83 protein-coding genes (1 of these 83 only partly in view) are annotated in these 88,660 nt (G+C 71.6%); 39 read left to right on the forward strand and 44 right to left on the reverse strand.

Going from position 1 to position 88,660, the window contains the following annotated elements; genetic code table 11:
- The 9 genes from U870_RS0105225 to U870_RS0105265 all read right to left on the reverse strand — a co-directional run.
- Window positions 1–321, reverse strand: partial view of an NUDIX hydrolase gene (locus U870_RS0105225; protein ID WP_025156358.1) — the 5' portion only. Its footprint begins 234 nt before the window's first position; only the first 321 of its 555 coding nucleotides appear in the window; it begins with the start codon at window positions 319–321; the stop codon falls past the left edge of the window.
- A complete protein-coding gene (locus tag U870_RS23025; RefSeq protein WP_025156359.1) occupies window positions 311–1,171 on the reverse strand; it encodes a metallophosphoesterase family protein in 861 nt (286 codons plus the stop codon). The genes U870_RS0105225 and U870_RS23025 overlap by 11 nt, the downstream gene beginning before the upstream one ends.
- A complete protein-coding gene (locus tag U870_RS0105235; protein ID WP_025156360.1) occupies window positions 1,168–1,977 on the reverse strand; it encodes a Cof-type HAD-IIB family hydrolase in 810 nt (269 codons plus the stop codon). The genes U870_RS23025 and U870_RS0105235 overlap by 4 nt, the downstream gene beginning before the upstream one ends.
- Complete coding sequence (locus tag U870_RS0105240) at window positions 1,967–3,031, reverse strand: ABC transporter ATP-binding protein (protein WP_025156361.1); 1,065 nt, start codon at window positions 3,029–3,031, stop codon at window positions 1,967–1,969. The genes U870_RS0105235 and U870_RS0105240 overlap by 11 nt, the downstream gene beginning before the upstream one ends.
- A complete protein-coding gene (locus U870_RS0105245) occupies window positions 3,031–4,326 on the reverse strand; it encodes an extracellular solute-binding protein (RefSeq protein WP_025156362.1) in 1,296 nt (431 codons plus the stop codon). The genes U870_RS0105240 and U870_RS0105245 overlap by 1 nt, the downstream gene beginning before the upstream one ends.
- 103 nt (window positions 4,327–4,429) lie before the next feature.
- Window positions 4,430–5,242 carry a carbohydrate ABC transporter permease gene (locus tag U870_RS0105250; protein WP_025156363.1) on the reverse strand — a complete coding sequence of 271 codons (813 nt, stop codon included), beginning with the start codon at window positions 5,240–5,242 and terminating at the stop codon, window positions 4,430–4,432.
- Complete coding sequence (locus U870_RS0105255; protein ID WP_025156364.1) at window positions 5,239–6,117, reverse strand: carbohydrate ABC transporter permease; 879 nt, start codon at window positions 6,115–6,117, stop codon at window positions 5,239–5,241. Before U870_RS0105255 ends, U870_RS0105250 begins: the two co-directional genes overlap by 4 nt.
- Entirely contained in the window at window positions 6,114–6,986 is an 873-nt protein-coding gene (locus U870_RS0105260) for a MurR/RpiR family transcriptional regulator (RefSeq protein WP_025156365.1), read from the reverse strand. The genes U870_RS0105255 and U870_RS0105260 overlap by 4 nt, the downstream gene beginning before the upstream one ends.
- A gap of 86 nt (window positions 6,987–7,072) precedes the next feature.
- Entirely contained in the window at window positions 7,073–8,323 is a 1,251-nt protein-coding gene (locus tag U870_RS0105265) for a DNA polymerase domain-containing protein (protein WP_029947218.1), read from the reverse strand.
- Between the two features lie 165 nt (window positions 8,324–8,488).
- Here U870_RS0105265 and U870_RS0105270 point away from each other — a divergent pair, with 165 nt between their 5' ends.
- Window positions 8,489–9,382: a hypothetical protein gene (locus tag U870_RS0105270; protein WP_025156366.1), complete on the forward strand. Its 894-nt coding sequence runs from the start codon at window positions 8,489–8,491 to the stop codon at window positions 9,380–9,382.
- A gap of 25 nt (window positions 9,383–9,407) precedes the next feature.
- Here the strand turns inward: U870_RS0105270 and U870_RS24260 are convergent, their stop codons facing one another.
- Window positions 9,408–10,373: a hypothetical protein gene (locus U870_RS24260; protein WP_162819085.1), complete on the reverse strand. Its 966-nt coding sequence runs from the start codon at window positions 10,371–10,373 to the stop codon at window positions 9,408–9,410.
- Window positions 10,374–10,458: 85 nt separating this feature from the next.
- Here U870_RS24260 and U870_RS0105280 point away from each other — a divergent pair, with 85 nt between their 5' ends.
- Window positions 10,459–11,199, forward strand: coding sequence for an HAD-IIB family hydrolase (locus U870_RS0105280; RefSeq protein WP_029947219.1), 741 nt, complete (start codon window positions 10,459–10,461; stop codon window positions 11,197–11,199).
- 81 nt (window positions 11,200–11,280) lie between these two features.
- Here U870_RS0105280 and U870_RS0105285 read toward each other — a convergent pair whose 3' ends face one another.
- The 10 genes from U870_RS0105285 to iolC form a co-directional block, all read right to left on the reverse strand.
- Window positions 11,281–11,712, reverse strand: coding sequence for a VOC family protein (locus U870_RS0105285; RefSeq protein WP_025156369.1), 432 nt, complete (start codon window positions 11,710–11,712; stop codon window positions 11,281–11,283).
- A 34-nt stretch (window positions 11,713–11,746) separates the two neighbouring features.
- Complete coding sequence (locus U870_RS0105290; RefSeq protein WP_162819086.1) at window positions 11,747–13,078, reverse strand: hypothetical protein; 1,332 nt, start codon at window positions 13,076–13,078, stop codon at window positions 11,747–11,749.
- 102 nt (window positions 13,079–13,180) lie between these two features.
- Complete coding sequence (locus tag U870_RS0105295; protein ID WP_025156371.1) at window positions 13,181–13,753, reverse strand: sigma-70 family RNA polymerase sigma factor; 573 nt, start codon at window positions 13,751–13,753, stop codon at window positions 13,181–13,183.
- 108 nt (window positions 13,754–13,861) lie between these two features.
- On the reverse strand, window positions 13,862–14,866 hold the full coding sequence (iolG, locus tag U870_RS0105300; protein ID WP_025156372.1) for an inositol 2-dehydrogenase: 1,005 nt from the start codon (window positions 14,864–14,866) through the stop codon (window positions 13,862–13,864).
- Window positions 14,867–14,885: 19 nt separating this feature from the next.
- A complete protein-coding gene (locus tag U870_RS0105305; RefSeq protein ID WP_025156373.1) occupies window positions 14,886–15,809 on the reverse strand; it encodes a sugar phosphate isomerase/epimerase family protein in 924 nt (307 codons plus the stop codon).
- Entirely contained in the window at window positions 15,806–17,728 is a 1,923-nt protein-coding gene (gene iolD / locus U870_RS0105310) for a 3D-(3,5/4)-trihydroxycyclohexane-1,2-dione acylhydrolase (decyclizing) (protein WP_025156374.1), read from the reverse strand. The genes U870_RS0105305 and iolD overlap by 4 nt, the downstream gene beginning before the upstream one ends.
- A complete protein-coding gene (gene iolB, locus U870_RS0105315) occupies window positions 17,725–18,603 on the reverse strand; it encodes a 5-deoxy-glucuronate isomerase (RefSeq protein ID WP_025156375.1) in 879 nt (292 codons plus the stop codon). The genes iolD and iolB overlap by 4 nt, the downstream gene beginning before the upstream one ends.
- Window positions 18,596–20,104, reverse strand: coding sequence for a CoA-acylating methylmalonate-semialdehyde dehydrogenase (locus U870_RS0105320; protein WP_025156376.1), 1,509 nt, complete (start codon window positions 20,102–20,104; stop codon window positions 18,596–18,598). The genes iolB and U870_RS0105320 overlap by 8 nt, the downstream gene beginning before the upstream one ends.
- Window positions 20,101–20,979, reverse strand: coding sequence for a class I fructose-bisphosphate aldolase (locus U870_RS0105325; RefSeq protein ID WP_052357567.1), 879 nt, complete (start codon window positions 20,977–20,979; stop codon window positions 20,101–20,103). Before U870_RS0105325 ends, U870_RS0105320 begins: the two co-directional genes overlap by 4 nt.
- A gap of 35 nt (window positions 20,980–21,014) precedes the next feature.
- Complete coding sequence (gene iolC, locus U870_RS0105330) at window positions 21,015–21,992, reverse strand: 5-dehydro-2-deoxygluconokinase (RefSeq protein WP_025156378.1); 978 nt, start codon at window positions 21,990–21,992, stop codon at window positions 21,015–21,017.
- 109 nt (window positions 21,993–22,101) lie between these two features.
- On the opposite strand from iolC, the gene U870_RS0105335 reads away from it, so the two are divergent.
- From U870_RS0105335 to U870_RS0105365, 7 genes are all read left to right on the forward strand, one after another.
- A complete protein-coding gene (locus tag U870_RS0105335) occupies window positions 22,102–22,833 on the forward strand; it encodes a GntR family transcriptional regulator (RefSeq protein ID WP_025156379.1) in 732 nt (243 codons plus the stop codon).
- Between the two features lie 51 nt (window positions 22,834–22,884).
- Complete coding sequence (locus U870_RS0105340) at window positions 22,885–24,129, forward strand: ROK family transcriptional regulator (RefSeq protein ID WP_025156380.1); 1,245 nt, start codon at window positions 22,885–22,887, stop codon at window positions 24,127–24,129.
- A 186-nt stretch (window positions 24,130–24,315) separates the two neighbouring features.
- Complete coding sequence (locus U870_RS0105345) at window positions 24,316–25,656, forward strand: ABC transporter substrate-binding protein (protein WP_025156381.1); 1,341 nt, start codon at window positions 24,316–24,318, stop codon at window positions 25,654–25,656.
- Between the two features lie 7 nt (window positions 25,657–25,663).
- The gene (locus U870_RS0105350; RefSeq protein WP_025156382.1) at window positions 25,664–26,617 is read left to right on the forward strand and encodes a carbohydrate ABC transporter permease; all 954 of its coding nucleotides are present in this window, start codon (window positions 25,664–25,666) and stop codon (window positions 26,615–26,617) included.
- Window positions 26,614–27,471, forward strand: coding sequence for a carbohydrate ABC transporter permease (locus U870_RS0105355; RefSeq protein ID WP_025156383.1), 858 nt, complete (start codon window positions 26,614–26,616; stop codon window positions 27,469–27,471). Before U870_RS0105350 ends, U870_RS0105355 begins: the two co-directional genes overlap by 4 nt.
- Window positions 27,472–27,536: 65 nt before the next feature.
- Window positions 27,537–30,260 carry a glycoside hydrolase family 38 C-terminal domain-containing protein gene (locus tag U870_RS0105360; RefSeq protein WP_025156384.1) on the forward strand — a complete coding sequence of 908 codons (2,724 nt, stop codon included), beginning with the start codon at window positions 27,537–27,539 and terminating at the stop codon, window positions 30,258–30,260.
- A 20-nt stretch (window positions 30,261–30,280) separates the two neighbouring features.
- On the forward strand, window positions 30,281–33,280 hold the full coding sequence (locus U870_RS0105365; protein ID WP_025156385.1) for a glycoside hydrolase family 2 TIM barrel-domain containing protein: 3,000 nt from the start codon (window positions 30,281–30,283) through the stop codon (window positions 33,278–33,280).
- Between the two features lie 39 nt (window positions 33,281–33,319).
- On the opposite strand, the gene U870_RS23975 is transcribed toward U870_RS0105365, so the two are convergent.
- Entirely contained in the window at window positions 33,320–33,559 is a 240-nt protein-coding gene (locus tag U870_RS23975) for a hypothetical protein (protein WP_025156386.1), read from the reverse strand.
- Window positions 33,560–33,583: 24 nt separating this feature from the next.
- The gene (locus tag U870_RS24615; protein WP_205288726.1) at window positions 33,584–33,721 is read right to left on the reverse strand and encodes a hypothetical protein; all 138 of its coding nucleotides are present in this window, start codon (window positions 33,719–33,721) and stop codon (window positions 33,584–33,586) included.
- 196 nt (window positions 33,722–33,917) lie between these two features.
- On the opposite strand from U870_RS24615, the gene U870_RS0105380 reads away from it, so the two are divergent.
- The 3 genes from U870_RS0105380 to U870_RS0105390 all read left to right on the forward strand — a co-directional run bounded on the left by U870_RS0105380 (window position 33,918) and on the right by U870_RS0105390 (window position 35,981).
- Window positions 33,918–34,355: a VOC family protein gene (locus U870_RS0105380; protein WP_025156387.1), complete on the forward strand. Its 438-nt coding sequence runs from the start codon at window positions 33,918–33,920 to the stop codon at window positions 34,353–34,355.
- A gap of 5 nt (window positions 34,356–34,360) precedes the next feature.
- Complete coding sequence (locus tag U870_RS0105385; RefSeq protein ID WP_025156388.1) at window positions 34,361–35,002, forward strand: winged helix-turn-helix transcriptional regulator; 642 nt, start codon at window positions 34,361–34,363, stop codon at window positions 35,000–35,002.
- An 85-nt stretch (window positions 35,003–35,087) separates the two neighbouring features.
- Window positions 35,088–35,981 carry a DUF5996 family protein gene (locus tag U870_RS0105390; protein WP_025156389.1) on the forward strand — a complete coding sequence of 298 codons (894 nt, stop codon included), beginning with the start codon at window positions 35,088–35,090 and terminating at the stop codon, window positions 35,979–35,981.
- Window positions 35,982–36,080: 99 nt separating this feature from the next.
- Here the strand turns inward: U870_RS0105390 and U870_RS0105395 are convergent, their stop codons facing one another.
- Window positions 36,081–37,106 (reverse strand): aldo/keto reductase, encoded by a 1,026-nt coding sequence (locus U870_RS0105395; RefSeq protein WP_025156390.1) that lies wholly within the window; start codon window positions 37,104–37,106, stop codon window positions 36,081–36,083.
- A 170-nt stretch (window positions 37,107–37,276) separates the two neighbouring features.
- Here U870_RS0105395 and U870_RS0105400 point away from each other — a divergent pair, with 170 nt between their 5' ends.
- The gene (locus tag U870_RS0105400; protein WP_025156391.1) at window positions 37,277–37,855 is read left to right on the forward strand and encodes a TetR/AcrR family transcriptional regulator; all 579 of its coding nucleotides are present in this window, start codon (window positions 37,277–37,279) and stop codon (window positions 37,853–37,855) included.
- 35 nt (window positions 37,856–37,890) lie between these two features.
- Here the strand turns inward: U870_RS0105400 and U870_RS0105405 are convergent, their stop codons facing one another.
- The gene (locus U870_RS0105405) at window positions 37,891–38,499 is read right to left on the reverse strand and encodes an AAA family ATPase (RefSeq protein ID WP_025156392.1); all 609 of its coding nucleotides are present in this window, start codon (window positions 38,497–38,499) and stop codon (window positions 37,891–37,893) included.
- A 19-nt stretch (window positions 38,500–38,518) separates the two neighbouring features.
- The gene (locus tag U870_RS0105410; protein ID WP_025156393.1) at window positions 38,519–39,136 is read right to left on the reverse strand and encodes a TetR/AcrR family transcriptional regulator; all 618 of its coding nucleotides are present in this window, start codon (window positions 39,134–39,136) and stop codon (window positions 38,519–38,521) included.
- A 119-nt stretch (window positions 39,137–39,255) separates the two neighbouring features.
- On the opposite strand from U870_RS0105410, the gene U870_RS0105415 reads away from it, so the two are divergent.
- From U870_RS0105415 to U870_RS0105435, 5 genes are read left to right on the forward strand one after another with little or no spacing between them, the layout of a single operon-like run.
- Window positions 39,256–40,590: an MFS transporter gene (locus tag U870_RS0105415; protein ID WP_052357546.1), complete on the forward strand. Its 1,335-nt coding sequence runs from the start codon at window positions 39,256–39,258 to the stop codon at window positions 40,588–40,590.
- A gap of 38 nt (window positions 40,591–40,628) precedes the next feature.
- Entirely contained in the window at window positions 40,629–41,573 is a 945-nt protein-coding gene (locus U870_RS0105420) for a sugar phosphate isomerase/epimerase family protein (RefSeq protein ID WP_025156395.1), read from the forward strand.
- Entirely contained in the window at window positions 41,570–43,117 is a 1,548-nt protein-coding gene (locus U870_RS0105425; protein ID WP_025156396.1) for a GMC oxidoreductase, read from the forward strand. Before U870_RS0105420 ends, U870_RS0105425 begins: the two co-directional genes overlap by 4 nt.
- Window positions 43,118–43,160: 43 nt before the next feature.
- Window positions 43,161–43,601: a MerR family transcriptional regulator gene (locus tag U870_RS0105430; protein ID WP_025156397.1), complete on the forward strand. Its 441-nt coding sequence runs from the start codon at window positions 43,161–43,163 to the stop codon at window positions 43,599–43,601.
- Window positions 43,598–44,578 (forward strand): NAD-dependent epimerase/dehydratase family protein, encoded by a 981-nt coding sequence (locus U870_RS0105435; RefSeq protein ID WP_025156398.1) that lies wholly within the window; start codon window positions 43,598–43,600, stop codon window positions 44,576–44,578. Before U870_RS0105430 ends, U870_RS0105435 begins: the two co-directional genes overlap by 4 nt.
- An 18-nt stretch (window positions 44,579–44,596) precedes the next feature.
- Here the strand turns inward: U870_RS0105435 and U870_RS0105440 are convergent, their stop codons facing one another.
- The 6 genes from U870_RS0105440 to U870_RS0105465 form a co-directional block, all read right to left on the reverse strand.
- Complete coding sequence (locus U870_RS0105440; protein WP_025156399.1) at window positions 44,597–45,439, reverse strand: alpha/beta hydrolase; 843 nt, start codon at window positions 45,437–45,439, stop codon at window positions 44,597–44,599.
- Between the two features lie 151 nt (window positions 45,440–45,590).
- Entirely contained in the window at window positions 45,591–46,421 is an 831-nt protein-coding gene (locus tag U870_RS0105445; RefSeq protein WP_025156400.1) for a tyrosine-protein phosphatase, read from the reverse strand.
- A gap of 252 nt (window positions 46,422–46,673) precedes the next feature.
- Entirely contained in the window at window positions 46,674–47,282 is a 609-nt protein-coding gene (locus U870_RS0105450) for a response regulator (RefSeq protein WP_025156401.1), read from the reverse strand.
- Window positions 47,279–48,307, reverse strand: a complete 1,029-nt coding sequence (locus U870_RS0105455) for a sensor histidine kinase (RefSeq protein WP_240183632.1) — start codon at window positions 48,305–48,307, stop codon at window positions 47,279–47,281. The genes U870_RS0105450 and U870_RS0105455 overlap by 4 nt, the downstream gene beginning before the upstream one ends.
- A 9-nt stretch (window positions 48,308–48,316) precedes the next feature.
- Window positions 48,317–49,213 (reverse strand): UbiA family prenyltransferase, encoded by an 897-nt coding sequence (locus tag U870_RS0105460; RefSeq protein WP_025156403.1) that lies wholly within the window; start codon window positions 49,211–49,213, stop codon window positions 48,317–48,319.
- Window positions 49,214–49,305: 92 nt separating this feature from the next.
- Window positions 49,306–50,088, reverse strand: coding sequence for a methyltransferase domain-containing protein (locus tag U870_RS0105465; protein ID WP_345817845.1), 783 nt, complete (start codon window positions 50,086–50,088; stop codon window positions 49,306–49,308).
- 55 nt (window positions 50,089–50,143) lie between these two features.
- Between U870_RS0105465 and U870_RS0105470 the strand changes: the two genes are divergently transcribed.
- The 14 genes from U870_RS0105470 to U870_RS0105535 all read left to right on the forward strand — a co-directional run bounded on the left by U870_RS0105470 (window position 50,144) and on the right by U870_RS0105535 (window position 65,955).
- On the forward strand, window positions 50,144–51,172 hold the full coding sequence (locus U870_RS0105470; RefSeq protein WP_025156405.1) for an alpha/beta fold hydrolase: 1,029 nt from the start codon (window positions 50,144–50,146) through the stop codon (window positions 51,170–51,172).
- Window positions 51,173–51,225: 53 nt separating this feature from the next.
- Window positions 51,226–51,864 (forward strand): class I SAM-dependent methyltransferase, encoded by a 639-nt coding sequence (locus U870_RS0105475; protein ID WP_025156406.1) that lies wholly within the window; start codon window positions 51,226–51,228, stop codon window positions 51,862–51,864.
- A gap of 152 nt (window positions 51,865–52,016) precedes the next feature.
- A complete protein-coding gene (locus U870_RS0105480; protein WP_025156407.1) occupies window positions 52,017–52,979 on the forward strand; it encodes an alpha/beta fold hydrolase in 963 nt (320 codons plus the stop codon).
- 389 nt (window positions 52,980–53,368) lie between these two features.
- The gene (locus U870_RS0105485; protein ID WP_025156408.1) at window positions 53,369–54,049 is read left to right on the forward strand and encodes a C40 family peptidase; all 681 of its coding nucleotides are present in this window, start codon (window positions 53,369–53,371) and stop codon (window positions 54,047–54,049) included.
- Window positions 54,050–54,108: 59 nt separating this feature from the next.
- Complete coding sequence (locus U870_RS0105490) at window positions 54,109–54,378, forward strand: hypothetical protein (RefSeq protein ID WP_025156409.1); 270 nt, start codon at window positions 54,109–54,111, stop codon at window positions 54,376–54,378.
- Between the two features lie 197 nt (window positions 54,379–54,575).
- Entirely contained in the window at window positions 54,576–55,706 is a 1,131-nt protein-coding gene (locus tag U870_RS0105495; RefSeq protein ID WP_025156410.1) for an AI-2E family transporter, read from the forward strand.
- Between the two features lie 198 nt (window positions 55,707–55,904).
- Window positions 55,905–57,119 (forward strand): ROK family transcriptional regulator, encoded by a 1,215-nt coding sequence (locus U870_RS0105500; RefSeq protein WP_025156411.1) that lies wholly within the window; start codon window positions 55,905–55,907, stop codon window positions 57,117–57,119.
- The gene (locus U870_RS0105505; protein ID WP_025156412.1) at window positions 57,119–58,084 is read left to right on the forward strand and encodes a carbohydrate ABC transporter permease; all 966 of its coding nucleotides are present in this window, start codon (window positions 57,119–57,121) and stop codon (window positions 58,082–58,084) included. The genes U870_RS0105500 and U870_RS0105505 overlap by 1 nt, the downstream gene beginning before the upstream one ends.
- Window positions 58,077–58,892 (forward strand): carbohydrate ABC transporter permease, encoded by an 816-nt coding sequence (locus U870_RS0105510; protein ID WP_025156413.1) that lies wholly within the window; start codon window positions 58,077–58,079, stop codon window positions 58,890–58,892. The genes U870_RS0105505 and U870_RS0105510 overlap by 8 nt, the downstream gene beginning before the upstream one ends.
- 62 nt (window positions 58,893–58,954) lie before the next feature.
- On the forward strand, window positions 58,955–60,196 hold the full coding sequence (locus U870_RS0105515) for an ABC transporter substrate-binding protein (RefSeq protein ID WP_025156414.1): 1,242 nt from the start codon (window positions 58,955–58,957) through the stop codon (window positions 60,194–60,196).
- 115 nt (window positions 60,197–60,311) lie between these two features.
- On the forward strand, window positions 60,312–61,454 hold the full coding sequence (locus U870_RS0105520) for a glycoside hydrolase family 15 protein (protein ID WP_025156415.1): 1,143 nt from the start codon (window positions 60,312–60,314) through the stop codon (window positions 61,452–61,454).
- Window positions 61,451–63,688 (forward strand): TIM-barrel domain-containing protein, encoded by a 2,238-nt coding sequence (locus U870_RS0105525; RefSeq protein WP_025156416.1) that lies wholly within the window; start codon window positions 61,451–61,453, stop codon window positions 63,686–63,688. Before U870_RS0105520 ends, U870_RS0105525 begins: the two co-directional genes overlap by 4 nt.
- Window positions 63,689–63,883: 195 nt before the next feature.
- Complete coding sequence (locus tag U870_RS0105530) at window positions 63,884–64,645, forward strand: FadR/GntR family transcriptional regulator (protein WP_025156417.1); 762 nt, start codon at window positions 63,884–63,886, stop codon at window positions 64,643–64,645.
- A complete protein-coding gene (locus tag U870_RS0105535; RefSeq protein WP_025156418.1) occupies window positions 64,642–65,955 on the forward strand; it encodes an MFS transporter in 1,314 nt (437 codons plus the stop codon). Before U870_RS0105530 ends, U870_RS0105535 begins: the two co-directional genes overlap by 4 nt.
- Window positions 65,956–66,004: 49 nt before the next feature.
- On the opposite strand, the gene U870_RS0105540 is transcribed toward U870_RS0105535, so the two are convergent.
- Window positions 66,005–66,520, reverse strand: coding sequence for an SRPBCC family protein (locus tag U870_RS0105540; protein ID WP_025156419.1), 516 nt, complete (start codon window positions 66,518–66,520; stop codon window positions 66,005–66,007).
- Complete coding sequence (locus U870_RS0105545) at window positions 66,510–66,854, reverse strand: ArsR/SmtB family transcription factor (RefSeq protein ID WP_025156420.1); 345 nt, start codon at window positions 66,852–66,854, stop codon at window positions 66,510–66,512. The genes U870_RS0105540 and U870_RS0105545 overlap by 11 nt, the downstream gene beginning before the upstream one ends.
- Before the next feature lie 115 nt (window positions 66,855–66,969).
- On the opposite strand from U870_RS0105545, the gene U870_RS0105550 reads away from it, so the two are divergent.
- Both U870_RS0105550 and U870_RS0105555 read left to right on the forward strand, forming a co-directional pair.
- Window positions 66,970–67,398 (forward strand): hypothetical protein, encoded by a 429-nt coding sequence (locus tag U870_RS0105550; RefSeq protein ID WP_025156421.1) that lies wholly within the window; start codon window positions 66,970–66,972, stop codon window positions 67,396–67,398.
- 49 nt (window positions 67,399–67,447) lie between these two features.
- The gene (locus U870_RS0105555) at window positions 67,448–68,290 is read left to right on the forward strand and encodes an AraC family transcriptional regulator (protein WP_025156422.1); all 843 of its coding nucleotides are present in this window, start codon (window positions 67,448–67,450) and stop codon (window positions 68,288–68,290) included.
- Between the two features lie 415 nt (window positions 68,291–68,705).
- On the opposite strand, the gene U870_RS0105560 is transcribed toward U870_RS0105555, so the two are convergent.
- Window positions 68,706–69,596 carry an NAD(P)-dependent oxidoreductase gene (locus U870_RS0105560; RefSeq protein WP_025156423.1) on the reverse strand — a complete coding sequence of 297 codons (891 nt, stop codon included), beginning with the start codon at window positions 69,594–69,596 and terminating at the stop codon, window positions 68,706–68,708.
- A gap of 103 nt (window positions 69,597–69,699) precedes the next feature.
- On the opposite strand from U870_RS0105560, the gene U870_RS0105565 reads away from it, so the two are divergent.
- Entirely contained in the window at window positions 69,700–70,593 is an 894-nt protein-coding gene (locus tag U870_RS0105565; RefSeq protein ID WP_025156424.1) for a LysR family transcriptional regulator, read from the forward strand.
- A gap of 199 nt (window positions 70,594–70,792) precedes the next feature.
- Here the strand turns inward: U870_RS0105565 and U870_RS22375 are convergent, their stop codons facing one another.
- The 3 genes from U870_RS22375 to U870_RS0105580 all read right to left on the reverse strand — a co-directional run bounded on the left by U870_RS22375 (window position 70,793) and on the right by U870_RS0105580 (window position 77,078).
- Window positions 70,793–74,260, reverse strand: a complete 3,468-nt coding sequence (locus tag U870_RS22375; protein ID WP_162819087.1) for an Ig-like domain-containing protein — start codon at window positions 74,258–74,260, stop codon at window positions 70,793–70,795.
- 257 nt (window positions 74,261–74,517) lie between these two features.
- The gene (locus U870_RS0105575) at window positions 74,518–75,327 is read right to left on the reverse strand and encodes an inositol monophosphatase family protein (protein ID WP_025156426.1); all 810 of its coding nucleotides are present in this window, start codon (window positions 75,325–75,327) and stop codon (window positions 74,518–74,520) included.
- Window positions 75,327–77,078 carry a dihydroxy-acid dehydratase gene (locus U870_RS0105580; RefSeq protein WP_025156427.1) on the reverse strand — a complete coding sequence of 584 codons (1,752 nt, stop codon included), beginning with the start codon at window positions 77,076–77,078 and terminating at the stop codon, window positions 75,327–75,329. Before U870_RS0105580 ends, U870_RS0105575 begins: the two co-directional genes overlap by 1 nt.
- 128 nt (window positions 77,079–77,206) lie before the next feature.
- Here U870_RS0105580 and U870_RS0105585 point away from each other — a divergent pair, with 128 nt between their 5' ends.
- On the forward strand, window positions 77,207–77,983 hold the full coding sequence (locus tag U870_RS0105585; protein ID WP_025156428.1) for an IclR family transcriptional regulator: 777 nt from the start codon (window positions 77,207–77,209) through the stop codon (window positions 77,981–77,983).
- A 3-nt stretch (window positions 77,984–77,986) separates the two neighbouring features.
- The gene (locus U870_RS0105590; protein ID WP_025156429.1) at window positions 77,987–79,018 is read left to right on the forward strand and encodes a zinc-dependent alcohol dehydrogenase; all 1,032 of its coding nucleotides are present in this window, start codon (window positions 77,987–77,989) and stop codon (window positions 79,016–79,018) included.
- On the opposite strand, the gene U870_RS0105595 is transcribed toward U870_RS0105590, so the two are convergent.
- From U870_RS0105595 to U870_RS0105625, 7 genes are all read right to left on the reverse strand, one after another.
- The gene (locus tag U870_RS0105595; protein ID WP_025156430.1) at window positions 79,011–79,811 is read right to left on the reverse strand and encodes a carbohydrate ABC transporter permease; all 801 of its coding nucleotides are present in this window, start codon (window positions 79,809–79,811) and stop codon (window positions 79,011–79,013) included. The genes U870_RS0105590 and U870_RS0105595 overlap by 8 nt on opposite strands.
- 10 nt (window positions 79,812–79,821) lie before the next feature.
- Window positions 79,822–80,742, reverse strand: a complete 921-nt coding sequence (locus U870_RS0105600) for a carbohydrate ABC transporter permease (RefSeq protein ID WP_025156431.1) — start codon at window positions 80,740–80,742, stop codon at window positions 79,822–79,824.
- Window positions 80,743–80,781: 39 nt separating this feature from the next.
- Window positions 80,782–82,107, reverse strand: coding sequence for an ABC transporter substrate-binding protein (locus U870_RS0105605; RefSeq protein ID WP_025156432.1), 1,326 nt, complete (start codon window positions 82,105–82,107; stop codon window positions 80,782–80,784).
- Window positions 82,108–82,161: 54 nt separating this feature from the next.
- The gene (locus U870_RS0105610) at window positions 82,162–83,268 is read right to left on the reverse strand and encodes an ABC transporter ATP-binding protein (RefSeq protein WP_025156433.1); all 1,107 of its coding nucleotides are present in this window, start codon (window positions 83,266–83,268) and stop codon (window positions 82,162–82,164) included.
- Between the two features lie 198 nt (window positions 83,269–83,466).
- Window positions 83,467–84,348 carry a hypothetical protein gene (locus U870_RS0105615; RefSeq protein WP_025156434.1) on the reverse strand — a complete coding sequence of 294 codons (882 nt, stop codon included), beginning with the start codon at window positions 84,346–84,348 and terminating at the stop codon, window positions 83,467–83,469.
- A gap of 297 nt (window positions 84,349–84,645) precedes the next feature.
- On the reverse strand, window positions 84,646–86,061 hold the full coding sequence (locus U870_RS0105620; protein WP_025156435.1) for an MATE family efflux transporter: 1,416 nt from the start codon (window positions 86,059–86,061) through the stop codon (window positions 84,646–84,648).
- 78 nt (window positions 86,062–86,139) lie between these two features.
- Window positions 86,140–86,622: a MarR family winged helix-turn-helix transcriptional regulator gene (locus tag U870_RS0105625; protein ID WP_025156436.1), complete on the reverse strand. Its 483-nt coding sequence runs from the start codon at window positions 86,620–86,622 to the stop codon at window positions 86,140–86,142.
- 147 nt (window positions 86,623–86,769) lie between these two features.
- Here U870_RS0105625 and U870_RS0105630 point away from each other — a divergent pair, with 147 nt between their 5' ends.
- Together U870_RS0105630 and U870_RS0105635 are read left to right on the forward strand one after the other, a co-directional pair.
- Window positions 86,770–87,981 (forward strand): SfnB family sulfur acquisition oxidoreductase, encoded by a 1,212-nt coding sequence (locus U870_RS0105630; protein ID WP_025156437.1) that lies wholly within the window; start codon window positions 86,770–86,772, stop codon window positions 87,979–87,981.
- Between the two features lie 14 nt (window positions 87,982–87,995).
- On the forward strand, window positions 87,996–88,660 hold a 665-nt coding region (locus U870_RS0105635; RefSeq protein WP_025156438.1), incomplete at its 3' end, for an NtaA/DmoA family FMN-dependent monooxygenase.

Genomic DNA, 88,660 nt, shown 5'->3' on the forward strand with positions numbered 1-88,660 from the left:
GCGGGAGGCGGCGACGCCCGTCTCCTCGGTCAGCTCGCGGAGCCCCGCCGCCGCGAGGGTGGGGTCGCCTTCCTCGAGGTGGCCGCCGGGCTGCACCCAGAAGCGGCCCTTGCGGTGGAAGACGAGGGCGACGCTCCGCAGGTCACGGGTGACGAGGAAGACGCTGGCCGTGACGTGGCGGCCACCCGGCGACCGGACGAGCGCGGCGGGATCGTCCCGCAGCAGGTCCAGCGTGCGCGATCGCACGGAGCGGTCGCGGTCGTCGGCTGCGGCCCAGCTCTGGACGGTGGTCCGGACGTCGTCCAGCAGCTCACCCGGCACGGGAGCTCCCGCTTCCAGAGATCGCGAGAGCCGTGTCGTCCGCCTCCAGCGTCTCGTGCCGCAGCGTCGCCGCCCCGGGGCCGTCGAGGGTGAGCACGACCCAGCCCGGTCGGGGGTCGCCGGAGGGTTGGGTCATATCGGCACGATACGGGATCGGCCCCGCGAGGCTGGGGGCGGTGACATGCCGCAGGCCGTCGACGGCGACGTCAACGAACCGGTGGGTGTGGCCGGTTCCGATGATCCGTGCGTCGCACTGCCGCAACAGGTGCTCCAGGCGTTCGGCGGCGGAGGTCGGGATGCTCGCCCAATCGTCGGGCTCCGCGGGGGACTCCGGCCGGCGGAGGGACTCGTGCATGACCACGAGGGTCGGCACGGCGGGCTCGGAGGCGAGCCGCGTCAGCCAGCGCCACTGTTCGTCCTCGGACGCGGTGCCGGAGGCGAAGAGCTGGGAGTTCAGCCCGACGACGCGCCAGCTTCCGATGCTGCGGGACCACCAGCTGCGTCCCCACTCCCGCTCCCACGCGCGGACCCGCTCCTCGCTGACCAGAGTGCCGTGCCAGTCGGACGGGAGCCCGGAGCGGACGGCGTGGTCGCCGACGTCGTGGTTGCCGGGGACGACGGCCCACGGCGTGGAGAGCCGGCCGAGCAGGCGCCGGGCGAGGTGGCGGTCGTCGGCGTCGTCCGGGTCGTCCACGACGAGGTCTCCGGTGACGACGACGAGGTCCGGTCGGCGAGCGTCCATCGCGGCGACGAAACGGGACCAGTTGCGGTAGCCGGCCTCGCCGCGCTCCGGCCCTCCGGAGGCGCCGAGATGGGTGTCGGAGACGTGCACGACCGTCGGCGGGGTCACGCGAGCACCTCCGTCGCCAGGAACTCGGCGACGCCGTCCGCATCGTTCGACGCGGTGCCGTGGGAGGCGGCGGCGCGCACCTCGTCGGACGCGTTCGCCATCGCCACGCCGATGCCCGCCGCCCGGAGCAGCGGGAGGTCGTTGAGCTCGTCGCCGAACGCGATCACGTCGTCGAGCCCGGCACCGAGGGCGCTCGCCCACCAGTGCGCGCCGGACCGCTTGTCGACGGTGGACGGCGAGATCTCGACGACGCCGCCGGACGAGTCGGTGACGGCGAAGCCGGTGCCGAGGAGCGCCGCCGCGCGCGAGACGGCGGCACGGGGGAGCATGCCGGGGGCAGCCATGACGAGCTGATGCACGGGAGACGGGGGCGCGTCGTGCACCCGGTCGGGGTGCGGGTCGCGGAGGATCGGCTCGCGTGCGACCAGCTCGAGGAAGACCCGGTCGCTCGAGAAGACGGCCTCCGCCTCCCAGCCGAACCCGGAGCCGGGGAAGGCGTCGCGGAGGGTCCGGACCGCCCAGCCTGCGGCCTCCGCCGACAGGGTGTCCTCGTGGAGGACGACGCCGCTGCGCGGGTCGACGACGGCGGCGCCGTTGGAGACGATGACGGCGTCGAACAGGTCGAGCGCCTCCCGCGGGAGCACCCCGTCGATGAGGCGGTGCGGTCGCGCCGACGCGATGGCGAGGCGCAGGCCGGCCGCGCGCGCGGACCCGAGCACGTCGATGGTGCGCGGGGTGATGCGACGGTCGGAGGTGAGGAGGGTCCCGTCGAGGTCGGTGACGATCAGGCGGGGCTCAGGCGGCATGGCGGATTCCGGTCTCGGTGTCGAAGAAGTGGAGGTTCTCGCGGCGGGCGATCACCCGGACGCGTTCGCCGAGCGGGGCGGCCGCGTCCACGCGCGCCCGCCACACGGCCGACCCGGCGCGGAGGTGCAGCACCCGGTCGGTGCCGTGCAGCTCGGACAGCTCGACCGTACCGTCGATCGTCAGGTCGCCCGGGCGGGCGACGGCGTCCGGAGCCAGCAGGAAGTGCTCGGGCCGCACCCCGAGGGTGAGGCCGGGCCGACGGAGGTCGGTACCCGCGACGGCGGCGCCCGCGAGGTCGGCTCCGACGAGGTTCATGTTGCCCAGGAACGCCGCGACGTAGGTCGTCGCCGGCCGCCCGAACACCTCGAGCGGGGTCCCGAGCTGCTCGATGCGGCCGCGGCGCAGCACGACGATCCGGTCGGACATCGTCATCGCCTCGGTCTGGTCGTGCGTGACGTAGAGCATGGTCGAGCCGACGCGGCGCTGGAGCGCGACGATCTCCGCACGCATCTCGATGCGCAGCTGGGCGTCGAGGTTGGAGAGCGGCTCGTCCATCAGCAGGATCTCGGGATCGCGCACCAGGGCCCGGCAGATGCCGACCCGCTGGCGCTGGCCGCCCGAGAGCTGGGCCGGCAGCCGGTCGAGAACGTGCTCGATGTGCATCAGCTCGGCCACGGCCTGCGCCCGTCTGCGCCGCTCGGGCGCGGGGACTTTCGCCATCTTCAGCGGGAACTCGATGTTCTTGACCACCGACTTCGCCGGGTAGAGGCCGTAGTTCTGGAAGACCATGGCCACGTTCCGGTCGGCGGGGTCGACCCGTGTGACGTCGCGGTCCCCGATCCGGATCGATCCCGCGCCGGCCTCGTCGAGCCCGGCGACGATCCGCATCAGTGTCGTCTTGCCGCAGCCGGACTCGCCGAGCACCGTGGTGATGCGGCCGCCGGGCGCCTCGAAGCTGACGTCGTCGAGCACCCGGGCGCCGTGTCCCTCGGAGGAGCGCCGATCGGTGGAGAAGGATTTGACCAGGTGGTCGATCCGGACCGGGGAGCTCATCACTTGCTCGTCAGGAGGCCGGTGGCGGTCTTCTGCAGCTGCGCGGCGGCGTCGGCGGGCGACAGGTCGCCGCGCAGGACCCGCAGCTGGTCGTCCACGTACGCGGAGCTGTACTCGGCGTTCGCCGTGCCGGGCAGCGGCTGCCAGGCGACCGACTTCTGGTCGCGGATGGCGGTCCACTCCGGGTTCTGGGCGTACACGGGGCGCAGGTACTTCGCGTCGTCCGCGAGGTCGGTGCGGAGCGGGATGGTCGCGGTCGCGGCCACCGTCGCCGTCACCGTCTCCGGGGTGAGCAGGGTGAGCAGGGCGTCGCAGACGGCCTTCTGCCGGTTCGGGTCCTTGGTGGTGATGACGAAGCCGTTGGTGGAGAGGGCGGCGACGGACGATCCGCCGTCCATGGCGGGGACGGGGGCGAGGCGCAGATCCATCGCGCCGCTGGCCTTGAGCGCGGGGTAGGCGGACGTCGAGGTGACGATCATCCCGAGCTTGCCTCCGGCGAACGCCTCGTTGGCCTGCTGGAAGTAGTTCGTGTAGACCGGGGAGCTGCCGTCCTTCGCCATGGAGGCGAAGAGGTCGAAGACGGCACGCCCGGCCTTCGAGTCGATGCCGAGCTTCCCGGAGGCCGGGTCGTAGACGGCGCCGCCGAGGGATGCGACGTACGACTGGAAGTTGTAGTCGTTGCCGAAGTAGGCGGTGCCGCCGGCGGCGCCCGTGGCCGCGATGGCCCTCGCGTCCGCGTGGAACTCGGACAGCGTCGTCGGAGGCGTGTCCGGGTCGAGGCCCGCGGCGCGGAACAGGTCGGCGTTGTAGAAGAGCGCGTTCGGGGTGGCGTACCAGGGGATCTGATAGACGTGGCCCTTCACGGTCAGCCCGGACATGATCGAGGGGTCCAGGCTCTTCTTCAGCGCCGGATCGGTGGCGAGGCAGGTGTCGGCGGGCTGCGCCGCACCGGCATCGACGAGTGTGCGGTAGGTGGCGCTCGTGACGCGCACCGCGTCGGGTCCGTGCCCGGAGGCGATGTCGACCAGGGCCTTCTGCGCCGTGTCGATGTCGGAGTCGGCGCTCAGCTGCAACGTGACCGTGGTGGCCGCGGTGGCGGAGGAGTTGTAGCCGTCGAACGTCTTCTTCAGCAGTTGCCCGTTCTGGGCGGACTGGCCCGAGACGATGGTCACGGACGGCGCGGGGGTGGCGGATCCCGTCGAGGTCGCGTCGGCGGTGGCGGAGCAGGCGGTCAGAGCCGCGAGTCCGGCCGCGACGAGCGCGACGGTCGGCAGGAGGCGTCGGGTGGTCAGCATGGTGTTCCTTTGCATTCAGGGGTCGACGAACACAGGTGGGGTGGGGAGAGGGGGAAACAGGAAGGGACGGTGGAGCGTGGAGGGAGAAGAAGGAGGGCCGGACTCAGCCGGTCTGCCCGTTGAGCGCGAGCCCGCGGATGAACTGGCGTTGCGCGAACAGGAAGGCGACGACGAGAGGGAGCACGGAGAGGGTGGCCATCGCCATCTGCGGCCCGTACTCGGTGACGGCCTCGGAGTTGATGAAGTCGACGACGCCGAACGGCACCGTGGCCGATTGCCGGCTGGTGAGGACGAACGACGGCCAGAAGTAGGCGTTCCACGCCGACGTGACGGTGAAGATCCCGAGCGAGAGCAGCGCCGGCCGGCTCGACGGCACGACGATCTCGAGCAGGATCGCCCCGGTCCGGGCGCCGTCCAGCCGGGCGGCGTCGAACATGGCGGAGGGCAGGGAGAGGAAGTACTGCCGCAGCAGGAAGATCGCGAACGCCGAACCGATGAACGGGAGGATCAGCGCCGGCAGGGTGTCCACCAGGCCGACCTCACGGAAGACGAGGTAGATCGGGATGGCGAGCACCTGGAACGGCAGGAGCAGCAGGGCCCCGACGAGCCAGACCGAGAGCGCGCGGCCGCGGTAGCGCAGGCGGGCGAGAGCGTAGGCCGCGGGGAGGCACACCAGCACCTGGAACAGGAGGGTGCCCGCGCAGACCAGCAGCGAGTTCAGGTAGTACGACCCGAGCGGCACCCGCTGGGCCACCTCCACGAAGTTGTCGAGCGTGGGATGGGCGAGGTACTTCCCGGCCAGCACGTCGCTCGTCGGGGTGAAGGCGCTCATCAGCATGATCGCGATGGGCGCGAGCATGTAGACGGCGCCGAGAGCGAGGAGGAGGTGCCGCGCGACCTGGGCGCTCGTCTTCATCGGGTCGCCCCCTTCTCGAGCCGCTTGGCGTACCCGGTGCGCTGGAGGGCGGTGACGACCAGCGAGAGCGCGAGCAGCGCGATGGACAGCACGGCGGCCCTCCCGATGTCGAAGTAGTGGACGCCGCGCGTCCAGATGGCGAAGGTGAGGGTCTGGGTCGCGTCGAGCGGTCCGCCCTGGGTCATCGCCGCGATGGTGTCGTACGCCTGCAGGGCGGAGCTCGCGGTGGCGATGAAGGCGAAGACGGTGGTGGGGCCCAGGGCGGGCCAGGTGACGTGCCAGAACCGGCTCCAGGCCTTCGCGCCGTCGAGCCGGGCGCTCTCGTAGGGATCGGTCGGCAGGCCGCTGAGCGCGGCCAGATAGAGGATCGCGACCAACCCGATCTGGTGCCAGTTGCCGACGATCGCGATCGCCGGCAGCGCCAGGCTCGGGGAGCTCAACCAGTCGTGGACGCCGAGCGGGCCGAGCACCAGGTCGACCACTCCCGTGTTCGCCTGGAACATCCATCGCCAGACCGCGCTCATCGCGACCAGGGTCGTGGCGACCGGCAGGAAGTAGACGCTGCGCCAGAAACCGTGCCCGCGGGTGAGGCCGTTGATCAGCAGCGCCACCACCAGTCCGGCCGCCAGCGAGGTGGGGATGGTCATCGCGGCGTAGGCCAGCGTGTTGAGCACGCTGCGGCCGAACTCGTCGCTGGCGAGTTCCGTCGCGAAGTTCGCGAACCCGGCCCAGGTCGTCGCTCCGCCGATGAGGTCGATGTGGAAGAACGCCAGCCCGATCACCAGCAGGAGGGGGAGGAGCACGAACGCGGCGATGCAGAGGGCCGCGGGCGCCGTGAGCAGGTACGGCACCATCCGGTTGCGGAGCGTGGTCACATCGAGCCCCGTTCGATGAGGTCGGAGATGTGCTCCAGACCGCGGGCGTAGCGCTCGGGGTCGGTGTTGGAGATCGCCGCGACGAGCGCGTCCACAACGGTGAGGAAGGCGAGACGGCTGGCCCACGCATCGAGACCGGATCGCGCGGTGCTCGCCCCGACGACCAGCGCGTGGTCCGCCAGTTGCACCAGCGGTGTCCGCACGAAGGAGGTCACGGCGACGACGGTCGCGCCCGCCGCCTGTGCCTCGCGGGCGACCTCGAGACCGTGCGGGTACGTGCCGCCGTGCAGGAAGATGACGCAGGCATCGCCGGGCCGCAGGCTCCCCGCCCGGATGCGCTGGATCTGGGCGTCGGCGGGCGCCTCGGCCGGCAGGCCCAGGTGGTCGAGCCGATAGGAGAAGTCGAGCGCGACGGGGTGACTGAGGGAGGCTCCGACGGCCAGGATGCGGTTCGCGCCGGTGAGCGCGGCGACGGTCGCCGCGAACTCCTCGGGGTCGACGGCGGAGCGCACGCCGGCGACCGTGTGCGCGCCGATCGCCGACACGGAGGCGAGCGTCTGGTCGGGAGTGTCGGTGGGTGACAGGGTCGGCAGGGATTCGATCGTCGGCTCGGCGACGGCCAGCGTGATCGCCAGCTCCTGGAACCCGGTGTAACCGACGCTGCGCGCGAAACGGATCACGGTGGTCGCCGACGTCTGCGCCTTCTCGCCCAGCTGCGAGGCCGTCATGCTGATCACGCTCTTGGGGTCGGACAGTACGACCTCCGCCACGCGGCGCTCACTCGCGGCGAGGGTCCCCAGCGCGGAACGGATGCCGGCCACGGCTCGCGCGCCGAGGGTGCCGGGGGTGTTGTCGCTGATCTCGTCCATGCCTCGACGGTACGAGACGCGCGTGAACGCATGTATCGCCATAACTTAACGGATGGTGAATCCGTTACGTCATAACATCGTCCTCGTCAGCTCCGCCCGGCCCACGGGTCGTAGTCGGCGACCAGCGCCTCCTGAGCGGGTCGCTCCTCCTCCGGGACGTGCTGCAGGTTCACGCGCACCCGGTACCACTGCGAACTGGACCCGCGCATCCCGTCGATCAGCTCATCGGCCGGGTGCAGCAGGGCGGCGGCACCGGGATGCGCCGTCCGCCATCGCTCCAGCGCCTCCAGCGCCTCCGGCTTGGTCTTCGTGCGCGCCACCTCGATCAGGGGCATCCGGGAGACACGTCGCCCGTCGCCACCGCTCGCGCCCTCGCCGCCACTCCCTCCCCGGCCTCGCGGCGCCTTCTCGGCCGGACCGAGCCAGGCGGCCAGCGCCAGCAGGCCGTCGAGCGATCCGATTGCGCCGTCGATCCCGTCGTGCGGGTCGCCGCGCTCCGCGAACCGCCGCAGCACGGTCGGCACGGTGAACTCCTCCGGACGTCGTGTCCTGACCTCCGGCCAGTCCAGCGGCGTCGAGACCCGGGCGTCGGGGAGCGGGCGGATCGAATAGGCCGAGGCGACGGTGCGATCCTTGGCGTTCTGGTTGAAGTCGACGAAGACGCTCTCGCCGCGCTCCTCCTTCCACCAGTGGGCGGTGGCGAGGCCGGGGGCACGGTTCTCGACGTCGCGCGCGAGCGTCTCGGCGGCGAGGCGCACGTCGGCGAACCCCCACCGGGGTGCGATGCGGACCAGGATGTGGAGGCCGCGCGAGCCGCTGGTCTTCGGCCAGCCGATCAGGCCGACGTCGTCGAGCGAATCGCGGACGATGAACGCGACGTCCACGATCTGCGACCAGCCGACGCCCGGCATGGGGTCGAGGTCGACGCGCAGTTCGTCCGGGTGGTCGAGGTCCTCGGCACGGACGGCGTGCGGATTGAGGTCGAGACAGCCGAGGTTCGAGACCCAGGCGAGCCCGGCCGCGTCCCGCAGCACGGCCTCTTCGGCGGAGGTGCCGCTGGCGTAGTGCAGGGTCGCGGTGTCGATGTAGCCGGGATGCCCGTCGGGCACGCGCTTCTGGAAGAACGGCTCCTGCCCGAGGCCCTTCACGAACCGCTTCAGGACCATCGGGCGGCCGCCGGCGCCGCGCAGCGCCCCGTCGGAGACCGCGAGGTAGTAGCGGGCGAGATCGAGCTTGGTCAGCCCCGCCTCCGGGAACACGACCCTGTCCGGGCTGGAGATGCGCACCTCGTGCCCGCCGGCCTCGACGAAGGCCTCCGACTTCGATGACGGCGTCATCTCCGTCACGGTAGTGCTGCGCGGTCCCGCGGGCCAGCCCCGGTGGGGCCGACCTGGTCGCGGTGCGGTTCGGGGGTGTCTTGCCGCGGCGCACGCCGCGGGTCTACCGTGTCGCGCAAACCCGAGCCTGTTCGTGTCACGCACGCAGCTCTGTGGGAGGATCCCGTGTCCGTTTCACCAGACAAGACCTCGCCGGACGAGAAGCCCGACGAGCCGGAGGCGGCCCGAGCGCTCGACCGTCTGTTCGAACGCGACCTGCGGGTGTCGAGGAACGCGCACCTGCGCGCCGCCCGGCGGGCCGATCAGGTCGGGGAGGCGTTGCGCGGCTTCGATGAGCGCATCGTCGGGCTGACCTCGGCCATCGGCCGGCTGGAGGCGCCCGTGGCGGCGCCGCGGGAGGTGCGGACGTCGGCCGGCGAACTCCACACGCTCAGCCTGGTCACCACCAACACGAGCGATCGGCTGTCGTTCGCCACCCCTCCCTACGACGTGACCTGGACCACCTTCCAGCCGCCCGGCGCCGCCGGGACCCAGGCGCACGGCCCGAGCGTGTACCCGGCGCAGGCCAGCATGTTCATCGACCTCGTCGAGACCTACGTGGACCGGCCGGTCGCCGAGGGCGGCTGGATGTACGCCGGCGCGGGGCTCGGCCTGTGGTTCAAGCCGAAGGCGCCCTCCACCTACGTGCGCGTGTCCGGGCTGGTCGACTACGAGTACGACTGGGCCGACAGCTCGAGCCTGCAGGTGGCCCACAACCGCGCACAGCTGGCCGTCATGGTGCAGCACCGCCGCGGCCCGGGCGACCTCGAGACGATCGTCGACTGGCGCGATCAGCTCTGGGCCGACGGCACCTCCTGGTACGAGGACCGCAGCGACAGCGGGGGAGGCTACTGGCCCAACCAGAACTACTTCATGGCCACGAGCAGCGACTGGTACCTGGTCTGGTTCTGGATGAACGGCGGCATCGACTTCTCGACGAAGGACACGTTCGGTTCGAGCAAGGCGTACCAGACCTGGCACGCCAAGGTGCCGTTCATCGTCTTCGAGCAGTGGGCGTGAGCCGGGGCGGACGGGCGATGCCCACTCAGCGACGGTCCGTGTCGGGGCGGTCGAGCTCGACGTCGTGGCGGACCGCGGACTCGACCTGCTCGGGGGTGGCCTCGTCGAGGGTCGCCAGGACCTGGCCGCCGCGGCGCGCCGGGTCGATCACGTCCACGGGGACGACCACCTCGACACGTCGGCCGTCCCTGATCGCGACGACAGACGTCTCGCCGGAGTCCGTCCGCACCAGCCACGACCCTGCCGAGGGGAGGCACGAGCGGATGGCCTCGGCGCGTAACGCGGGCCGGCAGGCGGCCGACGCGTCATCCGGTCCGACGGCCGGCTGAGTGCGGACCACCCAGGTCAGCGAGCCGTCGAACGCGCGCGCCACCGACTCGGTCGTCCCGATGCGGATCCCGCCGTCCGTCGTGCCCTCGGGGACGAACGGGACGACGGCTGCGGCCAGTCGGGCGGCCATCTCGGCGTCCTCCTCCTTCTGCAGCGCAGCCTCGTGGGCGATCCCTCCGGTGACGGCTGCGGCGATCGGGACGCCGGGCGCGATCAGGAGGGCGGCGACGCCCAGTACACCGACCATCCGCCAGTGCACTCCGCGCACGCCGATGAGGGAGGCTGCCCCGGCGAGGGTAGCGGGGAGCAGCGGGGCGGGACCGGGATCGATGGCCATCCGCAGTGCATCGTCGCGTGCGAGGACGACGCAGCTCCAGAAGGTCCCGGTGAGCGTGGCGACGAGCAGACCGATCAGCACCGCTCCACCCCAGCCGGCGCTCCCGGTCAGGTAGCGCAGGCAGACCGCGACGGCGGCTGCGAGCACCAGCGCGGCGATCAGGACGGCGCCGACCGCCGCCGGCGGCGACACCGCGATCACGGTGGCGAATCCCAATCGTGACCCCTGGACGATCGCCAGACACGCGGTGAGCGCGACCACGACGAACTGCCCGGCCGCGCGTGCTCCTCTCCCCACCGGCCGGCGGACCGCCCCTGCGTCCATCGACGTCCTCCCCCGAAACGTTCGGTCGATGCTATGGCATGCTGTCGGGAATCTCCATCGGGGTGGACTAAGGTCGTTGCCTGTGATGCCCCGCCTGATTGCCTTCGACCTCGACGACACGCTCGCTCCCTCCAAGTCCCCGCTGGACCCCCGGATGATTGCGCTCCTGGTGCGACTGCTGGAGGTGGCGGAGGTCTGTGTGATCTCTGGCGGCCGGTTCGAGCAGTTCCGCGACCAGATCATCGAGCGGATGCCCGAGACGGCGGCTCTCGACAAACTGCACCTGATGCCGACCTGCGGCACCCAGTACTACCTCTGGGACGGCTCCGCTTGGGCGCAGCAGTACGCCGAGAACCTCACCGAGGACGAGAAGGCGGCGGCGCTCGCCGCGGTCGAGGAGGAGGCCAAGCGCCTCGGCTACTGGGAGACCGACACCTGGGGTCCGGTGCTGGAGGATCGCGGCTCCCAGATCACGTTCTCGGCTCTCGGCCAGTCCGCCCCGGTGTCCGCGAAGGTCGCCTGGGACCCGTCGGGCGAGCGCAAGAACGCACTCCGCGCCGCGGTGCAGGAGCGCCTCCCCGACCTCGAGGTGCGCTCGGGAGGCTCGACGAGCGTCGACATCACCCGTCGCGGGATCGACAAGGCGTACGGCATGAACAAGCTCTCGAAGCTGACCGGCATCCCCTTCTCGGAGATGCTGTTCGTCGGCGACCGCCTCGATCCGGACGGCAACGACTTCCCGGTCATCGCCCTCGGCATCCCGACCCACGCGGTCGAGGGCTGGGAGCAGACCGCGGACGTCGTCGAAGGCCTCCTCGCGCGCTGATCGGCGTGCGACCGCGGTCGTTCGGGACATCCGCGGCCCGGCGCGCGGGCGCGCTCGTCCCGTGGGACCGCGCTCGCGCGGTCACTGGAGGCAGAATTCGTTGCCCTCGGGGTCGCGCATCATGATCACGAACTCCTCGTACGGTCCCCAGAACCCGGCGAGCGTCTTCTCCTCGGTCGCGCCGAGCGACACCAGACGGTCGCGCTCGGCCTCCAGCTCCTGACGTGTCGCCCGGCGGTCGTCGAACGGGGTGATGTCGAGGTGCACCCGGTTGCGCTGCCTCTTGTCGTGGCGGTAGCGGCTGAAGTAGAGGCGCTGGTGGGCGGGGTCGCCGTCCCAGGCCTCCGCGCGTTCCGCGAGGGCGTCGTCGTCGAAGCCGGAGGCGCGGAGCTCCCGCACCTCCTCCTCCGGCCACCCGCTCCACGCCGGATAGCCGAGGGCGGCGCACCAGAAGCGGGCCAGGGAGCCGGGGTCGTCGGCGTGGAAGGTGACGTTGGCGATGCGCGCGGTCATACCGGGAACAGTATCCGGATGGCCGCCCGCCCGCCTACTGCCCCGTGACGTCGAGCTTCGTGTCGGCGACCGCGATGACCGACCAGGTGCCGCCGTCCGCGTCCGTCAGTTCGTAGGCGGGGACGACCAGCACGCTCCCGTCGGGCTGCCACTGACTGGCGAGGCCGAGGCGGGCGCTGACGATGTGCACTTGGTGGACGGGCCAGGAGAGCGGGGTGCCCGCGGACGGCGTCGCCGGCGGCTCCGTGGCGGGGGTCTGCGTCGGCGGCACCGGATCGATCGCGATGCTGCCGGCCTGGTCTCGGGCGGCGAGCGGCATCGCGGTCTGCTGGGCGCCGAACCGCGGGTCGGAGAGGCGCTCGAACGCTTGCTTCGCGCTGACGACCGGGTAGTCGCCCAGGCTCACGATCGGCGCGAGGAAGCCGGAGGCGCTGGCGATGCCGTCCGCGGTCAGCTCGATCGACCACGATTGGTCGATGCGCTGGCCGTCGACGACGGGCCTGGCCTGCGCGGTGCGGGTGAGTGCGCCGTCGGCGGTCTCCGAGGTGAACTCGAACGCTCCGGGATCGCGTCCCGTCGCGGCGACCAGCGAGCGGAGGGCGGCGATCGCCGCGTCGGACGTGGGAAGGGCCGGGGTGTTCGGCTCGCACGGCTCCGTGGCGTCCCCGCCGCCCGTGTTCAGGCACGGAGACGGGTAGAGCCGCGAGTCGGAATAGTAGAAGCTGAGCGTGCCGTCGAGGCCCACCGTGAGGGAGGGCGCGGTCCCGTCCTGCGGGCCGGCGACCCACGAGCCGTCCTTCAGCTGCGGTTCGGCCGTGACCTTCAGCGCGCCCGCGAGGGCGGCGACGGTCTTCGCGTCGGACGCCGAGCGGGGGTCGAACCCGTACGCCTTCGCCGTCCCCGCGTCGGTTGAGAGCCCGGACGAGGTGAAGCTGTTGCGGCCGAAGCCGTAGCCGTACGTGGAGTCGGATGCCGCGGATCCCGCCGCGCGCTTCGCGCCGGACTCGGCGCCGGGGACCGCGACAGCGCCCCCGGACGGGCTCCCGCCGTTCAGCGTGATCGGTGCGGCCGCCCCGCCGGCGAGCGTCGACCCGGCCCCCGTGGTCCCGATCGCGAGTCCGGCTCCGCCGACGATCGCGATCGATGCGGCCACGGCGACGAGCGGCCGCCAGAGCGGGCGGCGACGGGCGCGGGCGGACGCGAGGTCGGCCACCGGCTCCCCGGCGTCGCTTCCGGCGGCGGCGGCGCTCCCGACGACCGCCCGGGCGACGACCCGGTCGACGAAGTCCGCGGACGGCTCCACCCCGGCGGCAGGGTCGGCGGCGCGCAGCCGCGCCAGCGGGTCGAGCTCGTTGTCTTCGGTCATGTCCATCACCCTTCGTGGGAACGCTTCACCACCGTCTATGTCGGCAGCGGCGGCGACCTTGCAGCGGTCGGCCGACCCGATCCGGGACGCGCAGGGCGTCGCTCAGAACGTGTGCCGCTCGCCCCAGGCCTCGCGCAGCCGCTTGCGGGCGCGGGAGAGCGCGGAGTCGGCACCGGAGCGCGAGACGCCCAGCACCGCGGCGAGCTCCTCGCCGTCGAGACCCTCCCACGCGTGCAGCAGCAGGATGTGGCGGTCGCGTTCGCCGACGCTCGCGAGTGCTCCGCGGAGCTCCGCGTCGAACAGGACGCTGAGTTCGGGATCCACGTCGACCCGCCTCGGACCGGCCTCCGGCACCTCGGCCACCGGCAGATCGATCTGCTTGCGGCGGTGGTTGGCGAGCGTGAAGCCGGCCGTCCGGTACAGCCAGGGGAGCACGGCCGCATCGGGCACGTCGTCGCGGCGGCGCCACGCGGTGGCGAGCACGTCCGCCGCGAGGTCTTCGGCGTCCTGGTGCGGCCCGCGTCGCGCGAAATAGCGTACGAGCGCGGTCGAATGCTCACGCACGACGGCGGTGAACCACTCCGCGTCGTGCACGGGCGCGGTGCCGTCGTCGGGCATGGCCACCTCCTCGGCGGTCTCGGCGTCGACGTCGGCTGCGGTCCTGGCGATCCTCACGTCCTGGTTGTGTCGAGTATGGCGTGGATCTTGCAGGCGCGGAGCGACGCCGTCGTGCCCGTCGCACGGCAGCGGTGCGACGGGCACGATGACGGTTCGCCCGTGGGGTCAGGCGATGGCGACGACCGTCCGGGTCTCGGCGGAGAGCTGCGCCGCGTCGGCGAGCACGAGGGCGGCGCGGCCGTCCTCGAAGGTCGGGCTCGTCGACGGCTCGCCGCGGACCAGCTTCACGAAGGCGTCGAGCTCGGCGGCGTAGGCGGCCGCGTACCGCTCGAGGAAGAAGTCCTGGTACGGCGCCTTGGCCTCCACAGCATCGGCGGTGGAGGAGCTGACCAGGCTGGTGGGCGCGTTGGCGACCTGCAGCATCCCCTTCGCCCCGAACGCTTCGAGACGCTGGTCGTAGCCCACCGCGCTGTGCCGGGAGTTCGTGATCGTCACGACCGCCCCGGTGGACGCCCGGAGCACGACGACGGCGGTGTCGAAGTCGCCGTGCTCGCGCGCACCGTCGTCGAACAGGGTCGCGCCGGTGGCCTGCACCTCGACGATGTCGGGGAGGAAGAAGCGCGCCATGTCGAAGTCGTGGATGGTCATGTCGCGGAAGATCCCGCCCGAGGCGGCCACGTAGGACGCGGGCGGGGCGGCGGGGTCGCGGCTCACGATCGTGAGCTGCTCGAGGGTGCCGATCTCGCCGGCGGCGACCCGCGCGCGCACCGCGGCGAACGACGGGTCGAACCGGCGGTTGAAGCCGAGCGCGACCGGGACGCCGGAGGCCGCGACCTTCGGCCGCAGCGCATCCACCCGGGCGATGTCGAGGTCGATCGGCTTCTCGCACAGCACCGGGATCCCGGCGTCGACGGCGGCCGAGATCAGGTCGACGTGGGTCGGCGTCGGAGAGGCGACGAGGACGGCGTCCACCTCGCCGGAGGCCAGCACGTCCGCGGCGGACTCGCTGACCGAGCCGCCGTGCTCCGCGGCGACGGCACGGGCGCCGTCGATGAACGGATCGCAGACCCACGTCAGCTCGGTGGCGGGGTTCGCCGCGATGGAGGCCGCGTGGACGCGGCCGATCCGGCCGGTGCCGATGAGGCCGAAGCGGAGGGGACGTGCGTTCATGGGGTTCGAGGTCCTTTCGTCAGCACCAGGGGCGCAGTGCGGCGCGGTTCAGTTCGTGGTCGGCGCGGCGCTCCGACCGGAAGACGTCGAGCGGGGTGTCGGCCGCGGGCAGCACGTCCTGCTCGACGACCACCCAGCCGTCGTAGCCGGCGGCGTCCGCCGCGCTCAGGAACGCGTCCAGATCGATGTCGCCGCGTCCGAACGCGACGAAGGCGCCGGACGACCAGACCACGCGCATGTCTCCGCCGGCATCGAGCACGCGCCGGAGCGCGGCGGTGTCGACGTCCTTCAGGTGGAGGTGGTCGACGCGGGCGCCCCAGCGGCGGAAGGCTTCGGCCGGGTCGACGATGCTGCGACCGGCGCCGAGCAGCAGGTGGCCGGTGTCGAGGGTCAGCCCGACGTCCACTCGCTCCAGGAAGCGATCGATCTCCTCCGGCGACTCCACGAACGTGCCCGCGTGGTGGTGGAACGTCGGCTCGAACCCCGCCGCGCGGACACGCTCCGCGGCGACCTGTGCGTTGGCGGCGAGCCGGGCCCAGCCGTCCTCCCCGAGCGGCGCTGTGCCGGATCCGGGGTGCGCCTTGCGGTCGACGGACCCGCCGTCCGCGAGGGTCGGGCGCGGGAGGCGCGAGGGACCCAGGTCCGCCGCGTCGGAGAACACCGCGAGGGCGTCGTCCAGTTCCGGCAGGGCGGCGGCGAACGCGTCGTCGTCCGAGAACGGGAGCTCGACCCAGCCGCCCGCGAGTTCGAGCCCGCGGCCGGCCAGACGCGAACGCAGCTGCTCGCCGCGGCCGAAGTAGCCGACGGGTCCCAGGTCGACCCCGGCGTACCCGGTGTCGGCGAGGATGTCGAGGATCTCGTCAGGGCCGAGCGTCTCGGCGTCGGGCGGAGTCATCTCGAAGACCCCGAAACTGACGGGGGCTCCGGCGACGGTGGCCTTCATCGGGACTCCTCACCCAGCAGCGGGCGCTGGGCGCGGACCTGCTGCTCGTACTCGGCGCGGGCGGTGCGCGTGGACGCCAGGGCGGCGACCGAGGCGACGGGGACGTCCCACCAGCCTTCGCCGTCGGGGCCGTAGACGAGCGGGTCCGCGTCGATGTGGATGAGCGTGGGTCCGCTCGCGGCCTTGGCGCGGGTCACGGCGGCACCGAGGTCGGCGATGGCACCGGGTCCCGGCTCGATCTCGATGACGTCGACGCCGTAGCTGCGTGCGTTCATGGCCAGGTCGACGGGGAGGAGCTGCTCGCCCTGGAAGTTGCGCGCCTGCGGGTCGTAGGCGCGGTAGGTGGTGCCGAACCGGCCGCTGCCGACCGTCTCGGAGAGGTGGCCGATCGAGGCGAAGCCGTGGTTCTGGATGAGCACGACGACGAGCGGGATGCCTTCGGCGACCGCCGTGACCAGCTCCGAGTTGAGCATGAGGTAGGAGCCGTCGCCGACCAGGACGATGACGTCGCGGTCGTCGCCGGCCGCGAGCAGGCCGCGCTTGACCCCGAGACCGCCCGCGATCTCGTAGCCCATGCAGGAGTACGCGTACTCGACGTGGTAGCCGAGCGGATCCCGCACCCGCCAGAGCTTGTGCAGGTCGCCGGGGAGCGAGCCCGCGGCCTGGACGACGACGTCGCGGGGGTCGCTTGCAGCCTGGACGGCGCCGATGATCTCCGGCTGGCCGGGCAGCGGGGCGCCGGTCGGCGCGAGGGCGGCGTCGACGGTGGCGTCCCACTCCGCCTTCTCCCGGGCGATCCGCTCCGCGTAGGCGGAGCCGACGCGATACCGCGCGGCGCCGGAGGCGAGGGCCTCGAGAGCCTCGCGCGCATCCGCGATGAGCGGCAGCGTGCTGCCGTGCTTGTAGGCGTCGAACGAGGCGACGTTGACGTTGACGAACCGGACGCCGGGGTTCTGGAAGGCGGTCCGCGACGCCGTGGTGAAGTCGCTGTAGCGGGTGCCGATGCCGATCACCAGGTCCGCCTCGGCGGCGATCCGGTTCGCGGCCGTCGTGCCGGTCGCACCGACCGCACCGAGGTACTGCGGGTGGTCCCAGCGCAGTGACCCACCGCCGGCCTGGGTCGTGCCGACGGGGATGCCGGTCGCCTCGGCGAAGACGCGCAGCGCCTCCTCCGCACCGGAGTACAGGACGCCGCCGCCGGCGATGATGAGGGGCCGCTCGGCCGCCAGCAGCGCCGCGACGGCGCGGTCGAGTGCGCCGCGCTCGGGGACCGGGCGGCGCAGGTGCCACTCGCGGTCCTGCAGGAACTCGACGGGCACGTCGAGCGACTCGGCCTGCACGTCTTCGGGCAGCGCGATGGTGACGGCGCCGGTCTCGGCGGGATCGGTCAGCACGCGCAGGGCGCCGAGGGCGATCGAATAGAGCTGCTCCGGACGCTGCACGCGGTCGAAGAACCGGGAGAGCGGGCGGAAGGCGTCGTTGACCGTCAGGCCGATGTCGTGCGGCAGCTCCAGCTGCTGCAGCACCGGGTCGGCGACCCGGGTCGCGAAGGTGTCGCTCGGCAGCAGCAGGGCGGGCAGCCGGTTGGTGGTGGCCAGTGCGGCGCCGGTCAGCATGTTGGTCGCGCCGGGGCCGACGGAGGCGGTGGCGGCGAAGGTGCCGAGCCGGCGGTGGATGCGTGCATAGCCGACCGCCTCGTGCACCATCGCCTGCTCGTTGCGGGCCTGGTAGTAGGGCATCAGCTCGGGCTGCTCGGCGTTGGCCTGGGCGAGCGCCTGGCCGATCCCCGCGACGTTGCCGTGGCCGAAGATCCCGAACATGCCGGGGATGGTGCGTTCGCGGTGGTCACCATCGACGGTCCACTGGTGCGCGAGGAACTCGACGAGCGCCTGAGCGACCGTCATCCGCTTGGTGGTCATCGGTGACCTTTCTCGTAGGGGAGTCGTGCGTCGATGCCCTGCTCGGGCCAGGTCGAGCGGACCCAGGCGTGCGCGGGGTCGTCGCTGATCAGCCACGCCCGTTCCGCCTCGGGGCCGGCCATCACGTTCAGGTAGTAGAGGTCGTAGCCGGGAGCGGCGACGGCCGGTCCGTGGTAACCGTACGGGACGAGCGCGATGTCGCCGGTGCGGACGGCGCCGTCGATCGTGATCTCACCGGCGGGGGAGGAGTAGGTCGTGAACTGGCCGAACGGCTCGCCGGCCGCGGGACGTCCGCGCTCGGTCGCGGACTCGAAGTAGTAGATCTCCTCGAGGCGGCTCTCGTGCCCCGGGACGGTCTCGTCGTGCTTGTGCGGAGGGTAGGACGACCAGTTGCCGGCGGGCGTGACGACCTCGCACACGATGAGGCGCGCGGCGTCGAGCGCGTCGGGCGTGCCGAAGTTGTGCACCTGGCGGCTGGACTGACCGGCCCCGCGGAGCTCGACCGCGAACTCCGAGGCCGCGAGGTGGCGGGACGGCTTGTCCTCCGCGGTGGGGGAGGTGGCGACGGCGACCCGACCGGAGCCGGTGATCGTCCCGGTCGCCGTGGAGCCCAGGTAGAGCACGTCGGTCGATCCGTCGAAGACCGAGGCGCGGCCGGCCAGTACCGTCGCGGTGCCGTCGTGCCGCACCTCGAACGATCCGGCGAGCGGCACGACGATCGCCTCCACGCCGACGCCGGGCAGGGCGAGCTCGTCGCCCGGGCCGAGCTCGGCGACGAGCAGACCGGTGTGCTGCCAGCCGGGGAGGCTCCCGTCGACGACGCTCTCCCAGCCGTCGGCCGCGAGCTCCCCCCGCCGGAAGAGCCACTCAGTCATTCTGCGGGAAGCCCAGGTTGATGCCGCCGTGCGACGGGTCGAGCCAGCGGCTGGTGACGGCCTTCTGCTGGGTGAAGAAGCGGACACCCTCGGCGCCGTGCGCCTTGGTGTCGCCGAACAGCGAGTCCTTCCAGCCGCCGAACGAGAAGGTCGCGACCGGCACCGGGATGGGCACGTTGATGCCGATCATGCCGACCTGGATGTCCTTCTGGAACCGCCGGGCCGCGCCGCCGTCGTTGGTGAAGATCGCGGTGCCGTTGCCGAAGGCGCCGGAGTTGATCAGCTCCACGCCCGCCTCGTAGCTCGGCACGCGCACGACGGACAGCACCGGGCCGAAGATCTCCTCGGTGTAGGCGCGCGAGGTGGTCGGCACGCGGTCGAGCAGGGTCGGGCCGAGCCAGAAGCCGTTGGGGTCGCCGTCCGGGGTGACGTCGCGCCCGTCCACGACGATCGTCGCGCCGTCCTGCGCCGCGATGTCGATGTAGGAGGCGACCGTGTCGCGGTGCTGCCGGGTCACGAGCGGACCCATGTCGCAGCCGCGGCGCCCGTCGCCCGTGCGCAGCGTCCGCATCCGGTCGGTGATCTTCGCGATCAGGTCGTCGGCCACGGGCTCCACCGCCACGACGACGGAGATCGCCATGCAGCGCTCGCCCGCGGAGCCGAAGCCCGCGTTGATCGCGGAGTCGGCGACCAGGTCGAGGTCCGCGTCGGGCAGCACGAGCATGTGGTTCTTGGCGCCGCCGAGGGCCTGGACGCGCTTGCCGTTGCGGGTGCCCGTCTCGTAGACGTAACGCGCGATCGGGGTCGACCCGACGAACGAGATCGCCTCGACGTCGGGGTGGGTCAGCAGTCCGTCGACCGCGACCTTGTCTCCGTGCAGCACCGTGAAGATGCCGTCGGGGAGGCCCGCCTCCGACCAGAGGGCGGCGATCCAGTTCGCCGCGGACGGGTCCTTCTCGCTCGGCTTCAGTACCACCGCGTTGCCGGCCGCGATCGCGATCGGGAAGAACCAGGCCGGGACCATCGCGGGGAAGTTGAACGGGGAGATGATGCCGACGACGCCGAGCGGCTGACGGATCGAGTAGACATCGATCCCGGTGGAGACCTGCTCGCTGAACTCGCCCTTGAGGTGGTGCGCGAGCCCGGTCGCGAACTCGACCACCTCCTGGCCGCGGCTGATCTCGCCGAGGGCGTCCGAGACGACCTTGCCGTGCTCGGACGTGATGATCTCGGCCAGCTCGCCCTTGCGCGCGTCCAGCAGCTCCCGGAACCGGAACACGATCGCCTGCCGCTTGGCGAGGGAGGTGTCGCGCCAGCCCGGGAAGGCGGCCTTCGCGGAGGCGACCGCGGCATCGACCTCGGCCTGGTCGGCGAGGGCCACCTGCTTGGTGACGATGCCGAGGGCGGGGTCGTAGACGTCGGCCGTGCGCCCGCTCGTGGAGGGGCGCTCGGCTCCGTCGATCCAGTGCGTGACGACGGTCCCTGTGGTGGTCTGGCTCATGGTGTGTCCTTCGTGGTCGAGCGGGGGTGGACGAGGCCTGCGGCGATGTCGACGGCGGCGGCGACGTCGCCGTCCGGCGGGTAGAGGAGGGTGCGCCCGACGGTCAGCCCGCGGACGCCGGGGAGGGCGAGGGCGCTCTCCCACGCCGCGAACGTCTCGTCGGGCGGCGTTCCGGAGTCGCCGCCGAGCAGCATCGTGGGCATCGTGGTCGCCGCGAGCACGCGCTCCATCTCGGGCACGACGGGCAGCTTCATCCAGGTGTACGCGCTGCTCGCACCGAGACCGGAGGCGACGGCGACCGAGAGGATGACGGAGTCCGGATCGAGGTCGTTCACGATGCGGCCATCGTGCCACCGGCTGATGAACGGTTCCAGCATGATCGGCAGCCCGGCTCGCGCGGCCTCGGTGACGGCGCGCGCCGTCGCCTCCAGCGTGGGGGCGGTGCCGGCGTCCTGCAGGTTGATGCGCACCAGTGCCTTGGCGAAGTCGATGCCGTCGTCGACCATGGTGCGCACGTCGTACGCGGTGTAGCGGTCGTCCATCTCGAAGGCGGCGCCGCGCAGACCGCCGCGGTTCATCGAGCCGACGACGATCTTGTCGTCGAGCAGGCCGAGCGCCGCCAGATCGTCGATGATGTCCGGGGTCCCCAGGACGCCGTCGACGCCCGGACGGTCGAGCGCGACGGCGAGCCGCTCGAGCAGGTCGTGCCGGTCGGCCATGGCCGTCGCGTCCGCGCCGACGGCGATCGCCGCGCGGGCGGGGTGGTCGGCGGCGACGACGAAGAGCCGTCCGTCACCGCGGACCAGCGGCCGGCGCGTGCGCTCCAGCAGGCGGGTGCGGAGGGAGGCGGGGTGCTCGGCGCGCTCGGCGATCAACCGGTCGATGCTGCCGGGGGCCAGGATGCCCACCCTCACGCCCCCGTGCCGATCGCGGCGAGTGCGGCGTCGACCTCGGCGGTCGTCGGCATCGCGGTCGAGCACTCGCGGCGCGAGGCGACGATGGCGCCCGCGACGTTGGCGAAGCGGAGCAGGCGCTCCAGGCCCCAGCCTTCGAGCAACCCGTGGCAGAGCGCGCCGCCGAAGCCGTCGCCGGCGCCGAGGCCGTTCACGACCTCCACGGCGAAGGGGGGCACCTCGGCGAACTCGTCGCGCGTCTTGGCGAGCACCCCGCGGGGGCCCTGCTTGACGATGGCCAGTTCGACGCCGCGCTCGAGCAGGGCGTCGGCCGCCCGGAGCGGTTCGGTCTCGCCGACGGCGACCGCGCACTCCTCCCGGTTGCCGACCGCCACCGTCACGTGCTCCAGGGCGCGGGCCACCTGGGCGCTCGCCTCGGCCTCCGACGCCCAGAACATGGGCCGGTAGTCGAGGTCGAGCACGGTGTGCTCGGTGCGGCCGCGCGCTTCGAGCGCGGCGAAGTGGGTCGAGCGGCTGGGCTCCTGGCTGAGGCCGGTCACCGTCGCCCAGAGGATGCGTGCGCCGGCGACCAGGTCGTCGGGGAGGTCGCCCGGCTCGATGTCGAGGTCCGGCGCCTTGGGCTCGCGGTAGAAGTAGAGCGGGAAGTCGTCGGGAGGGAAGATCTCGCAGAACGTGATCGGCGTCTTGTAGTCGGGGTCGACGCCGACGGAGCGGTTGTCGACGCCGAGGCGCGCCAGCTCCGCCAGCAGGTAGCGGCCGAAGGGGTCGTCGCCGACGCGGGAGACGAGGGCGACGCGGTGGCCGTGCCGTGCGGCGGCGACCGAGACGTTGGCCGCGCTGCCGCCCAGGTACTTGCCGAACGTGGACACCTCGGCGAGACCGACGCCGTCCTGCAGCGGGTAGAGGTCCACGCCGAGCCGGCCCATCGTCAGCACGTCGACCGGTGCGTCCGTCGCATCACTTGCACGATCCATGTTCTGACAATAACACAACCGAAGAAACGACGGTCGGCCACGTATTATTGACGGGACAAAGGGGGAGACCATCGCCACCACGACGACCGAGACGGTCTGGCCGGACCACGTGTTCGCCGACCTCGACCGCTCGGGACCGATCCCGCTCTACTTCCAGGTCTCGACCCGGCTCGAAGAGGCGATCCGCTCGGGCCTCATCCCGGCCGGCAGCCGGCTCGAGAACGAGATCGCGATCGGGCACCGCCTCGGCCTGTCCCGGCCCACCATCCGCCGCGCCATCCAGGAGCTCGTCGATCGCGGATTGCTCGTGCGGCGCCGCGGCATCGGTACTCAGGTCGTGCAATCGGCCTCGGTCACTCGTCAGGTCGCGCTGACCAGCCTCTACGAGGACCTCGCCAGCACCAACCACACCCCCGGCACCCAGATCCTGCTGCACGAGATCGTGCCGGCGGGCGAGGAGGTCGCCGGCCGGCTCGGGGTCGAACCGGGGGCGCCCGTGCTCCGGCTGCGCCGGCGCCGCACGACGGACGGCGTCCCGGTCGCGGTGCTCGAGAACCACCTGCCGAGCCAGTTCAGTGACATCACCGTGGCCCAGCTCGAAGAGCGCGGTCTCTATCAGGTGCTGCGGGCGCGCGGCGTGAGCATCCAGGTCGCCAATCAGCGGATCGGCGCCCGGCGTGCGCTGCTGGACGAGCCGGAGCTGCTCGACATCCCCGATGGCAGCCCGGTCCTGACGATGGAGCGCGTCGCGTTCGACGACGCGGGCCGCGTGATCGAGTACGGCGAGCACTGCTACCGCCCGGACATGTACTCGTTCGAGACCACGCTCGTCGCCAAGTAGCCGAGCCGCCTTGGCTAGGCTTCTTGCGGAATACCGCGAATGGGAGGCCGGATGGTGGAGCGTACGGGGACGAACCTCCCCGCCGTCGGCGAATACAACCAGGCGGTCGTCCTGGACGCGATCCGCCGCCGACCGGAGGGGATCACGCGCGCCGAGGTCGCGGGACTGACGGCGCTCAGCGGCATGACGGTGACGAACGTCTGCCGCCGCCTCCTGGAGGCCGGGCTCATCGAGGAGCACGGCACCCGCATCGCGGGACCGGGCAAGCCGGCGGCCGTGCTGAAGCTCAATCCGGGCGGGGGCTTCGCCGTCGGGGTGCACATCGATCCGGCGGCCGTCACGTACGTGCTGGTCGACCTCGCCGGCTCCGTGCGCGACCATGCGCTCACCGGCACGCCGACGGCCGGCGACCCGAGCGCCGTGATCCGGGAGATGGCGGAGGCCATCGAGGATCTGATCGCGGCCTCGACGGTCGACCGCTCGCGCATCCTCGGCATCGGGATCGCGTCGCCCGGCCCCATCAACGTCGACGACGGCGTCGTGCTCAACCCGCCGATGATGCCGAACTGGCATCTCGTGCCGCTGCGTCGCGCGCTCGGCGAGGCGACGGGTCTGCCGGTGCTGATCGAGAAGGACACGACGGCGGCCGTGGTCGCGGAGCTCTGGTTCGCCGAGCCGGGCCGGAGCCGTGACTTCGCGTTCATGTACTACGGCACCGGCCTCGGCACCGGGCTCTCCGTGTCCGGGGAGGTCGTGCGCGGGATCACCTCCAACGCCGGCGACGCCGGCCACATCACGGTGGACCCCACCGGCCCGGTGTGCACGTGCGGGCGTCGCGGATGCGTCGGCTACATCACCGTCCCGCGCGCCCTGGTGGAGCGCGCCGTGCTCGACGGGGTCCTCTCGCCGGCCGAGGCGGGCGATCCCGACGACCTCGCCCAGGTCGAGAAGGCGTTCGCGCGGCTCGCGGTGCTGGGGGCGGCGGGCGACGAGCGCGTCGCCGTCATCCTCCAGGACACCGCCCGGGCGCTCGCGCGCTCCATCGTGGTCATCGTGAACCTGCTCGACATCGACGAGGTGATCTTCGGCGGACCGTTCTGGTCTCCGATCGCCGCCGCGATCCTGGCGGTGCTTCCGGAGGCGGTGCGGACCGATCCCGCGCTCATCGCCGAGCACCCGGTGCGGTTCGTCGAGTCGCCCATCCCGGTCGACGTCGCGGCCGTCGGAGCGGCGACCCTGGTGCTCGACAACACGTTCTCGCCGCGCCCCTCGTCGCTGCTGCTGTCCGCCGACTGAGCGCTCGCTGACGGTTCCCACATCCTGTTGCGAGCAATTAGAAAATATGATTTGCTAATCCAGCTCGACCCGGCAGCCAACCGAGAGTCGCGCCTCGCATCCATTCCCGACGAAGGCAGCACCCCCTCTGCCTCCTTGTCAAAGTCGACCCGTCTCGCAGAGAAGCCAGACGACCGGAAGGAAAAAATGAGCAACACGAAGACACGCGTCCGCGCCGCGGGCGTCGTCGCCGCCGCGGTGACCAGCATCCTGGTGCTCGCCGGCTGCTCCAGCGCCGCCCCGGCCGACAGCTCGGCCGCCGGCTCGTGCGAGCCGTCGAAGGGCAAGGTCACCATCCAGTACTGGAACACGGTCCCGGGCATGGACGAGGTCGTGGCCCTCTGGAACAAGAAGAACCCCGACATCCAGGTCCAGACCAAGAACATCTCCAGCGACCAGTACGGCACCATCGGCAACGCCCTCAAGGCGGGCAAGGCACCGGAGCTCGCCCAGGTCGGCTACGACGAGCTGCCCGACCTGCGCACGCAGGACGCCTTCGTCGACGCCTCCGCCTGCACGGCCGCCGTCGACGCGAAGTCGAAGTTCGTGCCGTGGACCTGGTCGCAGTCCAGCTTCGCCGGCACCGGTGTGTTCGCGTTCCCGCAGGACACCGGCCCGATGGCGCTCTTCGTCCGCAGCGACATCTTCCAGCAGCACGGCCTCGAGATCCCGAAGACGTGGGACGAGTACGCGGCCGACGCGCAGAAGCTGCACGACGCCGACCCCAGCCTGACCATGACGTTCTTCGACCCGAACAACGCCGAGTGGTTCAACGGCCTGCTCTGGCAGAACGGCGCCGACATGTACTCCTACGCCGGGGACAAGTGGCACGTCTCGGTCGACAACGACAAGAGCAAGCAGGTCGCCGAGTACTGGCAGAAGCTGATCGACGCGAAGCTCGTGCGCACCGACCTGGCGAACGGCTCGACCCCGATGTACGCGGCCTACCAGCAGAACCAGATCGCCAGCTACGTGGGCGCCGCCTGGGGCTACAGCATGTTCCGCGACAACCTGCCGGACCAGGCGGGCAAGTGGAGCATCGTCCCGATGCCGACCTGGGGCTCCAGCCCGGCGTCCGGCGACTGGGGCGGGTCGACCGTCGCCTTCATGAAGGGCAACAAGCACCTGTACGAGTCGGTCAAGTTCAACGAGTGGCTGACCACCGACCCCGAGGCCCTGGCCCTGGAGAACAAGCTCGGCGGCCTCTACCCGGCGGCGCTCGCCGGGTCGAAGCTCCCCGCGCTCTCGGAGGGCGTGCCCTACTACAACAACGAGAAGATCTTCGACGTCTTCGCGGACTCCTCCAAGAACATCGACACGAGCTTCACCTGGGGCCCCACGCAGAAGACGGTCAACGTCGCACTGCAGGACTCGATGGCGAAGGCCGCCGCAGGCAGCGGGACCCTGACCGACGCCCTCGAGGCGGCCCAGGCCGCCGCGCTGAAGTCGATGAAGGATCAGGCGATCCCGGCGACGGCGGGCAACTGATCCGCGCATGACCGCCACCGCGACCCGCGCACCACGCGCGACCCGCGCGATGACTCCGGCCGGAGGCCGCCACCGCACAGGCGGCGGCCCCCGGGCCGGCACCATCGTCGCCTTCCTCCTCCCGTTCTTCCTGCCGTTCGTGCTCTTCTACCTGGTGCCGGTCTGCTACGCGATCTGGCAGAGCTTCCTGGTGGTGCGGCGCAGCGGCGGCCAGTACGGCGTCGCCTACACGACCTTCGGCGGGTTCGAGCAGTACGCCCAGGTGTTCCAGAACACCGAGTTCTGGGCGAGCATCGGCCGGATCGGGCTCTTCGGCATCGTCCAGGTGCCGGTCATGCTGTTCGTCGCGCTCATCATGGCGCTGCTGCTGGACACGCCGCTGCTGAAGCTGAAGTCGTTCTTCCGCATCTCGGCCTTCATGCCGTACGCGGTGCCCGGCGTCATCGCGGCCATCATGTGGTCGTTCCTCTACTCCCCGCAGCTGAGCCCGATCGTCGACGTGCTGAAGGCCATCGGCCTGCAGCCCGACTTCCTCGGACCGGGTGCGATCCTCTGGTCCACGGCGAACGTCTCCACCTGGCTGTGGACCGGCTACAACATGCTCATCATGTTCTCGGCCCTGCAGTCGATCCCGCAGGAGCTCTACGAGGCGGCGAAGCTCGATGGCGCGTCCAATTGGGCGATCGCCTGGCAGATCAAGGTCCCGATCATCGCCCCCTCGATCATCCTGACCACCGTCTTCTCGATCATCGGGACGCTCCAGCTGTTCGCCGAGCCCGCCGTGCTGCGGCAGATCTCGTCGAACATCTCGAGCACCTTCACCCCGAACATGCTCGCCTACGCGGTCGCGTCCGGGAACAACTACCAGCAGGCCGCGGCGATCTCCGTCGTCATCGCCCTGATCACCTTCGTGCTGAGCTTCGGCTTCATGCGCCTGACGTCGAAGAGGGCCGGCCTGTGAGCACGCAGCGCGTCCACCGCGAGAGCCTGTTGAGCCGCACCGGGGCGATGGCCCTGATGTTCCTGCTGGCCATCTACTTCCTGCTCCCGGTCTACTTCCTCATCGTCGCGTCGACCAAGCCACAGGGCGACCTCGCCTCGACCTTCGGGCTCTGGTTCTCGCACTTCAACCTGTTCGAGAACCTGAACACGCTCTTCAGCCGCAGCAACGGGATCTTCGCGCAGTGGGCGCTGAACAGCGTCATCTACGCCGTGCTCGGCGCGGCCGTCGGCACCCTCATCTCGGCGCTCTGCGGCTACGCTCTGGCGAAGTTCCGGTTCCGGGGGCGGGAGTTCCTCTTCTCCGTGATCCTCGGCGGGGTGCTGGTGCCGACCACGGCCCTGGCGCTGCCGCTGTTCCTCCTCTTCTCGGCGACCGGGATCGTGAACACCTACCTGGCCGTCTTCCTGCCGAGCATCGTCAGCCCGTTCGGGGTCTACCTCGCCCGGATCTTCACCTCCGCAGCGGTGCCCGAAGAGCTCCTCGAGTCGGCCCGCCTCGACGGCGCGGGGGAGTTCCGCACCTTCTTCTCGGTCGCGTTCAAGCTGATGACCCCGTCGCTGGTGACGATCTTCCTCTTCCAGTTCGTCGGGATCTGGAACAACTTCTTCCTCCCGATGGTGATGCTGCAGAAGGAGTCGCTCTTCCCGATCACGCTCGGGCTCTTCGAGTGGAACGGCCAGACGGCGCGCGTCTCGCTGCTGCAGGGGTCGGTCATCACCGGCTCGCTCGTCTCGATCATCCCGGTGATCATCCTCTTCATCCTCCTCCAGCGGTTCTGGCGCACCGGCCTCGCTGCCGGCTCGCTCAAGTGACGCGCTGAGCGTCACCTCGCCCGTCCGAACCGCCCCTCTCGACCGACAGAAGGTATTCCCCCTCCATGCAGAACTCCGCCGTCTTCGTCCCCCACTTCCACTGGGACCGTGAGTGGTACGAGCCGTTCCAGGTGTTCCGGCACCGGCTGGTGACCGCCCTCGACACCGTGCTGACGACGGCCGAGGCGGACCCCGACTTCCGGTTCACGGTCGACGGCCAGATGGCCGCCATCGAGGACTACCTGGAGATGCGGCCGGAGAATCGCGACCGGGTGCGGGCGCTGGTGGCGAACGGACAGCTCGCCATCGGGCCGTGGCTGATCCTGCTCGACGAGTTCCTGTGCTCGGGCGAGACCATCGTGCGCAATCTGCAGATGGGATGGGCGGCGGCGAAAGCGCTCGGCGGCTCGATGCCCATCGGCTACCTGCCCGACATGTTCGGGCACGTGGCCCAGATGCCGCAGATCCTCTCGCGGGCCGGCATCGAGCACGCCGCGCTCTGGCGCGGAGTGCCGGGGAGCATCGACGGCCACGCGTTCCTCTGGCGCGCACCCGACGGCTCCGAGGTGCGCACGGAGTTCCTGTTCGACGGCTACGACAACGGCCTCGACGTCCTGCTCGTGCCCGACCAGATCGGGCGGGCGCTCGCCGACTATGCCGACATGACGGCCGAGCGGTGGGGAGGCGATCCGGTGCTCGCGATGGCGGGGACCGACCACAACGCCCCGGACCCGCGGCTCGCGGACTGGCTGCGTCGCGCCTCCAGCGACGAGCGGGCCATCGTCATCGCGACGCTCGACGAGTACATCCGCCGGCATGTCACGGACGAGGTCTCCGGCGTCGTCGAGGGCGAGCTGCGCAGCCACGTGCGCGGCAACATCCTGCCCGGAGTGCTGTCGGTGCGGCTGGCGCTCAAGCAGCGGATGGCGCAGGCGGAACGCACGATCGCGCAGGCGGAGCGCGCCGGTGCCCTGTGGTCGCAGCGGGACGACGCGCCGTTCCTCGCGCTGGCGTGGCACAAGGTGATCGAGTCGACCGCGCACGACTCCGTCGTCGGTTCCGGCACGGACGAGACGTCGGACCAGGTCGAGGCCCGCCTGGCCGAGGCCGCCCAGGCGGCCCGTGCGGTGCGCGACGCCGCACTCGCGGAGCCGGCGGCCGTCGTCCCGAGCGACGCGCTGCTCGTGGCGAACACCCTGCCCGTCCCGCGCTCCACGGTCATCGAGGTCGACGTCGTCGCGCCGCCCGTCGGCGCGGTGCTCGGAGCGGTCACGGATGACGCCGTCGTCCGTCCCGTGCAGCTCACCTCCGAGGCACCGACCGTGCTCAGCGACGAGACGATGGATGCGTCCCAGCTGGAGCGTGTGCTGCGGCGGATCCACCGCCGCGAGCTGTTCGGCCGCCTGATCGATCACTACGAGCTGACCGCCGGATCGCTCGTGTTCCACCTGGCGGAGGTGCCGGCGACCGCCGAGTTCGACCTGCTCGTGCTCCGCAAGGAGGTCGCCGCCGCGGCCGCCGCGCACCCGGGCGCGTGGCGGGTCCTGACGCTGGAGGAGGCCCGGGCGACCGCCCTCGTCGCCGTCGACGTCCCCGCCTCCGGGCTCACGGCCGTGCGGCTGGAGGCGCTCGCCCCGGCCGACCTCCCCGCACCCGCACACCCCGCCACCGCGGAGGGCCGCACCGTCGCGAACGGCCTCGTCTCTGCGACGGTGACCGCCGACGGCACGCTCGACCTCACCGGCACCGACGGTACGGTGCTGCGCGGCGTCGGACGCCTGGTGGACGGCGGCGATCGCGGCGACAGCTACAACTACGCTCCGCCGGCCGACGACCGTCTGATCGATGCGCCGACCGCTGTCTCCGTCGAGGAGCTGGAATCCGGCCCGCTGCGCGCCCGCCTCCGGGTGACCCGCCGCTACGACTGGCCGGAGGCGCTGACGGCGGATCGCGACGTGCGGTCGGCCGCGGAGGTGCCGACCGAGGTGGAGACGGTGGTTGAGGTCCGGGTCGGCGAGCCGTTCGTGCGCATCGCCACCTCGTTCCTCAACCGCTCGGCCGATCACCGCGTGCGGTTCCACGTGCCGCTTCCCGAGCCCGTGTCGTCGTCGGCGTCGGCCGGTCAGTTCTCGGTCACCGAGCGCGGCCTCACGGCCGAGGGCGGTTGGGGCGAGTTTCCCATCCCGACCTTCCCCGCCGGCGAGTTCGTCTCCGCCGGCCCGGCCACCGTGCTGGTGGACCACACGACCGAGTACGAGCTGGTCGACGGCGGCTCCGAGCTCGCCCTGACCGTGCTGCGGGCGATCGGCTCGATCAGTGTCAACATCCATCCGCTCCGCGACGAGCCCGCTGCCAGCGAGATCGCGGCGCCCGGGGCGCAGGACCTGGGAGTGCGGATCGAGAACCGCATCGCGATCGTCCCGTCCGCGGGCGGGTGGCGGTCCGCCTCCGCCGTCGCTCTCGCCGACGCCTTCCGCACCGACGTGCTCGTGGTGCGCGGCACCGCTCCGGCGGGGGCGCCGCTCCCGGCCGCAGTTGCCGGGCTCGCGGTAGACGGTGACGACGTGCAGGTGACCAGCGTCCGCCGCGTGACCGTGGAGGGACGCCCGGGCACCGAGGTCCGTCTCGTCGCCCTCTCCGACACGGGCGCCGCCGTGCGCGTCACCGGCGGGTTCGTCGAGGCGGTGCACGTCGACCTGCTCGGCCGCCCGATGTCGACCCAGCCGGCCCCAGGCGCGCTCGAGTTCGCTCTGGGCGCGTGGGAGATCCGGACCCTCGTCCTCCGCTGACCCCCGTCGAAAGCAGAACCGTGCTTACTCCCGCCTACCTCTCCGACACCGCACCCGGCCGGGGTGCGCGCCGCCCGGCCCGCTCCTGGCTGCACAGTGATGCCCCGGCCCTGTCGTTGAACGGGGCCTGGCGGTTCCGGCTGTCTCCGACCGCCGCGCTCGACGATGACGTCGCCGAGCCGACGTTCGACGACAGCGGCTGGGACGAGCTCCCCGTCCCCGCGCATTGGGTGCTGGAGGGCGACGGTGCCTACGGCCGGCCGATCTACACGAATGTGCAGTATCCGTTCCCGATCGATCCGCCGTATGTGCCCGACGAGAATCCGACCGGGGACTACCGGCGCACGTTCGAGCTCGCGGCGGACTGGCCGGAGGGTGCGCGGACCGTGTTGCGGTTCGACGGGGTGGAGTCGCTGTACCGGGTGTGGCTGAACGGGGTCGAGGTCGGTATCGCGACCGGCAGCCGGCTGGCGCAGGAGTTCGACGTCACCACCCTGGTGCGGCCCGGGACCAATCACCTCGCGGTGCGAGTGCACCAGTGGTCGCCGGGCAGCTACCTGGAGGATCAGGACCAGTGGTGGCTGCCGGGCATCTTCCGCGACGTGACACTCCTCGCCCGCCCGGCCGATGGCGTGGATGATGTGTGGGTGCGCACCGGGTGGGCAGCCGGTCACGGCTGGATCGACCCGGAGGTGGTCGCCGACGCGACCGCGTTCCCGCTCACGTTGCGGATCCCCGCCCTCGGTGTGGAGACGGTATGGGACGGGCCCGGTGACATCGGACGCGTCGAGGTGGGTGCGGTGGAGGCGTGGAGCGCGGAACTCCCGCACCTCTACGACGTCACCGTGGCCTCCCAGGGTGAGACGGTTTCCCTGCGTGTCGGGTTCCGCACCGTCGAGATCCGCGGCGACCGGTTCCTGGTCAACGGGGAACGCGTCGTCTTCCACGGGATGAACCGGCACGAAGCCCACCCCGTGCACGGCCGCGTCTTCGACGAAGCCCACGCCCGCGAAGACCTGGCCCGGATGAAGCGGTTCAACGTCAACGCCATCCGCACCAGCCACTACCCACCCCACCCCCGCCTGCTCGACCTCGCCGACGAACTCGGCTTCTGGGTCATCCTCGAATGCGACCTGGAGACCCACGGATTCGAGTCCATCAGCCCCGAGCGCGGCGGTCGCCGGACGACCCCGAGCGACGACCCGGCCTGGCGCGACGCCTACCTCGACCGGATCGAACGGACCGTCGAGCGCGACAAGAACCACCCCAGCATCGTCATGTGGTCCCTCGGCAACGAAGCCGGCACGGGCTCCAACCTCGCCGCGATGTCGGCCTGGGTGCACGCCCGCGACCCCGAGCGTCCGGTGCACTACGAGGGCGACCATGCCGGGGAGTACACCGACGTCTACTCCCGGATGTACCCGGACATCGCCGAGACGACGGCGATCGGCACAGACGGTTCGACCGTCGCGCTGTTCGGCGCGACGCCCGCGCAAGGGGCGCGCCAGCGCACCAAGCCGTTCGTCCTGTGCGAGTATGCGCACGCCATGGGCAACGGCCCCGGCGCCCTCGACCAGTACGAAGCGCTCACCCGGACCCACCCGCGACTGCACGGCGGGTTCGTCTGGGAATGGCGCGACCACGGCATCCTGACCCGAACCCCGGACGGCACCCCGTTCCACGCCTACGGCGGCGACTTCGGCGAAGTCGTCCACGACGGCAACTTCGTCATGGACGGCATGGTGCTCTCCGACGACACCCCGATGCCGAGCCTGCACGAGTTCGCGGCGGTGGTCCAGCCGATCGCGTTCGCGTTCGACGGGAGCGCCATCGACATCGAGAACCGGCGGCACTCCGCCGACACGTCCGACCTGCGGTTCGACTGGCGGGTGGAGCACGACGGCGACCCGGTCGCGTCGGGCACGCTCGACGTCCCGGTCATCGCACCCGGTGGCAGGGCCCGGGTGCTTCTCCCGGCGATCGAGGCCGCGGGCGAGGCCGAGACGTGGCTCACGGTGGAGGCCGTCCTCGCGCACGCGACGAGCTGGGCGGCCGAGGGGCACCCGGTGGCCCGTGCGCAGGCCGACCGCTCACGACGTCCCGCCCGTGTGCCCGCCCGCACGGTGCCCGCGCGGACCACCGGCTGGGTGCCGTCCCGCGGGACGGCGGGACTCGGCCCGGCCGATTTCGTCGACGGAGAGCTGGTGACGCTCGCCGGCCGGGCCGCCGTCGGACCGGCGCTCCTGCTGTTCCGTGCCCCGACGGACAACGACCGCGGTGCCTCGGCGGAGGTCGACGGGAGCGACGCCAGCATTCCGGGAGTCTCGAACGCGGAGCTCTGGCGAGCCCAGGGCCTCGACCGGCTCACCCGGCGGATGGTCTCGGTCGAGGAGGCGCCGGGCGCGCTGCGCATTCGCGCCCGCTGGGCGGCCGCGGACTCCGCGCTCTCGGTCGCCGTCGAGACGGTCTGGGTCCGGACCGGCGACGACCTCGAGCTGCGGGTCTCCATCGAGCCCTCGCGCGGGTGGCGCACCGTCGTCCCGCGGATCGGCGTCCGCTTCTCCTTCGCCGACGACGGCGGGAGCGCGGTGGACGGCATGGACTGGTTCGGTCTCGGACCGCTCGAGTCCTACCCCGACAGCACCCACGCGGCCCGGGTGGGACGGTTCTCTGCGGGCATCGATGAGCTGAGCGTCCCGTACGCGCGGCCCCAGGAGACCGGTCACCGGTCGTCGGTCCGTACGGCGACGCTCACCAGCGGGGGAAAACCGTTCCTCACCCTGGAGACCCGGCCGGAGCCGGACGGCCGGCGACCCGGGTTCACCCTCGCCCGGCACACCCCGCAGGAGATCGCGCCCGCCGGTCACCCGTACGAGCTGCCCGCATCGACCCAGAGCCACCTGATCGTGGACGCCGCCCAGCACGGTCTCGGATCCCGCGCCTGCGGCCCGGATGTCTGGCCGGCGTTCGCGCTGCGCCCGCGCGCCGCGACGATCTCCCTGCGGCTTCGGCGGTCCTGACCGACGGCTCGCGCCGGCCGCGTGCGCCGGAGCCGTCGCTCAGTCGTCGAGCAGTTCCGCCGTCGACACGACCGTCGCGAACTCACCGTGGAGGTTCGTGGCGGTCACCGCCGCGAGCGTCTCGGCGGAATGCCGTCGCCAGTGCGCCAACAGTGCGGCGATGTTGGTCTCGCAGCGCGGGTTGTCGCCGCGACCCCAGAAGGCCGCGTCGTCGAAGCCCTTCTGTACGTCCACGATGACGAGGGCGGGGCGGTCGAGGCGCGATCCGTGTCCGGGCATGCCCCGACCGTATCGCCGATCCGGTCAGCCCGGCTCCTCCTCGGCCTCCACCGTCTCGTCGGCGTCGATCCCGCTGTCGTCGGTCTCGGTCGCCTCGACCGCCTCCTCCGCTTCGGCGCGGGCCTCGGCCTCGGCGGCCCGTTCGCGTTTCTCCCGGCTCATCTCGTCTCCCGTCGTCGCTGGTCGGCGGCCCCCGCGACGACGCGGCCGCGGATGCCTCAGCTGCAGCGTACGACCGGCGGAGGTCGACGGCGCGGACGTTCGGTACGATCGGGTCTTGACGACCTACTTGTTTTTTGCAAGTATCGGTCTCGACAGCGATCCACACCATCGAAACAATCCGTCGAAGGAGACCACGATGTCCGCGATGTTCGTCAACCTGCCGGTGACCGACCTGGAGCGCGCGAAGGCGTTCTACACGGCCCTCGGCTTCACCATCAACCCGCAGTTCACCGACCACAACGCCGCCTGCGTCGTCGTGGAGGAGGACCACAACTACTTCATGATCCTGGTGCGCGAGTTCTTCCAGACCTTCACCGACCTGCCGATCGGCGACCCGGCGGTCAACCCGTCCGTCTCGACGGCGATCTTCGTCGATTCGCGCGAGGCGGTCGACAAGGCGGTCGCCGACGGTGTCGCCGCGGGCGGCACCGAGCCCCGCGAGGCCGCGGACTACGGCTTCATGTACCAGCGTCAGCTGGCCGACCCGGACGGCAACCTGCTCGAATTCGGCTGGATGGACCCGGTCGCCGCCCAGCAGGGACCCGAGGCCTACGCGAACCAGCAGCAGGCCTGAGGTCCATGGCCGCACGCGACTACGGGCAGTACTGCGGGGTCACACGAGCCCTGGAGCTGGTGGGCGAACGCTGGGCGCTGCTCATCATCCGCGACCTGCTCGTCGGGCCGCGCCGCTACGGCGAGCTCGCCGCGGGGCTCCCGCGCATCCCGAGCAACATCCTGGCGGCGCGGCTCAAGGAGCTGCAGGAGGCCGGCATCATCCGCCGCGCGCCCCGCTCGCGGGTGATCGTCTACGAGCTGACGCCCTACGGTCGCGAGCTCGAGCCGGTCGTGCTCGCGCTCGGCACCTGGGGGTTCAAGGCGATGGGGGAGCCGCGCGAGGAGCAGGTGATCACCCCGGACTCGATGACGATGGCGCTGCGCACCGCTTTCCGGCCGCAGGTCGCGGCCGACCTGCCGGCCACGGCGTACGCCGCCCGGCTCGGGCCCGCCGAACTGCTCATCCGGGTGCAGGGGCCCACCCTGGCGGTCGTGCGCGGCGACGGCCCGGCCGATCTCGCCTTCTCCGCGGGCCCGGACATCCGCCGGCTCATCTCGGGCGAGCTCCCGCCGGACCGCGCGATCGCGACGGGTGTGGTCGAGGTGCTGAGCGGTCCAGGCGACCTGCTCGACCGGTTCGCCAGCACCTTCCACCTGGCCGCTTGAGCGCGACGGCGGATCGGGACTCCCTCTGCACGCCCGCATCCGCCAGACTGGGCGCGACACCCACCGATCGTGAGCGGAGGCCGCAATGGGAGACCGTGCCGGAACCTGGCCGGCCCTCGACGTCGAGGCCTGGACCCCCACCCGGGACACGCTGCACCTCTGGCTGCAGATCATCGGGAAGCTGCGGATGGTCGGCTCGCCGTTCGTCAACCACTGGTGGCATGTCACGCTCTCGCTGAGCGCGCGGGGGCTCGCGACGGGTCCGATCCCGCTGGACGGTCTCGTCCTCGACATCGAGTTCGACTTCGTCGATCACCGGCTCGTGCTGCGGACCAGCGAGGGGGGCCGCGAGGAGATCCCGCTGCGCCCGATCACCGTCGCCGCGTTCCACCGCCTGACGTTCGCCGCGCTCGGACGCCTGGGCGTCGACCTCGAGATCCACCCGACGCCGAACGAGGTCGACCCGGCCATCCCGTTCCCGGACGACGAGGAGCACCGCAGCTACGATCCGGCCCAGGCGCACGCGTTCTGGCAGCAGTTGATCCGAGCCGACGGCGTGCTGCGCCGGCTGCGCTCCGAGTTCCGCGGCAAGGCGAGTCCGGTCCACCTGTTCTGGGGCGCGCTCGACATCGCGACGACCCGGTTCTCCGGACGGCCGGCGCCGGTGCATCCGGGCGGCGTGCCCAACTGCCCCGATCGTGTCATGATCGAGGGCTACTGCGACGAGATCAGCAGCTCGGGGTTCTGGCCGGGCGGCGGCCGCGAGGGTGCCTTCTACTCGTATGCCTACCCCGAGCCCGACGGGTACGCCGAGACGCCCGTGCCGCCGGGCGCATCGTACGATCCGGCCCTGGGCGAGTTCGTGCTGCCCTACGAGACCGTCCGCACGTCGAGCGACCCGTCGGGGCTGGCGCTGGAGTTCTTGCGCGCCACATCGGCGGCCGCGGCGCGACTCGCGGGATGGCCGGCGATCGGGTGACGGAGCGGCGGAGGCGTCGGGACCTCCTCCGGGTGGAGAGCGTCCGCCGCCCGGCCGTCCGCCGCCCCCGCCGCCCCGCCGGATGACCCGTCGTCCGCCCTATTGCGCCGAGCGCTCCGCCGCCGGCCGCCGGCGCAGGGATGCGTCGCCGACCTCCGGACCGCGGTAGACCATGTCCATCGCACCGATGCTCTCGCCGGGCGGGACGATCGCGTCGATGCGGTCGAGGAGCTCGTCCGACAGCGAGACGTCCATCCCGGCCAGGGTGTCCTCCAACTGCTCCATCGTGCGAGGGCCGGCGATGGCGGAGGTGACACCCGGGTGCGCGATGACGAAGGCCATCGCCAGGTGGGTGAGCTTCACCCCGGCCTCGTCGGCGAGGGCGACCAGCTGCTCCACGGCGGCGAGGCGCCGCTCGTCGCGGAAATGACGCATGCCGGTCCGGGTGGAGCGGAAGTTGTCGTTCTCCTGACCCGCGCGGTAGCGGCCGGTCAGCGTACCCCCGGCGAGCGGGCTGTAGACGAGCGTCCCCATGCCGTAGCGCTGGGCGACGGGCAGGATCTCGCGCTCGATCTCCCGGTCGAGGAGGGAGTAGTTGGGCTGCTCGGTGCGGAACCGCTCGAAGCCGCGGCGCTCCGACATCCACTGGGCCTCGACGATCTCCGAGCCGCGCATGGACGAACTGCCGATGGCGCGGACCTTGCCCTGGCGCACCAGGTCGGTGAGGGCGGAGAGCGTTTCGTCGATGTCGGCCTCGGTGTCGGGGCGGTGCAGCTGGTAGAGGTCGATGTGGTCGGTCTGGAGGCGGCGGAGCGAGCGTTCGACGGCCTGCATGATCCAGCGGCGGGAGGCGCCGCGGTGGGTGATGTCGTCGTCGACCGGCCCCCAGAACTTGGTGGCCAGCACCACGTCGTCGCGGCGTCCCTTCAGTGCCTCGCCGACGACCTCCTCCGAGTCGCCGTAGCGGTCGGCGGTATCGATGACGTTGATACCGGCGTCGAGCGCGCGGTGGATGATGCGGATGCCGTCGGCCCGTTCGGGGTTGCCGAGCGACCCCAGCATCATCGCGCCGAGGGCGTACGGGGTGACCTGGATGCCGGTGCGGCCGAGGGTTCGATACTGCATGCTGTCTGCTCCTGAACGGATCGGGATCGCGGCACCGGGGAGGCCGGGGTGTCGTATGATCGATGAATCGGAACAATGCTCCGGTTGGGTGATCACTCTAACCGGAACCATGTTCCGCTTACAAGCCGACTGTACTCGCGCCGCGTCCCGCGCGCCAGAGGGAGCCCCGCATGACCGACTCCGCCGTCCGCCCCCGGCGGGCCGACGCGCGGCAGAACGTCGCGTCCCTCGTCGAGGCGGCGAAGGCGGTGTTCGCCGAGTCCGGCGTCGACGCCCCAGTGCGCGCGATCGCCGAGCGGGCCGGCGTCGGCGTCGGGACGCTGTACCGGCACTTCCCGCTGCGCTCGGACCTGATCTCGGCGGTGTTCCGCCGCGAGATCGACGCCTGCGCCGACGCGGCGCCGGAGATCGAGGCGGCCTTCCCCCCGGGCGAGGCGCTCGACCGGTGGATCATGCGGTACACCCAGTTCGTGGCGACGAAACGCGGTCTCGCCTCCGCCCTGCACTCGGGCGATCCCGCCTACGAGCCGCTGGCGGAGTACTTCTCGACCCACCTCGCACCGACTCTCGAGCGGCTGCTCGCGGCGGCGACGGCATCCGGCGACGTCGTGCAGCACGTGGACGCGTCGGAGTTCCTGGGCGCCGTCGCCAACCTGTGTCACGGGGGAGGCCCGTCGGCCACCGCGACGACGCCGCGCGCGGAGCGGATGGTGCGGCTGCTGCTCGCTGGGCTGCGGACGGCGGACTAGGTCCCTCGGGACCGCGCTCCGTCTGGTCGTCGGCCTCAGGCGGCGCGGATGTGCTGTAAGCCGACCCGAAGGCGACGGAGCTGGAAGCGCCAGGGGCTGAGCCGGGGAGCCGTGACGACCAGGCCGGCGTGGTCGGCGATCCACTCCACCACCTCGTCGGTCGTGCGGTGGTCGGTAAGCACGTGCGTGGCGTAGCGGTCGCCGGCGAGAGCGGCGACGCAGCGGTCGATCTGCTGCACGGCCCACGTCTCACGTCGGAGCCCCGTGTGGAGGAACGCGATCCGGGTGCTCAATCGGCGGCGCAGGGTCTCGGGGGACGCGAGCAGCGCGTAGTGCCGCACATCGACTCCGCGTGATCGCAGGCCCCCGATGATCTCGTCGAAGTAGTCGTCCCGCACGATCGTCATCGGCACGAGCACCGGACCGCGATGCGCCGCGTCGGCCTGCTCCAGGGTGTCGACGACCGCCGACCGCCACTGAGGGAGATCCTGGAAGTCGAGGCGCGCCTCTGTGGGCAGGGTGTGCTGGAGGGCGAAGCCCAGCAGTTCCGGGTCGGCGACGTGCGCGTCCGTCAGCCGGCGCCGGAGCTCGAAGGCGGTGTGGGTCTTGCCGGCCCCGAAGGCGCCGTTGATCCAGATCAGCACGGTCGGAGCCGCCTCGCCGTCAGGCCACGCTCTTCGGGCGGCTCGCGGTTTTCGATGCCGGGAAGACCACGCCGGTCGCGTCGAGGCCGCGCAGCACGTCGTCGAGGACGTCCGCGCGGGAAGCGGTGTGGTCGCCCGCCCACCAGCGTTCGGCGACGATCTCGAAGATCGTGATGGCGCTGCGGGCGGTCATCATCACCTGGAGGTCGTCCTCGGGGAGGCCCATCCGGACGCCGAGCTCCTTCTCGAGCTCGCTGCGGGACTGCATGAAGACATCCCACAGGCGAGCGCGAGGAACGGGCGAGACATCGATGACATGGCGCAACTCGGCGAAGCGTGGGGTGTCGTCGAAGGACTCGATCGTGGCGAGCAGCGTTGCGGCGAGCGCCTCGGCCACGGGCTCGCCGGCTGGGCGCTCTCGGAGGGCGTCGCCCAGTTGCAACGACTCCGTCAGGCGACCCAGGAGGAGCAGGTCCTTACTCGGGAAGTAGCGGTACAGCGTGGAGGGGGCGATATCGGCGCTCTCGGCGATCTGCTCCATGGTCGTCTCGTCGTAGCCCTGCGACAGGAAGAGCTCTGCAGCGGCGTCCAGGATCTGGCCCCGCGTGCGCGCCGCCTTCTTCTCCCTCAGTCCCATGCGCCCAGGATACCGCGAGAAATCACAGTTGACACCATATGGAAGTCTCTACATACTGAGAGCCACTCCGATATTGGAGAGACACCCAAACGACATCACGTCACACAGAGGAGTGTGGAATGTCCCGACCGGCCGACATCGACGTCGCCCTGGAAACACCCGGCCCCGCGGCCACCCCGTTGCCGCGCCTGATCGCTGCGATTCTCACCTCGAACATGGGCGCCCTGATCGCCCTGCTCACCCCGCTGCAGCTCCTGCTCACCCTGCACCTCACCCGCATCGCCGGTCCCGGCGCCGCGGCCGCCTTCGGCCTCGTCACCGGGTTCGGTGCCCTGTTCGCTCTGGTCGCCAACCCGTTGGCCGGCCGCATCAGCGACCGCACAGCTGCGCGTTTCGGCCGCCGTCGCACGTGGATCCTCACGGGCGGCGTGGCCGGATCGCTGGTGGTCGCCTCCCTCGCCTTCACGACCGAGGTCTGGCAGGTCGCAGTGGTCTGGTGCATCACGCAGACCCTGTTCAACTTCCAGCAGGCCGCGACCAGCGCGCTGCTGGCCGACCAGGTTCCTCCGCTTCGGCGGGGAACGGTCTCGGGATTCGTCGGCCTCGCCGCGGCCGCCGGGCCGCTCCTCGGCCTGACCGCCGTGAGCGCGATCTCCGACCCGGTCGCGCAGTGGGTGGTCCTCGGCGTGATCGCCCTGATCCTCGCCGTCGTGGCCGTGATCCTGCTGCGCGACCCGCAGCACACGCGAGAGCCCCACCAGGCCGGGCTCAACCTGGTCGAGCTGGCCAAGTCGTTCTGGCTGAACCCGTGGCGGCATCCCGCGTTCGGTTGGGCGTGGGCGGTGCGATTCCTCATCACCTGCGCCTACGCGAGCGGGACGTACAACGCGTTCTTCCTCATCCAGCGTTTCGGGGTGGCGGAGGCGGACGTCGCCGCGATCGTGCTCGGCCTGTCCTTGCTGTCCGTCGCCCTCCTGGCCGTCACGAGCGTAATCGCGGGACTCGTCTCCGACCGCCTCCGGCGTCAGAAGCCGTTCGTGGTCGCCGCGGGGGTACTGGCCGCCGCCGGGCTCGCGGGGATGGCCTTCGCGCCCGACATCGGCTTCGTCTTCGTGGCCACCGCCGCCATCGGCGTCGGCACAGGCCTGTTCTTCTCGATCGACAGCGCCCTCTGCGTCCGCGTGCTGCCGAGCAGTGAGAACGCAGGAAAGGACTTCGCGATCATCAACATGGCCAACACCCTGCCGCAATCATTCGTCCCCTTCGTCGCTCCGTTCCTCCTCGGGCTCGGCGGCTACACCACGCTGTATCTGGTGCTGGCCGTGCTGGGCCTGATCGGCGCCGCCTTCGTCCTCCGTCTGCCCGAGCTCGGCCGGGAAGGCGACCCCCGTTGGGCCGTCATCACTCGCGGAGAACCGGGTCCCGTCACCACCGCCGACACGTCCGTCGTCTGATCAACCGCCACCCCGCAACTCCGAGGAGCACCATCGAAATGAACACCCTGTCCGTCTCCACCTACAGCGTGCGCGAGCAGCTCGGGCCTGTCGACTTCACGTTCGTCGACCCGTCCGGACGCGACGTGCACATCTCGTTCCCCTTCACCAAGGAGCTCGACCTCTCCGACTTCCCCGGCCGTGCCAAGAGTACGTTCGGGGTCGGTGCGATCGAGACCGTCGCGTTCCAGTTCGCCGGGGTGGACGATCCCGAGCTCGACCGGTTCGCCGCCGCGCTGAGTGAGAACGGCGTCACACTGCTGAACGCCGCCATCGACGCCGGCGACTTGCTCGAGGCCGACCCGGCGAAGCGAGCCGCGGGCATCGTTGAGATACAACGCTGGATCGACCGGTTCGCAGCGATGGGCGCGACGTACGTGCGCGTCAACCCGGGTTCGCCGATGGTGCAGCACAGCGGCGACGACCTCCCCGACCACCTGGTCGAGGCGCTCCGCCGGCTCGGTGCGTACGCGACCGAGCGCGGATCGCGTCTGCTCGTCGAGAACCACGGCGGCCCGAGCAGCGACCCCGTGTGGATGAACCGGCTGCTCGACGCCGTCGGGCACGAACACCTCGGTCTGCTACTCGACCTCGGAAACTTCGACGCCCTGATGCTCCCGACGATGGCATTGCTGTTCGGCGGGCCGGACGGCGCGCAGGTCTCGCCGGAGGACATCTTCGCCGGCCTCGACCTCACTTCCCTCTACCAGGGCATCGAGGCGCTCGCCCCCCGCGCCGAACTCGTGCATGTCAAGGCGCATGCCGTCGGCGACGACGGAGTCGTCGGCCCGGTCGACCTCAACCGTGCGCTCGGGATCCTCGCCGCGCACGGCTACAGCGGCGCGCTGACCGTCGAGTATGAGGGGACCGGCGGCGATCCGTGGGCCAAGAGCGCCCGCGTGCTCCAGGTGGCCGCCGCCGCGGCTGCGGAGGTCGCCCGATGAGCGCTCGCGAGATCGAGACCGTCGACGTCCTCATCGTCGGGTCGGGCCCGGCCGGCTCGACGTACGCCCGCACGATCGGCGACGCGGTACCCGACGCCCGCATCCTGATGGTGGAGGTCGGGCCCGCGGTCCCCGGCACGCGCGGCGACCACACTCAGAATCTGGACGAGGCCGAGCGTCTCGCCGTCCAACTGCTCACACAGGGCCCCGACGCCGGCATCGAGCGCGCCGCCGCGCTCTCCGATATCGCACCCGGCATCGATCCCAGCCTGGAGTTCCGACAGACGATCCTCCCCGGCCTGTTCTTCGCGGACCCGCGCCCGACCCTCGCTGAGGGCGATGTGGGCCTGCCGGCCGCGAGCATGTCGAGCGGCGTCGGCGGGATGGGGATCCACTGGGGCACGTCGTGCCCGCGTCCGCACCAGTCGGAGCGCATCCCCTTCCTCCCAGGAGGCGACCTGGACGACGCGCTCGCCCACGCGGAGCAGCTGCTCGGGGTGACGACGCCACCAGGCGGCGGCAGCGGCTTGCTCCGCGCGCTGAAGGAGGCGATCGCTGCCGAATTCGACGGGCCCGGCCTCACCCCGACGGCATACATGCCGACCGCGACCCACTGGGACGGAGAGAAACTGCGCTTCTCCGGCACCGGCGTCATCCTGGGTGACCTGGAGGCCACCGTGCCCGGTTTCGAGCTGCGCTCCGAGACGCTGCTGCGGCGGGTGCTCATCGAGGACGGCACCGCGGTCGGCGCCGAACTGGAGGACCGCGCCTCGGGTGACCGAACCGAGGTGCGGGCCCGCTACGTCGTCGTCTGCGCCGACGGTCTGCGCACCCCGCAGGTGCTGTTCGCCTCCGGTGTCCGGCCACCGGCGCTCGGGCACCACCTCAACGAGCACTATCAGATGGCGACGATGGTGGCGCTGAGCGACGAGTTCGAGCCGTCCCGGTACCCGGTGGATGCGGGTTCGATCGGCTCGGTACTCGTTCCGTTCTCCGATGCCCGGCCCATGCAGGGCGGGATCATCTCCCTCGCCGGATCGGCCTACAAACTCCCTGGCATGGAGGACGCGGCAACCGCGCGCCTCGGCGTGCTCGCCTGGTACGCCGCCAAGGACATCCAATTCCGGGATGCCGTGGAGTTCAGCGAGACCGCGACGGACTTCTACGGGATGCCGAAGATGACCATCCACTACTCCCGCACCGAGAAGGATCTGGCGACGATCGAGCAGATGCGGCAGAACTCGGTGCGCAGTGCGGGCCGCATCGGCACACTTCTGGAGCAGCCGGAGCTCGCGGCCGGCGGGTCATCGCTGCACTATCAGGGCACCGTGCGTATGGGCGCCGTCGATGACGGCACATCCGTCTGCGACCCGTGGTTGCGCGTCTGGGGCATCGAGAACCTGTTCGTCGGCGGCAACGGCGTCATCCCGACCGCGACCGCGGCGAACCCGACGCTCACAACGGTCGCCCTCGCGTGGCGCGCGGCATCGCGGCTCGCGCGTGAACTGCAGGACGTGGAGGTCGCGGAGGAGGCGAGCTCCTGACGGGGCTTGACCTCAAGCGCTTGAGGTCTGTTCTGATGGACCCATGATCACATTGGCCATCCAGGAGGTCTCCCGGCAGAGCGGGCTCAGCGAGCCGACGCTGCGGTACTACGAGGAGGTCGGCCTGCTCGGGCCGATCGCGCGCGACGAGAGCAGCGGGCACCGGCGCTATCGCGAGAGCGATCTCGACGAGGCGCAGGTGCTCGCCTGCCTGCGGGCCATGGGCATCGGCATCGACGACATGCGCACCTACCAGCTCAACCGTCGGCGAGGCCGAGCCGCGGCGGGGGAGCAGCGGGACATCCTGCTGCGCCACGTCGACCGGGTGGAGGAGCAGATCGCCACGCTGCGGGTGCACCTCGACTACCTGCGCGTGAAGTCCGCGCTCTGGGACGCCCGTGATCACGACGATGCCGCGGCGGAGGCTGCGGCGCACGCCGAGCTCGAATCCATCCTTCCCCGACTCGAGGAGACGTTCCGATGACCACGACACCCACCATCCTCATCACCGGCGGCACCGGCTACCTCGCCACCCGGCTCATCGCCGACGTGCTCGCCACGGGCGCCGACGTGCGCACCAGCGTGCGCTCCCTCGACCGGGAGGGGGAGGTGCGCGAGGCCGTCCGCCGGGCGGGCGTCGACGATGCCGGCCTTTCGTTCGTCGCCGCGTCGCTCACCGGCGAAGACGGCTGGAACGAGGCCCTCGCCGGCATCACGGACGTCTATCACGTCGCCTCTCCGATGATCCAGACGGCGGATCCGGACGAGGTCGTCGTCCCCGCCCGCGACGGGGCGCTGCGCGTGCTGCGCGCCGCCCGCGACGCCGGCGCGCGCCGTGTCGTGCTGACATCGTCCTTCGCCGCGGTCGGCTACTCGCCGAAGCCGGTGCGGGACTACGACGAGTCCGACTGGACCGAACCGGCGACGCCCGGGCTCCCGGCCTACCCGCTGTCCAAAGCGGTGGCCGAACGCGCCGCCTGGGACTTCGTCGAACGAGAGGGCGGCGATCTCGAACTCGTCGCCATCAACCCGACCTGGATCGCCGGCCCCACGCTGACCGCATCCGCCCGATCGTCCCTGCAGGTCTTCACCGGGATGCTCGACGGCACGATGGCCGCGGTCCCCCGGCAGCGGTTCGGGATCGCGGACGTGCGCGATGTCTCCGCGGCGCACCGCGCGGCGATGTCCACCCCGGAGGCGGCAGGCGAACGCTACCTCGTGCTCGCGGACGGACCGACCATGACCTTCCTCGACGTCGCGAACGTCCTGCGTGCCGAACTCGGCGACCTCGCCTCCCGCGTGCCGACCGGCGAGCTCCCGGGCGACGAACCGACGCCGCTCGTCATCCACAACGACCGGGCGAAAGCCGAGCTGGGCCTCCGCCCACGCCCGGTGGTGCAGACGATCGTGGAGACCGCGGAGAGCCTGCGCGATCTCGGGCTGCTCGCTCCCGCGTCCTGAGGGCCGCGCGGACGCGCTCTACGAGCTGCGCCGCTGCACGAACTCCAACGCCTCGTCCGCGACCTCCCGCCACCCCGAGTCGATGACGAGCGAGTGGCCGCGGCCCGGGACGACGACCAGCTCGGTGACGCCCGGATTCTTCTGCTGGATCTTGAACTCGTTCTCGACGACCGCCTGCGGCACGGTGTGGTCGTCGGCGCCGGCGATGAGCAGGAGCGGGCCGCGATCGTGGTTGTCGGTGACGACCTTGGTCTCCGCGAACGGGTTGAAGTTGGCCGTGGCGGCCTGGAAGATCGGCACGGCCGAGGCGGGCACGTGGAACTTCTCGTAGAGCGCCTTGCCCTCCTCCTCCGACACGGCGTTGGTCCAGCCGTAGGCGAACTGCTCGTAGGTCAGCGTCACACCGTGCTTGGTGCGGTTGAAGGTCAGCAGGGCCGGGGCCCCGGCCTTCAGCGCGGACGGCGGCAGGGCGGTCACGCCCTGGAACTGCGCCGGGTCGATCGCGACCGTGACCGCGTTCTTCGACTCACCCGCGAGCTTCTGGGCGATGAGCCCCCCGAAACTGTGCCCGATGACGACCGGCGCCTGGTCGAGTGCATCGATCGCCTCGGCGTAGTGGTCGGTGACCTGCCGCACCATCTTGCCGGCGAAGACATTCGGGTCGGCCTTGGCCTGCTCCACCGTCTCCGGGTCGTCGGGCCAGCCCGGCGCGAGCGTCGCGTAGCCCTGGTCCTCGAACAGGTCGCGCCACGGCTGCCAGCTGCTGGAGAGGAGCCAGAGGCCGTGCACGAACACGACGGGCGTGCGCCCGCCGGCGTTGGCGGCGTCGATCTCGGCGCGTTCGGTCGTGGTCAAAGACATGGTGCGACTCCGTTCGTGTAGAGGATTGGTGCGGGCGCCCGGTGAGTCGGTGCGCCTGCGCGAACGGTAGCGGCTGAGAGGGGGGTCTGGGGAGGGGGATTTCGGGAGGCGAACGGCGGCCGGCCTCGAAAGGTCGGCCGCCGCCGTCGGTTCACCCGCGGAGCGCCGTGCGCACGCCCTCCAGCTCGGCCTCGCTGAGGCCTCCGGAGCGCAGGTACCCGGCGGCGTCGCCGTGGTTCGCCTCCACCCACTCGAGGGCGGCCGTGATCGCGGAGGCGGGCGACTTCGTCGCAAGGGTCTCGAGCCGCGGGACCAGGGGGATCCCCATGCTGGTGATCAGACCCGTCAGCGCGTCGGCGAAGGCGCCGGCGAGGTTGGTCTGCGTCTGCTCGTAATCGGCCACGATCCCGTCCCGGTCGGCCCCGGCGACGGAGAGCAGGAGCGCGGCCGCGAGGCCGGTCCGGTCCTTGCCCGCGGTGCAGTGGAACAGCACACCGGGGCGCTCGGTGCCGGTCGATTCGGCCACGGCGCGCGCCACGGCGGCGAACTGGGTGGGGCTGCTGTCGAGGATGGCGACGTACAGCTCCTCCAGCGTCGGGATGCGCTCGGCCAGCTCGGCGGTCTGCTCCGGCGTGAGCCGCGACGACCCGTCGGTGGGGAGCAACTGCGCGGCGAGCTCGTCCATGGCCCCGCCCTGGACCGGAAGCTCGATCAGCCGCACCTCACCTCCGGCGGGCAGCACATCGGGCGCGCGGTGGCGCTCGCCGTCGGTGCGCAGGTCGATGACCGTTCCGATGCGCAGGTCGAGGAGGTTCTGGAGGCCGGCGTCGGTCAACGAGGCGAGCGCGTCCGACCGGAACACCCGGCCCGGTGCGACCTCCGTACCCCGCGGTGCGTCGATGCCCGCGGACGAACCGGGCAGCGCGATGCCGCCCAGATCGCGCGAGTTGTGGGTGCCGTCGATCACTGATGCGAGTTCCATGCGCTCCTCCTGGTCGGGTACCCTCCGAGGATACCGGTGCGGGTTCTCCGGCAGAAATCTCGGATGACCGGGTCTTTAATGGTCGCGTTCCGCGGATGTGACCAAAGATGTATTCACTTGGTGTTGAGCGGGTATTACTTTCATTCTGTGCGCCATCGGGGGACGGCGCTGGCGGTGGCGGGCAACGGGGGTTCCTGCCACCGCCGCCTTCGTTAACGGCCTCGACGCCTCCGGGCCCACATCGCGGGGCGCTCAGCTCAGCAGGCCCAGCCGGGCCGCCTTCCGGACCGCGTCGATGCGCGAGGTCGCCCCGAGCTTCTCGTACATGTTGGTCGTGTGCCGCTTGACCGTCCCCTCGGCGATGGAGAGCGACGTCGCGATGTCGCGGTTGGAATAGGCCTGCGCGATCATCCGCAGCACCTCCTGCTCGCGGATCGTCAGAATCGCCCCGCTCGCCTCGACGTCGATGGCGTGGTCGAGCGGATCCGCGGCCGGCGGAGTCGCGCGGGCGATCACCGCGGTGAGCTGCTCGCTGTCCACGGTCTTGGTCACGAACGCCGCCGCCCCGGCCCGCAGGAGCTGTCGCTCGAGCACCGCGTCGCTGTGCATGGTCAGGATGACGATCGCCGTCTGCGGGTGATGGCGCCGCAGCCGCGAGACGGTCTGCTCCGCCGGCACCCCGGGGATCTCGACGTCGAGCAGCAGCACGTCCGGTGCCTGCTCCGAGACCAGCTCCCAGGCCTCGTCGCTGGAGCCGCCCTCCCCGACGATGCGGAACCGGCCCTCGATGAGGGCGCGGATTCCCTGCCGGAACATTCCATGGTCGTCGATGAGGACGACGGTTCGCGTTTCGTCGGTCATGGGGACGTGGGGCCTCTCGGTATGGTCAGGCTGAGGGTGGTGCCGGTGCCGAGGCCGGGGATGATCCGGAGTTCGGCGCCGATCAGTTCCGCGCGCTCCTGGGCGACGATCAGCCCGAGGGCTCCGGATCGCACGGCTTCGTGCGCGAATCCGCGGCCGTTGTCGCTCACGATGATGGTGAGGCTGCGTCGGTCCCAGTGCGAGTGGACGCGGATCAGTTCGGCGTGCGAGTGCCGCCGCGCGTTGTGCACGGCCTCGCGGACGATGATGAACGCCTCCTCCTGCACGCCCGTCGAGAGACGGTACGGCGCACCTTCGACGGCCGTGAGCACGGGCGGACCCGAGTCGTCGAGGTCGTCGACGTAGTCGTGCAGCGCTTCGTCGAGCCGCTTGTCGCCGACCGCGTGCCGCAGGTCGAGGGCGATGGCTCGGGTCTCGTCGAGGGCCGCGCCGAACAGTTCCAGGCCCTCCCGCAGCCGCGGGTCCGACCCGTCGTCGATGCCGCCGAGCTCGAACCGTTGCAGACCGGCGGCGATGCTGTGGGCGACCCGGTCGTGCAGCTCGCGCGAGATGCCGAGGCGTTCCTCGCTGTGCGCCACGGCGAGCCGCTCGAGCAGTACGTTCACGTAGCCGACGGAGGCCGGGACGACCGCGCTCATGATGGAGGAGTTGAGCGCGCGTGCCAGGTCGCCGGGGTTCGCCGCCGTCTCGCGATCGGTGCTGAGGATCGAGAAGGCGACGTCGAAGAGCTCGGTCGCGGCCGACAGGCTGTCGACGGGATGGATGTTCTGCCGGGCCCGCGTCTCGCCGACGCCCGACCCGTGGCGGGCCGGGGTGCTCAGCCGTTCCGCGCCCGCGGGCCGACCCAGGATGTCGAAGGTGCGGTCGAGGATCCAATCGACCTGTGCGGCCAGCTGATCCCTGACCTCGCGGTCCGCGACCAGCGTGCTCTCCGATGCGCGGAGCCGCTCGAACAGCGCCGCGAGGATGCGGTCGCGCAGGGCGACCTCGTCTTTACCACTCATCAATGAACCTCAGCCCCCGAGCGCACCCAGCAGCGCCGCGACGTTCAGAGCGTACTGGCCGATCATGAAGGAGCGGTACGGACGCTTCGCGGTGCCGCGGTCGCCGGAGCGGGCGATGAACAGCATGACGATCACCACCGGGCCTGCGATGCCGAGGACCAGGAGGCTGCGGACCTGCTCGACGACCACACCCAGCACGATCGCGACGGTGGACACGACACCCGTTCCGGCAGCGACGAACACGCGCGCGCGATCCTCGCCGAGCACGACCGGGAGGGTGCGCCGACCCTCCGCGGCGTCGCCGGCCACGTCGCCGAAGTCCTTGGTGTGACCGACCACGGCGATCCACGAGGCCGCGACCAGGGCGAACGCGAAGGCCGACGGCGGGATCTGATCCGAGACGACACGGGCGGCCGCGAGATAGGTCAGGAACACTCCGGCGGCCGCGACCGTGAGTGCCGCCACACCGGACTTCTTCGCCGCCCAGGGGCCGATCGAGTAGACCAGGCCGAGGCAGATGAACGCCACCACCGCCAGCAGGAAGGGGCCGGAGAAGAACGTCGCGATGAGCAGGGACACCGACAGGAGGGCAACTGCGATGACGATCGCCTGACGTTCCCCCAGCCGGCCCGTCGCGAGAGGGCGGGACGAGCCGTTGAGCCGGTCGCCCTCCACGTCGCTGATCCCGTTGACCAGGTAGACCGCCCACACCGCCAGCACCCACGAGACGCCGGCCGTCCACAGCACCGGCGTCGACCAGTCCGCGCCGGCGACGAGGGCCGTCCCCACGACGAAACGGAGCGCGAAGACGCCGATCACCACCGGTCGGCCTTCGACGAAAGCCAGCCCCACCGACGACGCGACATCCGCGAAAACACGCCGGCGTGGCTGGACCACACTGCTCATGCGCTCATTGTCGAGCGCTCCTCACCATCTGGCGCGGTGGGGCACGTACAACGAAAGTCACATCTTCACAAGGGGGAGATGCGACCGGCGGCTCAGCTCTTCGTGACCGTCCCGACGAAGAACAGCCGGCGGAAGCCGAACACGGTGGCACCGTGCCGGGTCGGGTAGGCCGCTCGGAGCCGCGGGCGCAGCTCATCGACGAACGCGCCACCCCGCGGGCCGAGCGCCGCCAGGTAGGGTCGCAGGCGCGTGCCGCCCAACCATTCCAGGACGGCATCGTCTCCGGCGAGGATGTGCTGGTACGTGGTCTCCCACGCCTCGACCCGGTGGCCGGCCTCGAGGAAGACGTCGACGTAGTCGCGCAGCGCCCCCACGCGCGCGATCACCGACCCGACGCCGTCGAGCGCATCGGCCCAGCGCGGCTCGGCGGCGAGCTGACGCAGCAGCACCTGGGAAGGGGAGTCCTCGTTCCCGGGGATCTGCACCGCGACGGTCGCCCCCGGGTGCAGCCGCGGGAGCCAGGACCGCAGGAGGTCGCGGTGCCCGGGGACCCACTGCAGCGCGGCATTGCTGACGACGAGGTCGACGCCGCCGTCGGGCTCCCAGCCTTCGATGGTCTCCCGCTGGAACGACAGATTCGGGTGCGCCGCCGCCAGCTCGGCTGTCGCGGCGAGCATCTCCGCGGAGGAGTCGACGCCGAGCACCTCGGCCTCGGGCCAACGGGACGCCAGGGTGGCGGTGAGCTCGCCCGTGCCGCAGCCCAGATCCACGACGCGGGACGGGCGGACACCGTCGAGTCGGCTCGTCAGATCGAGGAAGGGCCGAGCGCGCTCGTCGGCGAAGACGCCGTACAGCCCCGGGTCCCAGCGCACCATACGAGCATCGTACGCAGACCTCGTCCCGATGTGTCGCACGGCTCACAATGGACCCATGCAGCAGCGCATCGCCCGCGTCGTGACGGACGGGGGAGCGGAGGTGGCGTACGCGACGGTCGGCCCCGGCACCGGGCGTGCGATCGTCTACGTCGCGGGATGGCTCGGCCACCTCGAGCGGGCGTGGGAGCTGCCGGAGGAGCGGGCCTTCTTCGAGGGTCTCGCCCGGGGGACCCGTGTCGTACGGTACGACCGCGCGGGATGCGGGATGTCCCCGCCGGCGTCCCCGCCCGCGGCACCGTCCCTCGCCTCCGAACTCGACCAGCTCGACGCCGTCGTCGCGACGCTCGGGCCGGAGCCGTTCGACCTCGTCGGGGTATCGATGGGGGCGACGGTGGCGGCGGCCTGGACCGCGGCACACCCCGGGGCCGTCCGACGCCTGGTGCTCTACGGCGGATGGGTGTCGGGGATGGCGGTGGCGTCACCGGGGGTGCGCGAGCACCTGCTCGGCCTCGTCACAGCGCACTGGGGGCTCGGCTCCGACGTCCTGACCGACGTGTTCGCGCCCGATGCCGGCACCGCGCTGCGGGCGGCGATCGGCCGCTACCAGCGTGCGTCCTCCTCCGCCGCGATGGCGCGCTCGCTGCTCGCTCTGAGCTACGACCTCGACATCGGCGGACTGCTGGACGCGGTGCGCGCTCCGACGCTGGTGGTCCATCGCGAGCACGACCGGGCGGCTCCGCTCGCCCAGGGCCGGGCGCTCGCCGCAGGCATCCCCGGTGCCCGCCTCCTGGTGCTGCCCGGCCGATCCCATCTGCCGTTCGTGGGCGATGCGGCGGCGCTCGTGGCGGCCATCCGCCGGTTCCTCGGCCTGCGTGCGGCGCGCGCCGCCGCCGGGGCCCTGACCGCGCGTCAGCACGAGGTCGCCGTGCTGGTCGGTGCGGGCCTCACCAACCGGCAGATCGCCGCCCGGCTGGGCATCGAGGAGCGGTCCGCCGAAGGGCACGTCGAACGGATCCGTCAGCGACTGGGCTTCCGTTCCCGCGCCCAGATCGCGGCCTGGCAGGCGGAGCAGTCCGAGCGGTGAACAGAGGTAGTTCCACGCCTGCGCCGACCGGACGGACCGGCGATCCTGGCAGGATGACCGACACCTTCGAACAGCATGCCGTCCGCGGCCGGTTCAACGCCGCCTTCTTCCGGGCGCTGGATCCTGTGCTCCAGCGCAGTCTGCGCGCCCACAAGGAGCGCGTCTTCGCGGATCTCCCGGACGACGTCGTGGAGATCGGCGCCGGCGTGGGGGCGAACCTCCGCTACCTCCCCGCGGGCGCGGCCCTCATCGCGGTCGAGCCCAACCGTGCGATGCACGGACCGCTCGGCGCCGCGGCACGGGAGCGCGGCGTCGACCTCGACCTGCGGGAACGGATGGCGGAGCACACCGGGCTTCCCGATGGCAGCGCCGACGCCGTCATCTCCTCGCTGGTGCTTTGCAGCGTGCGGGAACCCGCAGCCGTGCTCGCGGAGATCCGCCGCATCCTGCGACCGGGAGGCAGCTTCCGGTTCGTCGAGCACGTGGTCGCCGCGCCGGGCACGCCGACCCGCGCCGCCCAGCGGCTGCTGCGGCGTCCGTGGGCGTGGACGTTCGAAGGATGCTCGTGCGAACGCGACCTCGAGGCCGCCGTCCGGTCCGCCGGGTTCGCCGACGTGGCGGTCGAGCGCTACCGCATCCGGACGCCCTTCCTGCCGTTCAACACCCAGATCGCCGGGGTCGCGACCGTGTGACGGCGACCTATCGCTCGCGGCCGCATCCGCCGCGCGTGCCGAGGAGGCGTGGGCCAGCGGGCCGCAAAGATGGTCCCGCGGCACCATGCCGCATCGCCACCCTGGTACCTCCGCCCGATCCGCTGCGCGTCCGGCGCTCCTAGCGTGAAGGCATGACGAACAGCTCCGACCCCCGCCGGCCCCGACGATTCTGGAAGGTCACGGGGATCTCGCTCGCCGGGCTGGTCGCCGCCGCCGGGATCGCCCTCGCCGCCACCTCCATCACCAACGCGGTCGCCACCTCGGCCGAGGAGAAGGAGATCGAGTCGTACGGGCAGAAGGTCGACGTCGACGGCAAGAAGCTCAATGTCGTGGTGAGCGGCGCGGGGGAGCGCACGATCGTGCTGCTCCCGGGCTTCGGAACGGCGTCGCCCGCCCTCGACTTCGCACCGCTGACCGAGAAGCTCGCGGCGCACAATCGCGTGGTCGTGGTGGAGCCGTTCGGGTACGGTCTCAGCGACCAGACCGACCGTCCCCGCACGTCGGCGAACATCGCCGACGAGGTGCACGACGCCCTCGGCGCGCTCGACATCCACCGCTACGTGCTGGCGGGCCACTCCATCGCCGGCATCTACGGCCTGGAGTACGTCGACCGGTACCGCGACGAGGTGGAGGCGTTCGTCGGCATCGACACCAGCGTGCCCACGCAACCGGGGATGGAGGACGGCCTCCCGGTCGGCGCCATGCAGGCGGCCAAATCGCTCGGACTGATGCGCGTGCTGACGGCCGTGGGAGATCCGTACGCCGGCCTCCCGTTCAGCGACGATGCGAAGAAGCAGATGATCCTGCTGGCGAACCGCAACAGCGTGAGCGCGACCTACGTGGACGAGATGCAGCGCATCGCGCAGAACTTCCGCGACGCGCAGCGGCTGTCGTTCCCGCGCGACCTGCCGGTGCTGCTGTTCGTGCAGAAGGACAACCGGGATGTCGCGGGCTGGCTGCGCCTGCACGAGGAGCAGGCGGCCGGCGTCGAGCGCGGCCAGATGGTGACCCTGGACGCCGATCACTACCTGCACCACACGCGCTCCGCGGAGATCGCGCGAGCCACCGAGCTGTTCCTGAACGAATCCCGATGATCGGCAGGTCGGGCCTGGCTCCGCGTTCTCCGGCGCGGTAGCCTGGCTCGACATCGGGGGGACTCGCCTATCGGGGCGACTCGTCTGGTTCGATTTCCAGAGTCCTCCACCACAGATCCTGTCGTTCGGGTCCACCTGAGAGGATCCGAACGCTCCGCCGCGCTGTTCGCCGGTGCTGCTCAGAGTCGCCCGCCTAGGCTCGAACGGGTTGGGGTCCGGTCTGAACCGGGAGCACGCACTCACGGGGATGACGCGGAAGGAACGGGATGGCACCGAGCGGACGAGCGCGCCATCGGGACACCGGGGCTGCCCGGTCGGGACGCAGGCGGGCGGAGACACGCTTCACCCCGGACGTGACGGAGGCTCGGAGCCGCCGCACACCGGCAGCGGTGCAGGTCAGACGACAGACCGGCCGTGCCGCCGCCTTCACCGCATCGGCCGCAGCCCTCGCGCTCATCGGCGTCGTCGCCGTGGTCCCGCCCGCGGATGCCGCGACCTCCGACACCGCTCTCGTCGACGCCACACTGCTCGCCGCGAGTTCCTCCACCGTAGACGGCTGGGGGCACGACACCCAGCACCTCGCGCTGGCCCGCTTCGCCGCCTCCACGATCAGCCGCGACATCCCCGTCTCCTCGGCGATCGCGAGAATCGTCTCCTCGGAGGGAGGAGCGGCCGGCGACCAGGCCGCCTCCGCCATCCTCGAAGCCACCGCAGCGGGCGGCGCACGTGCGGCGATCATCAACGCCGCCCTCTCGTACCTGGGCACCCCGTACGTCTTGGGCGGGGCCTCGCACTCCGGGATAGACTGCTCCGGTCTCGTGATGGACGCGTATGCCGCGGCCGGCATATCCCTCGCCCACCTCGTGCATCTGCAGGACGACGCCGGCACGATCATTCCCGAATCGGAAGCGAAGCCGGGCGACCTCGTCGTATTCGACGACGAGGAGCACATCGGCATCTACCTGGGCAACGGTACGCTCATCCATGCCCCCGACGTCGGCCGGGACGTGTCGATCACCACGGTCTGGCAGGGCGTGGCGCACCACTTCACCCGGATCCTGCCGGGCTGATCCGGGGCCGATCCCGAGCCGCCGGCCGACCAACGGATCCCACCGAGAACGGAGGAACAATGTCCGTCAGAACCGCTCGCGCACTCTGGTGCATCGTCCCGTTCGCGCTCGTGGTCGCCGTCGTCGCCTTCGCCCTCGTCGGCGCCCCCGGGATCGACCACGGCATCGCCACGGCGAAGGTCCCCTCTCATGTCGTCCTGACCCGGCGGGAGTGGGTCGACGTGGCGATCGGCTGCCTGTTCACCGTGATCGCGATCGTCACCGCCTTCCGGCTGCTCTCCGTCCGGCGCGCACGCGCCACCCTCGACACCTCCTCCGACGTGTCCTGACCTTCCGGCCGCCGAGGTCCACGGAGTCGCTGCTTCCGTCACGCCTGCGCCGCACCGTCGTGAACGTCGCGGATGCCCGTGCCGGAATGCACCGTGTCAAGGGTCTCGGCGGGGGAGTCCGCCAGTGGTACGGTCGTGGTTCGGCGTCGGTGCGGGAGGGCGCCGGTTTCGCGAGCACCCGCGGGAAAGCAGGGGACATGAAGCGCAGAGGCGACTCGGACGGGGCGGTGGAGGCCACGGATGCGAAGGCCGCGCCCGCGTGGAGCGCGCTGCACCGCATCCACCCCTTCACCTTCGGTCTCATCGGGGCGCTCGGTGTGCTGGTCGCCCTGCTGATCGGCGGGGTGATCGGACAGCTCTCCACCGTCCTGGTCTACATCGGCCTCGCGCTCTTCCTCGCTCTCGGACTCGACCCGATCGTCTCGTTCATCGAGCGCAAGCTGCCGCGCGGGGCGGCCATCGGCATCGTCGTGGCCGTGGTGATCATCGTCTTCGCGGGCATCATCCTCGCGATCGTGCCGGTGCTCGTGCAGCAGATCACGCACCTGGTGCAGACCCTCCCGACCACGATCGACGACGTCACGAAGAGCGGCTGGTACAAGGATGTGACGCGCCAATACGGCGACAGCATCCAGCAGGGCCTCGACGGCGTGCTCAACTTCTTCAAGGACCCGGGCAACCTCGCGACGATCGGAGGCGGGCTGATCGCGGTCGGCGCCGGGATCGCGGGCGGCCTGACCGGGGTCACGATCGTGCTCATCCTCACCCTCTACTTCATGGCCTCCCTGCGCTCGATCAAGCGGATCGCCGCGCGCTTCGTCCCGGAGTACCGCCGGGAGCGCTTCTCGGAACTCGTCGACGACGTCTCGGGGGCGGTCGGCCGCTACGTGATCGGTCAGGCGAGCCTGGCGCTGATCAACGGCATCCTGAGCCTGATCTTCCTGACGATCATCGGAGCGCCGCAGCCGGCCCTGCTCGCGCTGATCGCGTTCCTCGGCTCCCTGATCCCCCTGGTCGGGACGCTGATCGGCGCGATCATCAACTCGCTGATCTGCCTGCTCGCCTCCCCGCTCACCGCCCTGGTGGCGTTCATCTACTACCTGGTCTACATGCAGGTCGAGGCGTACATCCTCAGCCCGCGCATCATGAACAAGGCCGTGGCGGTCCCGGGAGCGATCGTCGTGATCGCGGCCGTCGGCGGCGGCACGATCGGCGGAGTCCTCGGCGCTCTCGTGGCCATCCCGGTCGCCGCCAGCGCGATCATCATCATCCAGAAGGTCGTCTTCCCCGCCCAGGACCGCAAGACGGTCCCCCCGATCGAGCGCTAGCCCCAGAGCTCACAGACACAGGGGTCGCACCCTGTCGCATCCGCCGTGTCGGAGCGACGGAGTGCGACCCCGTCGCCATGCCCGCCGAGTGTCGCGGACCTCGGCCGCCGAGTCTGACCGCGCGCGGCAGGGATCGGGACTTGCGCATGTTCAGCGCTATCTTCTATGGTTTATTTAGTTCTGAACAAAGGTAGGCCGATGGCGCTCTCATCCCTCTCGCGGACCGACGTGAACCGCACCGCGATCCTCGCGCACCTCGGTGCGCTCGGACCGGCGTCCCGCGCCGAGCTCGCCCGCCGCATCGGCGTCTCGCCGGCCCTGATCACCCAGCTCACCCGCGACCTGCTCGCCGAGGGCCTGATCGAGGAGCTCGAGCACGCGAGCTCGGGAGGCGGCCGCCCGGCACGGATGCTGGGGCTGGTCTCGCGCACCCTGACCGCGATCGGCGTCAAGGTCGCACCCGATCACGTCGCCCTCGTCGAGGTCGGCATCGACGGCGCGGTGCTCCGCTCGTCCACCCTGGCGTTCGACGCGGTGTCGCCGCTGGCGGTCTCCGGCCTCGTGGAGCTGGTCCGCACCTTCATCGCCGCCGGCGACAGCGAGTCCGGCGGACCGCTCGGGATCGGCGTCGGACTGCCCGGCACCGTCGTCGAGCAGGGCGTCGGCGTGGTCGACTCGACCCAGCTGCAGTGGAACCAGGTGCCGCTCGGCGCCACCCTCCGTCGCGCTCTGGACCTGCCGGTCGTCGTCGAGAACAACGTCAACGCGCTCAGCGTGGCCGAGAAGCTCTTCGGCCAGGGGCGCGACTGCGACGACTTCCTCGTGGTCACCATCGGCAACGGCGTGGGCGCCGGGGTCGTGGCCGGCGGCTCGATCCTGCGCGGCCGCGCGGGTGGTGCCGGCGACATGGGCCACGTGCCGGTCGTGGAGGACGGCCCGCTCTGCCAGTGCGGCAATCACGGCTGCCTGGAGGCCCTCATCGGCCAGGGCGCGCTCGTCGCCGCCGGTCGCACGTCCGGCGCGATCGGACCCGCCGCCGGGATCGACGAGCTGCGCGCCGCGGCCGACGGCGGCGATCACCGGGCGCAGACGCTGTACGCCGAAGCCGGCCACCGGCTCGGGCGCGCACTCGCCGGGGTGGTCAACGTGCTCGATCCGGAGCTGGTCGTGCTGCTCGGGGAGGGCGTCGAGGCGTGGTCGCACTGGGCGCCCGGGTTCGAACCGGCCCTCCGCGCCGCTCTCGTCCCCGGCAAGCGCGGTGTCGCCGTCGCTGTGGAGACCTGGCAGGACGACCGCTGGGCACAGGGGGCCGCAGCCCTCGTGCTCGCGACGCCGTTCGACGCCGAGGGCGTCGCCGGCGAGCAGGGCCGCCTCGTCCGCGAACGCTTCGTCTCGACCGCGGGGGCGCGCTGATGGCCGTGACGAACCTGCGGCCCGACGCGCTCGCCTCGCCGCGCCCGCCCGCCCGTGGCACGGCCGGCTCCCGGTCCGGCGCGCGCCGCGGCCGGCGCCGCTGGGGCTACGCGCTGACGGTCGCGGTCTTCCTGCTCCCCAGCCTCATCCCGCTGCTCGCGTTCGTCATCGGGCCGATGCTCTCGGCGGCGTGGACCAGCCTGCACCAGTGGAACCTGATCGGCGACATGAAGTGGGTCGGGTTCGACAACTACGCCCACCTGGTCAGCGACCCGGGCACGCAGCAGGCGTTCCTGCACACGCTCTACTACATCGTCGGCTACCTGCCGCTGGTCTACGTGGGCGGCCTGAGCCTCGCCCTGGCGCTCAACGCCAAGCTCAAGGGGCGGGCGCTCCTGCGCGGGGTGTACTTCCTCCCGGTCGTGACGAGCTGGGTGGTCGTCGCCCTGGTCTGGCGCTGGCTGCTCAACCCGAGCGTCGGCGTCGTCAACTACGTGCTCGGGCTGGTCGGGATCGACGGCCCAGGTTGGTGGACCGACCCGGCGTGGTCGATGCCGTCGATCATCCTGGCCTCGGCCTGGAAGGACCTCGGCTTCGTCATGATCATCCTGCTGGCCGGTCTGCAGACCATCAACCAGGACCTCTACGAGGCCGCCGAGATCGACGGCGCGGGATGGTGGCGTCGCCTGTTCAGCATCACCCTCCCGATGCTCTCTCCCTCCACCTTCTTCGTGATCGTGCTTTCGCTGATCAACGGCTTCCAGGTCTTCGACCAGGTGTACGTGATGACGGGCGGAGGTCCGAACAACTCGAGCCAGGTCGTCGTGCAGCAGGTCTACGACCTCACCTTCCGCTACGGCCAGGCGGGCATGGCGTCCGCGCTGTCGTGGCTGCTCTTCCTGGTCATCCTCGTGGTCACCCTGGTGCAGTTCTACGGTCAGAAGAAGTGGGTGAACTATGCGTAAGCCCACCGGCAGGGTCCTGCTGTACCTCGCGCTCATCGTCGGCGCGCTGATCATGATCTTCCCGTTCGTCTGGACGGTCGTGACGTCGATCAGCCCGGGCGCCAGCCTGACCACGACGCCGAAGCTCATCCCCGACAACCCCTCGCTGGCCCCCTATGCGCAGCTGTTCGAGCGGGTGCCGTTCGGCCAGGTGATCGTCAACTCGCTCGTGATCGCCGTGGTGAGCACGGTGTTCCAGCTCATCACGAGCTCGATGGCCGCGTACGTGTTCGCCCGGATGCCCTTCCGCGGGCGGGGTGCGATCTTCCTGCTCTACCTCGCGACGATGATGATCCCGTTCCAGGTGCTGATCGTGCCGCTGTTCGTGGAGATGAAGTCGCTGGGGCTGATCAACACGTACGCCGGCGCCATCCTGCCGACCATCGCATCCGCGTTCGGGGTGTTCCTGCTGCGCCAGGCGATGAGCACGGTGCCGTACGAGCTCGACCAGGCGGCGACGCTCGACGGCGCCGGACACTTCCGGGTCTTCTTCCAGATCGTGCTGCCGCTCGTGCGGCCGGCTCTGGCGACGCTCGCGGTGTTCGGATTCCTCAACACCTGGAACAGCTTCCTCTGGCCGCTCATCATCCTGCGCGACCCGCTCATGCAGACCCTGCCGGTCGCCCTGGCCAGTCTGCAGGGGCAGTACTCGACCCAGTGGGACGTGCTCATGGCCGGTTCGGTCATCAGCATCCTGCCCATGTTCGCGCTCTACGTCTTCGCCCAGAAATACATCGTCCAGGGCGTCGCCGGGACGGGGCTCAAGTAGCCCCGGCCTCCCTTCACCACCACCTCACCCGAACCCCCTGCATCGAAGGAGATCGCACTCACATGAAGAAGTCACTCGTCGCGACGGTCGCTGTCGCGGCCCTCGCCGCGGTCGGCCTGGCCGGCTGCTCGTCCTCCAGCGGGTCCGACGGCGGCAAGACCACCGTCACCTACTCGAACTTCATCTCGAACGGCGGCAACGAGAAGAACCTCCAGGCCATCGTCGATGCATTCGAGAAGGCGAACCCGGACATCACCGTCAAGGTCACCACCACCGACTACGCCAACTACTTCACGAAGCTGCAGACCGATCTGTCGGCCGGCACGCAGTCCGACGTGTTCGACGTCGACGCGGGCAGCTATGCGACCTACGCGGCGGACGGTGTGCTCGCCCCGCTCGACGGGGTCGACGCCTCGAAGTACCGCACCTCGGTGCTCGACACCTACAAGACGGACGGCAAGCAATACGGTCTGCCGACCTCGTTCTCGAACGTCGTGCTCTTCTACAACAAGCAGCTCTTCGACAAGGCGGGCGTCGCCTACCCGACGAAGGACTGGACCTGGGCCGACGAGAAGGCCGCGGCCGAGAAGCTCACCGACAAGGCGGCGGGCGTCTGGGGCGACTACCAGCCGATCAGCTACAACGAGTACTACAAGGCCGTGCAGCAGGCCGGCGGCCAGTTCCTGAGCGACGACGGCAAGAAGGCCGCATTCGACGACCAGGCCGGCACCGCAGCCGCCGACTGGATCGCCGGCAAGTCGGGCACGGTCATGCCGACCGCGGCCGACGGTGCGGGCACCGCCGACTTCGACACCAACCTGTTCAAGGACGGCAAGCTCGCCATGTGGCACACCGGCATCTGGATGTTCAGCACACTCGGCGACCTGCCGTTCGGCTGGGACGTGCAAGTGGAGCCGGGCGACACGCAGAAGGCCAGCGCGACCTTCTCGAACGCGGTCGTCGTCTCCAAGGACGCCAAGGACAAGGCGGCCGCCCAGAAGTGGGCCGACTACCTCTCCAGCTCCAAGGAGATGGTGGACGTGCGCCTCAAGGCCGGCTGGGAGCTGCCCGCGATCAGCGACGACTCCCTCCTGAAGCCGTACCTCACCGCCGGTGCGCCGGCGAACCGCCAGGCCGTCTTCGACTCGCTCGAGAAGGTCGCCGTCGCCCCGCAGCTGGGCGCGAACTCGCAGAAGATCCAGGACGACGTGACCAACGCCCTCGGTGAGATCGCCGCGGGCCGGCAGAAGACGGCGGACGCCATCCCGACCACGGCCGACCAGGTCGCGGCGCTGCTGAAGTAGCGCCGCGGCGGACCGGCCGCGCCTCCCGCCACCCGCCACCCGCCTCGCGCGGAGGGCGCGGCCGATCCGCCTCCGACCCACTCCGAACACCGCCCCGACGACGGAAGAGCCTTTCGTGCCCCGCTACACCGCATCCCCCCTCGCCGAGCACAGTCTCGCTCTGATCACCGGCCTGCAGACGCCCGAGGGCGCCTACCCGGCCAGCCCGTCCTTCTCCGCCTACGCCGGCTACTGCTGGTTCCGCGACGGCGCGTTCATCGCCGACGGCGTCTCCGCTGCGGGGGAGGCCGCGTCGGCCGAGCGGTTCTTCGACTGGTGCGCCGGTGTGCTGCGCGCGCGGGCCGACCACATCCGGGGGATCGTGGCGGAGACCGCCGCCGGCCGGCCGCCGGCGGGGTCGCGGATGCTGCCGGCGCGCTTCACCTTCGACGGCCGCGACGGCACGGATGAATGGTGGGACTTCCAGCTCGACGGCTACGGGACCTGGCTGTGGGCCCTGGTCGAGCACGGCCGTCGGCACGGGACCGATCTCTCGCCGTGGAGGGACGCGGTCGAGCTCACCGTCGACTACCTCGTCGCCTCGTGGCGACGCCCGTGCTACGACTGGTGGGAGGAGCACAGCGAGCACGTGCACGTCTCGACCCTCGCGTGCGTGGCGGCCGGCCTCGACGCCGCCGCCGACGCGGGCCTCCTCGACCAGGCACGCGAGGCCGACACCCGTGCAGCCACCGACGGCATCCGGTCGCTCGTCGCCGCCGAGGGCGTCCAGGACGGCCACCTCCTCAAGTGGCTGGGCAGCACCGCCGTCGACGGCAGCCTCGCCGCGGCCCTCGCGCCGCTCGGGTTCGTCGAGCCGGGCTCCGGACTCGGCGCGGCCACCATCGATCTGCTGGAGCGGCACCTCACCGTCGGCGGGGGGACGCACCGCTACCTCGGCGACACGTTCTTCGGCGGCGGCCAATGGCCGCTGCTCAGCTGCTTCCTCGGCCTCGCGCAGCTCGCGGCCGGCGACCGGGACCGCGCGGCCGAGCTGTACGAGTGGGCGGCGAGCACCGCGACCGCCGAGCTCGCGCTGCCCGAGCAGGTCGACCGTCACCTGATCGCTCCGCGCATGACGCAGGAGTGGGTCGACCGCTGGGGGCCGGTCGCGACGCCGCTGCTCTGGAGCCACGCGATGCTCCTGCGCCTGGGGGCGGCGCTCGACGCCCGTCCCGCGCCCCTCGTCACCGAACTCGTCCAGGAAGGACCCGCCCGATGATCCGCCACCGCCCCGCCGGCTCCGGCCATCCGTACTCCGTCGATACCGAGCAGCGCTGGCCGGTCGTCCCCGAGGCCGGGGGCGTCGCGACGCTGGGCGTGCGCGCCGACGCGTCCGTGACCGCCGTCTCCGTCGAGCTCGCCCGGACGCCGGATGCCGGCGTCGCCGAGACGGTCGAGCTCCCGCTGGAGCGGGTGGCCACGACGTCCCGCGGCCGGGTCAGCGACGGCGGGCACCTCGCCTCAGCGCAGGCGCGACTGGCGCGTGCGGCGGGCGGCTGGCAGACGACCACGCCGACGCTCGAGGCGGGGTCCACCTATCGCTACCGGTTCACCGCCGTCCACGAGGACGGGCGCAGCGAGCGCACGCGCTGGTTCGCGTTCCGGGCCGCCACCTGGCGCCCCGCCGACGACGCCCTGGTGGTCTCGGGGGTCTCCCGGGTCGTCGCCGGGTCCATCGCCGTGTTCGACGACGGAGAGCGCATCCACCGGGCGCGGTTCGCGATGCCGCTGGGCGCGGAGGAGCACGTCACCGGTCTCGGCGAGCGGTTCGATGCCCTCGACCAGGCCGGGGCCTCCCTCGACTCCGTGGTCTTCGAGCAGTACAAGAGCCAGGGCGCCGAGCGGAAGACCTACCTGCCGATGCCGTTCGCGCACGTGGTGGGCGGCACGGGATGGGGATTCCACGTCGACACGTCCCGTCGCGTCTGGTTCGACTTCGGAGAGGCCGAGGCGGGCATGGCGACGATCGAAGCCGAGACCGGAGCGGACGGCGTGCTCCCGGTGCGGTTCTTCGACGGGTCGCCGGTCGAGGTGCTGAGCGCGTTCCTCGCTGGGGCCGGCCGCGCCGAGGAACTGCCGGACTGGGTGTTCCGGCTGTGGGCGAGCGGCAACGAGTGGAACACGCAGGCCGAGGTCATGCGTCAGATGGACCTCCACCGCGAGCACGGCATCCCGGTCGGGTCGGTGGTGATCGAGGCGTGGAGTGATGAGAGCACCTTCACCGCGTTCCGCGACGCGCGCTACGCCGTGACGGAGGACGGCGCACCGCACCGTCTCGCCGACTTCGACTTCCCGGCCGAGGGCGCGTGGCCGGATCCGAAGGGGATGACCGACGAGCTGCACGCGCGCGACATCCGGCTGCACCTGTGGCAGATCCCGTTGATGAAGATGCGTCCGCACCCGGCCGGGCAGGCCGCGGCGGACGCGGCGGCCGCGATCCGGGAGGACGTGCTCATCCGCGAGCCGTCCCCGTCCGGAGCGCCGCGACCCTACCGCAACCGCGGCTGGTGGTTCCCGCTGTCGCTGATGCCGGACCTCACCGACGAGCGCGCCGCGCGCTGGTGGACCGAGAAGCGCCGATACCTGGTCGAGGAGGTCGGCGTCGACGGCTTCAAGACCGACGGCGGCGAGCACGCCTGGGGCGCAGAGCTGCTGTACCTCGACGGGCGGCGGGGCGACGAGAAGAACAACACCTTCCCGGTGGCATACGCCGCCGCGTACGGCGAGCTGCTGCGCTCGGCCGGCAAGGCGCCGGTCACCTTCAGCCGGGCCGGCTTCACCGGATCGCAGGCGCACGGCGCGTTCTGGGCGGGCGACGAGAACTCCACCTGGGAGGCCTTCCGCTGGTCGATGAACGCCGGGCTGTCGGCGGCGTCGAGCGGCATCGTCTACTGGGGCTGGGACATCGCCGGGTTCTCGGGCGACATCCCGTCCGCCGAGCTCTATCTGCGTGCGATGGCGGCCGGGGTGTTCGTGCCGATCATGCAGTACCACTCGGAGTTCAATCACCACCGCTCGCCCTCGCGCGACCGCACGCCGTGGAACATCGCCGAGCGCACCGGCGACGACCGGGTGCTGCCGGTCGTCCGGAGCCTGGTGGAGCTGCGCGAGCGTCTGGTGCCATACCTGCGGGAGCAGGCGGCCGAGACCGTGCGGACCGACCGGCCACTGATGCGCCCGCTCTACTTCGACCACCCGCACGACCCCGAGGTGTGGCGCACGGAACCGCAGTGGATGCTGGGCTCCGACCTCCTCGTCGCGCCGGTGCTCGAGGCCGGGGCCGCCCGGTGGCCGGTGTACCTCCCGGAGGGGCGCTGGACCGACGTGTGGACCGGCGAGTCCCACGAGGGCGGCCGTCGCGTCGACGTCGCGGCGCCGATCGACCGCATCCCCGTCTTCGCCCGCAGTGGCGCCCCCGGCGGACTCCTCGACGTGTTCCGGACCGGCCGGTGAGCGAGGCGCCTCCCGTGGGCTAGCCACCTCTGCCCGCTGCCTCGCCCCGCGCCTTCCCCGCGCCTTCCCCGCCCAGGGGTCGCAGATCGTCGGAATGGGGCCGCCGGAGCGACGGAATGCGACCCCCATGCGGGCAGTTTTGCCATTTCGGCAACTTTGTCCGACATTTGGACATTTGGTGTTAGCGTGGTCGGCATGCCTCGTCTCGCACCCAGCGTCCCGCTCTCCGAACGCATCGCCCTGCAGCTGCGCCAACGGATCGCCGTCGGAGAGTTCCCGGTCGGCACGCTGCTCCCGACGGAGGTCGAGCTCGCCGAGGAGTTCGACGTCAGTCGCGGCTGCGTCCGGGAAGCCGTGCGCTCGCTCGTGCACGCCGGGATGCTCGGCGCCCGAGCGGGGTACGGGACCTTCGTCGTCGCGACCAGCGACCTCGCTCCCGCCCTGGCCCGGCGGCTCGAGCATGACCGCATCGCGGACGTGCTCGAGGTGCGGCTGCTGCTCGAACGCGAGGGCGCCCGTCTGGCCGCGCTCCGCGCGACGCCGGGCCAGCGCGAGGTGCTCGCGGAGGCGCTGGCCGGCCGGGCCGCCGCACTCGCCACCGGAGACGCACCCGCCTACGCCGAGGCCGACCGGCGGTTCCACCGGGCGGTCTTCGAGGCCTCCGGCAATGTCCTCCTCGCCGAGCTCTACCGTGGCGCGGGCGGCAACGACCAGGCGCTCCTGCACCTCGATTCACCCGACGTGGATCTGGTGGCGCTCGCCGACGACATCGCGCGGATCGATGAGACGCACGTCGAACTGGTCGCGGCGATCGAGGCCCGCGACCCGGAGGCTGCCGCGCGCGCCGCCGAGCGGATGGTGCACGCCGCCCATGAGCAGGCCGGCTTCGAGTCGGCGACCGCAGAGCACGACACCGAGCCGGCGACCGCCGCACCGTCCGAGGAGAACGCCCGATGAGCACCGAGACCCGACCCACGCCCGCGCAGAGCTCGGCCGCGCGGTCGTCCGCCCGCCGCACCCCCGGTGTCCGCCCGCTCCGGCCGGCCCTCGTGGTCGCCGGCCTGCTCCTGGTCGCGGGCAACCTGCGCGCGGGCATCACGACCGTGGGTCCCGTGCTCGCCGAGCTGCAGCACGACCTCGGGCTGTCGTCGCTGACCGCGTCCATCCTGATCAGCCTCCCGCTGCTGGCGTTCGCGTTCGTGTCGCCCGTCGCGCCCGCGTTCGCCCGCCGTATCGGCCTGGAACGCGCGTTGGGCGTCGCGCTGGGCGGCCTGGCCGTCGGGCTCGTGGTCCGATCGCTGCCCGGCCTGCCCCTGCTGTGGATCGGGACCGCCGTGCTCGGCATCGCCATCGCGATCCTGAACGTCGTGCTCCCGGCGCTGGTCAAGCGTGACTTCCCGACGCGCATCGGTCAGGTGACGGGTGCGTACTCGGCCGTTCAGGCCTCCTTCGCCGCCCTCGCCGCCGGCGCTGCCGTGCCGGTCGCGGCGCTGACCGTGTGGGGCTGGCGCCTCCCGCTCGGGATGTGGGCGGGCCTCGCCCTCATCGCCCTCGCCGTGATGCTGCCGCAGTTCCGTCGTCGCACGGTCGTGCCGCCGGCCGAGGACGACGTGAGCCTCGACGACCTGCGCCACCCCCGCACGGGCGCGACGGCGGCGGTCCCCGCCACCGCGGCTCCCGCCGCCACCGCGGGCCGGTCGCCCTGGGGCAGTGCACTCGGCTGGCAGGTCACGGCGTTCATGGGCCTGCAGTCCGTGGGGTTCTACGTGTTCATCACCTGGCTGCCCTCGATCGAGGGCTCGGCCGGAGTGGATGCGGCTGCCGCCGGCGTGCACCAGCTGCTCCTCAACGCGTTCGGCATCGCCGGGAGCCTGCTCGCCTCGGCGCTCATCCCACGGTTCCGCGACCAGCGCCTGCTCGCGGTCGCCGGTCCCACCCTCTTCGCCCTCGCCGCGCTCGGTGTGCTGCTGGCCCCGCAGCTCGGTGGGGTGTGGGGGAGCATGGCCGGCCTCGCCGGCGGCTCGAGCATCGTGCTGGCGCTGTCGTTCTTCGGCCTCCGCACCGGCAACCACCACCAGGCCGCCGCGCTGTCCGGGATGGCGCAGTCGGTCGGCTACGTGCTCGCCGCCGCCGGTCCCATCGCCGCCGGGGCGCTGCACGACGCGACCGGATCGTGGACGCCGGCCCTCGCCGTCCTGGTGGGACTGCTCGCCGTGCTCGCGGTGTTCGGCTACCTGGCCGGCCGGGCGCGCGTGCTCGGCGACTGAGCCGGTTCGCCGCATCCGGCAGCCGAGGGCGCCGGGCGCGGCAGCCGGGTCAGGACGACGGCGCCACGGTCGCGTCCAGCTCGCGCAGGACGCCGGTGGTGAGCTTGTCGAGCGATTGGTGCATGCCCGCGTAGGCGAACACCGACATCAGGCTCCGACTCCAGCCGCGCTCGGTGATCGTGAGCTCGGTGAGGCCGCTGACGTCGCGGAACTCGACGACCGTGCGGATCCCCTGGGTGAAGCCTTCGGGGAGCTGCTCGGCGGGGAGTGGAGTGCCGTCCTCATCGGTGATGCTCTGGGTGAACTCGAGCCGCTCGTGCGGCACGATCGCCGAGTAGACGCCGCCGGTGAAACTCACGGCCCCGCCCTGATACTCGGGCGCCCGCATCCCGAAGACGTACGAACCGCCCACGCGGAGGTCGATCGTCGCGGTGTCGGAGGTGTAGTCCTCCGGGCCCCACCATTCGGTCACCAGTGCGGGATCCGTCCACAGTCGCCACACCGTCGCAACGGGGGCGTCGAGGATGCGGCGCACCACCACATCCGTGGTCTCGTCATTCGTCATCTGCTGTCTTCCTGTCTCGTGTCGTGTCGAGATACGCGGCCATCCGGTCGATGCGCGCGTTCCATTGGCGGGCCCGCTCGGAGAGCCAGGCCTCGACCTCGCTGATCGCCCCGGTGTCGAGTCGGTAGATGCGCTGCTGCGCGCGCCTCTCCACGTGCACCAGACCGGACTCGCGGAGCACCTTGAGGTGCTGCGAGATCGCGGAGGCGCTGCTGGGGAAGGCTCCCGAGATGTCGCCGGCCGCGAGCTCGCCCTGGCGGGCGAGCAGGTCGACGATGGTCGATCGGGTCGGATCGGCCAGTGCGGCGAAAGCGGCGGTCGGGGCGGGGTTCATGGTCACAAGCTACAGTAAGAACTTAATTAAGACAAGAGTGAATTACGAGTCACGACGACGCGCGGGATTTCGGCGGACCGGCGTCATGATCCCGCACGCACCGGGTCTCTCAGGCATGACAGCGTCCGTGCACCACCTCCGCTCCTTCCGGCCGCCGACCGGTGCCGCCGCCATCGTGGCCGTGCTCGACGAGATGACCGGGATGCTCGAGCGCCATGGCCTGCCGGTGTGGGCCGGAGAGCTCGGCGACGCCACGCGCGCACTCCGGGAGGGGCACGCGGAGGGGAGGTCCCGCGTCCGTGCGCTCCTCGACGACCCGGACGGCCTCCGCATCGTCCGCGTCGGCTTCGGCACGCCGGCCGCCATCACCCGGTGGGTGTCGCTCTGCGACCAGCTGGCCGAACTGCTGCATCCGGAGGCCGACGCGGCTCGGATCAGCGGTGGAGGCGAGCGCCGGGCGCCGGCGGGTGCGCCGGATGCGACGGACGAGCCCGGCGCCTCCGAGCACTGGGCGCCCGTGCTGCCGCTGCGGCGCCAGGCGTAGCCCCGGCCTCTGCTCCCGGCCGGGCGGCATCCCGTAGGCTCTGTTCACCATGAGCGAGGGCCCGTCCGTCCAGGAGCCGGCGCCGGCGGGATTCGGCTTCCGTCGGCGGTCGGCCGGCGATGCCGTCGAGACCTGGGACGTGACTCTCGACGGTGTCGGGTTCGCCCGGCACCGCCACGAGACGTACGGGATCGGCGTGACCCTCTCGGGCGTCCAGCGCTTCTTCTATCGCGGTGCGCACCACGCCGGTCTGGCGGGGGAGTGGCACATCCTCCACCCGGGGGAGCTCCACGACGGCATGCCGGGCGACGCCGCCGGGATCGCCTACCGCATCTTCTACGTCGACCCCGCCGCGATCCGCGAGGCGGGCGGGGTGCGGGCACTGCCGTTCGTCCCCGACCCGATCGCCCGGCCGGGGAGGCTGCCGCTCCCGGGAGCGGAGACCGTCGCGCGCTGGTCCGCTCCCGACGACGAACTCCAGGAGGCGGAGATCGTCGCGACCTTGGCGCGGATGCTCGTCACCGCGTCCGGCGGCCCTGCGTCCGAGCCGCCGCGCAACGTGGACCTCCCCGCGGTGCTCCGCGTCGCCCACGCCCTGCGCGACGCCCCCGCGGACGCCTGGGGCGCGGCCCGCCTCGAAGCCCTCTCCGGGCTCAGCCGTTGGGAGCTCGCCCGCCAGTTCTCCGCCGCGCTCGGCACCTCCCCGAGCCGCTACCGATCCGCCAGCCGGGTGCGCGCCGCCCGCCGCCTGCTCGCCGAGGGCCGTTCGCTGGCCGACACCGCCGCGGCCGCCGGCTTCAGCGATCAGGCCCACCTCACGCGCGTCTTCCGCGAGACGCACGGTGTCACGCCGGGCCGCTGGCGCGCTGCGCAGCACCGGCCCGCCGTCTGAACGCGCCCGTCGACGCCAGGCCCCTCCGCCGGCGCGCCGCTCGGCATGCCGTTCTTCCGGAGAATGCGCGTTGCCGGGCGTGGATCTCCGGACCTGTTCTGGGTGGGCGGCGTGTCGTGGCGGGGCTCCGTGTCTCCGGAGGTTCTGCGGGTTCGGGCGTGGATCTCCGGATCTGTTCTGGGTGGGCGGCGTGTCGTGGCGGGGCTCCGTATCTCCGGAGGTTCTGCGGGTTCGGGCGTGGATCTCCGGAGCTGTTCTGGCCGGGCGGCGCGGCGGAGGGCGGGGCTCCGTGTTTCCGGAGATCTGACGCATTCGGGCCCAGATCCCCGGATCCACTGCGAGTGGGCGGCGTGTCGGCGTTGGACTCCGTACGGACGGAGACTGACCCGGGCGCAGGCAGGGGCGCGGTCGCGCGTCAGCGACCCGGGGCGCGCGCCGCCAGTGCGGCGATCACGGCGACCATGTCATCGTCGACGCGGCCAGAGGCGGCGGTCTCGGCGAACAGCGTGCGGCACACCGCCATCAGAGGATGGGCGGCCCCGGCCTCCCGGGCGGCGTCCTCGATCAGGGTCGCGTTCTTGAGCACGTCGCCGATGGCGGCCTGCGGCGCGAAGTCGTGGTCGACGAGTTTGGTGGACTTGATCCGGGAGACCGTGGAGGCCATAGGCCCGGCGTCCAGCACATCGCGCAGAATGCGCGGATCGGCTCCGACGACGTCGGCGAAATGGAACGCCTCGGCGAGGCCGGTGACCAGGGCGATGAGGAAGGTGTTGACCGCGAGCTTCATCGTGAGGGCCGCGGGCACCGCTCCGCAGGAGAAGCGCTGCGCGCACATGACGTCGACGAGGGGCGCGACCTCGGCCAGCGCGTCGTCGGGTCCGGCGAGCATGGCGACGAGCGTGCCGTCGATCGCCGGGCCCCGCGACCCGGACACGGGCGCCTCCACGTAGCTGCCGCCGGCGGCGCCGATCTCGTCCGCCAGTGCGCGCGAGTATCCCGGCGTGACCGTGCCCATCTGCACGACGACGTGGCCGGCCACCCGATCCCGGAATGCGCGACCGCCCCGGCCGAGCACGTCGTCGATGGCGCGCTCGGTGGCCAGCATCAGGATGACGATGCGGCAGCGGGAGAAGAGGTCGTCGAGGTCCCGGGCGACGGCGGCGCCGTGGCCGGCCAGGTCAGCGGCGGGACCGTCGGAGCGGTTCCAGACCACGAGGTCCGTTCCGGCAGCCACCAGGTTGGCGGCCATCGGGCCGCCCATGATGCCGAGTCCGGCGAAGCCGACGGGAGTGGACGATGCCTGCATCGCTCCAGCATCGCGCTGCGGCGCGACGGACGTCTTGAACGGATGTGCGCCGGCCAGGACTATCGTGGAACGGGCCACAACCCCGTCTTGTGTCAGGAGCCCGATGCGCGCACCCGATCCGGAGAGTCTCCGCCTGCTCGTCGGCGTCGCCGCGACCGGAAGCGTCTCGCGCGCGGCGCGGGAGGCGGGCGTCTCGCAGCAGGCCGCGTCGGCCCGCATGGCGGCGCTCGAGCGCGACCTCGGCGTCCCGCTGCTGACCCGCACCCCGCACGGGACGCGCCCGACCGAGGCGGGTGCGCTCGTCGTCGAGTGGGCGGGCGAACTGCTCGCCGCCGTCGACCGGTTCGCCTCGGCCGCCTCCGCGCTGCGCCCTCCGGGGCCCGGGAGCGTGCGCGTCGCCGCCAGCATGACGATCGCCGAGCAGCTCGCGCCCGGCTGGATCACCGGACTGCGCGCGGCCGAGCCGGAGGTGCGGATCGAGCTCACCGCCGCCAACAGCGTCGCCGTGGTGGAGGCCGTGCGTGGCGGCGCGGCGGACCTCGGCTTCATCGAGACCCCCGACCTCCCCGCCGGTCTCGCTCACCGCCCGATCGCGACCGACGAGCTCGTGGTCGTGGTCGGGCCGGGCCACCCGTGGACGCGCCGACGCTCGGGGGTGACGGCGGCCGAGCTCGCGGCGGCACCGCTGGTCGCCCGCGAGAGCGGTTCCGGCACGCGGCTCGCTCTGGAGCGCGCGCTCGCGGACGCCGGCCTCGCACCGGTCGCGCCCGCGCTCGAACTCTCGACGACGACCGCCATCCGCTCGACCGTCGCCGCCGGCGCGGGGCCGGCCGCGTTGAGCATCCTGGCGGTGCGCGAGCAACTCGCCGACGGGACGCTCGTCCAGGTGCGGGTGCGCGACCTGCGGGTCATCCGGCCGCTCACCGCGATCTGGCGCGGCGGGGCGGAGCCGTCGAGCACCGCCGCCGCCCACCTCCTGCGGCTCGCCTCGCGCTGAGACCGCGTCCCCGCCCTCGCCCCCCGCGAGGTTCACGACGGTGCGCCCATTCCGGGCGAATGACGACGACGACGTGAACCTCGCAGGGTGCGGACCGCCCACACGCGAGGGCGCCGCATCCCGCCCGAGGGATGCGGCGCCCCGCTGTCACGGTGCCGTCGGCGTCATGCCGGGTCCGGCGCCGGCCGGCGCCGCGGCGTCACTCCGCGGTCCGGCGGCGACGCGAGACGACCACCAGGCCGCTTCCGGCGAGCAGGACCGTCAGGCCGGCCAACAGCCAGAGCCCGATCGCCGATCCCGTCTCGGCCAGCGAGCTGGAGCCGGTCGACGCGGTGTCCGTGCCCGACCCCGCACCGGAGCCGCCGTCCGAGCCGCCCGTGGCTGCCGCCGGGGCGACCGTCACGGTGATCGGGTCGGACGTGGACGCGCTCGCCGTGGCGGTGCGCGCGAACGAGGCGGTGATCGCGTGTTCGCCGGCGGTGAGACCGGCCGGCAGGGTCAGCGTCGCGACGCCGTCCACCAGCTCCACCTCGCCGAGCACCGTCGGTGCGGCAGGGGCCGCCGCGGCGACGACGGCCGCGAAGGCCGAGGTCCGGGCGGCGGGTGCCGCCACCGGCTCGACGCCGTCGAGGAAGCTCACCGTCCCCGTCGTGTCCCGTCCGGTGACGGTCGCGGTGAACGTGACCTTCTCCCCTGCGGTCGGTTTCGCGGGTGTCGCCGTGAGGGCCGTCTCCGTCGGCGCGAGGACCGAGACCGCGACCGTCGCCGTCCGTCCAGAACCGGAGCCCGTCGCCCGGGCATCGGCGGGGCCGAGGTCGGCGTCCTCCGCAACCGGGACCTCCATCGATGCGGTGCCGTCGGCGTCGGCGACCCGGGTGCCGAGATCGGTCTCGCCGTAGCGGAACGCCACGGTCTCGCCGACCCGGTAGCCGGTCGCCCGCAGGGTGAACGAGCCGCCCGGGGCGACGTCGTCCGCCGACGCCTCGAGCGGCACCGGGGTGGTCGCCGCGGCCAGCTCGGCGCACACGTCGCCCTGCACGCCGACCGGGGCCAGTGCCGGCACGCTGCCGGTGACGCCGTCGTCCTCGCGGACGGTCAGGTTGGCGAACGCCCCCGCGCCCATCACGGCGTTCGTCGTGTTCGTCACACTCACTTTGAAGGCCGAACTCGGCGATGCGGACGGCGCCGCGTTGCCCAGCGTCGGAACGGTGACGGCCCGGCAGGTCTCGCCGGGGGCGAACGCGACCTTCTCCATGCCGATGCCGACCAGCCCGGTCGCCGATCCGATGACGCTGACGTAGGCGGTGACGGCGGACTTCTCGGCGCGGTTCAGGTAGACGGCGACGTCCGCCGTTCCGGGACCGCCGCCCTCCTCCACCGTCGTCGGGGCGACGTTGACCGTGGTCCGGGTCTGGACGACGGCGGTCCCGACCGACGGGGTGTCGAAGGCGAGATCGGACAGGTAGACGCCGCCCGTTCCGGTGCCGTCGGCCCCGACCTTGGCCGTGAACCGCACCTCGCGCACATCGGTCAGGTCGATGCCGGTGATGCTGGAGGTCGGGATGGTCAGCTGCTGCAGGACGACCTTGTTGAGGGTCGTGTTGGTGCCACCGGGCATGCGGTTGATCGCCAGTGGGTTGACGGCGGACGCGGCGATCGCGAAGGTCTTGCCCGCACCGTCCACGACGGTGATCGTGAAGTCGGTGCCGGTCTGCACCGCCTCGTCCGGCGCCGTCTTCAGGGTGAGCTGTGCTCGGCGGGAGACGTCGCGGAACTTCGCCGGGACGGTGACGCGCAGTTCGCCCGTGCTGGGCACGGCCGGGTCGGTCGTCGAGGCGCCGGTCCAGAGGAAGCGCGTCACGGGGAACTCGGGGACGTTCGGAGCGAACGATCCCGGCGTCCAGTGCGGCACCTGGGCCGAGGCCTTGGTCGTGGCGCAGTACGGGAGCGACTGCGGCACGGTGCGGCCGGTCAGGTTGGTGCAGACCGCGGCGGTGGCACCTCCCGAGACCCGCACGAGCGAGCTGGTCTCGGTGAAGTCGGTGACCAGGGCGGTCTTCGAGGCGGGCTGGGACGCCATCGTGCGCACATCGGCGTACGGGGTCGCCGTCGTGGACGGCTTCACCGACCCGTCGAACAGCGACTGGAACTGCGTCTCGCCGCCCATGGTGAGGCGGAAGAAGCCGGTCATGTAGCTGACGCCGACCTGGTACTGCTGGGCGGCCGTCATGCGCGTCGGGTTGTTCGTCGCGCACGTCGACGTCGTGTCGGTCGTGCGCCAGTCGTCGCCCGTCGCCGCCGGGTAGAGGCCGGGCGTCCACACGGTGTTGAAGAAGTTGTGGTTGGCGCCCATGACCCAGACCGCCGAGCGGAGCACGTCGTCGTCGAACGCGTGACGCGAGTCGTCGATGAAGTGCTGGCCCTGCTGGTTGGAGACGTCGCCGTCGCAGTAGGGGAGGAACACCGCCGTCGGCACGTCGGGCAGCGTCATCCGGCCGAAGTCGACCGGGGCGAGCGGGAGGACCGACTCGATGCCGTAGGGCGTGGCCAGCGCCTCGTTGAGGGTCGCGGCCGAGACCACGCCTTCGCCGCCGCGGGAGTGGCCCATGATGCCGACGTGGCCGAGGTCGAAGCGGCCCTTCAGCGAGGAGGCCGTGACGCCCGATGCGGCCGCCGGCTGGTCGGTGCGGGTGGTCGCGCGGACGAGCGCCTCGTCCAGGGTGCGGGTCGTCGTAGTGCTCGGGACGGTGTCCGTCGCCGTGGTGATGTCGTCGTACGCGACCGCGTCGCCGGTGTTCGCCTTCTCGAGCATTCCGAGCGTGTCGAGGATGAGCCGGCCGCGCGCCTGAGCGCCGTAGTCCAGGGCGAGCTGGTTGTCGTTCGAGTTGACCGAGTTGGCGGCGATCGACAGCACGTTGTAGCCGTGGGAGGCGAGCGCGCGAGCGGTCCCCTCGTAGCCGAGGTAGGAGCGGATGTTCATCTGCGTCGGGCCGCACGGCCAGCGCAGCGGGTTCGCGCCGGTGCCGGAGCAGGAGGTGTGGCGGCCGTGCAGCAGGACGACGGTCGGCCGGGCGCCGGTCGCGCTCGACAGGTACATCTTGCCGGTGAGCTCGCCGCGGATGCCGCCGATGGCGGCGAGCGGGACGGCCTGGTCGCCGAAGTCGTACTCGGCCTCGGTGACCGCGTACGCACCGGCGGTCGACGGGTCGTCGACCGCCGCGAGGGTCGCGAACGACCTCAGCTGACGGGTGAGTGTTCCGTTCTCGGGGACGGCCGGGGTCGCGGGGGCCTCCGGGCTTTCGGCGGCCTTGTCCTCTTCCCCGCTGGACCAGCCCTTGGTGACCGAGGAGGCGTGCGAGACCGCCGGGTCGGTGGTCACGACTCCGAGGGTCAGGCCGTCGGCGGACTCGGTGGCGAGACCGATCGGCTCGCCGTCGACGATCAGGGTCGGGGCGTCGTCGATCATCGGAAGCGGCTCGTCGAGGTCGAGGGTGACGAGGTATCCCCCGGGAGCGGTGGTGACGGACCAGTCGTCCCCGGAGGCGACGACGGGATCGGGGGCCGGGGCCGCGAGCGCGGCGGGGGCCGTCGTCAGGGCGACGACGGGGATGAGGGCGGCGGCGACGGCGAGGGCCATCCGACGTCGCGCAGACAGGCGTGTGGGCACGTTTCTCCTAGCTCGAGGGCGTGGGGGAGTCGCCCGGGCATGGCGAAGCAGCCGGTCCGGGCGGCGAGGAGGAGCACGAGAGCCGGGCTGAACGGTCTCTCAGAATGGAGGTTATGGCTCCCTCGGAGGCCGGAGGTGTCGCGGAAACGGACTGGTAACACAACGTTTACGGCGGGCGAATAAAGCCGACGCGCGTGATCAGAACGGACTCTCGCCTGTCAAGACCGTTGCCGCCCCAGTGCGGGGGTGGAACGCGGTCAATGCTCCTGATCGCCGAGCAGCTCGCGCAGTGGCGTGATGAGTGCGGGCGCGGACGCCAGCACCAGCTCGTCGTCCGGCGTGCCGCCGCCCGGTCCCTCCACGACCCCGCCCGCCTCGCGCACGATCAGCGCCCCGGCGGCGTAGTCCCACGGGCTCAGTCGGCGCTCGTAGTAGGCGTCCAGCCGGCCGGAGGCGACGAGGCAGAGCTCCGCTGCTGCGGAGCCGCCCATCCGCAGGTCGCGCACGGAGGGGGCGACCCGGGCCACGTCGGCGGCCTGACCGACCCGCGCCACCCGGTCGTAGCCGAATCCGGTCGCGAGGAGGGCGAGCTCGAGGCGGTCTTCGCGGGAGCAGCCGATCGGACGGCCGTCCGCCGTCGCCCCGTTGCCCTCGCTGGCCGCATAGGTCACCTGCTCGGTGCAGACCACCACCGCACCCACCAGTGCGCGCCAGGCGTCGGGGGCGGCCGGTCCGGACACGGCCGCTATGCTCACCGCGTATGGGCCGGCCTCGTAGAGGTAGTTCACGGTGCCGTCGAGGGGATCGACGATCCAGGTCACCCCGCTGCTGCCCGCGACGGCCGTGCCCTCCTCGCCGATGAAGCCGTCTTCGGGTCGGGCGGCGAGGATGCGGCGGCGGATGAGCTCCTCCGCCGTGCGGTCGGCCTCGGTGACGATGTCGAGCAGCGACGACTTCGTCGCGGCGACGGTGACGCCCACGCTGCGCCGCTCCCGCAGGAGTGCTGCGGCCTCCTCCGCCGTCCCGGTGGCGAGTGCGAGCAGCGTGCTCATGTCGTGGTCGGTCATCAGGAACGTCCAATCTCTGGTTGCACGGGGGTGCGGGCCTCGGGCCCGGCGGGGACGAGGAAGTCGAAATCGCACCCGGCGTCGGCCTGGAGCACGTGCTCGCGGTAGAGCAGCGGCCAGCCGCGCAGGTGCACCGACGACGCGGCGGGGACAGGCTGGGGCTCGGCCCGCCGACGCTCCAGCTCCGCGTCGTCGACGTCGAGGTCGAGCCGGCGCGACGGCAGGTCGACGACGATGACGTCACCGGTGCGCACAAGACCCAGCGGTCCGCCGTCGGCCGCTTCCGGAGTGACGTGGACGATGCAGGTGCCGAACGCGGTGCCGGACATCCGGGCGTCCGAGATCCGGACCATGTCGCGCACCCCCTGCTCGGCCAGGCGGCGCGGGAGGGGGATGACGCCCCATTCCGGCATCCCGGGAGCGCCCTTCGGCCCGGCGCCCGCCAGTACGAGCACGGTGGAGGCGTCCACCTCCAGGTCCGGGTCGTCGAGTCGTTCGATCATCTCGGGATAGGAGCGGAAGACCAGTGCCCGGCCGCGGTGGCGCAGCAGATCGGGGGTCGCGGCCGAGACCTTCACGAGCGCGCCGCGTGGAGCCAGCGTGCCGGTCAGCACGGCGAACGCGCCTCCGCTCGCGATCGCGTCGCCCGGCTGCCGGATGGGCAGCTCGTCGCCGACCCGGCGGGCCGGTGCGACCGCGGCGGACCAGGGCGTCCCGGCGGCGGTGGCCGCCTCCGTGTCGATCAGGTCGCCGAGTGCGTGCAGCAGGGCGGGCACGCCGCCTGCCGCGTCGAAGTCCTGCATCAGCAGGCCTCCGGACGGTTCGACATCGGCGAGCACCGGGGTGCGGCGGGCGAGCTCGTCGAACAGCCCGAGGGGCAGCGGGAGGCCGGTGCGGCCGGCGATCGCGATGAGATGCAGGACGACGTTGGTGGATCCTCCCGCCGCGTTGAGCGCGACGATCGCGTTCCGGACGGCGGCCGGCGTGAGCATCCGCGACGGCGTCCGGCCGGCGCGGACGGCGGCGACCGCCTCCCGGCCGGAGGCGATCGCCGCCAGGGAGCGCCGCGGATCGGCCGCCGGGATCGTCGAGGTCCCCGGGAGCACGAACCCGAGCACCTCGGCGACGATGGCCATCGACGACGCCGTTCCCAGGGTGTTGCACGCACCCGGACCGCAGGACAGCGCGGTCTCGAACGCGGCCCACGCGGCATCGTCGAGCGCACCGGCACGTCGGTCCTCCCATGCCCGCCACAGGTCCGTCCCGGTGCCGACGCGGCGACCGCGGAAGACGCCGGCGGGACGTGCCCCGGCGTTGACGACGAGCGTGGGCAGGTCAGCGCTGACCGCCCCCATCAGGGCTCCCGGGATCGACTTGTCGCAGTTGCCGAGCAGCACCAGGCCATCGAGCGGGTACGCGCGGGCGTACTCCTCCACCTCCATCGACAGCAGGTTGCGGTAGAGCATCGCGGTCGGCTTCATCAGGTCCTCGCCGAGGCTCATCACCGGCAGGGTCAACGGGATGCCCCCGGCCTCCGTGACGCCGCGGGCGACCTCCTCGGCCAGGGCCCGCAGTGGCAGGTTGCACGGGTTGACCGGAGACGAGGAGTCGGCGATGCCGATCACCGGGCGCGGGTCGGCCGGGTCGATCTCGATGCCGACGTTGCGCAGCGCGACCCGGTGCATCACCGCCACGTCGTCGTGCCCGGCGAACCAGCGTGCGCTGCGCAGGGGAGCGGATGCGGCGGTCATGAGGCCTCCTCGAGAGTTGAACAATGGATGGACGATCGACGACGCTGCTCCCGCCGACCGCCGGTCGCGCCTACCCTGGGCAGAGCCAGAACGCCGTTCGGCAGAGTCGAACCCGGAAGGAGGGTCGGATGGCCGCCGTCGAGACCGCACGCGACTACACCGTGGGGAGCGTGGTGCGCGCTCTCCGGCTCATCGACATCGTCGCCGACGGCCCGGAGGGCGGAGTGACGCTGACCGAGCTGACCCGCAGCCTGGGCACGTCGAAGAGCTCGGCCTACGCGCTCGCGCGCACCCTGGTCGACGCGGGCTACCTGCGCGACGTGCAGCCGGGGCCGCGCTACCGGCTCGGGATCGCGCTCGTCCGGCTCGGCGATCGCGCCGCGGCCTCCCACCCCGTCGAGGGCATCGTGAAGCCGATCCTGCACGAGATCAGCCGCCGCACCGGCATGACGGCGCGGGCCGCGATCGACGACGACGGCTACCCGATGTTCATCGCCCGGGTGGATGCGCCCGGAGCCATCCGCTTCCACACCCCGCTCGGCGTGCGCGAGCTCCCGCATACCTCCGCGGCCGGCAAGGTGATCCTCGCCGCGCACCCCGAGGAGGACGTCGACCGTGTGATCGGGGAGACCGGACTCCCGGTTCGCACCCGCAAGACCATCACGACGCTGGACGGGCTCAAGCGCGATCTCGACGTCACCCGCGCTCGCGGCTACGGGATCGACGACGAGGAGGACCAGGACGGCGTCTTCTGCCTGAGCGTCCCGATCCTGCGCCGCGACGGCGGTGTCTTCGGCGCGCTGTCGGTGACCGGGATCAAGTCGGGCACGTCGATCCGGCGGCAGACCGAGCTCGCGAACATCCTGCGCAAGGCCGCGTCGCAGGTCGCGGCGCAGGCCCTCTGATCGATGCGCGCTCTGCGGGTCTCCGGTCCCGGGCGCGTCGCCGTGGTCGAGCGCCCGGAGCCGAGAGCCCGCGACGGCTCGACGGCGGTGGTGCGCCCCCTGCTCGTCGGCCTGTGCGGGACGGATCTGGAGATCGTCGACGGCGCCATCGATCCGGCCTACATCCGGTATCCCGTCACCCTCGGCCACGAGTGGGTCGGTGAACTGGTCGCGGACGTCGAGCGGTCGGCCACGGGAGGCCCGCTGCCCGCGGGGGCGCGGGTCGTCGTCGAGGGGATCGTGCCGTGCGGGTCCTGCGATCACTGCCTCCAGGGGGCGACCAATCTCTGCGCGCACTATGACGAACTGGGCTTCACCCGCGACGGAGCGGCAGCGGAACGCATCGTCGTGCCGGCCGCCGCGGTGCACCCGATCGGGCCGGGAGTCTCCCTCGAGGCAGCGGTCCTGGTCGAGCCCGCCGCGGTGGTCTGGCGCGCCCTCGACCGGGCGCGACCGCGTGCCGGCTCCCGCGCGCTGGTGATCGGCGACGGCACGATCGGGCTGCTGGCCGCCCGCCTCGTCCGTCTGCACGCGCCCCGGTCGGTCGACGTGCTCGGCCTCCGTGCGGCGCAGGCGGCGCTGGCGACGGCTCTGGGCGCGGACCGTTTCCTGACGGTGGAGGAGGGTGTGCCGGCCGCGACCTACGACCTGGTCGTGGTCGCAGCCGGAGCGGTCGACGCCGTCGCGGTCGCCCGCGCCGCCGTTCGCCGCGGAGGCACCATCCTGGTGCTGGGCTACGCGGGGCGCGGGCGCGTCCTGACGCTCGGGATCGACGAGCTCGTCAACGACGATGTGGCCCTCCTGGGCAGCTTCGCCTACACCCGCGAGGCCTGGGCCTCCGTCGTCGCCCTGCTCGACTCCCTGTTGAGCGACATCGGCGTCCTCGTGACGCATCGGCTCCCGCTCGAGCGCCACGAGGAGGCGTTCGCGGCCGTGCGCGGCTCCGACGGGCTGCGCGGCAAGGTGGTGCTCGATCCGGCGCATCCGGCTATTTGATCCCGGAGCGCAGGAAGCTGTTGATGAACCCGCGCTGCCCGATCAGGAACACGGCCAGCAGCGGCGCGATGACGATGACCGTCCCGGCCGCCATCTTCGCGAAGTCCATGCCGGTCTCCGGGGCGAGGAAGCGGACCAGCCCGACCGTGATCGGCCGGGTCTCGTCGGTCGTGGCGACGATGAGCGGCCACAGGAAGTTGTTCCACTGCGTCGAGACCGAGACCAGGGCGTAGGCGATCAGGCTCGGCCGTGCCGCCGGGAGGAAGACCTTCCAGAGGATCGCCAACCGGGAGGTGCCCTCGATCTGCGCCGCCTCCACCAGTTCGTCCGGGACGGAGAGGAAGGCTTGGCGGAGGAAGAAGATGCAGAAGGCGCTCGCGACGTACGGCAGCCCGATCCCCGCCACGGTGTCCAGGAGGCCGAGGGAGGCGACGGTGCGGTAGTTCTCCGACATGAGCACTTCGGGGAAGATCATGAGCTGGACCAGCACGAGCACGAAGAGGGCGTTGCGGAACGGGAACTCGAACCGGGCGAAGGCATAGGCGGCGAGCACCCCGATCGCGAGTTGTGCGGCGGTGATGCCGACGACCAGCAGCACGGTGTTCAGGTAGTACTGGCCGAACGGTGCGCCCTCCCACGCCCGCACCAGGTTGTCGAAACCGAGATGCGGGCTGGGGGCGTCCACCACGAAGGCCCGCACGATCACGAAGACCAGCGGGGCCATCCAGAGCAGGCCGGCGACCCAGGCCAGGGCGATCTCGACGCGGTCGGAGACGGTGAGGATGCGATCCATCGGCGGGGTCCTAGCGGTAGTGGATCGAGCGGTCGACGAACCGGATCTGCACCACGGCCAGCACCACGAGCGCGGCGATCACCACGAGCGAGATGGCGGCGGCGTACTGGGGCCAGTGCTGGGCGAACGCGACCTTGTAGATGTAGAAGAGCAGCAGCGAGCTGGCGTTGTTGGGGCCGCCCTGGGTCATGACGAAGACGAAGTCGACGGTCTTGATGGAGTCGGAGAGCGCGACGATCCCGGCGAACAGGGTGGTCGGCATCAGGAGGGGGAAGCTCACCCGCCAGAAGCGCGCCCACGGGCCGGCGCCCTCCATCCGGGCCGCCTCCTCCAGCTCGGGGTCGATCGCTTGCAGGCCGGCCAGGTAGAAGATCATGAAGAAGCCGGCCTCCTTCCACACCATCATCGCCATGAGCGACGGCAGCACCAGGGCGGGGTCGCCCAGCCAGTCCGGTGTCGGCAGGCCGACGGAGCCGAGCAGACCGTTGATCACGCCGATGTTGGGCTGGTAGAAGTACAGCCAGATCACCGCGATCGCCACGACGGGCAGGATCGCCGGGGCGAACGTGCCGGCTCGGAGGAAGCCGCGGCCGCGCAGGTTGCGGTGCAGCAGCACCGCGAGGAACATCGCCAGCCCGAGGGAGACCGGGACCGTGATGAGAGAGAAGAGCAGGTTGTTCGTCACCGAGCGCAGGAACACCTCGTCGTCCGCGAGCGCGGCGTAGTTGCCGAACGTGAAGCCGTCTCCCGCCCGGTTGCTGAAGCTGCTGATCACGGAGCCGATCAGCGGCTTGACCGTGAACAGGCCGAGGAAGACGAAGGCGGGGACGAGGAGCAGCAGGCCGAAGGCCCGGTCGGGCAGGGTGCGGGCGGCCCGGCTGATGCGCCGGGCCGCCCCCATCCGCGCCGACGCCGCTGGAGCGTCGATCATTGGTGGCTTTCCTGTCGGAGACGACGGTGGTGTGCGGGATTACTGGTGGGTCTTGAGGATGGCGTCGATGTCCTTCTGCGCCTTCGTCAGGGTCTGCTTCGCGTCCGCGCCCTGGAGCAGCACGGACTGCAGCGCCGGGGCCAGCGTCTGGTAGACCACCCGGTCCCGGTCGAGGGTCGCCATCTCGGGGATGGCGTCGGCGATCGCGTCGTGGGCGGCGGCCGCCTGTGGGGTCTTCTTCAGGTACGCCTTCATCGCGTCCGTGTTCCACGCGGCGTCGGAGGTGGCGATGTAGCCCGACTTGATGGAGACGTCGGCGGCCCGCTCCGGAGTGGTGAGGAACTTCGCCAGCGTCACGGCGGCCTCGTGCTGGGCCTTGTCGACTCCGGCGTTGAAGAGCATCAGGCTGCCGCCGCCGGTGGGTGCGCCGACGCCCTCCTGCTTCGGCAGAGCGGACACGCCCCAGTCGAAGCCGGCCTTCTCCTGGATCGTGCCCATGCGGCCGGAGGTGGTCCACAGCATGGCGGTCTGGCCGGCGAGGAAGTCGTCGGTCGAGGTGCTCCACGAGACCTCGGTCGTCGGGGCGACCTTCTCCTGGGTGCCGAGGGACGCCCAGAACTCGAGCGCCTTCACGTTCTCCGGAGTGTCGAGCGTGACCTTCGTGCCCGCGGTGTTGCTGATCGCGCCGTCGCCGCCGGCCTGCTGCACCAGCGCCTGGTACAGCCAGTACGCGGTACCGGTGGAGGTCGGGATGAAGACGCCGTACTTCGAGCCGCCCTTCTCCTGCGCGGCCTTCGCGTCCGCGACCAGGCTCGCCCAGTCGGCCGGCGCCTTCTCGGGGTCGAGGCCCGCCTTGGCGAAGACGTCCTTGTTCCAGAACTGCACGATGGTGGAGCGGGCGAACGGCACTCCGTAGATGTCGCCCTTCGCGTCCTTGCCGTTCGACATGAACTGCGGGTAGAACCCGTCGATCCACTTCTTGTCGTCGTCCGTGGTGAGGTAGTCGTTCCACGCGGTGACCACGTCGCGCTCGACCAGGTCGTGCATGAACGACTGGTCCATGATCGCGAGGGCGGGCGCCTTGCCGCCGTCGATCGCGGTGTTGACCGCGGTGAGGGTCTGGTCGTAGTCGCCCGAGTAGACGCCCTTGACGTGGATGTTCGGGTGCTCCTTCTCGAAGTCCTTGAGGTAGCCGTCGATCAGGGTCCCGAGGGTGCCGACCTGGTCGGGGTAGTAGAAGTCGATGCTGACGTCGCCGTCGCTGGACGCCGCGTCGCTGGAGGCGGCGCAGCCGGCGAGCAGCGTCGCGGAGAGCGCTGCGGCGATGCCGGTGGCGAGCAGCCGGCGGCGGGAGAGGGATGACATGGCGGGGCGGTCCTTTCTGACCAGGGTGAGGTGTTCGGGAGGAGAGGTGCGGGTCTAGAGGGCGGCCGACGCGGACGCGGGTGCGGGCGCGAGGCGGTGCCGGCCGTCGCCGGCGAAGAGGTGGACGTCGTCGAAGGCGGCGCTGACGCGGGTGACGGCCGGAATGGGGTCCGTCGCCTTCACGCGCACCTGCACGAGCGTCTCGCCGACGCGGACGCCCAGCAGGCGGTCGGCGCCGAGGAGCTCGTCCCGCACGAGGTCGGCGGGCAGGTCGAGCTCGCCAGGGCCGATGCGGAGGTCCTCCGGCCGGACGCCGAGGAGGACGGGTCCGTCCACGAGGTCGTAGCGCTCGAGCAGGCCGGAGGAGGCGAGGACCGGGCCGCTGTCGATCGTGAGGACGCCGTCGTCGACCGAGGCGGGCAGCAGGTTCATCGGCGGTGAGCCGATGAAGCGCGCGACCCCGGCCGTCGCCGGGCGGCGGTACAGGTCTTCGGGCGCGGCGATCTGCTCGATCGCGCCCTCGCGCATGACCACGACGCGGTCGGCCATCGTCATGGCCTCCACCTGGTCGTGCGTGACGTAGAGGATGGTGAGCCCCAGCCTGCGCTGCAGGTCCCGCAGCTCGGCGCGCATCTCGGCTCGGAGCCGGGCGTCGAGATTCGAGAGCGGCTCGTCCATCAGGATGACGCTGGCGCCGCTGACGAGTGCGCGGCCCAGGGCGACGCGCTGACGCTGACCGCCGGAGAGCTGGCCGGGCTTGCGGCGCAGGTATGGCTCGAGCTGGAGCTGGCGCGCGGCGTCCGCGAGGCGGCGGTCGCGTTCGGCCCGTGGCACGCGTCGGACGGTGAGGCCGAACAGGATGTTGTCGGCGACCGACAGGTGCGGGAAGAGCGCGTAGTTCTGGAAGACCATCGCGAGGCCGCGCTCCGAGCTCGGCACCTCGGTCACGTCGCGGCCGCCGATGGCGACGGTGCCGCTGTCGCTGCGCTCCAGCCCGGCGACGATCCGCAGGGTGGTCGACTTGCCGCACCCGCTCGGCCCGAGGATGGCCGCGAACTCGCCGTCCGGGACGGTGAAGTCGATGCCGGCGACGGCCGGGTGCGCGGCGCCCTTGGCGCCGCGGTACGACTTCGAGATCGAGGTGAGGGTGACGTCGGGCACGAGGCTCCTCCGGATTTGTTCGGCTATGCCGAACGGCGGTCTGCAATCAGGAACAGGCTGACACATCGGCGATGCGCGCAGGAGGCGAGGGGCCGACGGTTCCGTGAACAGCGGATGAACCTCGCCCGGCCGGGCGGCCGTCCAGCGCAGGGCGCGGACGCACCGCTCGGCCGGGCGAGGCCGGAGCGACGGGCGGGCTCAGCCGGCCATCGAGTAGTGCTGGAGGTACATGAAGATGGACTTCCAGCCGGAGCCGACGTTCAGCACGTGCAGCTGCCCGCCGCCCGCACCCAGATCGACCGCGGCGATGCCCTGCACCTCGTCGTTCGGCTCGACATCCTGGTGCAGCTCCCAGGCGACCTGGCCGGTGACCGGGTCGATGGAGTACACGGACTTGTCGCCGGTGATGTCGACCGAGGCGTAGAGCTTGCCCTGGAACATGGTGGCGCCCTGGATGCGGTTGAGCGGCTGCGAGAGCTTCACGGTCTTGACGACGGGCAGGGTGGCGCCGGCCGGCAGGGTGAGGAGGTCGTTCAGGCTGTAGGCCACGAGCTGGTCGGTCCCCGCGGCGCTGCTCTGGTTCCACGCAGCGGTGTAGACGAGGCCGGCCGCGGCGTCGACGGACACCCACGGCACCCCGCCCGGCATCGTGGAGAGCGGCAGCTGGACGTAGCGGCCGGTGTACCCGAGCGAGTTGGCGTCGTACAGGGCCAGCAGCGGGTGCTGGTACGAGCTGCCGTCCTCCAGCGGGGCGACGACGTAGCCGTTGTAGTAGTCGATGTCGCCGATGTGGTTGACGCCGTAGGCGCTGGAGAGCGCGGACGGGATCGCCGCCGCGTTGGACGCCACCTCGTGGTCGTTCGAGATGGTGGCCTTCACCATGCTGTACGGGCCGCTGTAGTAGAAGTACGTGTTGTCGGTCGCGACGCCCTGGCCGCGCTCGAGGGCGTTGAAGCCCGTCCAGCGGAAGTACGACGCGGTACGGGTCCAGGTGGCGGCGAAGGCCGCCTCGGGCACGGACGCGAAGCCGATCGCCGCGACGATGGCGACGGCGACGGCCGCGCGGATGCGGGTTCTCATGAGTGGGATGACCTCCAGTTCGACGGATGCGCGCAGGTCGGTGCGCGCACGGTCAGCTCACCAGCGGCCGCCCGGGCCCACAACGCACCCGGCCTGAACGGCAGGCGAGCCGCGCCTGAACCGCGGGTTCACGTCCGGAGACTCCACAGGGCGGTTCCGCGTCGGTGCGCGGCACGCGACGGACGCGGTTCGCCGCTGCCGAACGATCGTTCGCCGCGGTGTGACCGGCTCCGCTGCCGGAAGAGCACGCGGGCGCCGCATCCCTGGGGGATGCGGCGCCCGTTCGTGCGGCCGGCGTCAGGCCGCCACGGCCTCCTCGGCGGCGGCCAGCGCGGCCTCCGCCTGCTCGGGCGTGGCGACCAGCGCCTTCCGCGAGGCGGCGAACAGGGCGGCGCCGAGCGCGAGCACCAGCAGCTCGGTGACGGTCATGGCCCAGATGACGCCGGTGATCCCGAAGACGGCGTTGCCGATGAGCACCACCGGGATGAACAGGATGCCCTGGGCGACCGACATGATCGTCGCGTTGCGCATCTGCTCGGTGGCCTGGAAGACCGCGATGATCAGCCCGGTGAACCCGTTGAACAGCGTGGAGACGAGCATCGCGGTGAGGATGAGCGTGCCGTCCTCGATGACCGACGGGTCGGCGCTGAAGAGGGTGAACACCTGGTCGCGGAAGAGGAACACGATCGTGGAGAAGACCAGCACGATCCCGGCGATCGCGACGGCGCTCCCGGTGATGGCCCGGCGCAGACGGGCGCCGTTGCGGGCGCCGAACGCGTAGGCGAACAGCGGGATGGCCCCCATGAAGACACCCATGCAGATCATCTCGGGCAGCTGCGAGATACGCAGGGCCACGCCCATCGCGGCGAGCAACGAGGCGCCGTAGCCGATGGCGATCCAGTTCATCACGAGGGTGGTGACGATGAGGAACGACGACATCAGCAGCTCGGAGGCGCCGACGCCGAACACGGTGGCGAGCATCTCGCGGTCGGCACGGAAGAACCGTGGGGCGAGGGAGACGGCCTCGCTGCGGCGGGAGAGCCACCAGACGTAGTAGGCGACGGTCACGATGTTGGAGAGGCCGAGGGCGATCCCGGCTCCGAGCACGCCCCAGCCCAGGCCGAGGATGAAGATCACGTCGAACACGAGGTTGGCGATCGTCGAGGCGATCAGGCCGGTCATGGAGGCGACGGCCGCCCCTTCGGCGCGGACGAGCTGCTCGAGAGCGAACGCCGAGACGTAGACGGGGGCGAAGGCGAACATCGCACCGATGTAGAGCGCCGTCGGGCCCAGGGAGGGCCCGCTCGCGCCGACCGCCATCGCGATGGGCGTCGCGAAGATCACGCCGAGCACGCCGATGACGACGCCGCCGGCGATCGCGCCCCAGAACGTGAACGACGAGACCTGCTTGATGCGGGTGGCCGCGGCCTCCACATCGGCCCCCGGCTCCTCCTGCGATCCGAGGAGACGCGAGACGAACGTGCCGCCACCGACGCCGAACACGCCGCCGACGGCCATCACCAGTGCGAAGACCGGCAGGGAGAACGTCAGCGCCGCGAGCAGCGGGGTGGAGTGGAGGGCGCCGACGAAGCCGGCGTTGATGATGTTGTAGACGGCGCCGACGGAGAAGGCGGCGACCATGGGCACGCAGAGGTGCACGAGCGCCCGCCAGATGGGCGCGGACGAAAGAGTGGCGCGGCTGGATGAGGACATGACGATGTCTCCGTTCCGGTGAACGGCTGGGAAGCCTGAGGTGATCTGAGAAGGGTGCCGTCGAGGGCGGCGGCCGGTCTAGCGGCGGCGGCGGTTGAGCTCGGTGGCGCTCGGCGGCGGGGCGTCGCCCGCCTCCACGACGGAGTCGGCGAGCGGCTGGAGCAGGGCGATGAGGGCGTCCTGGTCGGCGTCGTCGAGGACCGCGAAGATGCGCTCCTGCGCGGCGGTCATGACGTCGTCGAATCCGGTGACGACCTGGGTGCCCTCCGGGGTGATGCGGATGAGCTTCGCCCGGGAGTCCGTCGGCGACGACTCGCGGGTGATGTAGCCGCGCTCCTCCAGCCCCTGCAGGAGGCTGGTGACGCTGGCCGGCGTGGTGCCCGACATCTCGGCCAGTTCGCGGGCGATCACTCCGCGGTCCCGGTTCTCGTCGAGGTAGGCGAGGGTGAACGACTGCGAGCGGGTGAGCCCGCTCCGGCGGATCCATTCCTCTCCGGCGGCCCGCTGCGCGAACAGGATCGTGCGCAGGAGGTCGGCGAGCCGTTCGGTTCTCGATGTCATAGTTAGAACTCTAATCATTAGAATTCAAACTGTCAACACCCGCGCCGGGGCAAGCGGTTGTTACCGCACGTTTCGGCCGGCGCGCGGGGCGGCATCGCGCCGCACTACCGTTGCGGAACGGACCCCCGACCTCCCGAAGGATCAGCCATGACCGCCGACGCCGTCGTCACCACCGCCCCGCCCCGCGCACGGGTCATCGCCTCCGACGAGGAGGCCCGCGCCGTCGCCCGCGACTTCGCCGAATCGGTGCGGGAGCACGCGGCGCAGATCGACGCCGAGCGCCGCATCCCGGCCGAGGTCGTGGACGCGTTCAGCGGCACCGGGCTCTGGGCGATCACGATCCCGCGGGCGTTCGGCGGGGCGGACGTCTCGCAGGCCACCCTCGCCGACGTGATCGCGACCGTGTCAGCGGTCGAGCCGTCGCTCGGGCAGATCCCGCAGAACCACTTCTGCCTGGTCGAGGACATCCGCCTCTCGGGCACGGAGGAGCAGAAGGCGTTCTTCTTCGGGCTCGTGCTGGCGGGCGCCCGCTTCGCCAACGCGTTCTCGGAAGCCGGCGGCAAGAACGTCGCCGAGATCCAGACCCGGCTCGTGACGGACGGCGACGAGGTCGTCGTCACCGGCCGCAAGTTCTACTCGACCGGCTCCGCCTACGCGCACTGGATCCCGGTGCTCGCCGTCGACGAGGACGGTCTCGAGAAGCTCGTCTTCGCCGAGCGCAACGCGGAGGGGCTGACCGTGGTCGACGACTGGTCGGCGTTCGGCCAGCGCGCGACCTCGAGCGGCACCGTGCTGCTGGAGGGGCTGCGCGTGCCGGCCGACCGGGTGTTCCCGATGCACACCGAGTACGAGAACCCCACCATCGCCGGCCCGTTCGCCCAGCTGACGACCCTCGCGATCGACCTCGGCATCGCCCGCGGGGCCATCCGCGAGACCCATGACGCCGTGCGCGCCGCCCGTCCGTGGATCGACAGCGGGGTCGACTCGGCGAGCAAAGACCCCCTGACGCTGGAGCGCATCGGTCGTCTGGACATCGATCTCGCCGCCGCCGAGGCCTTGACCGAGAAGGCGGGGGAGGCCGTGGACGCCGCGAAACCCGCCGCCGACGAGCAGAACGTCGCCGCCGCCTCCATCGCCGTTGCCCGCGCCAAGGTGCTGACCACCGAGCTCGCGCTGGAGGCCTCGTCGCGGCTCCTGGAGCTGGGCGGAACGCGCTCGACCCTCGGCGCGAAGGCGCTCGACCGCTACTGGCGCAACGCCCGGGTCCACACGCTGCACGACCCGGTCCGCTGGAAGCCCGTCATCGTCGGGGACTACGTGCTCAACGGCACGCTGCCCGCCCGCCATTCCTGGATCTGAGCGGCGGCGACGGCATGGCCCAGCAGATCCGGCTCAACGCCTTCACCATGAACGCCGTCGGGCACCTCTCGCCCGGACTCTGGCGGCATCCCCGCGACGAGTCGCGCCGCTACCTCGACCTGGAATACTGGATCGAGCTGGCCCAGACGCTGGAGCGCGGCCTGATCGACGCCGTCTTCCTGGCCGATGTGCTCGGGGTCTACGACGTGTACGGCGGAAGCCGCGACGCGGCGCTGCGCGGGGGAGTGCAGGTGCCGGTCAACGACCCCCTCCAGCTCATCCCGGCGATGGCCGCGGCGACCGAGCACCTCGGCTTCGGGGTGACGGCGAGCGTCTCGTTCGAGCATCCGTACCCGTTCGCCCGGCGGATGTCGACGCTCGACCACCTCACCCGCGGCCGTATCGGCTGGAACGTCGTCACGAGTTACCTGAACAGCGGGGCCCTCAATCTCGGCGTGAGCGGGCAGGAGGCCCACGACCGCCGCTACGAGATCGCGGAGGAGTATCTGGAGGTCGCCTACAAGCTGTGGGAGCGCAGCTGGGACGACGACGCGGTGGTCGCGGACGCCGAGACCGGGGTCTACGCGCATCCCGACCGGGTGCATCCCATCGAGCACGCGGGCGAGTTCTTCCGCGTCCCCGGCATCCACCTCAGCGAGCCGAGCCCGCAGCGCACGCC

The sequence above is a fragment of the Leifsonia aquatica H1aii genome, from assembly GCF_000633535.1.
Classification (GTDB): domain Bacteria; phylum Actinomycetota; class Actinomycetes; order Actinomycetales; family Microbacteriaceae; genus Leifsonia; species Leifsonia aquatica_A.

Bases quoted from the DNA above. Each gene is read 5' to 3' on its own strand.
- iolC (WP_025156378.1), bottom strand. From the start codon at position 21,992: ATGGATCGTGCAAGTGATGCGACGGACGCACCGGTCGACGTGCTGACG.
- U870_RS0105455 (WP_240183632.1), bottom strand. From the start codon at position 48,307: ATGAGTGGTAAAGACGAGGTCGCCCTGCGCGACCGCATCCTCGCGGCG.
- U870_RS0105250 (WP_025156363.1), bottom strand. From the start codon at position 5,242: ATGAAGACGAGCGCCCAGGTCGCGCGGCACCTCCTCCTCGCTCTCGGC.
- U870_RS0105495 (WP_025156410.1), top strand. From the start codon at position 54,576: ATGAAGCGCAGAGGCGACTCGGACGGGGCGGTGGAGGCCACGGATGCG.
- U870_RS0105590 (WP_025156429.1), top strand. From the start codon at position 77,987: ATGCGCGCTCTGCGGGTCTCCGGTCCCGGGCGCGTCGCCGTGGTCGAG.
- U870_RS0105525 (WP_025156416.1), top strand. From the start codon at position 61,451: ATGATCCGCCACCGCCCCGCCGGCTCCGGCCATCCGTACTCCGTCGAT.
- U870_RS0105445 (WP_025156400.1), bottom strand. From the start codon at position 46,421: ATGGAACTCGCATCAGTGATCGACGGCACCCACAACTCGCGCGATCTG.
- U870_RS0105625 (WP_025156436.1), bottom strand. From the start codon at position 86,622: ATGACATCGAGAACCGAACGGCTCGCCGACCTCCTGCGCACGATCCTG.
- U870_RS0105430 (WP_025156397.1), top strand. From the start codon at position 43,161: ATGATCACATTGGCCATCCAGGAGGTCTCCCGGCAGAGCGGGCTCAGC.
- U870_RS0105440 (WP_025156399.1), bottom strand. From the start codon at position 45,439: ATGTCTTTGACCACGACCGAACGCGCCGAGATCGACGCCGCCAACGCC.
- U870_RS0105245 (WP_025156362.1), bottom strand. From the start codon at position 4,326: ATGCTGACCACCCGACGCCTCCTGCCGACCGTCGCGCTCGTCGCGGCC.
- U870_RS0105565 (WP_025156424.1), top strand. From the start codon at position 69,700: ATGCGCGCACCCGATCCGGAGAGTCTCCGCCTGCTCGTCGGCGTCGCC.
- U870_RS0105360 (WP_025156384.1), top strand. From the start codon at position 27,537: ATGCAGAACTCCGCCGTCTTCGTCCCCCACTTCCACTGGGACCGTGAG.
- iolG (WP_025156372.1), bottom strand. From the start codon at position 14,866: ATGAACGCACGTCCCCTCCGCTTCGGCCTCATCGGCACCGGCCGGATC.
- U870_RS0105630 (WP_025156437.1), top strand. From the start codon at position 86,770: ATGACCGCCGACGCCGTCGTCACCACCGCCCCGCCCCGCGCACGGGTC.
- U870_RS0105555 (WP_025156422.1), top strand. From the start codon at position 67,448: ATGAGCGAGGGCCCGTCCGTCCAGGAGCCGGCGCCGGCGGGATTCGGC.
- U870_RS0105465 (WP_345817845.1), bottom strand. From the start codon at position 50,088: ATGGTGCGCTGGGACCCGGGGCTGTACGGCGTCTTCGCCGACGAGCGC.
- U870_RS0105290 (WP_162819086.1), bottom strand. From the start codon at position 13,078: ATGACCGAAGACAACGAGCTCGACCCGCTGGCGCGGCTGCGCGCCGCC.
- U870_RS0105345 (WP_025156381.1), top strand. From the start codon at position 24,316: ATGAGCAACACGAAGACACGCGTCCGCGCCGCGGGCGTCGTCGCCGCC.
- U870_RS0105475 (WP_025156406.1), top strand. From the start codon at position 51,226: ATGACCGACACCTTCGAACAGCATGCCGTCCGCGGCCGGTTCAACGCC.
- U870_RS0105420 (WP_025156395.1), top strand. From the start codon at position 40,629: ATGAACACCCTGTCCGTCTCCACCTACAGCGTGCGCGAGCAGCTCGGG.
- U870_RS0105605 (WP_025156432.1), bottom strand. From the start codon at position 82,107: ATGTCATCCCTCTCCCGCCGCCGGCTGCTCGCCACCGGCATCGCCGCA.
- U870_RS0105450 (WP_025156401.1), bottom strand. From the start codon at position 47,282: ATGACCGACGAAACGCGAACCGTCGTCCTCATCGACGACCATGGAATG.
- U870_RS0105285 (WP_025156369.1), bottom strand. From the start codon at position 11,712: ATGACCGCGCGCATCGCCAACGTCACCTTCCACGCCGACGACCCCGGC.
- U870_RS0105480 (WP_025156407.1), top strand. From the start codon at position 52,017: ATGACGAACAGCTCCGACCCCCGCCGGCCCCGACGATTCTGGAAGGTC.
- U870_RS0105350 (WP_025156382.1), top strand. From the start codon at position 25,664: ATGACCGCCACCGCGACCCGCGCACCACGCGCGACCCGCGCGATGACT.
- U870_RS0105595 (WP_025156430.1), bottom strand. From the start codon at position 79,811: ATGGATCGCATCCTCACCGTCTCCGACCGCGTCGAGATCGCCCTGGCC.
- U870_RS0105510 (WP_025156413.1), top strand. From the start codon at position 58,077: ATGCGTAAGCCCACCGGCAGGGTCCTGCTGTACCTCGCGCTCATCGTC.
- U870_RS0105545 (WP_025156420.1), bottom strand. From the start codon at position 66,854: ATGAACCCCGCCCCGACCGCCGCTTTCGCCGCACTGGCCGATCCGACC.
- U870_RS0105280 (WP_029947219.1), top strand. From the start codon at position 10,459: ATGCCCCGCCTGATTGCCTTCGACCTCGACGACACGCTCGCTCCCTCC.
- U870_RS0105560 (WP_025156423.1), bottom strand. From the start codon at position 69,596: ATGCAGGCATCGTCCACTCCCGTCGGCTTCGCCGGACTCGGCATCATG.
- U870_RS0105235 (WP_025156360.1), bottom strand. From the start codon at position 1,977: ATGCCGCCTGAGCCCCGCCTGATCGTCACCGACCTCGACGGGACCCTC.
- U870_RS0105600 (WP_025156431.1), bottom strand. From the start codon at position 80,742: ATGATCGACGCTCCAGCGGCGTCGGCGCGGATGGGGGCGGCCCGGCGC.
- U870_RS0105515 (WP_025156414.1), top strand. From the start codon at position 58,955: ATGAAGAAGTCACTCGTCGCGACGGTCGCTGTCGCGGCCCTCGCCGCG.
- U870_RS0105390 (WP_025156389.1), top strand. From the start codon at position 35,088: ATGGGAGACCGTGCCGGAACCTGGCCGGCCCTCGACGTCGAGGCCTGG.
- U870_RS23975 (WP_025156386.1), bottom strand. From the start codon at position 33,559: ATGCCCGGACACGGATCGCGCCTCGACCGCCCCGCCCTCGTCATCGTG.
- U870_RS0105240 (WP_025156361.1), bottom strand. From the start codon at position 3,031: ATGAGCTCCCCGGTCCGGATCGACCACCTGGTCAAATCCTTCTCCACC.
- U870_RS24615 (WP_205288726.1), bottom strand. From the start codon at position 33,721: ATGAGCCGGGAGAAACGCGAACGGGCCGCCGAGGCCGAGGCCCGCGCC.
- U870_RS0105320 (WP_025156376.1), bottom strand. From the start codon at position 20,104: ATGAGCCAGACCACCACAGGGACCGTCGTCACGCACTGGATCGACGGA.
- U870_RS0105425 (WP_025156396.1), top strand. From the start codon at position 41,570: ATGAGCGCTCGCGAGATCGAGACCGTCGACGTCCTCATCGTCGGGTCG.
- U870_RS0105305 (WP_025156373.1), bottom strand. From the start codon at position 15,809: ATGAAGGCCACCGTCGCCGGAGCCCCCGTCAGTTTCGGGGTCTTCGAG.
- U870_RS0105460 (WP_025156403.1), bottom strand. From the start codon at position 49,213: ATGAGCAGTGTGGTCCAGCCACGCCGGCGTGTTTTCGCGGATGTCGCG.
- U870_RS0105435 (WP_025156398.1), top strand. From the start codon at position 43,598: ATGACCACGACACCCACCATCCTCATCACCGGCGGCACCGGCTACCTC.
- U870_RS0105535 (WP_025156418.1), top strand. From the start codon at position 64,642: ATGAGCACCGAGACCCGACCCACGCCCGCGCAGAGCTCGGCCGCGCGG.
- U870_RS0105505 (WP_025156412.1), top strand. From the start codon at position 57,119: ATGGCCGTGACGAACCTGCGGCCCGACGCGCTCGCCTCGCCGCGCCCG.
- U870_RS0105415 (WP_052357546.1), top strand. From the start codon at position 39,256: ATGTCCCGACCGGCCGACATCGACGTCGCCCTGGAAACACCCGGCCCC.
- iolD (WP_025156374.1), bottom strand. From the start codon at position 17,728: ATGACCACCAAGCGGATGACGGTCGCTCAGGCGCTCGTCGAGTTCCTC.
- U870_RS0105400 (WP_025156391.1), top strand. From the start codon at position 37,277: ATGACCGACTCCGCCGTCCGCCCCCGGCGGGCCGACGCGCGGCAGAAC.
- U870_RS0105470 (WP_025156405.1), top strand. From the start codon at position 50,144: ATGCAGCAGCGCATCGCCCGCGTCGTGACGGACGGGGGAGCGGAGGTG.
- U870_RS0105490 (WP_025156409.1), top strand. From the start codon at position 54,109: ATGTCCGTCAGAACCGCTCGCGCACTCTGGTGCATCGTCCCGTTCGCG.
- U870_RS0105530 (WP_025156417.1), top strand. From the start codon at position 63,884: ATGCCTCGTCTCGCACCCAGCGTCCCGCTCTCCGAACGCATCGCCCTG.
- U870_RS0105395 (WP_025156390.1), bottom strand. From the start codon at position 37,106: ATGCAGTATCGAACCCTCGGCCGCACCGGCATCCAGGTCACCCCGTAC.
- U870_RS0105615 (WP_025156434.1), bottom strand. From the start codon at position 84,348: ATGAGAACCCGCATCCGCGCGGCCGTCGCCGTCGCCATCGTCGCGGCG.
- U870_RS0105500 (WP_025156411.1), top strand. From the start codon at position 55,905: ATGGCGCTCTCATCCCTCTCGCGGACCGACGTGAACCGCACCGCGATC.
- U870_RS0105410 (WP_025156393.1), bottom strand. From the start codon at position 39,136: ATGGGACTGAGGGAGAAGAAGGCGGCGCGCACGCGGGGCCAGATCCTG.
- U870_RS0105575 (WP_025156426.1), bottom strand. From the start codon at position 75,327: ATGACCGACCACGACATGAGCACGCTGCTCGCACTCGCCACCGGGACG.
- U870_RS0105340 (WP_025156380.1), top strand. From the start codon at position 22,885: ATGGTGGAGCGTACGGGGACGAACCTCCCCGCCGTCGGCGAATACAAC.
- U870_RS24260 (WP_162819085.1), bottom strand. From the start codon at position 10,373: ATGGACGCAGGGGCGGTCCGCCGGCCGGTGGGGAGAGGAGCACGCGCG.
- U870_RS0105620 (WP_025156435.1), bottom strand. From the start codon at position 86,061: ATGTCCTCATCCAGCCGCGCCACTCTTTCGTCCGCGCCCATCTGGCGG.
- U870_RS0105380 (WP_025156387.1), top strand. From the start codon at position 33,918: ATGTCCGCGATGTTCGTCAACCTGCCGGTGACCGACCTGGAGCGCGCG.
- U870_RS0105580 (WP_025156427.1), bottom strand. From the start codon at position 77,078: ATGACCGCCGCATCCGCTCCCCTGCGCAGCGCACGCTGGTTCGCCGGG.
- U870_RS0105585 (WP_025156428.1), top strand. From the start codon at position 77,207: ATGGCCGCCGTCGAGACCGCACGCGACTACACCGTGGGGAGCGTGGTG.
- iolB (WP_025156375.1), bottom strand. From the start codon at position 18,603: ATGACTGAGTGGCTCTTCCGGCGGGGGGAGCTCGCGGCCGACGGCTGG.
- U870_RS0105540 (WP_025156419.1), bottom strand. From the start codon at position 66,520: ATGACGAATGACGAGACCACGGATGTGGTGGTGCGCCGCATCCTCGAC.
- U870_RS0105260 (WP_025156365.1), bottom strand. From the start codon at position 6,986: ATGGACGAGATCAGCGACAACACCCCCGGCACCCTCGGCGCGCGAGCC.
- U870_RS0105385 (WP_025156388.1), top strand. From the start codon at position 34,361: ATGGCCGCACGCGACTACGGGCAGTACTGCGGGGTCACACGAGCCCTG.
- U870_RS0105265 (WP_029947218.1), bottom strand. From the start codon at position 8,323: ATGACGCCGTCATCGAAGTCGGAGGCCTTCGTCGAGGCCGGCGGGCAC.
- U870_RS0105550 (WP_025156421.1), top strand. From the start codon at position 66,970: ATGACAGCGTCCGTGCACCACCTCCGCTCCTTCCGGCCGCCGACCGGT.